The sequence below is a fragment of the Microbacterium jejuense genome (assembly GCF_039544225.1).
Lineage (GTDB): Bacteria > Actinomycetota > Actinomycetes > Actinomycetales > Microbacteriaceae > Microbacterium > Microbacterium jejuense.
In genome coordinates this window covers 112669-225866 of record NZ_BAABLG010000001.1, presented here as the reverse complement: position 1 = coordinate 225866, position 113198 = coordinate 112669, and the positions used below count along the sequence as shown (strand labels likewise).

The 113198-nt window shown below is 71.6% G+C and carries 105 protein-coding genes and 1 tRNA gene (2 of these 106 only partly in view); 43 read left to right on the top strand and 63 right to left on the bottom strand.

Features of this window, described 5'->3' with window-relative positions; genetic code table 11:
* The 8 genes in view from ABEA46_RS01055 to ABEA46_RS01020 are tightly spaced (at most 54 nt apart) and all read left to right on the top strand, a layout consistent with a single transcriptional unit that may run on beyond the window.
* Positions 1–1041, top strand: partial view of a sulfate adenylyltransferase subunit 1 gene (locus ABEA46_RS01055; RefSeq protein WP_345542458.1) — the 3' portion only. It extends 270 nt beyond the left edge of the window; 1041 of the gene's 1311 nt are visible here — the last part of the coding sequence; its start codon lies beyond the left edge, outside the window; its stop codon occupies positions 1039–1041.
* A gap of 54 nt (positions 1042–1095) precedes the next feature.
* The gene (locus ABEA46_RS01050) at positions 1096–2184 is read left to right on the top strand and encodes an ABC transporter substrate-binding protein (RefSeq protein ID WP_345542457.1); all 1089 of its coding nucleotides are present in this window, start codon (positions 1096–1098) and stop codon (positions 2182–2184) included.
* 5 nt (positions 2185–2189) lie between these two features.
* On the top strand, positions 2190–3068 hold the full coding sequence (locus ABEA46_RS01045; protein ID WP_345542456.1) for an ABC transporter ATP-binding protein: 879 nt from the start codon (positions 2190–2192) through the stop codon (positions 3066–3068).
* Entirely contained in the window at positions 3058–4032 is a 975-nt protein-coding gene (locus ABEA46_RS01040; protein WP_345542455.1) for an ABC transporter permease, read from the top strand. Before ABEA46_RS01045 ends, ABEA46_RS01040 begins: the two co-directional genes overlap by 11 nt.
* Positions 4029–4835, top strand: a complete 807-nt coding sequence (gene cobA, locus ABEA46_RS01035) for a uroporphyrinogen-III C-methyltransferase (RefSeq protein ID WP_345542454.1) — start codon at positions 4029–4031, stop codon at positions 4833–4835. Before ABEA46_RS01040 ends, cobA begins: the two co-directional genes overlap by 4 nt.
* On the top strand, positions 4832–6232 hold the full coding sequence (locus tag ABEA46_RS01030) for an FAD-dependent oxidoreductase (protein ID WP_345542452.1): 1401 nt from the start codon (positions 4832–4834) through the stop codon (positions 6230–6232). Before cobA ends, ABEA46_RS01030 begins: the two co-directional genes overlap by 4 nt.
* Positions 6229–6558: a ferredoxin gene (gene fdxA, locus ABEA46_RS01025; protein WP_345542451.1), complete on the top strand. Its 330-nt coding sequence runs from the start codon at positions 6229–6231 to the stop codon at positions 6556–6558. Before ABEA46_RS01030 ends, fdxA begins: the two co-directional genes overlap by 4 nt.
* Entirely contained in the window at positions 6551–7504 is a 954-nt protein-coding gene (locus ABEA46_RS01020; protein WP_345542450.1) for an NAD(P)/FAD-dependent oxidoreductase, read from the top strand. Before fdxA ends, ABEA46_RS01020 begins: the two co-directional genes overlap by 8 nt.
* Before the next feature lie 12 nt (positions 7505–7516).
* Here the strand turns inward: ABEA46_RS01020 and ABEA46_RS01015 are convergent, their stop codons facing one another.
* Complete coding sequence (locus ABEA46_RS01015; protein ID WP_345542449.1) at positions 7517–8167, bottom strand: PadR family transcriptional regulator; 651 nt, start codon at positions 8165–8167, stop codon at positions 7517–7519.
* Between the two features lie 185 nt (positions 8168–8352).
* Between ABEA46_RS01015 and ABEA46_RS01010 the strand changes: the two genes are divergently transcribed.
* Both ABEA46_RS01010 and ABEA46_RS01005 read left to right on the top strand, forming a co-directional pair.
* Complete coding sequence (locus ABEA46_RS01010; RefSeq protein ID WP_345542448.1) at positions 8353–9258, top strand: hypothetical protein; 906 nt, start codon at positions 8353–8355, stop codon at positions 9256–9258.
* 35 nt (positions 9259–9293) lie between these two features.
* On the top strand, positions 9294–10148 hold the full coding sequence (locus ABEA46_RS01005) for a hypothetical protein (RefSeq protein ID WP_345542447.1): 855 nt from the start codon (positions 9294–9296) through the stop codon (positions 10146–10148).
* 3 nt (positions 10149–10151) lie between these two features.
* Here the strand turns inward: ABEA46_RS01005 and dcd are convergent, their stop codons facing one another.
* The gene (gene dcd / locus ABEA46_RS01000) at positions 10152–10757 is read right to left on the bottom strand and encodes a dCTP deaminase (protein WP_345542446.1); all 606 of its coding nucleotides are present in this window, start codon (positions 10755–10757) and stop codon (positions 10152–10154) included.
* Positions 10758–10913: 156 nt separating this feature from the next.
* On the opposite strand from dcd, the gene ABEA46_RS00995 reads away from it, so the two are divergent.
* Entirely contained in the window at positions 10914–11516 is a 603-nt protein-coding gene (locus tag ABEA46_RS00995; protein WP_345542444.1) for an HAD-IA family hydrolase, read from the top strand.
* Positions 11517–11619: 103 nt separating this feature from the next.
* A tRNA-Gly gene (locus tag ABEA46_RS00990) sits at positions 11620–11693 on the top strand.
* 44 nt (positions 11694–11737) lie between these two features.
* Here the strand turns inward: ABEA46_RS00990 and ABEA46_RS00985 are convergent.
* The gene (locus ABEA46_RS00985; protein ID WP_345542443.1) at positions 11738–12157 is read right to left on the bottom strand and encodes a hypothetical protein; all 420 of its coding nucleotides are present in this window, start codon (positions 12155–12157) and stop codon (positions 11738–11740) included.
* 112 nt (positions 12158–12269) lie between these two features.
* Here ABEA46_RS00985 and ABEA46_RS00980 point away from each other — a divergent pair, with 112 nt between their 5' ends.
* Positions 12270–14306: a DapH/DapD/GlmU-related protein gene (locus tag ABEA46_RS00980; protein ID WP_345542442.1), complete on the top strand. Its 2037-nt coding sequence runs from the start codon at positions 12270–12272 to the stop codon at positions 14304–14306.
* A gap of 6 nt (positions 14307–14312) precedes the next feature.
* Here the strand turns inward: ABEA46_RS00980 and ABEA46_RS00975 are convergent, their stop codons facing one another.
* The 3 genes from ABEA46_RS00975 to ABEA46_RS00965 all read right to left on the bottom strand — a co-directional run bounded on the left by ABEA46_RS00975 (position 14313) and on the right by ABEA46_RS00965 (position 16552).
* Complete coding sequence (locus ABEA46_RS00975) at positions 14313–14795, bottom strand: hypothetical protein (RefSeq protein WP_345542441.1); 483 nt, start codon at positions 14793–14795, stop codon at positions 14313–14315.
* Between the two features lie 256 nt (positions 14796–15051).
* A complete protein-coding gene (locus tag ABEA46_RS00970) occupies positions 15052–15636 on the bottom strand; it encodes a uridine kinase family protein (RefSeq protein ID WP_345542440.1) in 585 nt (194 codons plus the stop codon).
* A gap of 10 nt (positions 15637–15646) precedes the next feature.
* Complete coding sequence (locus tag ABEA46_RS00965) at positions 15647–16552, bottom strand: carbohydrate kinase family protein (RefSeq protein WP_345542439.1); 906 nt, start codon at positions 16550–16552, stop codon at positions 15647–15649.
* Between the two features lie 107 nt (positions 16553–16659).
* Between ABEA46_RS00965 and ABEA46_RS00960 the strand changes: the two genes are divergently transcribed.
* Positions 16660–17298: a hypothetical protein gene (locus tag ABEA46_RS00960; RefSeq protein ID WP_345542438.1), complete on the top strand. Its 639-nt coding sequence runs from the start codon at positions 16660–16662 to the stop codon at positions 17296–17298.
* Positions 17299–17308: 10 nt separating this feature from the next.
* Here ABEA46_RS00960 and ABEA46_RS00955 read toward each other — a convergent pair whose 3' ends face one another.
* The 12 genes from ABEA46_RS00955 to ABEA46_RS00900 form a co-directional block, all read right to left on the bottom strand.
* Positions 17309–19057, bottom strand: coding sequence for a glycoside hydrolase family 35 protein (locus tag ABEA46_RS00955; RefSeq protein WP_345542437.1), 1749 nt, complete (start codon positions 19055–19057; stop codon positions 17309–17311).
* Positions 19054–19683 carry a bifunctional 4-hydroxy-2-oxoglutarate aldolase/2-dehydro-3-deoxy-phosphogluconate aldolase gene (locus tag ABEA46_RS00950; protein ID WP_345542436.1) on the bottom strand — a complete coding sequence of 210 codons (630 nt, stop codon included), beginning with the start codon at positions 19681–19683 and terminating at the stop codon, positions 19054–19056. Before ABEA46_RS00950 ends, ABEA46_RS00955 begins: the two co-directional genes overlap by 4 nt.
* 99 nt (positions 19684–19782) lie before the next feature.
* Positions 19783–20673, bottom strand: a complete 891-nt coding sequence (locus tag ABEA46_RS00945) for a sugar kinase (protein ID WP_345542435.1) — start codon at positions 20671–20673, stop codon at positions 19783–19785.
* A gap of 137 nt (positions 20674–20810) precedes the next feature.
* Positions 20811–21656: a 5-dehydro-4-deoxy-D-glucuronate isomerase gene (gene kduI / locus ABEA46_RS00940; RefSeq protein ID WP_345542434.1), complete on the bottom strand. Its 846-nt coding sequence runs from the start codon at positions 21654–21656 to the stop codon at positions 20811–20813.
* A 52-nt stretch (positions 21657–21708) separates the two neighbouring features.
* Positions 21709–22473 carry a 2-dehydro-3-deoxy-D-gluconate 5-dehydrogenase KduD gene (gene kduD, locus ABEA46_RS00935; RefSeq protein ID WP_345542433.1) on the bottom strand — a complete coding sequence of 255 codons (765 nt, stop codon included), beginning with the start codon at positions 22471–22473 and terminating at the stop codon, positions 21709–21711.
* A complete protein-coding gene (locus ABEA46_RS00930; protein WP_345542432.1) occupies positions 22470–23456 on the bottom strand; it encodes a fumarylacetoacetate hydrolase family protein in 987 nt (328 codons plus the stop codon). Before ABEA46_RS00930 ends, kduD begins: the two co-directional genes overlap by 4 nt.
* The gene (locus ABEA46_RS00925) at positions 23453–24637 is read right to left on the bottom strand and encodes a glycoside hydrolase family 88 protein (protein ID WP_345542431.1); all 1185 of its coding nucleotides are present in this window, start codon (positions 24635–24637) and stop codon (positions 23453–23455) included. The genes ABEA46_RS00930 and ABEA46_RS00925 overlap by 4 nt, the downstream gene beginning before the upstream one ends.
* Positions 24638–24680: 43 nt before the next feature.
* Positions 24681–25391, bottom strand: coding sequence for a ferredoxin-NADPH reductase (locus ABEA46_RS00920; RefSeq protein ID WP_345542430.1), 711 nt, complete (start codon positions 25389–25391; stop codon positions 24681–24683).
* 4 nt (positions 25392–25395) lie between these two features.
* A complete protein-coding gene (locus ABEA46_RS00915) occupies positions 25396–26358 on the bottom strand; it encodes a carbohydrate ABC transporter permease (protein WP_345542429.1) in 963 nt (320 codons plus the stop codon).
* The gene (locus ABEA46_RS00910) at positions 26358–27290 is read right to left on the bottom strand and encodes a carbohydrate ABC transporter permease (protein WP_345542428.1); all 933 of its coding nucleotides are present in this window, start codon (positions 27288–27290) and stop codon (positions 26358–26360) included. Before ABEA46_RS00910 ends, ABEA46_RS00915 begins: the two co-directional genes overlap by 1 nt.
* A gap of 142 nt (positions 27291–27432) precedes the next feature.
* Complete coding sequence (locus ABEA46_RS00905; RefSeq protein ID WP_345542427.1) at positions 27433–28740, bottom strand: ABC transporter substrate-binding protein; 1308 nt, start codon at positions 28738–28740, stop codon at positions 27433–27435.
* A 49-nt stretch (positions 28741–28789) separates the two neighbouring features.
* Entirely contained in the window at positions 28790–30784 is a 1995-nt protein-coding gene (locus ABEA46_RS00900) for a DUF2264 domain-containing protein (protein WP_345542426.1), read from the bottom strand.
* 180 nt (positions 30785–30964) lie between these two features.
* On the opposite strand from ABEA46_RS00900, the gene ABEA46_RS00895 reads away from it, so the two are divergent.
* Positions 30965–33085 (top strand): heparinase II/III domain-containing protein, encoded by a 2121-nt coding sequence (locus ABEA46_RS00895; RefSeq protein ID WP_345542741.1) that lies wholly within the window; start codon positions 30965–30967, stop codon positions 33083–33085.
* On the top strand, positions 33085–34191 hold the full coding sequence (locus ABEA46_RS00890) for a substrate-binding domain-containing protein (RefSeq protein WP_345542425.1): 1107 nt from the start codon (positions 33085–33087) through the stop codon (positions 34189–34191). Before ABEA46_RS00895 ends, ABEA46_RS00890 begins: the two co-directional genes overlap by 1 nt.
* A 6-nt stretch (positions 34192–34197) precedes the next feature.
* Here the strand turns inward: ABEA46_RS00890 and ABEA46_RS00885 are convergent, their stop codons facing one another.
* From ABEA46_RS00885 to ABEA46_RS00875, 3 genes are read right to left on the bottom strand one after another with little or no spacing between them, the layout of a single operon-like run.
* Entirely contained in the window at positions 34198–35181 is a 984-nt protein-coding gene (locus ABEA46_RS00885) for a Gfo/Idh/MocA family protein (protein WP_345542424.1), read from the bottom strand.
* A gap of 20 nt (positions 35182–35201) precedes the next feature.
* Positions 35202–36104 carry an EamA family transporter gene (locus tag ABEA46_RS00880; protein ID WP_345542423.1) on the bottom strand — a complete coding sequence of 301 codons (903 nt, stop codon included), beginning with the start codon at positions 36102–36104 and terminating at the stop codon, positions 35202–35204.
* Positions 36101–37372 (bottom strand): serine hydrolase domain-containing protein, encoded by a 1272-nt coding sequence (locus ABEA46_RS00875; protein ID WP_345542740.1) that lies wholly within the window; start codon positions 37370–37372, stop codon positions 36101–36103. Before ABEA46_RS00875 ends, ABEA46_RS00880 begins: the two co-directional genes overlap by 4 nt.
* A gap of 80 nt (positions 37373–37452) precedes the next feature.
* Between ABEA46_RS00875 and ABEA46_RS00870 the strand changes: the two genes are divergently transcribed.
* On the top strand, positions 37453–37779 hold the full coding sequence (locus tag ABEA46_RS00870; RefSeq protein WP_345542422.1) for a DUF2470 domain-containing protein: 327 nt from the start codon (positions 37453–37455) through the stop codon (positions 37777–37779).
* Positions 37780–37842: 63 nt separating this feature from the next.
* Entirely contained in the window at positions 37843–38496 is a 654-nt protein-coding gene (locus ABEA46_RS00865) for a biliverdin-producing heme oxygenase (RefSeq protein ID WP_345542421.1), read from the top strand.
* A 162-nt stretch (positions 38497–38658) separates the two neighbouring features.
* Here ABEA46_RS00865 and ABEA46_RS00860 read toward each other — a convergent pair whose 3' ends face one another.
* Entirely contained in the window at positions 38659–40047 is a 1389-nt protein-coding gene (locus tag ABEA46_RS00860) for an ATP-dependent DNA helicase (protein WP_345542420.1), read from the bottom strand.
* Between the two features lie 237 nt (positions 40048–40284).
* On the opposite strand from ABEA46_RS00860, the gene ABEA46_RS00855 reads away from it, so the two are divergent.
* A complete protein-coding gene (locus ABEA46_RS00855) occupies positions 40285–41343 on the top strand; it encodes a hypothetical protein (protein ID WP_345542739.1) in 1059 nt (352 codons plus the stop codon).
* Between the two features lie 27 nt (positions 41344–41370).
* On the opposite strand, the gene ABEA46_RS00850 is transcribed toward ABEA46_RS00855, so the two are convergent.
* Both ABEA46_RS00850 and ABEA46_RS00845 read right to left on the bottom strand, forming a co-directional pair.
* On the bottom strand, positions 41371–43410 hold the full coding sequence (locus tag ABEA46_RS00850) for a bifunctional copper resistance protein CopD/cytochrome c oxidase assembly protein (RefSeq protein ID WP_345542419.1): 2040 nt from the start codon (positions 43408–43410) through the stop codon (positions 41371–41373).
* Positions 43411–43661: 251 nt separating this feature from the next.
* The gene (locus ABEA46_RS00845) at positions 43662–43949 is read right to left on the bottom strand and encodes an HU family DNA-binding protein (RefSeq protein WP_345542418.1); all 288 of its coding nucleotides are present in this window, start codon (positions 43947–43949) and stop codon (positions 43662–43664) included.
* Between the two features lie 300 nt (positions 43950–44249).
* On the opposite strand from ABEA46_RS00845, the gene ABEA46_RS00840 reads away from it, so the two are divergent.
* Complete coding sequence (locus ABEA46_RS00840; protein WP_345542417.1) at positions 44250–46193, top strand: right-handed parallel beta-helix repeat-containing protein; 1944 nt, start codon at positions 44250–44252, stop codon at positions 46191–46193.
* Positions 46194–46282: 89 nt separating this feature from the next.
* Here the strand turns inward: ABEA46_RS00840 and ABEA46_RS00835 are convergent, their stop codons facing one another.
* Positions 46283–46870 carry a TetR/AcrR family transcriptional regulator gene (locus ABEA46_RS00835; RefSeq protein WP_345542416.1) on the bottom strand — a complete coding sequence of 196 codons (588 nt, stop codon included), beginning with the start codon at positions 46868–46870 and terminating at the stop codon, positions 46283–46285.
* 144 nt (positions 46871–47014) lie between these two features.
* Here ABEA46_RS00835 and ABEA46_RS00830 point away from each other — a divergent pair, with 144 nt between their 5' ends.
* The gene (locus ABEA46_RS00830) at positions 47015–47851 is read left to right on the top strand and encodes an alpha/beta hydrolase (RefSeq protein WP_345542415.1); all 837 of its coding nucleotides are present in this window, start codon (positions 47015–47017) and stop codon (positions 47849–47851) included.
* 89 nt (positions 47852–47940) lie between these two features.
* Here ABEA46_RS00830 and ABEA46_RS00825 read toward each other — a convergent pair whose 3' ends face one another.
* Positions 47941–49014: an alpha/beta hydrolase gene (locus ABEA46_RS00825; RefSeq protein ID WP_345542414.1), complete on the bottom strand. Its 1074-nt coding sequence runs from the start codon at positions 49012–49014 to the stop codon at positions 47941–47943.
* A 38-nt stretch (positions 49015–49052) separates the two neighbouring features.
* Positions 49053–49391 carry a DUF1048 domain-containing protein gene (locus tag ABEA46_RS00820; protein ID WP_345542413.1) on the bottom strand — a complete coding sequence of 113 codons (339 nt, stop codon included), beginning with the start codon at positions 49389–49391 and terminating at the stop codon, positions 49053–49055.
* A gap of 105 nt (positions 49392–49496) precedes the next feature.
* Between ABEA46_RS00820 and ABEA46_RS00815 the strand changes: the two genes are divergently transcribed.
* Positions 49497–50081: a TetR/AcrR family transcriptional regulator gene (locus tag ABEA46_RS00815; protein WP_345542412.1), complete on the top strand. Its 585-nt coding sequence runs from the start codon at positions 49497–49499 to the stop codon at positions 50079–50081.
* A 70-nt stretch (positions 50082–50151) separates the two neighbouring features.
* On the opposite strand, the gene rpsN is transcribed toward ABEA46_RS00815, so the two are convergent.
* From rpsN to rpmB, 3 genes are read right to left on the bottom strand one after another with little or no spacing between them, the layout of a single operon-like run.
* On the bottom strand, positions 50152–50457 hold the full coding sequence (gene rpsN / locus ABEA46_RS00810; protein ID WP_191173342.1) for a 30S ribosomal protein S14: 306 nt from the start codon (positions 50455–50457) through the stop codon (positions 50152–50154).
* Between the two features lie 3 nt (positions 50458–50460).
* Entirely contained in the window at positions 50461–50631 is a 171-nt protein-coding gene (gene rpmG / locus ABEA46_RS00805; protein WP_018173550.1) for a 50S ribosomal protein L33, read from the bottom strand.
* A complete protein-coding gene (gene rpmB / locus ABEA46_RS00800) occupies positions 50631–50867 on the bottom strand; it encodes a 50S ribosomal protein L28 (RefSeq protein ID WP_013584774.1) in 237 nt (78 codons plus the stop codon). Before rpmB ends, rpmG begins: the two co-directional genes overlap by 1 nt.
* Before the next feature lie 284 nt (positions 50868–51151).
* On the opposite strand from rpmB, the gene ABEA46_RS00795 reads away from it, so the two are divergent.
* Positions 51152–53092, top strand: coding sequence for an ABC1 kinase family protein (locus ABEA46_RS00795; RefSeq protein ID WP_345542411.1), 1941 nt, complete (start codon positions 51152–51154; stop codon positions 53090–53092).
* A 184-nt stretch (positions 53093–53276) separates the two neighbouring features.
* On the top strand, positions 53277–58316 hold the full coding sequence (locus tag ABEA46_RS00790) for an SCO7613 C-terminal domain-containing membrane protein (RefSeq protein ID WP_345542410.1): 5040 nt from the start codon (positions 53277–53279) through the stop codon (positions 58314–58316).
* A 140-nt stretch (positions 58317–58456) separates the two neighbouring features.
* On the opposite strand, the gene ABEA46_RS00785 is transcribed toward ABEA46_RS00790, so the two are convergent.
* Both ABEA46_RS00785 and ABEA46_RS00780 read right to left on the bottom strand, forming a co-directional pair.
* Positions 58457–59383, bottom strand: a complete 927-nt coding sequence (locus ABEA46_RS00785; RefSeq protein ID WP_345542409.1) for a hypothetical protein — start codon at positions 59381–59383, stop codon at positions 58457–58459.
* A gap of 62 nt (positions 59384–59445) precedes the next feature.
* The gene (locus ABEA46_RS00780; protein ID WP_345542408.1) at positions 59446–60138 is read right to left on the bottom strand and encodes a DNA-3-methyladenine glycosylase; all 693 of its coding nucleotides are present in this window, start codon (positions 60136–60138) and stop codon (positions 59446–59448) included.
* A gap of 73 nt (positions 60139–60211) precedes the next feature.
* On the opposite strand from ABEA46_RS00780, the gene ABEA46_RS00775 reads away from it, so the two are divergent.
* The gene (locus tag ABEA46_RS00775) at positions 60212–61846 is read left to right on the top strand and encodes an MFS transporter (protein ID WP_345542407.1); all 1635 of its coding nucleotides are present in this window, start codon (positions 60212–60214) and stop codon (positions 61844–61846) included.
* 16 nt (positions 61847–61862) lie between these two features.
* Here the strand turns inward: ABEA46_RS00775 and ABEA46_RS00770 are convergent, their stop codons facing one another.
* From ABEA46_RS00770 to ABEA46_RS00740, 7 genes are read right to left on the bottom strand one after another with little or no spacing between them, the layout of a single operon-like run.
* Positions 61863–63299 (bottom strand): hypothetical protein, encoded by a 1437-nt coding sequence (locus ABEA46_RS00770; RefSeq protein WP_345542406.1) that lies wholly within the window; start codon positions 63297–63299, stop codon positions 61863–61865.
* Positions 63289–64173, bottom strand: coding sequence for a TIGR03943 family putative permease subunit (locus ABEA46_RS00765; protein ID WP_345542405.1), 885 nt, complete (start codon positions 64171–64173; stop codon positions 63289–63291). The genes ABEA46_RS00770 and ABEA46_RS00765 overlap by 11 nt, the downstream gene beginning before the upstream one ends.
* Complete coding sequence (locus ABEA46_RS00760; protein ID WP_425563146.1) at positions 64166–65224, bottom strand: permease; 1059 nt, start codon at positions 65222–65224, stop codon at positions 64166–64168. The genes ABEA46_RS00765 and ABEA46_RS00760 overlap by 8 nt, the downstream gene beginning before the upstream one ends.
* Positions 65211–65648 (bottom strand): Fur family transcriptional regulator, encoded by a 438-nt coding sequence (locus ABEA46_RS00755; RefSeq protein WP_345542404.1) that lies wholly within the window; start codon positions 65646–65648, stop codon positions 65211–65213. The genes ABEA46_RS00760 and ABEA46_RS00755 overlap by 14 nt, the downstream gene beginning before the upstream one ends.
* Positions 65649–65692: 44 nt before the next feature.
* A complete protein-coding gene (locus ABEA46_RS00750) occupies positions 65693–66556 on the bottom strand; it encodes a metal ABC transporter permease (RefSeq protein ID WP_345542402.1) in 864 nt (287 codons plus the stop codon).
* Positions 66553–67383, bottom strand: coding sequence for a metal ABC transporter ATP-binding protein (locus ABEA46_RS00745; protein WP_345542401.1), 831 nt, complete (start codon positions 67381–67383; stop codon positions 66553–66555). Before ABEA46_RS00745 ends, ABEA46_RS00750 begins: the two co-directional genes overlap by 4 nt.
* Complete coding sequence (locus ABEA46_RS00740) at positions 67380–68336, bottom strand: metal ABC transporter solute-binding protein, Zn/Mn family (protein WP_345542400.1); 957 nt, start codon at positions 68334–68336, stop codon at positions 67380–67382. The genes ABEA46_RS00745 and ABEA46_RS00740 overlap by 4 nt, the downstream gene beginning before the upstream one ends.
* Positions 68337–68481: 145 nt before the next feature.
* Here ABEA46_RS00740 and ABEA46_RS00735 point away from each other — a divergent pair, with 145 nt between their 5' ends.
* Positions 68482–69141 carry a DUF2238 domain-containing protein gene (locus tag ABEA46_RS00735; protein ID WP_345542399.1) on the top strand — a complete coding sequence of 220 codons (660 nt, stop codon included), beginning with the start codon at positions 68482–68484 and terminating at the stop codon, positions 69139–69141.
* 7 nt (positions 69142–69148) lie between these two features.
* Here the strand turns inward: ABEA46_RS00735 and ABEA46_RS00730 are convergent, their stop codons facing one another.
* Genes ABEA46_RS00730 through ABEA46_RS00715 form a run of 4 tightly spaced genes read right to left on the bottom strand, consistent with a single transcriptional unit; the run spans position 69149 to position 73788 of the window.
* Positions 69149–70513, bottom strand: coding sequence for a dihydrolipoamide acetyltransferase family protein (locus ABEA46_RS00730; RefSeq protein ID WP_345542398.1), 1365 nt, complete (start codon positions 70511–70513; stop codon positions 69149–69151).
* A gap of 11 nt (positions 70514–70524) precedes the next feature.
* Positions 70525–71508: an alpha-ketoacid dehydrogenase subunit beta gene (locus ABEA46_RS00725; protein ID WP_345542397.1), complete on the bottom strand. Its 984-nt coding sequence runs from the start codon at positions 71506–71508 to the stop codon at positions 70525–70527.
* A complete protein-coding gene (locus tag ABEA46_RS00720; protein ID WP_345542737.1) occupies positions 71505–72647 on the bottom strand; it encodes a thiamine pyrophosphate-dependent dehydrogenase E1 component subunit alpha in 1143 nt (380 codons plus the stop codon). Before ABEA46_RS00720 ends, ABEA46_RS00725 begins: the two co-directional genes overlap by 4 nt.
* 28 nt (positions 72648–72675) lie before the next feature.
* Positions 72676–73788: a histidinol-phosphate transaminase gene (locus ABEA46_RS00715; protein ID WP_345542396.1), complete on the bottom strand. Its 1113-nt coding sequence runs from the start codon at positions 73786–73788 to the stop codon at positions 72676–72678.
* A gap of 122 nt (positions 73789–73910) precedes the next feature.
* On the opposite strand from ABEA46_RS00715, the gene ABEA46_RS00710 reads away from it, so the two are divergent.
* Positions 73911–74300, top strand: a complete 390-nt coding sequence (locus tag ABEA46_RS00710) for a phage holin family protein (protein WP_345542395.1) — start codon at positions 73911–73913, stop codon at positions 74298–74300.
* A gap of 7 nt (positions 74301–74307) precedes the next feature.
* Here ABEA46_RS00710 and ABEA46_RS00705 read toward each other — a convergent pair whose 3' ends face one another.
* From ABEA46_RS00705 to ABEA46_RS00695, 3 genes are all read right to left on the bottom strand, one after another.
* Complete coding sequence (locus tag ABEA46_RS00705) at positions 74308–75840, bottom strand: hypothetical protein (protein WP_345542394.1); 1533 nt, start codon at positions 75838–75840, stop codon at positions 74308–74310.
* Entirely contained in the window at positions 75837–76142 is a 306-nt protein-coding gene (locus tag ABEA46_RS00700; protein WP_345542393.1) for a hypothetical protein, read from the bottom strand. Before ABEA46_RS00700 ends, ABEA46_RS00705 begins: the two co-directional genes overlap by 4 nt.
* Positions 76143–76307: 165 nt before the next feature.
* The gene (locus tag ABEA46_RS00695) at positions 76308–78935 is read right to left on the bottom strand and encodes an ExeM/NucH family extracellular endonuclease (protein ID WP_345542392.1); all 2628 of its coding nucleotides are present in this window, start codon (positions 78933–78935) and stop codon (positions 76308–76310) included.
* 166 nt (positions 78936–79101) lie between these two features.
* On the opposite strand from ABEA46_RS00695, the gene ABEA46_RS00690 reads away from it, so the two are divergent.
* Together ABEA46_RS00690 and purB are read left to right on the top strand one after the other, a co-directional pair.
* Entirely contained in the window at positions 79102–79608 is a 507-nt protein-coding gene (locus ABEA46_RS00690) for a low molecular weight protein-tyrosine-phosphatase (protein ID WP_345542391.1), read from the top strand.
* A gap of 44 nt (positions 79609–79652) precedes the next feature.
* Positions 79653–81035 carry an adenylosuccinate lyase gene (gene purB / locus ABEA46_RS00685; protein WP_345542390.1) on the top strand — a complete coding sequence of 461 codons (1383 nt, stop codon included), beginning with the start codon at positions 79653–79655 and terminating at the stop codon, positions 81033–81035.
* Between the two features lie 99 nt (positions 81036–81134).
* Here purB and ABEA46_RS00680 read toward each other — a convergent pair whose 3' ends face one another.
* From ABEA46_RS00680 to ABEA46_RS00670, 3 genes are all read right to left on the bottom strand, one after another.
* Positions 81135–81482: an amino acid transporter gene (locus ABEA46_RS00680; RefSeq protein ID WP_345542389.1), complete on the bottom strand. Its 348-nt coding sequence runs from the start codon at positions 81480–81482 to the stop codon at positions 81135–81137.
* The gene (locus ABEA46_RS00675; RefSeq protein WP_345542388.1) at positions 81479–82204 is read right to left on the bottom strand and encodes an acyl-CoA synthetase; all 726 of its coding nucleotides are present in this window, start codon (positions 82202–82204) and stop codon (positions 81479–81481) included. The genes ABEA46_RS00680 and ABEA46_RS00675 overlap by 4 nt, the downstream gene beginning before the upstream one ends.
* A gap of 102 nt (positions 82205–82306) precedes the next feature.
* A complete protein-coding gene (locus ABEA46_RS00670) occupies positions 82307–83698 on the bottom strand; it encodes a pyridoxal phosphate-dependent decarboxylase family protein (protein ID WP_345542387.1) in 1392 nt (463 codons plus the stop codon).
* Positions 83699–83865: 167 nt separating this feature from the next.
* Between ABEA46_RS00670 and adhP the strand changes: the two genes are divergently transcribed.
* Together adhP and ABEA46_RS00660 are read left to right on the top strand one after the other, a co-directional pair.
* On the top strand, positions 83866–84933 hold the full coding sequence (adhP, locus tag ABEA46_RS00665; RefSeq protein ID WP_345542386.1) for an alcohol dehydrogenase AdhP: 1068 nt from the start codon (positions 83866–83868) through the stop codon (positions 84931–84933).
* 114 nt (positions 84934–85047) lie between these two features.
* Positions 85048–85485, top strand: a complete 438-nt coding sequence (locus ABEA46_RS00660; protein WP_345542385.1) for a hypothetical protein — start codon at positions 85048–85050, stop codon at positions 85483–85485.
* A 10-nt stretch (positions 85486–85495) separates the two neighbouring features.
* Here ABEA46_RS00660 and ABEA46_RS00655 read toward each other — a convergent pair whose 3' ends face one another.
* The gene (locus ABEA46_RS00655; protein WP_345542384.1) at positions 85496–86290 is read right to left on the bottom strand and encodes an alpha/beta fold hydrolase; all 795 of its coding nucleotides are present in this window, start codon (positions 86288–86290) and stop codon (positions 85496–85498) included.
* A 233-nt stretch (positions 86291–86523) separates the two neighbouring features.
* On the opposite strand from ABEA46_RS00655, the gene ABEA46_RS00650 reads away from it, so the two are divergent.
* A complete protein-coding gene (locus tag ABEA46_RS00650; protein WP_345542383.1) occupies positions 86524–86703 on the top strand; it encodes a CsbD family protein in 180 nt (59 codons plus the stop codon).
* A gap of 56 nt (positions 86704–86759) precedes the next feature.
* Here ABEA46_RS00650 and ABEA46_RS00645 read toward each other — a convergent pair whose 3' ends face one another.
* On the bottom strand, positions 86760–87590 hold the full coding sequence (locus ABEA46_RS00645) for a MerR family transcriptional regulator (RefSeq protein ID WP_345542382.1): 831 nt from the start codon (positions 87588–87590) through the stop codon (positions 86760–86762).
* A 29-nt stretch (positions 87591–87619) separates the two neighbouring features.
* Between ABEA46_RS00645 and ABEA46_RS00640 the strand changes: the two genes are divergently transcribed.
* The 5 genes from ABEA46_RS00640 to ABEA46_RS00620 all read left to right on the top strand — a co-directional run bounded on the left by ABEA46_RS00640 (position 87620) and on the right by ABEA46_RS00620 (position 92831).
* Entirely contained in the window at positions 87620–88432 is an 813-nt protein-coding gene (locus tag ABEA46_RS00640; protein WP_345542381.1) for a shikimate 5-dehydrogenase, read from the top strand.
* Between the two features lie 6 nt (positions 88433–88438).
* Positions 88439–88915 (top strand): ATP-dependent endonuclease, encoded by a 477-nt coding sequence (locus ABEA46_RS00635; RefSeq protein ID WP_345542380.1) that lies wholly within the window; start codon positions 88439–88441, stop codon positions 88913–88915.
* Between the two features lie 64 nt (positions 88916–88979).
* A complete protein-coding gene (locus ABEA46_RS00630; protein WP_345542379.1) occupies positions 88980–89993 on the top strand; it encodes an acetylxylan esterase in 1014 nt (337 codons plus the stop codon).
* 70 nt (positions 89994–90063) lie between these two features.
* Positions 90064–91506: a DUF1254 domain-containing protein gene (locus ABEA46_RS00625; protein WP_345542378.1), complete on the top strand. Its 1443-nt coding sequence runs from the start codon at positions 90064–90066 to the stop codon at positions 91504–91506.
* Positions 91506–92831, top strand: a complete 1326-nt coding sequence (locus ABEA46_RS00620) for a DUF1254 domain-containing protein (protein WP_345542377.1) — start codon at positions 91506–91508, stop codon at positions 92829–92831. Before ABEA46_RS00625 ends, ABEA46_RS00620 begins: the two co-directional genes overlap by 1 nt.
* Positions 92832–92901: 70 nt before the next feature.
* On the opposite strand, the gene ABEA46_RS00615 is transcribed toward ABEA46_RS00620, so the two are convergent.
* The 4 genes from ABEA46_RS00615 to ABEA46_RS00600 all read right to left on the bottom strand — a co-directional run bounded on the left by ABEA46_RS00615 (position 92902) and on the right by ABEA46_RS00600 (position 96300).
* Positions 92902–93609: an aquaporin gene (locus tag ABEA46_RS00615; protein ID WP_345542376.1), complete on the bottom strand. Its 708-nt coding sequence runs from the start codon at positions 93607–93609 to the stop codon at positions 92902–92904.
* Positions 93606–94016: an arsenate reductase ArsC gene (locus ABEA46_RS00610; RefSeq protein WP_345542375.1), complete on the bottom strand. Its 411-nt coding sequence runs from the start codon at positions 94014–94016 to the stop codon at positions 93606–93608. Before ABEA46_RS00610 ends, ABEA46_RS00615 begins: the two co-directional genes overlap by 4 nt.
* A 24-nt stretch (positions 94017–94040) precedes the next feature.
* Positions 94041–94919 (bottom strand): metalloregulator ArsR/SmtB family transcription factor, encoded by an 879-nt coding sequence (locus tag ABEA46_RS00605; RefSeq protein ID WP_345542374.1) that lies wholly within the window; start codon positions 94917–94919, stop codon positions 94041–94043.
* A gap of 67 nt (positions 94920–94986) precedes the next feature.
* Positions 94987–96300 (bottom strand): FAD-dependent oxidoreductase, encoded by a 1314-nt coding sequence (locus ABEA46_RS00600; RefSeq protein ID WP_345542373.1) that lies wholly within the window; start codon positions 96298–96300, stop codon positions 94987–94989.
* 89 nt (positions 96301–96389) lie between these two features.
* Here ABEA46_RS00600 and ABEA46_RS00595 point away from each other — a divergent pair, with 89 nt between their 5' ends.
* On the top strand, positions 96390–96740 hold the full coding sequence (locus ABEA46_RS00595) for a metalloregulator ArsR/SmtB family transcription factor (RefSeq protein WP_345542372.1): 351 nt from the start codon (positions 96390–96392) through the stop codon (positions 96738–96740).
* Between the two features lie 57 nt (positions 96741–96797).
* Here the strand turns inward: ABEA46_RS00595 and ABEA46_RS00590 are convergent, their stop codons facing one another.
* The 3 genes from ABEA46_RS00590 to ABEA46_RS00580 all read right to left on the bottom strand — a co-directional run bounded on the left by ABEA46_RS00590 (position 96798) and on the right by ABEA46_RS00580 (position 101537).
* Entirely contained in the window at positions 96798–98045 is a 1248-nt protein-coding gene (locus ABEA46_RS00590; RefSeq protein WP_345542371.1) for an alpha/beta fold hydrolase, read from the bottom strand.
* A 48-nt stretch (positions 98046–98093) separates the two neighbouring features.
* Positions 98094–99827: a ubiquinone-dependent pyruvate dehydrogenase gene (poxB, locus tag ABEA46_RS00585; RefSeq protein ID WP_345542370.1), complete on the bottom strand. Its 1734-nt coding sequence runs from the start codon at positions 99825–99827 to the stop codon at positions 98094–98096.
* A 186-nt stretch (positions 99828–100013) separates the two neighbouring features.
* Positions 100014–101537: an MATE family efflux transporter gene (locus tag ABEA46_RS00580; protein WP_345542369.1), complete on the bottom strand. Its 1524-nt coding sequence runs from the start codon at positions 101535–101537 to the stop codon at positions 100014–100016.
* Positions 101538–101732: 195 nt separating this feature from the next.
* On the opposite strand from ABEA46_RS00580, the gene ABEA46_RS00575 reads away from it, so the two are divergent.
* Positions 101733–102707: a squalene cyclase gene (locus ABEA46_RS00575; protein WP_345542368.1), complete on the top strand. Its 975-nt coding sequence runs from the start codon at positions 101733–101735 to the stop codon at positions 102705–102707.
* Between the two features lie 9 nt (positions 102708–102716).
* Here the strand turns inward: ABEA46_RS00575 and ABEA46_RS00570 are convergent, their stop codons facing one another.
* Positions 102717–103361 (bottom strand): TetR/AcrR family transcriptional regulator, encoded by a 645-nt coding sequence (locus ABEA46_RS00570; RefSeq protein WP_345542367.1) that lies wholly within the window; start codon positions 103359–103361, stop codon positions 102717–102719.
* Positions 103362–103500: 139 nt separating this feature from the next.
* On the opposite strand from ABEA46_RS00570, the gene ABEA46_RS00565 reads away from it, so the two are divergent.
* Positions 103501–104949 (top strand): purine-cytosine permease family protein, encoded by a 1449-nt coding sequence (locus ABEA46_RS00565; protein ID WP_345542366.1) that lies wholly within the window; start codon positions 103501–103503, stop codon positions 104947–104949.
* Positions 104946–106553, top strand: coding sequence for an amidohydrolase (locus ABEA46_RS00560; protein ID WP_345542365.1), 1608 nt, complete (start codon positions 104946–104948; stop codon positions 106551–106553). Before ABEA46_RS00565 ends, ABEA46_RS00560 begins: the two co-directional genes overlap by 4 nt.
* A gap of 208 nt (positions 106554–106761) precedes the next feature.
* On the opposite strand, the gene ABEA46_RS00555 is transcribed toward ABEA46_RS00560, so the two are convergent.
* Genes ABEA46_RS00555 through ABEA46_RS00545 form a run of 3 tightly spaced genes read right to left on the bottom strand, consistent with a single transcriptional unit; the run spans position 106762 to position 109500 of the window.
* Positions 106762–107172 carry a (R)-mandelonitrile lyase gene (locus ABEA46_RS00555; RefSeq protein ID WP_345542364.1) on the bottom strand — a complete coding sequence of 137 codons (411 nt, stop codon included), beginning with the start codon at positions 107170–107172 and terminating at the stop codon, positions 106762–106764.
* A gap of 35 nt (positions 107173–107207) precedes the next feature.
* Positions 107208–108227 carry a zinc-dependent alcohol dehydrogenase family protein gene (locus ABEA46_RS00550; RefSeq protein ID WP_345542363.1) on the bottom strand — a complete coding sequence of 340 codons (1020 nt, stop codon included), beginning with the start codon at positions 108225–108227 and terminating at the stop codon, positions 107208–107210.
* Between the two features lie 10 nt (positions 108228–108237).
* A complete protein-coding gene (locus tag ABEA46_RS00545) occupies positions 108238–109500 on the bottom strand; it encodes a multidrug effflux MFS transporter (RefSeq protein ID WP_345542362.1) in 1263 nt (420 codons plus the stop codon).
* Between the two features lie 101 nt (positions 109501–109601).
* On the opposite strand from ABEA46_RS00545, the gene ABEA46_RS00540 reads away from it, so the two are divergent.
* Both ABEA46_RS00540 and ABEA46_RS20365 read left to right on the top strand, forming a co-directional pair.
* On the top strand, positions 109602–110462 hold the full coding sequence (locus ABEA46_RS00540; protein WP_345542361.1) for a helix-turn-helix transcriptional regulator: 861 nt from the start codon (positions 109602–109604) through the stop codon (positions 110460–110462).
* 213 nt (positions 110463–110675) lie between these two features.
* Positions 110676–112451 carry an HNH endonuclease signature motif containing protein gene (locus tag ABEA46_RS20365; RefSeq protein ID WP_425563145.1) on the top strand — a complete coding sequence of 592 codons (1776 nt, stop codon included), beginning with the start codon at positions 110676–110678 and terminating at the stop codon, positions 112449–112451.
* Between the two features lie 3 nt (positions 112452–112454).
* Here ABEA46_RS20365 and ABEA46_RS00525 read toward each other — a convergent pair whose 3' ends face one another.
* Positions 112455–113198: the 3' portion of a GlxA family transcriptional regulator gene (locus ABEA46_RS00525; protein ID WP_345542359.1), read on the bottom strand. Its footprint extends 228 nt past the window's final position; the window shows 744 of its 972 coding nt (coding positions 229–972); its start codon lies off the right edge, out of view; it ends in the stop codon at positions 112455–112457.

Here is a 113198-nt window from a genome sequence, read left to right as displayed (position 1 = left end):
CGGTCGTTCATCCTCGCCGACTGCCCGGGCCACGTGCAGTACACGCGCAACATGGTCACCGGCGCGACAACCGCCGACGCCGTGATCGTGCTGGTCGACGGCCGCAAGGGCGTGCTCGAGCAGACCAAGCGGCACCTCGCCGTGGTGGCCCTGCTGCGCGTGCCCCACGTCATCGTGGCGGTCAACAAGATCGACCTCATCGACTTCTCGGCGGATGCCTTCGCCGACGTCGCCGCGCAGGCCGAGGCCGTCGCCGCCGAGCTCGGCATCGACGGTCTGCACGTGCTGCCCGTCTCGGCACTGGAGGGCGACAACATCGTCGAGCGCTCGGAGCGCACCCCCTGGTACACCGGTCCGGCCCTGCTCGAGCTGCTCGAGACCCTGCCCGCGGCCGACGAGCTGGAGCAGGAGCTCGAGCCGCTGCGCCTGCCCGTTCAGCTGGTGCTGCGCCCACAGGGCGGTCTCGCGCCCGACATCGCCCCCGACGAGGCCGAGCGGCTGCGCGACTATCGCGCCGTCGCCGGCCGCATCTCCAGCGGCGTCGTCCGCATCGGCGACCGGGTCGAGCTGTTTCCCGCCGGCACCGCGGCCACCGTGAGCGGCATCCGCTCGGCCGGTGTCGAGGTCGCCGAGGCCAGCGCGCCGCAGTCCGTGTCGCTCGAGTTCGACGCCGACATCGACGCCGCCCGCGGTGCCCTCGTGGTCGCGGCGGGCACACTGCCGGTCGCGCAGCGCGAGGTCGACGCCGAGCTGTTCCAGCTGGACGCACGGGCACTGACCCCCGGCATCCGGGTCCTCGTCAAGCACGGCACCGCGACGGTCCAGGCGATCGTCGCGCAGATCGAGTCGCGCTACGACCTCGACGCGCTGACCCACGAGCCGGCGCAGAACCTGCAGACCAACGACATCGGCCGCGTGCGGCTGCGCCTGGCGGCCGACCTGCCGCTGGAGCCGTACCGCACCAGCCGCCACGGGGGCTCGTTCCTCGTGATCCACCCGTCCGACGGCGCCACGCTCGCCGCCGGCATCGTGCGCGACTGATCCCCGTCGCACACGCACCCCGATGAGCACCACCCGACCTAAGGAGGCGACACCGTGAACAAGATCATCCGCACGACGACAGCACTCACAACCCTGGGACTCGTAGCGGCGATGATGGCCGGCTGCGCCTCCGCCGCCGCGGACGACAAGCCCGCCGCCGGCGCCACCTCCGATGCGCCCTCGGTCAGCGAGGTGCGCCTCGGCTACTTCGCCAACGTCACCCACGCCCCGGCGCTCGTCGGCCTGTCCGAAGGCCTGTTCGCTGACGCGCTCGGCGACGACGTCACGGTCACGACCCAGGTGTTCAACGCCGGTCCGGCCGCCATCGAGGCACTGTCGGCCGGCGCGATCGACGCGACCTACATCGGCCCGAACCCGTCGATCAACACGTTCATCCAGTCAGGCGGCGAGTCCGCGCGCATCGTCGCGGGCGCGGCGGTCGGCGGCGCGGCACTCGTCGTGCGCGACGGCATCGATTCGCCCGAAGACCTCGACGGCACCACGCTGGCGTCGCCGCAGCTGGGCAACACGCAGGACGTGGCGCTGCGCAAGTGGCTCGGCGACGAGGGCTACGAGACCGACACCGCCGGCGGCGGCGACGTGCACGTCACCCCGACCGAGAACGCGCAGACGCTGACGCTGTTCCAGCAGGGCCAGCTCGACGGCGCGTGGCTGCCCGAGCCGTGGGTCTCGCGGCTCATCATCGACGCCGGCGCCCACGTGCTGCAGGACGAGGCCGATCTGTGGGACGACGGCGCCTTCCCGACGACGGTGCTGCTCGTGCGCAAGCAGTTCCTCGACGAGCACCCCGACGTGGTCGCCGAGCTGCTGAAGGGCCACGAGGCCGCGGTGAAGTGGATCGCCGACAACCCCGACGAGGCGCCCGCCGTGATCAACGACGCGATCGAGAAAGAGACCGGCAAGCCGCTCGACGACGCGGTCATCGAGCGCGCCCTCGAGCACGTGACCTTCTCGGTCGACCCGGTCGCCGACACCTTCGAGACTCTCGTGCAGAACGGCGTCGACGCGGGCACGCAGAAGAAGGGCTCGATCGACGGGCTGTTCGACCTGCGCCTGCTCAACGAGCAGCTCAAGGCCGAGGGCGAAGACACCGTCTCGGCCGCGGGGCTCGGCGAGGACTGACACCCATGAGCTCCGCTCCCGCTTCCGCCTCCGGGTCCGCCAGCGCGGCCCCGGAGGCCGGCGCCCCCGCTTCGGACGACAAGCCCGTGAACCTGCTCGGCCCGAGCTTCGACGGCGTCGCACCGGTTGCGGCGGCGGCTCCGGCATCCGCCCCCGCCGTGCGCATCGACGGCGTGTCCAAGCGGTTCGGAACCGGCCCGGTCGTGCTCGACGACGTGTCGCTCGACATCGCGCCAGGCGAGTTCGTGTGCCTGCTGGGCGCATCGGGATGCGGCAAGTCCACGCTGCTGAACCTCATCGCCGGGCTCGACAAGCCCTCGGCGGGGCACATCGAGACGCCCGCCGGCGGCTCGGCCGTGATGTTCCAGGAGTCGGCGCTCATGCCGTGGCTCACGGCACGGCGCAACGTCGAGCTGGCGCTGCGCCTGCGCGGCGTGCCGCGCGCCGAGCGCGGCGAGAAGGCCCTGTCGCTGCTCGACGCGGTGAATCTCGCGGATGCCGCAGACAAGCGTCCGCACGAGCTCTCGGGAGGAATGCGCCAGCGCGTGGCGCTGGCGCGCGCCCTCGCGCAGGACCGCCCGGTGCTGCTGATGGACGAGCCGTTCGCGGCGCTGGACGCCATCACCCGCGACCTGCTGCACGAGGAGCTGGAGCGCGTGTGGCGCGCGACCGGCCGCACCATCGTGTTCGTCACCCACAACGTGCGCGAGGCCGCCCGCCTGGGGCAGCGCGTCGTGCTCATGGGCAGCCGCCCCGGACGCATCGTCCAGCAGTGGCAGATCGCCAAGACCACCGGCCGCCGCATCGAGTCGCCCGAGGTCGCCGCCCTGTCGGTGGAGATCACCGACCAGCTGCGCAAGGAGATCCGCCGCAATGCCGCGTGAACTGACCCGGTCGTTGAGCGAGGAGCGCAGCGACGAGACGAAACGCCCTGAGTCGATTGACGACGCTTCGTCTCGCTTCGCTCGCTCGACGACGGACGAGAGCGACCTCCGCAGCCTCGCCTCAGGCCTCGACAAGCTCCAGACCGACGCCGACACCGGCCCCGGCCGGTGGCGCCGCTTCGCGTCGAGCGTGCTTCCCCCGGTCGTCTTCGTGATCCTTCTCATCGTGGTGTGGCAGCTCTACATCGTCATCGCCCACCCGCGCCCCGACATCGTGCCGGGTCCGGCCGACGTCGCGGCGGCGCTCGGCGACGCGTGGGAGTCGGGCCGCCTGCAGCAGGCGGTGACGACGAGCCTCGAGCGCGGCATCATCGGCTTCCTCATCGCGATCGTCGTGGGTACGCCCATCGGCCTGCTGCTGGCCGAGGTGCGCCCGGTCCGCCGCGCGGTGGGCCCCATCATCTCGGGCCTGCAGGTGCTGCCCTCGGTGGCCTGGGTGCCCGCGGCGATCATCTGGTTCGGACTGTCGGACGCCACCGTGTACTTCGTGATCCTGATGGGCGCGATCCCGTCGATCGTCAACGGCCTCATCGCCGGCATCGACCAGGTGCCGCCGCAGCTGCGGCGCGTGGGCACCGTGCTGGGCGCTTCGCGCTGGCAGCTCGCGACCGCCGTGATCCTGCCCGCCGCGCTCCCCGGCTACCTCGCCGGGCTCAAGCAGGGCTGGGCGTTCTCGTGGCGCTCGCTCATGGCCGCCGAGATCATCGCGATGGGCGGCACGATCGGGTTCGGCCTCGGTTCGATGCTGCAGCAGTCGCGCGAGCTCGCCGACCTCGCCGGTGTGCTCGGCACGATCCTGGTGATCCTCGCCATCGGCATCCTCATCGAGCTCGTCTTCTTCGGCCCCCTTGAGCGCCGCATGCTCAAGCGCCGCGGGCTCCTCGTCACGGGAGGCGCACGATGACCGACCCGACCACCCCCACCGGCAAGGTCTGGCTCGTCGGGGCCGGCCCCGGCGACGCGGGCCTGCTGACGCTCAAGGGGCTGCGCGCGCTGGAGGCGGCGGATGTGATCGTCGCCGACCGCCTCGGCGCCCGCTCCGTGCTCGACGGGCTCGCCGCCGACGGCGTGGAGCTGCACGCCGAGGTCGTCGACGTCGGCAAGCGCCCCGGCCACCACGCGGTGCCGCAGGACGCGATCAACGCCCTGCTCGTGCAGCTCGCCCTCGACGGCAAGACCGTCGTGCGCCTCAAGGGCGGCGACCCTTACGTGTTCGGCCGCGGCGGCGAAGAGCTGCTCGCGTGCCACGCGGCCGGCGTCGTCGTCGAGGTCGTGCCCGGCATCACCAGTGCTGTCTCGGTGCCGGCGGTCGCCGGCATCCCCCTCACCCATCGCGGTGTCGCGACGGCCTTCACCGTCGCCACCGCGCACGACCAGATCGAGGCGCTCGGCGGCGGCCGCGACCACACCGTCGTGCTGCTCATGGGGGTCGGCACGCTCGCCAACTCGGCGATGACCCTGGCCCGCGGCGAGCGCGGCGCGGACTGCCCCGTCGCGATCGTCGAGGACGGCTACGGCGAAGGCCAGCGCGTGACCGTCGGCACCCTCTCGACCATCGCGCACCAGGCCGCCGCCCGCGGCGTGCGCTCCCCCGCGGTCGTGGTCGTCGGCGACGTCGTGCGGCTGAGCCCGTACGCGCCCGCCGAGCTCGCGACCCTCGCACTCGAAGACTTCGATCCCCTGATCCGGAAGGCCCCTCTCTCGTGACCTCGTCGAACCTGCAGTCCCTCCGCGTCGCGATCGTCGGCGCCGGCCCGGCCGGCATCTACGCCGGCAACATCCTGACCAACGCGGTCGTCGAAGCCGGGGGGACCGTCGCGATCGACCTGTTCGAGTCGCTCCCCGCGCCCTACGGCCTGATCCGCTACGGCGTCGCGCCCGACCACCCCCGCATCAAGGGCATCGTGAACTCGCTGCACGAGATGCTGGATGCCGGCACCACGCGCTTCATCGGCAACGTCGAGGTCGGCCGCGACATCTCGATCGACGAGCTGCAGGAGCGCTACGACGCCGTGATCCTCGCGACGGGCGCCATCCGCGACGCGGCGCTCGACATCCCCGGCATCGACCTGCCGCGCTCGTTCGGCGCCGCGGACTTCGTGGCCTGGTACGACGGCCACCCCGACGTGCCCACCGAGTGGCCGCTCGACCAGCGCGAGGTCGCGGTCATCGGCAACGGCAACGTGGCGCTGGACGTCGCCCGTGTGCTCGCGAAGCACGCGGTGGACCTGCGCCCCACCGAGATCGCCGACAACGTGCTCGCCGGTCTGGAGTCCTCGGCCGTCACCGACGTGCACGTGTTCGGCCGCCGCGGCCCCGGCGACATCAAGTTCACGCCCATTGAGCTGCGCGAGCTCGGCGAGGTACCGGACGTCGACATCGTCGTGCACGACGAGGACTTCGTCGACGCCGATCCCGCGAACGCGACGAACAACCAGCTCAAAGTCATGCTGCGCATCCTGAACAGCTGGCGCACGCGCGAGTCCACCGGCGCGAGCCGCCGCCTGCACCTGCACTTCTACCACTCGCCCGTCGAGGTGCTCGGCTCGCCCGAGACCGGCGTGAGCGGCATCCGCTTCGAGCGCAACGAGCCGGTGGGCGACGGCAAGGTCCGCGGCACCGGCGAGCACCGCGAGTTCGCCGTGCAGCAGGTCTACCGCGCGGTCGGGTACTACGGCTCGCCGGTCATCGACGCGCCGTTCGACGTGCGCGCGGGTGTCGTCTCGAACGTCGAGGGACGCGTGAAGGATGCCGCCACCACAGGCGACGAGGACGCCCCGGTGATCGCCGGCCTGTACGCCACAGGTTGGATCAAGCGCGGCCCGGTGGGCCTCATCGGCCACACGAAGTCCGACGCGATGGAGACCATCGCGCATCTCGTGGCCGACGTCGAGGCCGGACGCCTGTCGGCGCCCACCGTGGACGGCGACGTGCTGGCCCTGCTCGACGAGCGCGAAGTGGCCTTCACGACCTGGGACGGCTGGCTCGCCCTCGACGCGCACGAGCGCGAGCTGGGGGCGGGCCACGAGCACACGCGCGAGCGCGTCAAGGTCGTGCCCCGCGACGAGCAGGTGCAGATCTCGCGCGGAGCGCTCGTCCTGTGACCTACGTCATCGCGCTCCCGTGCGTCGATGTGAAGGACCGCGCCTGCATCGACGAGTGTCCGGTGGACTGCATCTACGAGGGTGATCGCTCGCTGTACATCCACCCCGACGAGTGCGTGGACTGCGGCGCCTGCGAGCCGGTGTGCCCGGTCGAGGCGATCTACTACGAGGACGACCTGCCCGACGAGTGGCAGGACTACTACAAGGCCAACGTCGAGTTCTTCGACGACATCGGCTCGCCCGGCGGCGCCGCCAAGTCGGGCGTCTTCGCGAAGGACCACCCGGTCATCGCCGCCCTGCCGCCGCAAGGAGAGGGTCATGACTGACGCACCCACGACCGAGGTCGACGTCGTCATCGTGGGCGGCGGGCCCGCCGGGCTGTCGGCCGCCCTCAACCTCGGGCGTGCCCGCGCGTCGGTGGTGCTCGTCGACGCCGGGCGTCCGCGCAACGCCGCGACGCTGCGCTCGCACGGGTTCCTCACGCGCGACGGCGTGCCGCCGCTCGAGCTGCGCAAGCTCGCCCGCGCCGAGCTCGCCGCGTACCCGAACGTCCGCATCCTCGATCGCACGGTCGTCACGGCCCTGCAGCAGCGCGATTGCGGCGAGGGCCGCCGCTTCCTCGCGGCGCTCAACGGCCGGGGCGCCGGCATCCCTCCCGCCGTCTCGGCGCGCTCGGTGCTCGTGGCGACGGGGCTGCGCGAGACGCTGCCCGACATCCCGAGTCTGCGCGCCTTCTACGGCATGACGATGTTCAGCTGCGCCGCGTGCGACGCGTGGGAGCTGCAGGACCGCCCGCTCGCGCTCATCGGCGAGACCCCCGACCTCGCCTCCCGCGCACGACTGATCGCGCGCTGGACCGACCGCCTCACCGTCTTCACGAACGGCTCGGACGCCGTCGACACGGTCGAGGAGGCCGAGCTCGCCGCATCCGGGATCGTCGTCGAGCGCCGCCGCATCGACGATCTCGAGGGCGACCGCGGCGACGTGTCGGCCGTGCGCCTCGTGGACGGCACGCGCATCGAGATCGACGGCGGCTTCGTGCGTCCGCGGTGGCACCCGGCGCTCGACTTCCTCGGCGGCATCGAGCTCGACCACGACCCGTTCGGCAATCTCGTCACCGACCGCTCCGGACGCACCTCGGTCACCGGCCTGTACTCCGCGGGGGATGCCGCCTCTCCCGGTCCGCAGCAGCTCATCGTCGCCGCGGGCCAAGGCGCCCGCGCTGCGGCCGTCCTCGTGCACGACCTGATCGGCGTCCGCACCGCCCACTGACGGGCGACGGTGTCAGGCGTCGCCGGGGTGGTCGTGCTCCCAGACCTCGCGGCCGGGCGTCAGCATGTCGCGCACCTGGGCCTCGTTGGCTGTCGCAGGGGTCACGGTGTCAGGCCAGTCCGCGATCTGCTGCTCGGCCCATTCCGTCCACCGCAGGATGTGGTCGTAGTGACCGATCATGAACGTGTTCGCGAGGGCGAACAGGTGGCGGCGCTCGGGGAACGTGCCGCCGGTGGCACTGATGTACGCCGCGTAGCGCGCGAACATGTCGCGGTTGGCCAGCGCACTCTCTCGGGTCTGCTGGAGCGTCCCCCGCAGGTCGTCGAGCGAGCCCTGGTCGGCGAGCAGCACGCGCACCATTCCTTCGAACTCGACGCTGGGCGGCCGCGGTGGCGTGCGAAGCCACGCGGCCAGCGCCTCACGCCCCGACGAGGTGATCGTGTAGATCGTGCGAGCGCGCTTGCCGGTGTGCTCCAGGCGGGTGTCGACGTACGCCAGCTCGGCGAGGCGGTTGAGCACGGCGTACCGCCCCCGGTCGGCCGACGGCCACAGCTCCGCGACGCCGCGGCCCAGCTGTTCGGCGAGCTGGTACGCCGACCAGTCGTGCGCGGCGAGCAGGCCGAGGGTGAGGTATCCCGTCGTCGAGAGATCGCGGTCGGGCAAGGCGTGTCCTCATTCCGTGGGGCGGACAAGAAACAGTAGCGCGCGAACACTGATTCGACTCTATACTGCAAATTGCAGTAACAATCGGCGTGACCGGCTGTGGGGGCCCGCGATCGCCGCTGCGGCGGGCGCGTCTTGGGGGCCGCCCGCCGCACAGGAATCACCGTTCGGGCAGGATGGGTCCGATGTCAACGCCGACCGACTCTCCACAGGACGAACTTCGCGCGCTCCGCGCCCGCGCGTACGGCCCCGACGCCGACATCGCCGACGATCCGGCGGCGCTCGCCCGCCTCGTCGAGCTCGAAGACCTCGAGCGCGCCGCGTATGCCGTGGACCCGTCCGCGTCGCCCGTCGGGGCGGAGCCGGTGGATGCCGTCGGCCCGATCCTCCGGGCGGACTCCGCGCCGTCCGGACCCGCGCCGTCCGCACCCGAGTATGCGGGCCCCGAGCCTGCCCCTCCCGAGCCTGTCGCCCCCGCGGCCGTCGCTGCCGGCCTGGGCGCTCGGCCGGCCACGATGCCGCCGCTCGACGGCGCACCGGGTACGGACGCCCCGGCCGTCGCACCGGCGCCGGAGGACGGCGTCCCCGATCCCGCCTCGCCGGCGCGGCGGCCATGGTGGCGGCGGGTGCCGGTGCTGTGGGCGGCGTCCGTGGTCGCCGCCCTGCTCGTAGGCGCGGGGCTGGCCGCCTGGATGCAGAGCATCGACTCGGGCCATGTCGCGGTGCTGTCGGTCGATCCCGACGGGGAGTGGCCGACCGAGATGTGGGGCGCCCAGACCGAGGGGTCCCGGATCTTCACGCCCTTCCACGGGATGTCGGTGCTGGCGCAGACGCAGGACACCGGGGTGACGGGGCAGGATCCGGTGCCGTGCCTGACGGTGTTCAGCGGCACCGACGGCAACATCTACTACGGCGGGGGCGCGTGCGGCGCCGGCCCCTTCCCGGCCAGTGCCTCGCTGGTGGTCGGCCGGCAGGCGCCCAAGGAGCTGCGCGACGCGTTCGGCGAGGGCGCGGCGCTGCAGTTCGTGCTGATCGGCGATGAGGTCCACGTCTACGCGAAAGGGCCCGGCTTCGTCCAGCAGACGCCGTGAGCCGCGGGGCTGCGCGGTGAGGCAGGATGGGTTCGATGTCCACGCCGAGCGACCCGACCGACCCTCCGCACGACGAGCTGCGCGCGCTGCGGGCGCGCGCGTACGGGCCCGACGCCGACATCCACGACGATCCCGCAGCTCTCGCCCGGCTTCAGCAGCTCGAGGCGCAGGGGCGCGAGCCCGAGCCGGCCGCCGCGGATGACCCCTCGCCGTTCGCGGTGTTCGAGGACACGGTGGATGCCGCCGACCCGACGGCCCCGGAGCCTGAGCCTCACCCGCTCGAGGCGTATCTCGCCGACACCGACCCGGCGTTTGCGGGGGGTGCGACGGACGCCCCCGCCGCGCCGGAGGACGGCATCCCTTCGTCCGAGCCGGCGGAGCAGGACGCGGAGCCCGCCGCGAAGCCGTGGTTCCGGCGGACGCCGGCGCTGTGGATCATGTCGCTCGTCGCGGCCGTGCTGCTGGGCGTGGGCCTGACGCTCACGGTGCAGTCGGTGACGTCGGGCAAGGTCGCGACGCTCTCGGTCGACAAGGACGGCACATGGCCGTCGACGTTCGGCGACAGGCCGGCAGGCGGCGTGCTGTTCGACGAGTTCCACGGGCTGTCGGTGGTGAGCTTTCCGCAGGGGTTCGGCCTGGACCCCAGCGAGATCTGCATGTACGTCGTGGCGAGCACCGCCGAAGAAGGCGGCACTGTCGGCTCGGTAAGCTGCGGGTCGGGCCCGTTCCCGGCGACCGCGGCGCTGGCCGTGACAGAGGAGTCGCCGAGGAATCTGCGCGACGCGTTCGCCGTCGGCACCGCCCTGCAGTTCGTGCTGGAGGGCGAACAGGTGCACATCTACGCGAAGGCGCCGGTCACCGGCAGGCCGTCGTCGACGCCGACCCCCTGAGGTTCAGGCGCCTCGGCTGCCGGCATCCAGGATCCCCACGTCGGTGCGGTGGAAGTTCTGGAACGACCGGGATGCCGTCGGCCCGCGCTGACCCTGATACCGGTTGCCATAGGGGCCGGAGCCGTACGGGTTCTCGGCCGGCGACGACAGGCGGAAGTAGCAGACCTGGCCGATCTTCATGCCCGGCCACAGCTTGATGGGCAGCGTCGCGACGTTCGACAGCTCGAGCGTGACGTGACCGGTGAAACCCGGGTCGATGAAGCCCGCGGTCGAGTGGGTCAGCAGGCCCAGTCTGCCGAGGGACGACTTGCCCTCCAGCCGCGCCGCGACGTCGTCGGGCAGCGTGATCTGCTCGAACGTCGACCCGAGCGCGAACTCGCCCGGGTGCAGGATGAACGGCTCGTCGGGATCGACCTCGATGAGGCGGGTCAGCTCGGGCTGATCCTCGGCCGGGTCGATGAAGGGGTACTTGTGGTTGTCGAACAGGCGGAAGTAGCGGTCCAGACGCACGTCGACGCTCGACGGCTGCACCATCGCGGGCTCCCACGGGTCGAGCCCGATGCGCCCCGCGTCGATCTCGAGTCGGATGTCGCGGTCACTCAGCAGCACGGGGCCAGCCTATCGGGGCCGGCGGAGCGGGCGTCGCCCGGCAAGCGGACCGCTGTTGCACGGGTGACGGATCCCCCACCATCCTGGGGACGTCGCTTCCGTTCGGAAGCGGGCGCCTCGGAGTGCGCCGCTCACCAGCCGACCAGGAGGTCCTTCATGTCCAGCCCGTCGGTCGACGCCGTGCTGTGGGATGCCGACGGTGTGCTTCAACACACTCCCCCGGAGGTGTGGGGACTGGCCACCACGGTGGTCGCGCAGTTTCCCGGCGCGCTGAGCGGTGCCCCGATCGACGAGGCTGCCATTCGACGAGCGGCCGAAGCGGTCGGCCTCGGCGACCGCATCGACGACGTCCTCTCGGTGTGGTGGACGTTCGATGTGCTGGTTCCGTCCTTGACGACCGTTTCGCAGGTCAGGGCCGCAGGAACGCGCTGCTATCTCGCCACGAACCAGGATGCCTATCGCGCCGCCTGCATGCGAGACAAGGCGCCCTATGACGACGTCCTCGACGGCGCGTACTACTCGTGCGACGTCGGTGTGGCAAAGCCGGAGCCTGCGTTCTTCGAGTACATCGCGACAGATCTGGAACTCGCACCGGAGCGGCTGCTCTTCCTCGACGATCTGCCGGCGAACGTCGACGGTGCACGACGCGCCGGCCTTAACGCGGAATGCTGGACTCACCGCGAAGGGCTCCCGAAGCTGCTCGACATCCTCGAGCGGTACGGGGTCGTGCTGGCCGGCGAGCGCGTCGCTCGCCGCTGAGTGATGCTCCACGGCTCGGTCAGTTCCGGAGCGAACTCCGCTGACCCGCGCGGGGCGCGCGCGGATGCGTCCGCCCGCTTCGTGTAGATTGATGCAAGGCCTCGGGGCTGTAGTTCAATGGCAGAACTTCTGCTTCCCAAGCAGACAGCGCGGGTTCGATTCCCGTCAGCCCCTCCACCGAAGCCCCCTCGTCAGAGGGGACTTCTTCGTGTGCGGTGGAGTCAGCCCACCCGGCTGTACGCGCCGCGGACGAGCGGAGCGAGGTCGGCGCCGGCGGGGACCGCGGTGTCGAGCTCGAGGGCCAGCCGGCCGGCGTCGGCGCGCAGGCGCATCACGGTGCGACCGCGGTCGGAGCGCCGGTCGAGGACGAGCGTCTCGCCGTCCCACTCCGCTGTTCCCGGGGCCTCAGGCACGAACCCGTACGAGTCGAACCACCAGAACCCCGCGCCGGCGACGACGGCGTGCGCGTCGAGGCGCCCGCCATCGCGGATCTCGGCGTAGTCGAGATGGATGCCGTCCGGCCCGGGTCGCACGACGATCGAGCCCTGCGCGGCACCGGCCGCCGTCCAGGCCGTCGCGAAGAGCTCCTCCTCTCCTTTCCACTCGCCGAGCAGGGACGCGGTGCGGGGGTGCGAAGTCACGACCTGAACCTATCGACGCTCGCACCCCGTGCGCGGAAGGCGCGACGTCGATCCGGGCGACGCCGGGGATTCACCCGCACCGGCACGGCCGGGTCGAACCATACTGGGACATATGCCCGCCATCGCCGCCCATGAATACTCGCCCTGGGACTTCTGGCGCGAAGCCTCCATCGACGACCGCGAGGCCCAGCTCGCGCTGCAGCACGCCCTGGTCGACGGCCATCCGCGACACGAGCTCGGCGACGAGTGCTACGTCTCAGGCCTGGCGTCGATCGACAACGACTCGCTGCGACTGGGCGACCGCACCTACGTCGCGGCCGGCGCGTACCTCACCGGCGACCTCGTCACCGGTGCGGACTGCAGCGTCAACCCGTACACGGTGATCCGCGGCAAGGTGACGATGGGCGACGGGGTGCGCATCGGCGCGCACACCTCGATCCTCGGGTTCAACCACTCGATGGAGTCGGGCACGCCCGTCTTCCGCCAGCCCCTCACCTCGAAGGGCATCGAGATCGGCGACGACGTCTGGATCGGCTCCCACGTCGTGATCCTCGACGGTGTGCACGTCGGATCCCACTCCGTGCTCGCGGCGAGCGCCGTCGTCACCAAGGACGTGCCCGAAGGCGCCGTCGTCGGCGGCAATCCCGCTCGATTCATCCGGTGGCGCGTCGAACCCGACGACACCGGCATCGCACCCGACGCCGCTGCGGACGCGGCCGCCCGCGCGGAAGAAGAAGAGTCCGTTGCGGTCGAGCCCGGAGAAGTGGATGCCCCGGCCCTCGGCCTGCTGCCCGCCCTGGCGGGCGGCCATCCGGGCCGCACGTTCGCGCCCGCCGCGTTCGAGTCCGACCAGGCGGTCGTGCCCGACACGACCGCGCCCGAGACGACCGAGCCGGATGGGACCGACAGAGCCGGCGCGTCGCCGAGCGCCGACCGGACGAACGAGGCCGGGCAGGACGCTCCTGCCGCTGCAGAACCGTACGGCGGAGTCGACCAGGCGTCCGCCCCGCCCACGCCGACTCTCGACGCCGCGCCGTCGCGCCTCATGCCCGCCGCCGCGATGCACGCCCACGACGGCCTCGCCGAGCGCGTGGCCGAGCTGGCCGAACGGGCACGAGGCGAGGCATCCACTGTTCTTCAGCGCGCGTGGCGCGAAGACCTCGGGCTCTTCGCCGACAAGCCGGGTGCGGCGCCCACGGTGCGCGCGCAGTGCGACGCGATCGAGATCGCCGACCTGCTGCGGGGCACTACGCCGGCGCAGGCGTCGGCGGCCGCGCAGATCCGCCGGCTGCAGGAGTGGCAGGATGCCGCGACCGGCGCCGTCGCGCCGCTCGATGTCGACGGGGATCAGTCGGCCGGTCTCGGGTTCTCGCACCCCGATGTCGCGTACCACGTGCTGAGCGTCGGGTACGCGCTGGATCTGCTGGGTTCGTCGTTCGCGGCTCCTCTCACGTGGGTGACGGCGGCGACGCCGGAACGGGCTGTCGCGTTCTGCGAGAGTCTGCCGTGGGCCACCGACGCCTGGGGCGCCGGACACCATGTGGACGGCTTCGGCACGGCGATCCTGTGGACGCGGCGCGCCGGGCACGAGATTGCCCCGGGTGTGGAGGAGGCGCTGTTCGGCTGGCTGCTGCTGCACGCCGATCCGCACACCGGCATGTGGGGCGCGCCCTCACCCGACGGCGATCTGCTCCCCGTCGTGAACGGCTTCTACCGCGCCACCCGCGGCACGTTCGCGCAGTTCGGCGTGCCGCTCCCCCGCCCCGAGCGAGTGATCGACACCGTCCTGCGGCACGCGCGGTCCCCGCGGTGGTTCGCGCCAGGCGCGCGCAACGCCTGCAACGTGCTCGACATAGCCCACCCGCTGTGGCTGACACGCGGCAGCGGCTACCGCGGCGATGAGGTGCGCGATCTCGCCGCCCGTCTGCTCTCGGACGCGCTGCAGACCTGGACCACCGGCGCGGGCTTCTCGTTCCGCGAGCCCTCGCCGGCCACGCGCGGACTCGCCGAGACCGAGCCCGGACTGCAGGGCACCGAGATGTGGCTCGCGATCCTCTGGTACCTCGCCGATCTCGCCGGCGTCTCGGACGCGCTCGGCTACCGCCCCCGTGGCGTACATCGGCCCGAGCCGGCGCTCACGCTGCCGTAGCGGCGGTCATTCGCCTGTCGGCGACGACGGCCACACCTCGGGCACTCCCCCGTCCGGTCCGGCGACGACGATGCCCTGCCACGGTGTGATCGAGCGCCAGCCGACGTCGGGGTCGTCGTGGAGGATCACGATCACCCGGTCCTCGTCCTCGACCGCCAGGAACGGGTCGGGCGGAGGCGACGCCTCGCACGTGGCCGGCGTCGACACGACGCGCAGCTGGTCGTCGCCGTCACCCTTGATCCACTTGTCGACATCGATCGTCCAGATCGGCGCCGCTTCGCCGTAGAGGGTGGCGCTGCCCGACTGACCGACCAGTCGGCCGGCGACGACGGCATCCGCTTCCTCCACGGCATCCGCGGGGCTGTCGAACGACACCCAGTCGACGCACGTCTGCGATCGGACGCCGAGACCGAAGGCCCCGCACCCGGTCAGCGAGAGCACGGCGAGCACCCCGACGACCAGCCCGGGGAGCACGCGGCGACGTCGCATGAGACGAGTATGGTGCACCTCCGTCGGCAGAGACGGGATGCCGCAGCCCGCCGCGTCGGACCGGCCAGGCGGCGCGTCACGCCGCGTGGACCAGTACGGCCCCCGCCGCCACGAGCTCGCGCGAGATCGGATCGTCGGCCGGGGTGTCGGTGATGATCCCGGCGGTCGCGTCGAAAGGCAGGACGCGGAACACTCGCTCGACGAGATCCCCGGGGCCGCGGCGGCCTGATGGCGCCTTCGCGCACCGCGCGGCGCGTCACGTCCCGGTCGCGCCCCCGGTGAACAGGACGTCGGCGCGCTCGCGCGGCGTATAGCGGGCCGCGAAGTCACGGTCGTTGGGCACCCAGACCTCGTTCCACAGCGAGGAATGGGCGCGGCCGAGTGCGGCATCCCGAGCCATTCCCCGACGCTGCGCGGTCGCGAGGTCCACATCGCACCAGACGGTGAGGTCGAGGGTGGGAACCGTGTCGGGGTGGAACAGCCCGATGAGATCCAGCACGAGGATCCGGCCCGACGGCACCGGCTCGGGAGCGCCCAGGCCGCGCGCCGCCCAGTCGTACCTTCGGAACTCCCCCGGCCGCCCGGACCGGAACGGCCCGAGCACCTCGGCGACCACGCGGTCGCGTTCGACGCCGTCCCAGTCCGGCGACCGCCGATGCGAGCGCGTCGGATCGAGGAAGTCGTCGCCCCGCAACCGCACCGCGCCGTCGAGCCGCTCGACCAGCGCACGGGCGAGCGTCGACTTGCCCGCCCCGGCGAAACCCGACACGCCGACGACGATCGGATGGGATGCCGCACGCGCCGTGCTCTCGATGAGGCCGGTCAGCTCATCCAGGTCCACCCGGCTCACGCTAGCCGGAATGCCGGCCGGGAGTGACGGGCGCCACCGCAGGATGCAGGTGTTCGCTCGCCAGGGCGACGGTGGCCTGACGAGCACCTGCCGCGAGGCTCCCGGCCAGGTCCGCACCGGCGAGCGACGCGGCGAGGAAGCCGGCGAAGAACGCGTCGCCGGCACCGTTGGTGTCGACCACCTCGACGGGGACGGCCGGCACCTCGGCCCGCTCCCCCGTCGCCGAGAGGGCGATCGCGCCCCGCGCTCCCAGGGTGCAGACCGCCAGGCGCGGGCCGCGGTCGATGCAGCCCTGCATGAGCGCCCACGGGTCGTCGGTGCCGTCGTCGTTCATGAACACGACGTCAGCAGCCCGCAGGAAGGGCTCGTGGAACGACGAGGCACCGTCGTAGTCGTGCAGATCGGTCCAGATCGGCGCGCCGCCCGCGCCCGCTCGCCGGCGCTCCACGAGCGCCGCGCCCATCTCGCTCAGGTCGACGACGGCGATCTCCGCCGCGCTGAGGGCGGCCTCGATGCGGTCGAGATCCGCCGCCGTCGGCGACGACGGCGTCGAGAGGTAGAGGCTCACCCGCTCCCCTGCTCGCGTCATGAGGTTCGCGTGACGCTCGGTGTGCTGCGAGTCATATGCCTGCAGCGGAACGTTCGCCGCCGACAGCGCCTCCGACACCCACCGACCCTCGTCGTCGGCGCCGAGCAGCGCGTGCAGCGCCACGTCGATCCCCCGCGCAGCCAGGTGCAGCACCTTGCCCGCCGACGTCCCGCCGAGCGTGTGCTGGTCGCCGAGCGCGAACTGCATGTGAGGCACGGGCTCGGGAAGGCGGTCGAGCACGATGAGGTGGTTCCAGGACGCCGGGCCGCACACGGCGACGCGGGCGGCGGGCAGAAGGGCGGCCGACGCGGAGGGCATCCACTCAGTAAACCAGCTTCCCACGCGGAATGTAAGCGCTTGCAGGGATTGCGGTGATGCGGGATCGTGACGGTCGCCGTAGGGCGGCGGGCATTAGATTGGGCCCTGTGAAGCAATATGCCGTCGCGCTCATGGTTCTTGCCGGCCTCGCCCTGACGGGTTGCGCCCAGACCTCCGCCGGCGACGCCGGCGGGCCGACCTCGACCCCCACCGTCGAGTCCACCCCCACGCCCACCTCGGCCGACGCGATCACGGTGGGCGTCGACGCCCTCGTGACCATGCACGACGGCGAGTCGGTCACCTACCCGTACACGGAGCCCGAGCCGCTGATCGACTTCGTCGCGGAGATCACGGGCCTGTCCCCGGAGGGCGAAGACATCCCGGACCCGTGGGGCAACGGCGAGGTGTGGGGCACGAAGTACACCTGGGAGGGCATCACGGTCTCGGCGATGACCGACGGAGGAGCCGGCGTCCGCGTCACCTCGAAGTCGATCGGCGGCATCCCCGTCGCGACGTCGCCGGGAATCGCGGTGGGCTCCACGAGCGACGAGGTGGTCAGCACCGGTGGCTGGGAGACCTGGAACGACGGGGCGACCCACTACTTCGGTGTCGATCCGCAGCCCGTGGAGGGCACGCAGTCGCTGAGCCGGCCCGGAGAGATCGGGCGCGCCTACATCGACGTCACGACCGTGGACGGTGTGGTCACCGCCATCGCCGCCCCCGCCAACGACTACTCCGACCTCTGAGCCGGCGCGACTACTCCTCCAGCGGCCCCAGAGCGGGTGCGTCGACGAACCGCACCACCGGCTCGGCCACGCGATCGAGTTCGATCATCACGACGGTATTGGCGCCGGCGACGAGCGCAGCCGCCGGCACGTACAGCGTGCGCTGCGGGCCGTTGGACCAGTACCGGCCCAGCACGAAGCCGTTGACGACCGCGTAGCCCTTGCCCCAGCCGGACGTGTCGAGGAACAGGTCCGTCGGCTCGTCGAGCGCGAACCCGCCACGGACGACGAACGGTCCGACAGCACCCGCGGCGCCGAACGGAGCCGCGGCGGCCGTGGCGCCGAGCCCGGCCACGTCGATCGGCGTCGCCGTCCACCCGACGAGCGGCGCACCGTCGAGCAATACCCCCTTGATCAGGCCTTTCGACTCGCCGAGACGGACGTCGTAGTTGACGCGGCCCTGCTCTTCGACGAGCACGCGCAGTCGCCCACCCGCGGGCACGACCAGCGCATCCTCGCCGCGCGTACGTGACAGCGTGCCGACCGCGATGCCGTCGACCGACACCCATGCGTGGTCGCGCACCTCGCCGAAGCGCAGCACTCCCCCGGCAGGCAGCTCGGTTTCGTACACGACGAGCGCGCTCAGATGACCGAGCTCCTCGAAGGTCGGCGGCGCCTCATGACGGACGGCGGATGCCGCGACCGCCGCGACGACCGGCTGCACGGCGACCTCGAACACGGGAGCCGGGTCGCCCGCAGCCGGCACCTCGTCGGGCACAGGGGCGTATTTGGCGATCACGTCACGGAAGGCGAAGAACTTCTCCGTCGGGCGGCCGGCCTCGTCCAGTGGCGCGTCGTAGTCGTACGACGTCACGATGGGCAGGTAGCGGCCCTTGTGGTTCGCGCCGTTGGTCAGGCCGAAGTTGGTGCCGCCATGGAACATGTAGAAGTTCACCGAGGCCCCCGCGGACAGCAGCGCGTCGAGCTCCGCCGCGGAGTCTGCGGCCGACGTGGTGTGATGCGTGGCGCCCCACCAGTCGAACCAGCCGTCCCAGAACTCGGCGCACATGAGCGGGCCGGTCCTCTGGTGGCGGCGCAGCGTCGCGAGGCGTTCCGGCGCGCGGGACCCGAACGATCCCGTGAGGTGCACGCCCTCGACGCTGCCGTCGCTCAGCATCTGGTCGGTCGGCTGGTCGATGGTCGTCAGGGGCACCGTGATGCCGGCATCCCTCGTCACCTGCACGAGGTGCTCGAGGTAGGCGGTGTCGGAGCCGTACGCGCCGTACTCGTTCTCGATCTGCACCAGCACGACCGGGCCGCCTCGGTCGATCTGGCGTGGGGCGACGATGTCGTAGACGCGCTGCAGGTAGGCCGTGACCTCGGCGAGGTACGACGGCTCGGACCGGCGCAGCCCGATGCCTGGCATCCCGGTCAGCCATACCGGCAGTCCGCCGTTATGCCACTCCGCGCATATATACGGACCGGGTCGCACGATCGCGTGCATCCCCTCGGCGGCGACGAGGTCGAGGAAGGCGCCGAGGTCGTTCCAGCCGGTCGCGTCCCACTGGCCGCGGACCGGTTCATGGGCGTTCCACGCGACATATGTCTCGATGGTGTTGAGCCCCATGAGCCGGGCCTTGCGGATGCGGTCGGCCCATTGGCCGGGGTGCACGCGGAAGTAGTGCAGCGCGCCCGCCAGCACCCGGAACGGTTCGCCGTCGAGAAGGAAGTCGGTCTCGCCGATCTCGAACGAGCCTGTCGTGGGGGAGGAGGCGGTCACTGCGCGGAGCCCGTGCGGGCCTGCAGCACCGTGGCGAGGCGCTCCAGCTGCGACGCGTCTTCGAGCGCCGATCCGACCGCTGCCACTCGCACGCCGGCGGCGAGGTACTCCTCGACGTTCGACGCGTCCAGGCCACCGGTCGCGACGAAGCGCACCTGCGGGAACGGCCCGCGGATGTGCCTGAACCAGCCGCTGCCGAGCCACGTCGCCGGGAAGGCCTTCAGCCACGTGAGCCCGAGCGAGACGGCGAGCTGCACCTCACTGGGTGTGGCGACCCCGGGAAGGATCGGGATGCCGGCGTCCTGAGCCGCGCGGACGACGGCGGGGTCGAGGCCCGGTGAGACCAGGTACTTCGCCCCGGCGTCGGCGGCGAGTGCGACCTGCGCCGGCGTGATGATCGTGCCGGCGCCGACGATCTTGCCGCGCTCGTCGGCCGCGGCGACCACGGCGCGCAGCGCGCGTTCGTCCTCGTCGGTCTGCAGCGGCACCTCGACGGAGTCGATGCCGAGGTCCCACGCGGTCTCGGACAACCGCACCGAGCGCTCGACGCCCATGCCCCGCAGGATGGCCATCAGCGGCGCGCCCGCGAAGGCGGTGTCGAACCAGTCCACAGTGGTCTCAGTCATCGGAGTTCCTTTCGTCATGCCCCCGCGAGCCGTCGCATTTCGGAGCATCCGGGATGCCGCGAGCGACCATTCGCGACGGCTCGGCGGAGGAGGAGAGCTTCATCGGGCCGACGGCTCGTCGATCGAGTCCGTCGTGGTCTGCAGGGTGCGCGCGGCACGGGCGTGCCCGGCGCGCAGGCTGTCGGCGAGGGAGTCGCCCGACAGGCGCCCTGCGAGGTACCCGCCGGCGAACGCGTCGCCGGCACCGACGGCCTCGACGACCTCGACGACGAGCGCAGGCTCGAACACCTCGTCGCCGCCGGTGTAGACCGTCGCACCGACCGATCCGTCCTTGACGACGAGCTCGTCGACGTCGGGCAGGAGCGCCCGCACGTCGTCGGCCTCGACGGTGCCCCAGAGCGTCTCGGCCTCGTCGCGCCCGACCAGCACGACGTCGGCGCTGCGGGCGAGCTCGAGCAGCGCGGGAGCGGCGACCTCGGCGCTCCACAGGGGAGCACGGTGGTTCACGTCGAACGACACCCGCACCCGGTGCGCGTGCGCCCGCTCCATGACGCGGGCCAGGAACGCGGCCGCCGAGGACGAGATCGCTGCGGTGATGCCCGACACGTGCAGCAGGTCGACGCCGTCGAACGACACTGCGTCGGCGTCGAGCTCGCACAGCGCCGACGCAGCCGAGCCGTCCCGGTAGTAGAGCACGCCGTTGCCGGGGTCCTTCACGTACAGCCCCGTGCGCCGCGTGTCGTCATAGACGACACGGGACACGTCCACACCGCGCGCCGTCAGCTGACGCGCGATGCGGCGGCCGAGCGCGTCGGCGCCGAGACGGCTGAACCACACCGCGGTGTGGCCGAGCGCCGACACGTGGGCGGCGACGTTCGACTCGGCGCCGCCGGCATCCAGCAGAAAATCGTCGGCGTCGGCGACAGGAGCGGCGATCACCGGCGCGACCATCGCCATGGTCTCGCCGATGGCGAGCAGAGTGCGGGGCATTCCGCCAGCGTAGTCAGGCTGCGGCATCCCTCACCTCCCGATCCGGGCATAAGTCGGAGATCCCGCGGGAGTCGGACGGATCGAGCCGATTCGTCCGAATCTCGCGGCTTCTCCGCGCGGGGCGCGGAGCGCGCAGGTCATCGGAGATCGGTGACCGGCGCGGCGTCCATGTCGTCGAAGGCCTGGTTCTCGCCGGCCATCGCCCAGATGAAGGTGTAGGCCGAGGTGCCGACGCCGGAGTGCAGAGACCACGACGGCGAGATGACGGCCTGACGGTCGGCAATCACGAGGTGACGGGTCTCTTCGCGCTCGCCCATCAGGTGGATGACGCGGGCGTCCTCGGGCAGGTCGAAGTACAGGTAGCACTCGGTGCGGCGGTCGTGCGTGTGCGCCGGCATGGTGTTCCACATCGAGCCCGGGTGCAGCTCGGTGACGCCCATGACGATCTGGCAGCTCTTCACGCCGTTCTCGTGGATGTACTGGTTGAGCGTGCGGCGGTTCGAGGTGACCTGGTCGCCCAGCTCGCGCACGGTGCCCTCACCGGGCGACACGAGCGCGGCCGGGTAGGCGGTGTGGGCGGGGGCTGAGAAGAGGTAGAACTGGGCGCCCGTCTCACCGTCGGCGTCGGCGAACGAGACTGCCTGGATGCCGCGGCCGAGGTACAGGCAGGCGCCCTTGACGAGCGTGTAGACCTCGCCGTCGGCGGTGACCGTGCCGGTGCCGCCGACGTTGATGATGCCGACCTCGCGGTGCTCGAGGAAGTAGTCGCTGCGGATCTCGGGGTAGCCGCCGAGCTCGAGCACGCCGCCGGCGGGCACGGCGCCGCCCAGCACGATGCGGTCGTGGTGGGTGTAGGTCAGGCGGATCTCGCCCGGCACGAACACGTCGGGGATCAGGTAGGTGTCGCGCAGGTCCTGCGTCGTCATGCCCGGGATCTGGGCGGGGTTGGTCGCGTAGCGCTGCGGGATGTGCTGCTCGGTCACGAGTTCTCTCCTGGTTCTGCGTGTTCTGTTCGGGTGAGTGGATGCCGGCGGCCTAGCGGACCAGCCAGCCGCCGTCGACGGGGATGACGGCGCCGGTGACGTATGCGGCGGCGTCCGACGCGAGGAACACGAAGACCCCCTGCAGGTCGGACGCGTCGCCCCAGCGCCCGGCCGGGATGCGCGACAGGATCGACGCCGCGCGGTCCTCGTCGGCGCGCAGCGGCGCGGTGTTGTCGGTGGCCATGTAGCCGGGCGCGACGGCGTTGACGGTGACGCCGGCCGCGGCCCACTCGTTCGCGAGCGCCTTGGTGAGGCCCGCGACGGCGTGCTTCGAGGCGGTGTAGGCCGGGACGAGGATGCCGCCCTGGAACGACAGCATCGACGCGACGTTGATGATGCGCCCGCCGCCCTGCGCGATCATGTGGCGGCCCGCAGCCTGCGACAGGTGGAACACGGCGTCGAGGTTGATCGACAGCACGTCGTCCCAGTCCGAGGCGGGGTAGTCCACGGCGGGGGAGCGGCGGATGGTGCCCGCGTTGTTGACGAGGATGTCGAGGCCGCCGAGCTCGGCGATGACCTCGTCGACGGCCGCGGTCAGCTCGTCGGGCGTCGCCGAGACGAGGTCGCGCTGCACGCGGTGCACGCGGCGGCCGGTCTGCTCGATGAGCGCCGCGGTGGCCGACGCGTCGCCGCGGTCCAGCAGCGCGACGTCGGCGCCGGCCTCGGCGAGGGCCAGGGCGGCGCCCTGGCCGAGTCCGCGGCTGGAGCCGGTGACGAGGGCGACCTTGCCGTCGAGGCGGAACGAGTCGAGGATCATGCGGTGGCCTCCTGTGAGTCCGGTCGTTGAGCGAAGGGCGCTCTGGCGCCCGTAGACGAAACGCGGTCTGGCACGAGGCTGCTCGTCGGTCGGGGCGTTTCGTCTCGCTTCGCTCGCTCAACGACCGGGGGCTGGGCGGCCACGAAGGTGGTGGTGAGCTCGCCGATCCGCGAGATGCGGACGGTCACGGCGTCGCCGCCGGCCAGCGGGCGATGCGCCTCCTGGGCGTCGGGGAGCTTCTGCGGGGTGCCGGTCGAGACGATGTCGCCGGGCTCGAGGGTGAGCACCTGGCTGAGGTGATGGATGACGTACGCGACGCTGAAGATCGTGGTCGAGGTGGACTGCGACACGGTCACGACGCCGTCCCGCACGACCTCGACGAGGAGGTCCTGCGGGTCGCCGAGCTCGTCCGGCGTGACGATCCAGGGCCCCAGCGGCGCGAACCCGTCGGAGCACTTGCCGAGCGCCCACTGGCTCTGCCGCCGCTGCCACGCGCGGTCCGACACGTCATTGAGGATCGTGTAGCCGCCGACGTGGTCGAGGGCGTCCGCCAGCGCCACGCGCTGTGCGCGGCGCCCGATCACCACCGCGACCTCGCCCTCGTAGTCGACGTCGGTCGCGCCGGGCGGGATCACGACGGGCTCGTTCGGCCCGGCGAGCGTGTTCGCCGTCTTGACGAACACGTCGGGGTACTCGGGATCGTTCGCGGTCGGGTCGACCCCGTCCGGCACGTGTCCGCGGTAGTTGTAGCCCAGGCACAGGATCTTGCCCGGAGTCACCGGCGCGCGCAGCGCATCGGAGTCGAGCACGGGCAGCGACGAGGGCTCGATCGCCCCGACGGCGGCGCGCGCCGCGCTCAGGGCCGCGGCATCCGCCAGCAGTTGCGCGACCGACCCGGCGAACCCGCCCAGGTCCAGCACACGGTCGCCGACGATGGCGCCGGGCCGCGGCCCGGATGCGGCGGCGTACGTGACGAGCCTCACCAGTACTTCTTCCAGTCGGGGCGCGCGACGCGCATGAGCGCCTCGAGGTAGAAGTAGTCACCCCACAGCGTGCCCTCGTCGACGCCGTTGCCCTTGGGCAGGTCGTAGACCGAGTGCAGGATGAGGGCGTCCGAGTCGGCGGCCTCGACGGGCGTGTAGTCCGCGATGAGCGAGGCCAGGATCGAGTGGGCCCGCGCCGTCCACTCGGCGGCGCGTGCGGCATCCGTCTCCACCGAGGCGAGCTCGATCAGACCGCACACCGCGATCGCGGCGGCGGAGCTGTCGCGGGGCGCGTCGCTGCCGTCGGTGTACACGAGGTCCCAGAACGGCACCTCGTCGGAGGGCAGGTGGCGCAGGAAGTACTCCGCGCAGCGACGGGATGCCTCCAGCAGCCGCTCGTCGCCGGTCACCGCGAAGTTCATGGCGAAGCCGTAGATGCCCCAGGCCTGGCCGCGCGCCCAGCACGACTCGTCCGCAGCACCCTGCTCGGTGCCGCCGCGCAGCGCCTCGCCGGTCTCGGCATCCCAGTAGAACGTGTGGAAGGTCGAGTCGTCCTCACGCAGGATGTGCTCGCGCAGCTGCGCGGTGTGGCGGCGCACGGCGTCGTCGAAGCGGGCCTCGCCGGTCTGCTCGCCCGCCCAGGTCAGCAGCGGCATGTTCATCAGGCTGTCGATGATCGTGCGGCCGCGCTGGGCCGGGTCCGACAGGTCGCCCCATGCCTGGATGATGCCGGCCGGCTCCAGGAAGCGGCGCATCAGGTGGTCGGCTGCGAGCAGCGACGCCTGCCGGGCCGCCTCGTCCGCACCCAGCCGCCACGACGCGACGGTCGACAGCGTGTACAGGAAGCCGAGATCGTGCGTGTCGAGGTCCTCTTCGGCGCGCACACGGCGCTCGAAGTCGGCGACGTCGACCAGGGCCGCCTCGCGGTAGTCCTCGTCGCCCGAGAGCTCCCATGCGAGCCAGAGCATGCCGGTGCGGAAGCTCGTGGTCCAGCCGCGGTTGCCGCCCAGCGGGATGACACCCTCGGCGGGACGCTGCTCGTACCGATCGTCCACCGTCGTGTCGTCGGGGTACGCGGGGCCGAACTTCGCGATGTTGCGCCGGACCGTCGACAGCGCGTCGGCGATCGCGTCGTCGACGCGGGGGGCTCTCGTGCCCGAGGCGGGCGTGGTGGACGTCATGGAGATATTCCTTCAGAGATATGAACGGGATCGGATGCCGCGGCTACGCGCGCGCCGGCACCGGTTCGTCGAGATCGAGCACAGGTCGGAGGATGAAGCGGGAGTTGGTCCACGCGAGATAGAGCGCCGCGGACGCCGTCAGCCCGAGGCCGAGCGCCGGCGCGGTGGCGAACACCGCGGCCTGCACGCCGAACGCGATGAGCGACACGATGGTCAGGTACCAGCGACGCAGGCCCAGGTGCAGGCTCGCCCGCAGCACGTCCCGGAACCGCGCCTGCGGCACCTCGGCGAACGCGACGAGCGACAGCAGACCGACGCCGATCGCGAGGAGGCCGAGAACCCCGAGCAGCGGAACGGTGATCACGGCCGCCGGCGAGGGCGCCAGCATCCGCACATCCACCAGCAGCACCACGACCACCGCCGTGACGGCCGCGCCGATGACCAGCGCACGCCACCAGGTCTCGCGCAGGCCCGCGACGAACCCGCCGATCGGGCCGAGCCCGCCCGCGCCGTGCTCGCGGAACGCGCGGAACGCGGCGGCGACGCCCGGCGCCGCCAGGGGCGCCGCGATCGCCAGCAGCGGCCACGAGTAGGCGGGATCCGTCGTCACGAGCAGCGCCACGAGCGGCAGGCACGAGATGACCAGCAGCAGGTTGGCGATCAGCCCGAGGTAGATCATCCCGATGAGCGACGCCCACGACTCGTGCGAGACCAGTCCGTTGAGCTTGGCGAGGACGCCGTCGTTCTTCTTCATGAGGTCAGCCCTTCAGCCCGCTCGTCGCGATGCCCTCGACGAAGTACTTCTGGCCGAGCAGGAAGATGACCGCGATCGGGACCACCGAGATGGTCAGGCCGGCGAACAGCAGGGCGTAGTTCGTGTCGAACAGGTTCGAGACGAAGCCCTTCAGACCCAGCTGGATCGTCCACAGGTCGGGGTTGCGCAGGTAGATGAGCGGTCCGAGGTAGTCGTTCCAGGTGGCGACGAAGGTCAGCAGCGTCAGCGACGCGAGCGCAGGCACCGACAGCGGCAGCATGATCTTGCGCCAGATCGCGTACTCGCTGAGGCCGTCCAGGCGTGCGGCCTCCGACAGCTCCTCGGGGATCGTCTCGTAGAACTGCTTCATCAGGAACACGCCGAACGCGCCGAACGCCTGCAGCAGGATGATCGACCACAGGGTGTTCGACACCTTGAAGTTCGACAGCATGATGAACTGCGGGATCATGTACGACTGCCACGGCACGGCGATCGTGCCGACGTAGAGCAGGAACAGCACGTCGCGACCGCGGAACTTCATGCGGGCGAAGCCATATGCCGCGAACGAGCCGGTCAGCACCTGCAGGAAGGTGACGACCACCGCGAGGAACAGCGTGTTGCGGATCCAGACCAGCATGTTCGACTGCGTCCAGATGTCGATGTAGTTCTGCCACACCCACGTCTCGGGGAGCCACTTGATCGGCACCGAGAAGACCTCGTTCGAAGACTTGAACGAGCTCAGCACCATCCACACGAACGGCGTCAGCAGCCCGATCGCGAAGATGACGAGGGCGATGTACATCAGGATGCGGCCGATCCGGCGTCCGGGGGTCAGCCGCTCGCCGTCCGCGTCGCGCTTGGCCGGCTTGCCGTCGGCGAGCCGGCGGAGGCTGCGCACCGCCGCGGTAGGGGGCGTGAAGTCCGAGACCAGGCGGTCGGCGGCGTCCTTCTCGAGCTGCTCGGCCATCACTTGTTCCCCCTCTTGTTCCACAGGAACTGGATGATCGTGACGATGATGCACATGAAGAACAGCACCACCGCGGCGGCCGACGCGTAGCCGAACTGGCTCTCTTCGAAGCCCTTGCGGTAGATGAACTGCGACATCACGAGCGTCGCCTGGCCGGGACCGCCGTCGGTCATGACGAGGATCAGATCGAAGATCTTGAACGAGTTGATCGTCAGCATGACGGTGACGAAGAACATCGTGGGCCGCAGCGACGGGAGGGTCACGTTCGTGAACCGCTGCCACGTGTTGGCGCCGTCCATGCGGGCCGCCTCATGCAGCTCGCGCGGCACGGTCTGCAGGCCGGCGAGGAACAGGATCATGTAGTAGCCCATGTCGCGCCACGTCGACACGATCACGACGGCAGGCATCGCCCACTGCGGCGACGTGAGCCATCCGGGCGGGTTCTGGATGCCGATGAACTTGAGGAACTCGTTGATCGGACCGTACTCGGGGCTGAAGAGCAGGTTCCACACCACCGCGATCGCGACGATCGACGTGATGTACGGGAAGAAGGCGGCGGTGCGGAAGAACGCGACGCCGCGGAGCTTGTTGTTGAGCAGCAGCGCGAGACCCAGCGAGACGACGATCGTCAGCGGGATGTGCATCACCGAGTAGTAGAGGGTGTTGACGACCGAGGTGCGGAAGCTGCCGTCGCCCATGAGGCGGGTGAAGTTCGCGAGGCCGATGAAGTCGGCCTTGCCGAAGACGTTCCAGTTCGTGAACGCCATGTAGAAGAGGATGACGATCGGCACGAGCGTGAGCACGCCGAAGCCGATGAAGTTGGGGAGGATGAAGCTCCACCCGATGAGGGTGTTGCGCAGGCGCAGCTTCGAGCGCCGGCGGGGCGAAGGCGGCGGTGCGGTACCGGCCTCGGTGGCGGTGATGGTCGCCATGGCGGATCTCCAGGGGCCTGTCGGGAAGGGGTTGCTGGTGCGGTGCCCGGCCTGCCCGCGGGGAGCGGGCCGGGCACCGGGTCTCAGGTCTTCGACAGGGCTCGGGGCTCAGGGGCTCCCGAGCCCTGTCGAAGGAGCGGGATCAGTCGGTGCCGACCTCGTTGGCGACGCGGTCCTGCGCCTCCTTGATGGCGTCGGCCGGCGACTGCGAGCCCGACATGATCGCGGTGTGCATGTCGCCGAGGATGCCCTGGATCGCCGCGGCCTTGTCAGAGGTCGGGTTCTCGGGGTGGACCTCGTGCGTCGAGTACGCGAACTTCGACAGGTCGTCGGTGGGAGCGCCGTCGACCGAGAAGTACGTGTCGACGACCGCGTCGGTCAGCAGCGCCGGGGTGATGCCGATGCCCGCGAGCACCTGGGCGCCCTCTTCACCGGCGGCGAAGGCGAGGAAGTCCTTCGCGGCGGCGACCTTGGACTTGTCGATCGCGGCGTTGATGCCGAGACCGGTCGGGTCGCCGAAGGTCACCGGGGTGTTGTCGAGACCCGTGGTCTTGGACGACTCCTGCGGGATGGGCGCGATGCCCCAGTCGAACGTGTCGGCGTCGCCCGACGCCTGCTGCGCGATCAGCGTCGCGACGAACCACGTGCCCATGGGCAGCATGGCGGCGTTCTGCTTGCCGAACTCGCCCTGGTAGGTGAGCTGGTTGGCCTTGGCGGTGTTGAAGTCGACCTGGTCGCCGGCGGCCTGCATTGCGAGCTGACGCTCGTAGAAGGGCTCCATGTAGTCGTACTTGCCCTTGAGGATGTCACTGTCGGTCTGCGCGTTGGCGAAGCCCTGGACGGTCGACTGCCAGTTGTGCAGGTACGCACCCTTGGCGGCGCTGCCCGCAGCGGTAAGGCCCGTGGTCAGCGCGTCGGCGGCGTCGGCGTAGTCGTCCCACGTCCAGCTGCCGTCGGGGTAGTCGACGCCCGCCTGGTCGAACAGCGCCTTGTTGTAGTACAGGACCCACGAGTCGTTGCGGTAGGGGACCGCGTAGGCGGTGCCGTCGACCTCGTACGACTTCGCGCCGCTGATGCCGTCGGGAAGCTTCACGTCCGACACGTCGAGCAGCTGGCCGCCGTTCACGAAGGTCGGAACGAACTTGACCTCCTTCTGCGTGATGATGTCGGGGGCCGAGCCTGCCGCGAGGTCGGCGGTGACGAGGGTGTTGTACTCGGCCGCGTCGTAGCCCTTGAGCTCGACCGTGACGTCAGGGTTCTTCTCGTGGTACGCGTCCGCCAGCTTCTGGAACTCGGGCGTGGTGTCAAGGCTCCAGCCCGACATCGTGAGCGTGACCGGACCCGACGACTCCTCGGGCGCAGCGGCGTCGTCGCCGCTGCTGCTGCAGCCGGCGAGGGCGAGCGTGGCGACCACGGCGATGCCGGCCGCGGCAGCGTATGAGCGCTTCATACTGGGGGTACTCCTTTGTGATTGCGGACCCTTCCTCGGGCCCATCGGGTTACCGGTTGGCGTGGGACGCGTCGCCGGGGTGCGCGAGGCGACTGGTGGTCGCCGTCCCGTCCGGCCAGGTGACCGTGACGGTGGTGTCGCCGGCGTCCGTGCGGACGTCGACTGTCGCATCGCCGGACGATGCGAGATCTGCGGCTGTGAGCTCGACGAGCGTGGCGATCCACGCACCGGGCTCGACCGGGTAGGTCACGACCGGCACGATCGCGACGGGTCCGAGCGGGCTGGCGTCGAAGCGCTCCTCGAACGCGCCGACGCCCTCGCCGAGGACCGAGTGGATGCCCGAGGCCAGGCTGTCGGCGACCGCCGAGGCCGAGGCATCCCGAGCCTCTCCCGACACCGTGGCGGCGGCGAGCGCCCAGCCGCCGACCCGCAGGTGCAGCGCGCCGGCGTCGACACCGGACTGGAGGGAGTCGACGCGCGTGAGGCGCACCTCCCACGGGCCGCGCAGGAGGGAGTGGACGGTCACGACGCCCGCGAGCTCGACGTCGCCGTCCAGGCCCGAGCCGTGCCGGTGGGCCGCCGGGCGCGGGGTGATCCAGTGGGCCCGCGAGACGGACGCGGCGATCGCGACGCTGGCGGGGCCCTCGCCGTCGACACGCACGTCGATGAGCTCCATGGCGGCGCGGTGCGTGGCGCGACCGGTCTCGTCGACGAGCGCGACGGACTGCTCCAGCGGCTCGTGCCAGGCGGCCTGGTTCGCGAGCGGGCTCGTGGCGGTCGAGTAGCCGATGCGGGCGTACAGCGGCGAGTCGCCGACGAGGGCGCCGTCGGCGGCGTGGTCGCTGCCGTGGTTGGCGATGCGCACGATGCCGTCGGCCGCGGTGCCCGACACGGCCCAGCCGGCGGAGCGGACGACGCGGACGTCGTCACCGGTCTCGACCGGCAGCGGCTCGGACGCGGCGGCCCACACCGGGTGGTCGGCGGGCAGCGAGATGCCGAGCAGGCCCTTGACGGCCCAGTACGGCGAGCCGGGACCCGAGTACGACTGGGCGAGCTCGCGCCACTCGTGGTGCCAGCCCATCGTGAGCACGCCGTCCTCGCCGGGCGCGTCGTGCGCGACGAAGTGCGCGACCACGGCGTTCGCGGCGCGGCGCAGCTGTCCGAGCGGCACCGAGGGGACCTCGGCGATCGCGCCGACCCAGAACGGGGCCGCGGCGGCGAAGCGGTAGATGAGGCTGCGGCCCTGGATGAGCGGCGAGCCGTCCGCGCCGACGAGCGCGACGGCGTCCTGCAGGAAGCGGTCCAGGCGCACGATGTCGCCGGGGGTGCGGCCACCCGCGAGTTCGCCGGCGCCCTGCATCCGCGACCACAGCACAGGGTAGGTGTGCAGGGCCCACCCGACGTAGTGGTCGTACGAGCGCTCGAACCCGTCCGAGATCCAGCCGTCCTCGCGCACGAGTGAGTCGTGCAGGGCGAGGTCGTCGGCGACGTCCTGCGCCGACCACGGGCCGCCCACCGAGCGCAGGAAGGTCTGCACCACGACGCGGAACCACAGCCAGTTGGTCTTCGGGTAAGTGGTGTCGCCCACGACGGGGGCGAGGTAGTCGATGACGCGCTGCTGGGTGACGGCGTCGAGGCGGTCCCAGATCCAGGGGCGCGTCATGTCGAGCACGAGCGCGAGCGACGCGGCCTCGACCTTGGCCTGCGCGTGCTCGTCGAGCCGCACCCAGCGATCGGCGGCATCCGGGTCGACACCGGTGACGATGCCCTGCCGGTAGAAGTCGGCGAGTGCCTCGGTGCCTTCGCCTCGGGCGCCCGCGATGCGGAAGCCGGCGAGCAGGAACGTGCGGGCGAAGCCTTCGAGGCCGTCGACGTCGTGGCCGTAGCCGCCCTCGGCGCCGGGGAAGTGGATGCGGCCGTGACCGGGCGACGCGTACGAGCGGGCGGTGTCGAGCAGGTGATCTGCGAAGGCGAGCCATTCGTCGCGGGTCCAGTCGGCTGCCGCGGCGGTGCGTGCGGATGTGCCGTGGTGCTGGACCGTCACTGGGATCTCCCTTGATCGATTTGTCGCCGCCCGCCCTCCGTGGAAGGCGAACGTTTTGGACTGTAGCAATCCATTTCGTTCATTGCAAGACTGTTTTGGATTCGTTATGATCGTTTATGATCGCTTTGGTGGTGAGTACGCCACGATCGGTGAATCGATGAGGAGGATCCCTTGACCGCGATGGTCCCCACGCCCGCACCAGCTGCATCCCCCGCTTTCGCGGGCCGCCTGGCCGGGACGTACCACCGGCAGGCCGGGACGGATGCGGCCGGTTTCGCGTCGGCCCTGGCGGGTCTGCTGGCAGGGCCGGCCCACGCCCTGCCGGTGCCTCCGGCCGAAGACCGGGCGGTCTGGGGTCCGGGCGGCACGGCCGACGCCGAGTCGATCCGCGGCATCTTGGAGCGCGCACAGGCCGACCTCGATCAGCCGTGGCCGGTGCCGCTCGCCTCTGCGGCCGCGCGGCTTCACGACGACGGCGACCGCGCCGGCTGGGAGGCCGTGCTCTACGAGCGCCAGCGCCGCCTGTCGCGCGCCGCCGTGGCCGCCGCGTTCTACGCCGACACCCCCGTTGTTCGTTCGTCACCTGTGCACGCGGATCCCGCCGTTCAGCGCGCACAGGTGACGAACGAACGGGAAGAGCTGGGCGCACGGTTCCTCGCCGAGGCGCTCGACGGCGTGTGGCTGTTCTGCGAGCAGAGCTCGTGGTGCTGGCCCGCGCACGATGACGCGTTCCGCGTCCACGGCTCGGTGCTGCCCGTGGTCACCTCCCCGTACCTCGATCTCGGCGCCGGCGAGGTGGTGAGCCTGCTCGCCTGGGTCGACCAGCTGATCGGCGACCGCCTCGAGGCGCGGTACCCCGGCATCCGCTCGCGGGTGCGTCACGAGGCGCGCATCCGCATCTTCGAGCCGTTCACGCAGCGACGGGACTGGCATTGGCTCGGCCTGGACGGCGACGTGCACAACTGGAACCCGTGGATCCACGGCAACGTGCTCGTCGCGGCGCTGCGCCTGCTCGACGACCCGGCCGAGGCCGACGAGCGCGCCGCGGTCGTCGCGCTCGCACTGGAGGGCATCGACCGCTACGTGTCGGTGCTGCCCGAGGACGGCGCGATCGACGAGGGCTACGCGTACTGGTGGAACGGCGCCTGCCGCGCACTGGAGGCCCTCGACGTCGTGCGCCACGCCACCGGGGGAGTGCTCGACGCCTCGAGCATCACCGCGCTGCGCGAGACCGTCGCGTTCCCCCACCGCATGCACCTCGGCGGCGACTGGTACCTGAACCTCGCCGACGGTCAGGCCCGGGTCTCGGCCGCCCAGCCGTGGCACGCCCTGCATCGCGCCGCGCTCGCGGCGGGGGATCGGGATGCCGCGGCCCACGCCGCCTCGCACCGCTGGGTCGAGTCCCCCGAGTTCGGCGGCACGCCGGCGGCCATCGAGCACCCCGGCTTCGGGCGGCTGCTGCGCGGCATCACCGACCAGGACTGGATCGCCGCCGAGCCCACGGCGTCGTCGTTCCCCGGCGTTGTGTGGCTGCCCTCGACCGAGGTGCTGGTCGCCCGCTCGCACGCCGGCACGCCGCACGGCCTCACGATGGCCGTCAAGGGCGGGCACAACGGCGAGCACCACAACCACAACGACGTCGGATCGTTCATCGTCACGTCCGACGGTGTTCCGGTGGTGGTGGATGCCGGGCGCCCGACGTACACGCTGCAGACCTTCGGCCCCGACCGCTACGACATCTGGACCATGCAGAGCGGCTGGCACAACGTGCCCGTGATCGACGGCCGGGAGCAGCCTCCCGGCGCCGGGTTCGCGGCATCCGGGGTCTCGGTCTCGATCGGGGATGACGCGGAGTTCTCGGCCGAGCTTTCGGGCGCGTACCCCGGCGTGGGCCCGTGGCGCCGTACCGTGCGGCTGGACCGTGCGGCACAGCAGGTGGTCGTGTCGGATGCGTGGACCCCCGCGCCGTCCACACCCCCGGTCTTTGAGCGAGCGAAGCGAGACGAAACGCCTGCGCCGACGAGGGACTCCGTACGCCGCACCGAGGTGCGCCTGCTGCTGGCCGGCGACGTGCGGCAGGAGGGCGCCTCGGTCGTCGTGACGCCGCTCGACGGCGCGACCCCGGTGCGCATCGCGTGGCCGGAAGGCGTCGAGGCGTCGCTCGTCGTGCGCGAGCTCGACGATCCGGTGCTGACGAGCGTGTGGGGCGACAAGCTCACGCGCCTCGATCTCGACGTCACGTCCCGTGACGACATCGCCGTCACGGTAGAACTGGACCAGACGAACGCGGAGGACGCCTGATGACCGACCAGACCCCGGCACTGCTGGCCGCCGAGCGGCGCGCCCACGTGCTGGCCTCGCTCGAGCGCGACGGCGCCGTGCGGGTCGCTCAGCTGATGGACGAGCTCGGCGTCGCCCCGGTCACGCTGCGGCGCGACCTCGCGCAGATGGAGCGCGAAGGCCTGCTGGTGCGCGTGCACGGCGGCGCCGTGCCCACCGCCGGCTCCCTCGAAGACCTCGAGGCCGGAGCCGTCGCCGCCGTCACACGGGCGGGCTCGATCGCCATGCTCGTTCCCTCGCTGACGTTCTACTACCCCACTGTGGTGCGCGGCGCCGAGGCTGAGGCGGCCCGGCGCGGCATGCACGTCGTCGTTCGCGGCGCTTCGTACGAGCTGCAGGACGAGCGGCCTGTGCTCGAGCGCCTCGTGCACACCGAGGGCGTGCGAGGTCTCATCCTCGCGCCGAACACCGACACCCCGCACGCACAGGACGTCGTGCAGTGGCTCGCCGAGTGCGGCGTGCCGAACGTCCTGGTCGAGCGCGACGCCGTCGTGCTGCCCGAGGGCAGCCCGGTCGAGAACGTCACGACCGACCACGCGCTCGGCGCGGTGCTCGCCGCGCGGCACCTCGCCTCGCTCGGCCACCGCCGCGTCGGGCTCATCATCGCCCGGGACTCGCCCACGTCACGCAAGATCGCCGCCGGCTGGCACGCCGCGTGCGCCGAGCTCGGGCTGACACCGGCCGATCAGTTCGAGACCAGCCTTCCGCCGCGCACCAGCCCGGACTTCTCCGCCGTCGTGGACTCCACGCTCGACGCCGCACTGTCGAACGGCGTGACCGCGATCCTCGTGCACTCCGACCCCGAGGCCATGGCGTTCGTCGATCTGGCCCTCAACCGGGGCATCTCGGTGCCCGCCGACCTGTCGGTCGTCGCCTACGACGACGAGGTGGCCGAGATCTTCACACCCCCGCTGACAGCCGTCGCCCCGCCCCGTCACGAGGTCGGCCGCGCCGCCGTCGACCTCGTCGCGCGCCGCCTCGAAGACCCGACGCGCCCCGTGCATCGCGTCGTGCTGAACCCGACGCTCAACGTCCGGGGCTCGACCGCCCCGCCGCGGGGTGCCTGACCTCGCTCAGCCCGCGAGCGCAGCCTCGCGCCAGTCCGTCAGCACCCGCGCCGCCGCCAGCGTGTGCGCCCACGGCATCTGCGGCACCTCGAGACGTCCATCGGCGAGTGCGAGCGACAGCGCGTCGGCCTCGGCGGCCATCGGCTGCACGGTGGGCACCTCGATGACCCGCTCCGAGCCGCGACGGCGCACCATCAGGCTCGACGGGCTCTCGACCCGGCTTCCCCACACCTTCGGGAGCACCACCTCGCCATCGGCGAACCGCAGGACTGCGGTGTCGGACAGGCTCTCGACGACGGAGGTCGCGATCGTCGCGCTGACGGCGCCGAACCCGAGCTCGACCGACGCGGTGCCGTCCACCCCGGCGACGAGCTCCGCCTCGAACCGGCGGTACTGCGGCGCATCGATCGGCTGCCCCGCCGCCGCGGCGAGATCGATCGCCAGCGCCAGCGGGTAGCAGCCGACGTCGAGGATCGCGCCGCCGGCCAGCGCCGGGTCGAACACGCGCCCGGTGCGCGTCTTCGCGGCAGACCCGCGGGCCGCCTGGATGTGCTGCAGGGCGCCGAGATCGCCGCCCGCGGCGAGGTCGCGCAGTGTCTGGGCGAACGGACCGAATCGCGTCTTGAACGCCTCGAGGAACGGGCGCCCCGCCCGCGCGGCGGCAGCGAGGATCCGCTCCACCTCGACGAGCGTGGGGCTCGCCGGCTTCTCGCACAGCACGGCCTTGCCCGCTGCGACGGCGCGGATCGCGAGGTCTGCGTGCGTGGTGTGGACGGTGCCGATGTACACCGCGTCGACGTCCTCGCGCGCGAGGATCTCGTCGTACGTCCCCGCAGCGCGGGCCCCGTGTTCTCGGGCGAACGCCTCGGCGCGTTCCCGCGACGAGCTGCCCACGGCGTGCAGCATCCCGTACTTCGAAGCGGCGAGCCCCACGGCGAAGTCCCGGCTGATCACTCCGGGCCCGAGCACGGCCCACCTCGTCGGCGTCATGGCCCGATGCTATCCAGGCGTCAGGCGATCGGCTCGGCGGCCTCGCGTGCGGCCCGGGCCGACGAGCGCACGGCGCCGATGCTCGCCGCGATGACCAGCGCGATGCCGGTGATCTCGAGCCACGTCATGTGCTGCCCGAGGAAGATGAAGCCGGCCAGCGATGCCGTCGCGGGTGCGAGGCTCATCAGGATCGCGAAGGCGGCGGCCGGCAGACGGCGCAGCGCGATCAGCTCCAACGCGTACGGGATGGTCGACGACAGCACCGCGACGGCGGCGCCGAGGGCGACGATCTCGATCCGCAGCAGGGCGGTGCCGGCATCCACGATCCCGAAGGGCAGCGAGAGCAGCGCGCCCACGGTCATCGCCAGCGCCAGCCCGTCGAGCTTGGGGAACGCCCGGCCGACCCGCGCCGAGGCGAGGATGTAGAACGCCCAGCTGCCCGCCGCGCCGAGCGCGAACAGCACACCGAGCGGATCGAGGCGGTCCCACCCGCCGCCGCCCAGGGCCACGACGCCGGCCAGCGCCAGCAGCGCCCACAGCCATGCCGACGCGCGTCGCGCCGCGACGATCGACAGCACGAGCGGTCCGAGCACCTCGATCGTCACCGTCACGCCGAGGGGCAGGCGCTCCAGCGCGAGGTAGAACAGGCTGTTCATCAGCGCCAGCACGAGGCCGAACAGGGCCACCGACGTCCAGTCGCGCCGTGAGTGCCCGCGCACGCGCGGCCGCGCGATGAGCAGCAGCACGATCGCCGAGAACACCAGGCGCAGCATGACCATGCCCAGCGGCCCGACCGCGGGGAACAGCAGCACCGCGAGCGACGCGCCGACCTCTTGGCAAGCGAGGCCCGCGATCACGAGCAGGATCGCAGGCGTCGTCCCTCGCCGCGCGCCGGACGGCGCGGTGCCCGAAGCCGTCGTCACTCGGAGGCCGGCGGCGTGCACACCGCGAGCGACGCGATGGCCTCACCGAACTGCTCAGCCGTCCACGGCAGGCCCGCCTCGGGGGCGGTCTCACCCTTGGCCGCGGGGGCCTTCGAGGCGATCGCGGCCAGCTGCCAGGCGAGATACTCGGCGACGTGGCCGTCGCCGGCGGAGTTGTTCAGCACGACGGCGACGGTGAGCCCGGTCTTGGGGTCGGCGAACGCGGCGGTCAGGTAGCCGGGCACCTTGCCGAACTGGCCGATCAGCGACCCGGCGAGCAGCGCCCCGCCGTCGGCGGTGTACCAGGAGGGGGCGTCGGCCGCGACGGGCAGGCCGTTCGCGAACCGCTTGTCGTCGTCCACCAGGGATCCGCTCGCGAGCGCCTGCACATAGCGGCCGAGATCGCGGATGTCGGTGATGACCCCCGAGTCGGTGAACCCTCCCGAGGACGACGCCCCGGTGAGGTCGAGGGGCTCGGCGCAGTCGAGCACCCCCTCGGCGTTCGGCATCGACTGCCCGCCGCGCAGCACGGCCGACGAGGGCAGATCGCTCAGCGCCGTGGCGGCGAGCCCCAGCGGACCGGTCACGTACGTCCGCAGGACGTCGGCGGCCGAGAGTCCGGTGGCCCGCTCCAGCGCGAGGCCGAGCAGCACGTACCCGGCGTCGGAGTCCTTGTACGCGTCGCCCGGGGGGCTCGTTCGCGGCTCGCCGAGCCCGAAGCTCGCGAGGTACCGCGGATCCCACTGCCGCTGGGGGTTCGAGAGCCACGAGCCGTACAGCTGGTCGGAGTACGAGCCGATGCCCGATGTGCCGTCGCACAGCTCGAGCAGCGTGACCGACCCCAGGTCGGGAACGCCCGACACGTACGCCGAGACGGGGTCGTCGAGCGTGACCTTGCCGGCGTCGGCCGCTTCGTACAGGGCGTCGCAGATCATCGGGCGCGTCAGCTTTCCGGCGCGGAAGACCTGATCGGCCTTGACGTCGCCCCCGCCGCCGGGCTTCTGCGTGCCGAGCCCGTCGACCCACGTGCCGCTCCAGGGCGCCCACACGCCGACGATCGCGCCGGAGGAGCCCGAGGAGCCCATCGCCGCCGTGACGGCGCTCTTGAGGTCTTTGACGGTGCCGTCAGGGAAGGCCGTGTCGACCTGCGCCGGCACATCGGGGTCGGCGGCCGCGCTGCCGAACGAGCAGCCCGAAAGCATCAGTGCCGACATGACGGCACCCACGATCACCGCGCTGGCGCGGCGACGGTTGGAGCGGGTCCGCATGCTCACCCCCCGATGATCGTGCAATGCATTCAAACACACCAGAGTGATCGGTGCCGCACGGCGGTCCGTAGGGTGTGAGTATGACCCACGGATTCGACGACGCGGCGCTGGCCGGAGTGCTCGGCCACATGAACGGCGACCACGGCGACGACAACCTGCTGATCGCCCGCGCTTTCCTCCCCGAGACCGGATCGGTGGATGCCGTCGTCACGGCGTCCACGATGACCGGCTTCGACGGCGCCGCCGGCGTGTGGCAGGCGACGCTCTCCGACGGCTCGACGGTCGATGTCACGGTGCCGTGGCCGTCGGGGCCCATCTCGGAGCGGCCCGAGGTGCGCCGCGAGATCGTCGCGCTGTACGACGAGGCGTGCCGGCGGCTGGGGATCGAGCCGCGCCCGCACGCGTGACTCGCGACGACTTCCCGGGAAACTGATAGTTAGGTTGCCCTTATCTTCAGTTAGCATGAAGGTATGAGCGACCTGATCCCGTTCTCCACCGCGCTTCGCGAGCGGTCCAGCCGTTCCCACTCGTCGAGCGAGCACGCCGGCTTCATGGCCGACCTGATGAAGGGCGAGGGCACGCGCGAGGACTACATCGCGCTCGTCGTGCAGCACTGGTTCATCTACGAGGCGCTCGAGCGCACCGCGGCCCAGATGCGCAACGACCCGGTCGCCGCCGTCTTCATCACCGACAAGCTCACCCGGCTGCCCGCGCTCGAGGCCGACCTCGAGTTCCTCGTCGGACCCGACTGGCGCGAGCGCATCGAGCCGCTGCCCACGACGCAGCGCTACGTCGACCGCATCAACGAGGTCGGCGCGACGTGGGCGGGCGGCTTCGTCGCGCACCACTACACCCGCTACCTCGGCGACCTGTCGGGCGGCCAGTTCATCGGGCGCCTGATGGCCCGCCGCTTCGGCTTCGAGACCAACGGCATCGGCTTCTACGTCTTCGAGGACATCGCCGACCCCAAGGCGTTCAAGGACGTCTACCGCGAGCAGCTCGACGCCGCCCCGTGGGATGCCGTCGAGCAGGAGCGCGTGATCGACGAGGTGCTGCTGGCCTACCGCTTCAACACCGAGCTGTTCGAGGATCTCGCTGCCGCCAAGGCGACGCAGGTCGCCTGATCCCAGGTGCGGTCCCCGCTCCCACCCGCTCGTTGAGCGAGCGGAGCGAGACGAAACGCCGCACGCCGCCCATCAGACCCGGCCACCCGCGCGACGTACGCGTCGGGCCGGGTACTCGAGAGCGTCTGACGACGTTTCGTCTTCGCTCCTTCGTCGCTCCGCTCAACGACCGGGAACCGCGGGCCCGCGCACCGCGTCGCGCATGAAGCGCTGGACGTCGGCATCCACCTGGATGTCGCGCGGCCGCAGCGGGCGCGACAGGTACAGCCCGTCGAGCGAGGTCAGCCGCGACAGTGCGACGTAGGTCTGCCCCGGCGCGAAGGCTCCCGAGCCGAGGTCGATGATCGCCCGGTCGTACGTCTTGCCCTGCGACTTGTGGATCGTGACCGCCCAGGCCAGCCGCAGCGGGAACTGCGTGAACTCGGCGACGATGTCGCGCGTGAGCGTCTTGGAGCCGGGGTTGTACGAGTAGCGGTACTTCTCCCACACCGACGGCTCGACGTCGAACTCGTCGCCCTCGACGTCTACGCGCACCGACTCGCCCGCGATGCGCGTCACGGTGCCGATCGTGCCGTTGACCCATCGCGGCGGCTCGCCGAACGACCCGGTGTCGTTGCGCAGGAACATCACCTGGGCCCCGACCTTCAGCTTGAGCTCGAGGTCGGCCGGGTAGGCGGCATCCCCTCGCCCGAAATCCCCGTTGACCTCGGCCGTGGCGGTCTGCTCACGGCCGATCAGCTCATTCAGGTGCCGGCGGTTGATGTTGTTGACGATGTCGTTGCGGGTGGCCAGCGTGATGATCGGATGCTCGCCGTCGGACGGATCCGGCGGCCGCCGCGCCCCGGTGTCGTTGAGCACCTGCGCGATGTCGGCGGTCACGCGCCCGTACCGGACGGCGTTGAGCATGGCCTTGAACGCCGGATCGTTCTGCCGGTGGATGTCGATGAGCTCGCGGATGTTCAGCTCGGTGCCGTACGTGCCGACGTCGAGGATGCCGTCGGTCGCCGCCTCGCCGACCCACACCTTGGCATCGAAGAACCAGAACGAGCGGTAGTGGTCCTGCACGTAGCGCAGCTCGTCGCCGCGGGGCGGCACCGGCGCCAGCTGGTACGGATCGCCGAACATGACGATCTGCGTGCCGCCGAACGGCTCGGAACGCCGCCCGCGGGCCTGCCGCAGCGCGCGGTCGATGGCGTCCATGAGGTCGGCGTTGACCATCGAGATCTCGTCGATCACCAGGGTGTCGATGGCGTTCAGCAGCTTGCGCGTCGCGTCGGACTGCGGCTCGTCGTGCCCGCCGATGATGCCGAGCGGCAGCTTGAACAGCGAGTGGATCGTCTGCCCCTCGACGTTCAGCGCGGCCACCCCCGTCGGCGCGCACACCGCGATCTGCTTGTTGGTGTGCCACGCCAGGTGCTGCAGCAGCGTCGACTTGCCGGTGCCGGCGCGACCGGTGACGAACACGTGCTCGCGGGTGTCTTCGATGAGCCGGAACAGGGCCTCCTGCTCGGCGGACAGCGCGATGCCGGCCGAAGAAGGAGTTGTGCTCACCGATTCATGCTAACGACCGGATGCCGCCACCCGCCCTGTCCCGATGGGCCGATGTGGACGGCATCCATTCTTTCCACAGGCGTCCATGGTTCATACAGTGGCCTCCCGGCCTGGGGTTTCTAGACTGGTCGGGTGGATCGGGCGGCAGTGGACGCGGCATCCGGTGGTGCGAGCGCCCCGGCCGCCGACGCGACCCTCGACAGCGCGGTCCCCGGGACGGGCACGGCGTCGCAGGTCGTGCAGCCGCCGCTCAAGCCCCGACGGCGCCGCAGCCTCGCGCTCGACCTGACGATCCTGGGCGCCGTGGGCGCGGTGCTCGTCGCGGCCGTCTTCGCCGCCTGGGGCGTGATCGAGCGCGAGTACTACAGTCCGTCCGCCTTCGTCGAGCGCTATGTCGGCCTGCTCGAGGACGGCCGTGCGGCCGAGGCGCTCGCGATGCCGGGCGTGGCGGTGACCTCCACCGAGCTCGAAGCCGCAGGCCTGCCGCCGACGGCCTCCGACGCGCTGCTGCGCAGCAGCGCGCTGTCGACGCTCGACGACGTGACGGTGACCTCCGAGCAGGTCGACGGCGACGTCACGCACGTCACCGTCGCCTACACCGCGCGCGGCTACGACGGCACCACGACGTTCGACGTGGAGCGCGACGGCTCGGTCGGGCTCGCCCCGACGTGGCGGTTCGCGAAGAGCCCCCTGGCCGTCATGAACCTCGCGGTGACCGGGTCGATGAGCGTCGACGTCAACGGCTTCCGCATCGACAAGCGCCAGGTGTCGCCGGATGGGGTGGATGCCGACCCCCTCGCCCCCGTGGCGCTGCTGGTGTTCTCGCCCGGCCTGTACTCGGTGTCGGTCGACACGGCGATCTCGGCGACGCCGGGTGTCGCGGTGCTGTCGGACAGCCCGTTCCACGCCATCCCCGTGAAGGTGCAGGCGCAGCCGACCGACGAGTTCGTCGAGGTCGTGCAGCAGAAGGTCGAGGAGTTCCTCACCCAGTGCGCGACGCAGCAGGTGCTGCAGCCCACCGCCTGCCCGTTCGGCTACTTCGTGCAGGATCGCATCGACGACCTGCCGACGTGGTCGATCGTGTCGCAGCCGACGGTCGCGGTCGAGCCCGACGGGGCCGGCTGGGCGATCAAGCCCGCCGAGGCCGTCGCCCACATCGACGTCGACATCCGGTCGATCTTCGACGGCCGCGTCCGCCCGCTGAGCGAGGACGTGCCCTTCATCGTGCGAGGCACGATCACCGTGCAGCCCGACGGGTCGGCATCGATCGTCGTGTCGGGTCCCGACACCCAGTAGCCGCGTCCCGCTGCGGGACTGCTCGGGTCAGCCGCCGGTGCGGGCGTCGCGCTCGGCCAGCGCGGCCAGGCGGGCGTTGTACTCCTCGAGCTCCGCGTCACCGGTGCGGTCGGCGTGACGGTCGCGGCGCTTGGTCTCGCGGTCGTCGCTGCGGCTCCACTGGATCGCCACCGTGATGGCCACGATGAGCGTCGGGATCTCGCCGATCGACCACGCCACCCCGCCGCCGGTGTACTGATCCTCCATAGGCGTCGCGCCCCAGGTGCGGCCCATCGAGCCGAACCACTCGGCGACCATGAGGCCCTCCTGCATCATGATCGCGATGCCGAAGAACGCGTGCATCGCCATGACGCCGATGAGCAGCAGCAGCCGGCCCGGGTAGGGCAGGCGGTACGGCACCGGGTCGATGCCGATGAGCGACATCACGAACAGGTACCCCGTGATGAGGAAGTGCGCGATCATCCACTCGTGGCCCAGGTGGTCGTACAGCGACCACCGGAACAGGTCGGTGAAGTAGAACACCCACAGCGAGCCGATGAAGATCCCCGCCGCGACGAACGGATTGGTGAGGATGCGGGCGACCGGCGAGTGCACGGCCCACAGGAGCCACTCCCGCCCGCCGCGCGTGCCGTCGTCGCGCTTGTGGATGGCGCGAGCGGCGAGCGTGATCGGCGCACCGGGAACCAGCAGCAGCGGGATCGCCATGGTCAGCAGCATGTGCCCGACCATGTGCATGCTGAACAGGTAGTCCTGGTAGACGTTGATGACGCCGCCGGTCACCCACACCAGCAGCAGCCAGCCCAGCACCCACAGGATCGTGCGGTAGATCGGCCAGGCGTCGCCGCGGCGGTGCAGGCGCCACACGCCCACGAGATAGAAGAAGATCGCGAAGCCCGCCACGACCGCCCACAGCAGGTCGATGTTCCACGCCGTGATCCACTTGTCGATCGTCAGCTCGGGCGGCAGCGGCGCGTCGGTCAGGCGCTCGGCGGGCGTCGGGGTCGCCGGGATGAGCGGCGCCACCGGCGGGGGCGTGCGTGCGAGCGCCGTCGCGGCGCCGCTCGCGATGCCCATGAGCACGATCTCGAAGGCGATGAGCGACCAGAACGAGCGGGTGGCGGCATCTGGGCCCACGCGGCCAGAGGCTCCGCTCGACGCGCCAGCGGCGAGTGGAGAGGCCGTGGGGACGGTCCGCATCCTGCCGATCAGCCGCGTGCGGTACCAGGCGCCGAAGAGACCGAGCGCGATCAGCGCCACGACCTTGACCGCGAGGATCGCGCCGTACGGCGAGATCAGCGCCGACCACGTCTGCAGCCCGATCGCCGCGCGCACGACGCCCGACACCGCGACGACGGCGAAGGCCGCGATCGCGATGCTGGAGTACCGGCCCACCGTGTCGGCGCTGCGCTCGCGCGACTGCAGCGGTCGTACGATCACGATGAGCAGGAGTCCGCCCAGCCACACCGCGGCGCCGATCATGTGCAGGATCAGGGCCGTCATGGCCTCGTGGTGGAACGCCTCTTCGCCGGAGTGCCCCTGCGTGCCCATCGGGACGAGGGATGCCGCGGCCAGCAGCGCGACGAAGAACGTGGCCGTCCACAACCGGACGGCGAAGGTCAGCACGGTCAGCGCGGCGCCGGCGATCGTGGTGATGAGCCACGTGCGCCCCGGCTCGGTCTCGACGATGTAGCGGCCGAGCTGCGCGCCGAACTCGGGCCCGAGGCTGACGACCGGGTTGAACGCGTCGATGAAGGTCAGGATGCCGGTTGCCGCGGACGCGAGTGTGAAGACCGCCGCCGAGATGGAGGCCACGTCCAGCGCGACGTCGAACTCGCGCTCGCCCGCGCGCAGTGTGAATAGCGCGGTCACCAGGACACCGACCATGCCGGCGGCCGACAGATTGACCAGCAGCGTCACGGTCGGCAGCATCCAGCGCACGAACGGACCGGGATCGGCGATCGCGAGCGGTGCCGCACCGCCGCCGAACGCGAGTGCCCACACCATCGCCGCGAGCGCGGTCACGACGAGGAGCGCGGGCCCGACGGCCCGCAGCGCGCGGGGATTCACCCCACAAGCCTACGTTGCCGTCCCTGACAGCCCGGTCGTCGAGCGGAGCGACGAAGGAGCGAAGACGAAACGCGATGAGGGGCTCTCGAGGAGCCGGCTCCCGCAGACGTCGCCGGATCGGCTGGGTCCGATGGGCATCTTGCGGCGTTCGTCTCACTTCGCTCGCTCAACGAGCGGTGGGGTACGCGCCCCGACAGCGAGAGAGGGGATGCCGCGGGTCGCGGCATCCCCTCTGGAGGTCTGCGTCGGAATTACTTGACGGCAGCCTTGAGCTTCGAGCCCGCGGTGACCTTGACGCGCTTGCCCGCGGGGATCTTGATCTCTTCGCCGGTCTGCGGGTTGCGGCCCGTGCGAGCCGACGTGGCGACCTGCTCGAACGCGATCCAGCCCGGGATCGAGACCTTGCTGCCGGCCGCGACGGCCTCGGACACAGCCGAGAAGAGGGAGTCGAGCACGCCCGAGACGGCGGACTGGCTCTGGCCGGTCGCGCTCGCGATGCTCGCGACGAGCTCGGTCTTGGTGATGGTCTTGTCGGCCATGTGGTTGTCCTCCAAAGACGACGACTGCCGTCCTGTCATTGCTCGGTCCGGACGGCTGGCGCCCCCCGGCTGGTCGGATCGACCGGGACCGAATGTACCCGACACGGCCGACAGTTCCGCGTATTTCTGCGGATTTCTGCCGTTTACGACCGCGTGTCCTGTGATCAGAGTGACGAAAGTGGCGAATGAGCCCGCCCGAGACCATGGACATCCCTCGAGTCCCGTCGATAGATTATCGATTACTCACCATCGATTGGAGCAAGGATGCTTCCTATTCAACCGTCCCCACGGCGGAAGATCATGGCAGGAACGGCCCTCGGAATCGGGGTCGCACTCACCGTCGCAGGCGCTGCGGCGGCCGCACCGACGGAGGGGCCGCACACGTTCTACGTGTCGGCGACCGCCGGCGGAGGAGGGGACGGCACGTCACTGCGCTCTGCGTTCCGCACCATCCAGCAGTGCGCCGACATCATGGTCGCCGGCGACACGTGCGAGATCGGCGCGGGCACCTACCGCGAGACGGTCACGGCCACGGCCTCCGGCACCGAGGACCGTCCGATCACGTACCGCGCAGCTCCCGGCGCGGACGTGGTCGTCAACGGCACCGAGCGGTTGACCGGCTTCACGCCGGTGCTGCCGAAGGACCTCGCGGCGATCACCGCGGCCGACCCGTATGCGGCGGACTCGCTGTTCAGCACGGCCGTGCAGCAGCGCAAGATCTACAGCGTGGCGGTCGACCTCGGCGCGAAGGGCGGCGAGGAGCAGGTGTTCCTCGACGGCACGATGTCGATCGAGGCGTCGTACCCGTACCCCGGCACGGATCTGCTCGACCCCGTCATCCGCCGCGCGCAAGCGGGTTCCGCCGACGCGAAGATCGTCGACCCGCAGATGACCCGCCCCGCCGGCTACTGGGACGGCGCCCGCGCGCTCACCTCGTACTGGTACATCACCAGCACCGGCGCGGTGGCGACCTCGGACGTCGGCTCGATCACCCTGCAGACCGCGCCGGTGTGCTCGCACAAGGTCGTCCCGACCGACACGTGGTACCGCCTGTCGGGCAAGATCGGCGAGCTCGGCTACCCGGGTGCACACTTCTACGACCCGGCCACGAAGCGCCTCTACCTCTACAGCGACGACAACCCCAACCGCCACTTCATCGAGGCGAAGAAGCGGCAGCTGGCGTTCGATCTGAGCTCGGCCTCCGGCATCCACCTCGAAGGTCTCGGGCTGTTCGCGTCGGCGGTGCAGACCGGCACGTCGAGCACGGGCGTCGTGCTCGACGGCATCGATGCGAAGTACCTGAGCCACTACTGGGACGTGACGCGCGGCGCCACCAACTGCGGTGAGAACGTGACCCGCGGCGTCGGCGACACCGGCATCGTCCTGAACGGCACCGGCAACACCGTCAAGAACAGCACCATCCAGTACAGCGCCGGCAACGGCATCGCACTGCGCGGCTACGGCAACACGGCGATCGACAACGTCATCACCGACGTCGACTACGCGGGCACGTACGCAGCCCCCGTCGCGGTGCAGGGCCACAGCCAGACCGTCATGTACAACACGATGGCCCGCGTCGGCCGCAGCGGCGTGAACCTGCAGTGGAACGGCGTCGAGGGCACCGTCCCCGGCCCCGACCGCATCGCGTACAACGACATCTCGGGCTACGCGAGCCTCAGCGTCGACACCGCAGCGATCTACACGTGCTGCTCGTCGCGCATGGAGGGCACGCAGATCGACCACAACGTGCTGCACGATCCCAACGCGCGCAAGGGCGGCGTGTACCCGTTCGGCATGTCGGGCATCTACGCCGACAACGGCCAGAGCGACCTGCGCATCCACAACAACGTCGGCTGGGGCAACCCCGAGGGCACCGTCGAGCTCAACGGCCTCGGCTCGGGCAGCCACGACAACCTCGTCTACAACAACACCGGCGGCATGACGCTGTTCTACGTCAAGGGTCCGGACCAGTCGACGGGCAGCGTGGTGATGAACAACATCGGTCCGATCAAGGGGCTGACCGGCGCCACGGACGGCGGCCTCACGCTGTCGAACAACCTGATGGACGGCGACCCGCTGTTCGTCGACGCGGCGAATCACGACTACCGTCTGCAGGCAGGCTCGCCGGCGCGCGGCGTCGCGACCCCGCTGCCGGGATACAACGACGGCTCCACCGATGCGGTGCCGAGTCTGGGGGCGTTCCAGTACGGCGCACCCGCCTGGACGGCCGGCGCCCGTCGCTGATCGTCGGGGAGGGTGGATGCCGGGCGCCCGGCATCCACCCTTCTCACGCGCAAGGGCCGGGACCCATGAGGTCCCGGCCCTTCCGCGCGTCAGGCGCGGTGGGCGGCGATGAGGTCGCGGGCGGTGCGGGCGAAGGCGGGGCCGACGCGGTCCTGGCCGTCGAGATACCCGCCGACGAGCGCGGCGTCGCGCAGCAGGACGAGGGATGCCGCCACCCCGTCGGGATCGCGCAGCCGGGCCCCCTCGGCCAGCTGCCGCAGGGTCTCGCGGAACCACTCGCGGTGGTCGGCGATGAGGTCGCGCACCGGACCTTGGTCGGGGTACTCGGCGGCGGCGTTGATGAACGGGCAGCCGCGCGTGTGGCGGTCGCGGATGTCGCGCTCGATGCCCTCGACGACGAGGTCCAGCAGGACTGCGGGGTCGTCCGAGGCCTGGGCCGCCTGCGCGAAGAGGCCGCGCAGGCCCCGGTCCTCGCCCTCGAGGTAGGCGAGGACGAGCCCCTCCTTGCCGGCGAACTGCTTGTACATCGTGGCCCGGGTGACACCGGCCTCCTCGATGATGCGGTCGACGCCCACCGAGTGGATGCCCTCGTTGTAGAAGAGCTCGGTCGCGGCGCCCAGCAGCCGCTCGCGGGCCGAACCGGGGCGTGTGGCCGGGGCATCCGTCGTCATCGTCATGAGCCTTTCCTCCTCTCCATCGTGCCATGTGGGAATACTCTTGCGTAGATAGAACGTTCGGTCTACTATCAGGATACATCAGCCGAACCCCACCGGATCCGGAGCCCTGACACCCACGAGCACCACCCACTCAAGGAGAGCGACATGAACACCTCGGCCAAGACCCCGATCGTCCTGATCCACGGACTGTGGATGACCCCCAAGAGCTGGGACACGTGGGCCGAGCGCTTCCGCGCCGCCGGTCACGACGTCATCGTCCCCGGCTGGCCGGGCATCGACGACCGCTCCGTCGAAGACATCCGGAGCAACCCCGAGGCGCTCAAGGGAGTGGGGCTGAAGCAGATCGCCGACAACTACGAGCGCATCATCCGCGCTCTCCCCGAGAAGCCCATCATCATCGGCCACTCGTTCGGCGGAGTGATCACGCAGATGCTCGCCGACCGCGGGCTCGGCGTCGCGTACGTCGGCGTCGCGCCGGGCCAGACCGCCGGCGTGACCGCGCTGCCGCTGTCGACCCTGTGGACGGGCACCCCGATCCTCTCGAACCCCTTCGGCCGCAACGGCGCCAAGCCCCTGAGCAAGCGCCACTTCCACTTCACCTTCGGCAACGACCTGCCCCGCGCCGCCTCCGACGAGCTGTGGGAGCAGTACGCGGTGAATTCGTACAACCGGGTCTTCTTCGAGGGCGTCACGTCGGTCCTCAACGAGAAGAACGGCGTCACCCACGTCGACTACGCCCGCGCCGACCGTGCGCCGTTCCTCGTCATCACGGGCGAGATCGACCACGTCGTGCCGCCGGCGATCGGCAAGGCCATCGTGAAGAAGTACACGTCCACCGGCAGCCCGGCGATCGTCGAGTACAAGGAGTACGCGGGCCGCACCCACCGCCTCGTCAGCCAGGACGGCTGGGAGGAGATCGCGGACTACGCCCTCACCTGGGCGACCGAGCACCAGGTGCGCGAGCCCGAGACCGCACGGTAAGGCGGACTGCGTCACTCGGAGGCTGGGACTGTTCTCAGATGCCTCGGGCAGAGGCATCCGAGAACAGTCTCTGCCGGTTCGGACGGGGATCAGGCGTGCAGGCGGCGCAGGGCGGTCACGACGTCCTCGTGCCAGCGGCGTGCGGCGGGGAGCGCGCCCGTGAAGATCGCGGTGTCGTGGGTGACTCCCTGATACCGCACGACGCTCGCGTCGACCCCGGCGGTGCGCAGCGCCGCGCCGTACGCGTCGCCGTCGCCGCGCAGCGGGTCATACTCGGCCGTGAGGATCACCGCCGGCGGCAGTCCCTCGTGCGAGGCCGCCCGCAGCGGCGAGGCGTACGGTGCGCGCGCGTCGCGCGAGCGCGGCAGATAGGTGCGGGCGACGGAGCGCAGCTCGCGCAGCGCGATGATGCTCGGGATGCCGAGGGCCCGGGTCGCCCGCAGGTCGAGGCGTGCACCGGTGAGGTCGGTGACCGGCACCTCCAGCACCTGCAGCAGCACGGCATGCGCTGCGCGGTCGCGGTTGACGAGAGTGAGCGCGGCGGCGATGTTGGCGCCCGCGGACATGCCGGCCACGCCGAGGCGGCCGGGGTCGAGGCCCAGGTCGGCCGCTTCGGTCACGAGCCAGTCGAGGGCGGCGTAGGCCTGCTCGACCGCGACCGGGAACCGGTGCTCAGGGGCGAGCGCGTAGTCGACGGCGACGATCGCCACATCCGCGTCGACCGCACGGCGGCGGTACGCGGCATCCGTCGTCGGATAGTCGATGCCGCCCAGCCGGAACGCGCCGCCGAAGAACGCGAGCACGGCCGGCGTCGGGGCTTCGGCGGCGGGCGGGCGGTAGATCCGGACGCGGAACGGGGGCAGGCCCTCGGGGGACAGCCGATGCTCGGTCGTCGGCACATCGGGGCCGGGAGTCCCGGCGGTGCGCAGCTCGGTGCGATCCCACGCGAGCGCCTGGCGGCGGTGCTTCGCCCGCGCCCGGGCGTGCGGGCCGAGCTTGGCGGCGGCCGTCGGCTTCTGGGGAACTCCGCCCGCGGGAACCTCGGCGTCCCGCGCGAACGGCCACAGCTCCCGCAGACGCGTGCGGGCGCCCGCCAGCGCCTGGCCGATCAGGTACTCGCGGTGCACCCGCAGGCGCTCGGAGAAGAACGGGTCCAGCAGCATGCGACCATCTTCGCGCGCGAGGCGGGCTCACGGCATGGTCACGCCGTCACGGCATCGATCGCCCGCACGAGATCGGCACGCGCGTCGCGGTTGCCGGGCGCGTCCGCGTGGTTGGCGAGCAGCGCCTCGGCGATCTCGGCGGGATCGCTCCCGACGACGGCACGCAGCGGGCTGCCGGCGGTCGCCGCCTCGGCGAAGAGCGCGGCCAGGTCATCGAGCACCTCGGCCCCGGTGTCGGGGGTGACCTCCGGCAGGCGCCGGGCGAGGTAGGACGCGAAGGCATCGAACGCGAGACGGAAGTCGACGGGCATCCACTCGACGTCCGCGTGCGCATCGCGCAGGTCGGTCAGGGTGCTCATCGGGATCTGGAGGGTCATCGGGGGTCTCCTTGCGGTACAGAACGACACGCTACGTGTCGTGTCATGAAGCTAGCACCACGATTCCGCCAAGGCAACACGCTACGTGTCGTGTAGCCTGAGCGCATGGCCGGAGCACCCGATCCGCAGCGCCGCAGCGAGCGCGCGCGCGTCGCGATCCTCGACGCCGCGCTGTCGCTCTGCCGCGAGACGGGGTTCTCCGCACTGACGATCGAGGGCATCGCCGAGCGCGCCGGCGTCAGCAAGAAGACGATCTACCGCTGGTGGCCGTCCAAGGGCACCGTGCTGCTCGACGCGGTCACCGAACTCGCCGGGCGGACGGCGCTGTTCCCCGACACGGGCGACTTCGAGCGCGATATGAACACCCAGGTGAACATCGTCGTGGGGCTGTACAGCCCGCAGGACACGTCGCCCGTCGCCGCGCTCGTGGCCGAGGGGCAGCTGGACGCCGCACTGGCCGCCAGCATCCGCGAGCAGGTGATCGCCCCCAGCATCGCCGGATTCGAGGAGCGGATGCGGTCGGCGCAGCGGGTCGGCGAGCTCCCCGGCAGCGCCGATCCGGCGGTCGCGCTCGACCTCTTCTACGGTCCCCTCTACCACCGGCTCGCGCTGCGGCTCGGCCTGCCCGACGAAGAAGAGATCCGGGTGCGGATCGCCCACGTCATGGCGGCGCTGCGCGCGACGGCCTGAGGGCGCCTCGCCCGGGTATGCGAAAGGCCCGGAGTTCAGAGAACTCCGGGCCTTTCGCGAAAGCGGGTGCTTACCAGCTCGACTTGGTCACGCCGGGCAGCTCGCCACGGTGCGCCATGTCACGGAAGCGGACACGCGAGATGCCGAACTTCGTGAGGACACCGCGGGGACGGCCGTCGATGACGTCGCGCGAACGCAGGCGGACCGGCGACGCGTTGCGGGGCAGCTTCTGCAGGCCGACGCGAGCGGCTTCGCGCTCTTCGTCGGTCGAGTTCGGCGAAACGAGCGCCTTCTTCAGCTCAAGGCGCTTGGCGGCGTAGCGGTCGACGACCTCCTGGCGCTGCTTGTTGCGCGCGATCTTGCTCTTCTTAGCCATGGATCAACGCTCCTCTCGGAAATCGACGTGCTTGCGGATGACCGGGTCGTACTTCTTGAGCACGATGCGGTCGGGGTTGTTGCGGCGGTTCTTGCGCGTCACGTAGGTGTACCCCGTGCCCGCGGTCGAACGCAGCTTGATGATCGGACGGACGTCCTGTGCCTTCTTGGCCATTAGAGCTTCACACCCTTCGCCTGGAGGTCACGCACGACCGCCTCGATGCCGCGAGCGTCGATGACCTTGATGCCCTTGGCCGAGACGTTGAGCTTGATGTTGCGACCCAGCGACGGAACGAAGTAGGTCTTCTTCTGCACGTTCGGGTCGAAGCGGCGCTTCGTCCGGCGGTGCGAGTGCGAGATGTTGTGACCGAAGCCGGGAACTGCTCCAGTCACCTGGCACACTGCTGCCATAGTGATGTCTCCTTAGTACCGTGGAGCCGGACGGCCCCACCCAAGATCCCTTGTCTGCACCCCGCGTCGGACCCGGCCGATGAAGGCCAGGATCTGCTGTGGGATGCGAACTGCGTGCTGGAGTGCGCGCAGACAAAGATTCAGTCTAGCACGCACGGCGCGTCGGCCTTGACGGAGCTCCGCCCGCCGGGCCACGCATCCATCGATCGGGGGATGCGCTCCGGCGGCCGATCTGGTGTGCTGTGCCCGTGGGCCTTGCGCAGATCATCGGCAGCATCCTGATCATGGCCGTCGCCACCGTGCTGGCGATGCTCGTGATCGGGGCGTTCGCCCGCGGCGTCCTCGGCGTGCGCGTCGGCACCGTGCGCATCATCATCGCGGGTGTGCTGGCGCTCGGCGCCGAAGTCGGATTCGAGTCGCGGGAGGTCTGGCCCGAGAGCGACTACAACCCCGCGCTGCTGCTCGTGCAGGTGGGGATCATCCTCCTCGTCGCCACCGCCTTCCTCGTTGCCGCCGAGCTCCTCGTGCCCCAGGGCACGGTGCCGCGTCCGAGCCATGTCGTGCGAGAGACGCGCAGCACCATGGCGCGCGCACGCCGATACTCCGAACTGGTGCGGATCGCGACGCGGAACAAGCTCGTGCCGTTCAAGCTCAACACCGCGCAGACGAGCGCAGGCGTCGCCGAGCGCACCCGGCAGGCGCTCGCGCTCCGGGACGCGCTGGAAGACGCAGGCGGCGCGTTCGTCAAGCTGGGTCAGCTGCTCTCGACGCGCACCGACATGCTGCCTCCGGAGTTCACCGAGACGCTGCGGGGACTCCAGCAGACGGTGCCGGCCGCCCCGTGGGGCGAGGTGTCGGAGGTGCTGGACACCGAGCTGGGGCGCCCCTCGGGCACGGTGTTCTCGGACATCGCGCACGTTCCGGTCGCAGCCGCGTCGATCGGGCAGGTGCACGTGGCGACCCTCGACACCGGCGAGCGCGTCGCCGTGAAGGTGCAGCGGCCCGGCATCGTGCCGCAGGTGGAGCGGGACGTCGACATCACCCGCCGCATCGCGACCCGCCTGGCCGAGTCGACGTCGTGGGCGCGGCGCGTGGGCGTGGAGGACCTCGCCCGCAGTCTGACCGACAACCTGCTGGACGAGCTGGACTACCGCATCGAGGCATCCAACCTCGCCGCGCTCGCCTCGACGCTTGCCCGGCACCCGGCGGAGAGCCGACTGCGCGTCCCCGAGCTGCACGCCACCCTCAGCACGAAGCGGGTGCTGGTGATGGAGTTCCTCGACGGCCGCACGCTCAGCGATGCGACGTCGCTCGAGCCCCTGTCGGACGAAGACCGCTCGGAGCTCGCCGGCCGCCTGCTGCGCTCGATCCTGACGCAGATCATGGACGACGGCGTGTTCCACTCCGATCTGCACCCCGGCAACATCCTGGTCCTGCCGGACGGCTCGCTCGCGCTCCTCGACTTCGGCTCGGTCGGGCGGATCGACTCCCAGGTGCGCGGGCAGATCACCGACCTGCTGCTCGCCTTCGCCCACGGCGACTCCGTCGCCTTCGCGGATGCGCTCATCGCTTTCGTCGAGCTGCCCGACGACGTCGATGAATACGCCCTGCGGCGTCAGATCGGCGACTTCGTATCGCGGCGGCTCGGCCCCGGGACGACGCTGGACGCGTCCGCGTTCACCGAGGTGATGGAGGTGCTCAGCGGCAATGGGCTGACGGCACCGCCGCAGCTGACGGTGGCCTTCCGGGCGATCGCCACGGTCGAGGGGACGCTGCGCGTCCTGAGCCCGGACTTCGATCTCGTCGCGGAGGCCTCGGCGTACGCGCAGGAGCGCATCGAAGCGGCACAGCGACCGGCCTCCCTCGCCCGCACGGCCGCCGACGAGCTCGCGGGCCTGCTGCCCTTGCTGCGCCGGCTCCCTCAGCGCGTGGACCGCATCTCGGGTGCGCTCGCGTCGGGGCGGCTGAGCGTGAACGTGCGGATGCTCGCCGATCACCGCGATCGCGCGCTGCTGCGCGAGTTCTTCAACCTCGCAGCGATCACCTTCCTCGCCGGGGTCTTCGGGGTCATGGCCGCGATGCTGCTGACCAGCACCGGCGGCCCCGAGATCACCGACACCCTGAGCCTGTACCAGCTGTTCGGGTACTTGCTCGTCGTGACGTCCGGCGTCCTCACGCTGCGTGTGCTGTTCGACGTCTTCCGCCGACGCCGTCGGCGCGGCTGAGCAGCGCGGCCAGCGGGTTCCCGCGGCATCGGGCGACGTATTCCGCAGCCGGAATCCATCCTGACAAGAGGTCCAAAACCACCCCGGCCGGGATGACGCGATCGTTGCGGCAACGTACAAATTCCCTCCCGGACGGTGCCCGAGGCGGGAACATGTTCGTCAACCCACGAGAGGGGACGACGACATGAGCGAACCGCATCCGACGCCACGGATCTGGCCGTCCTCGCCGTACGATCTGGCCGACGCGCACCGCTGCCCGGCCTGCTTCTCGCCGGTCTCCGCTCCGACCTGCCCGGCCTGCGGCTTCTTCCTCACGGACTCGCGGTCGCCGCGCGTGCTCGAGCTCGGCCGTCGTCTGCTCGACGCCGAGCTGTCCCGCCAGCGCCTGATCGACGAGATCCGCCTGTCTGCCGATCCTGCCGGAGCGACGGATGCCGCGGCCCGCGGCTTCGCGGTGCCCGCGGCGTCGGTCGTCCTCGTCTCGGCGGCCCCGGTCGCCACGGACGGAGGGGCGTCCGGACGGGGATCGAGCGCCGCAGCCCTGGCTGCGGCAGGTGCCGGGACCGCAGCGGCGGCTCCGACGGCCCCCGTCGTCGCCCCGGCGGTTCCGGAGGTTCCCGCGGGTCCGGCGCCGGCCGCGCCGCCGGTGCCGTCGACACCTGGCGCGGTGGCAGCGTCGTCCCCTCCGCCGCAGGACCCGCCACGCGCCGCGACGGTCGGCGCCGCTCCTCGCCGACGGCTCACCGTGCCGGTGCTCCTGCTGATCGTCGGCGTCTCGCTCGTCGGGATCGCGGCGGTGTTCTTCCTGCTGCTGGCGTGGTTCGTCGCGGGCATCGCCGTGCGCGCCCTCATCATCGGCGGCATCACGGTGGCGACGATCGTGCTGGCGTCGTGGCTGCGCCGCCGTGAGCTCGGTGCGACGGCCGAGGGGATCGGCGCGCTCGGCGTGGGGCTGATCGCGCTGGACGCCTGGGCCGTGCGCGCGAACGACCTGTTCGGCGCGGCGTCGACGGATGCCGCCGTGTACACCGGTGTCGCCGCACTCGCGGTGGCCGTCGTCTGCCGCGCCTGGGCGCGGCTCTCGGGGCTGCGGGGACCGGACCTCGCCGCTTCGCTGGCCCTGCCGGCCGGCGTCGGCTTCCTCGTCGGCGGCGTGCTGGACGCGCCCGCCGGAGAGGCGCTGACCGCAGGCCTCATCGGCGCCGCCATCGGCGGCCTCGCCCACGCGCTCCCCGCGCCGTTCTCGACCGCCCGCAAGGGTGCGGCCGGCGATCCCGAGCGTCTCGTACTCGCACTGACCGGAGTGGCGTGCCTGGCCGGCGCGTTCGTGACGACCTGGGTGGCGACCGGCGACGCTGCCGGAGTCGTGGTGTGGTCCGGCGCGCTGGTGGGTGCCGTGGGCGCCGCCCATGCCTGGCTCGCGCGACCGCGCGGCAGCAGCACGCCACTGCCCGCGGGGCGGATCGTCGCCGGCGTCGCCTCGGGCATCGCGGCGGCCGCGGTCGCCCTGGCCGGGTGGCAGCTCGCCTGGCGCGTGGACGAGCCCATGCTGTCGCTGCTCGTCGCGCCGGTGCTCGCCGTCGTCGTCGCGGTGGCGCTAGACCTGGCCGGCGCACGTCTCGGGTCGCGGACTCTGCTTCCGGCGAGAGTCGTCGCCGCCGTCGCCGCCGTCGGGTCCCTCCTGGGGGTCCTCCTCGTGTGGCTCACCCTTGGCCTCACCGCGATCTCGACGTCATGGACGCTGTGGGGCACGGACGCCTTCGCCCTCGCGACCTCGGCACCCGAGGCGCCGTTCCTCCCGCTGGCGTCGGCTGTCGTCCTCGGCGGGCTGCTGCTCACGGCTCCGACGCTCGCGCGACCGATGCTGCGAGACGCCCGCGCCGCCGTGGTCATCGTGCTGCTGCTCGCGGCCGCCGCCTACACGACGGTGCCCGCGGTGCTCGTCGGGACCGCCGCCGTGACGGCCGGCGCCGCCGTGATGGCGGCGGGCCGCGGCATCCGCTCGGCTCCCGGTCGCGGCGCCGTCACAGGGTGGAGCATCGCCGGGGCGATCGCGGCGGCCACCGCCTTCGCCGCCGGGACGGCCGTCCCGTGGCTCTGGGTCGTCGGCGTCGCCGTCGCGCTCACCTACCCGGTGGCGCTGCGTGCGGCCCGTCGCGCCGACGGGCCGCTTGCCGTCGCACTCGCGCTGGCGCCCGTGGGCGTCGGCGTCGTCGCCGCCGTCATCGCTCCCGCGGCGCTGGGAGCAGCGGCCGGCCTCGTCTCGGGTTCGGGCCCGGCCGTCGCCCTGGCTCTGCTGCAATGGCTCGCCCTCGTCACGCTCGCGGTCGCCGCTTTCGCGCGTCTCGACACCGCGAGCCGCGTCGGCCTCGCCATCGCCGGGTACGCGCTCGTGGCACTGACCCTCATCTGGATCCTCATCGCCGGCGCCGACGACGTGGCGACGGATGCCGCCACCATGGCGCTCCTCGCCACCATCGGCGAGCCCGCGCTGGCACTGGTGCGCGGCGTCGCCCTGCTCGTGCTCCTCGGCCTCATCATCGTCGGCCGCACCCGCCTGCGCGGACACGCGGTGTCTGCGGCGGCGCTCTTCGCGGCGCCGGCCCTCGCCGCGATCGCCCACGCGGCACTCGACATGGCGGGGGCGAGCGACGAGGGCTGGGCGACGCTCGTCCTCGCCGCAGGGCCTGTGCTCGTCGTCCTGGCCGGGGGGCTCACCGCGGTGCTGCGGCCGCAAGCCGCCGCCGCGGGCGCTCCGCCCGCCACGCCCGCGCCGACCCCGATCCGGCCGCTGCGCTCGCGCACGGCGGCTGATCTCGGCGCGCTCGTCACGGGCGCCTGCGTCGCGTGGGGGATCGGCGCCGAGCTGGTGTGGGCGCTCCTCGTGCTGGCCGCGGTGGCGTGGGGGGCGGCGTCCCTCACCCGCGGCTGGATCGCGACGGCCGCCGCCGACCCCGCCGACGACGCGTTCGCGACCCGAGGTGAGGGGATCGCACTGGCGTCCGCGCCGCGGCGCCTGCTCGTGTGGCCTACCATGATCGCGGCGAGCGCCGCGTGGTGGACCTGGCTCGACGCCGGCACACCGGCCGTCGCCTTCACCCCCGAGTCGTACACGGTTCCTGCCGCGGTGGCGCTGGTGGCATTCGCCGCGGTGCTCGTACGGCTCCGCCGGCGCATCGAGGCGAGCATCGCGCTCGGCGCAGGGCTGCTGATCGGACTGGTCGTGCCGGTGCTGACCGGAAGCCTGGTCCCCGTCCTGTTCGGCGCGCAGCCCGACGACGACGCCGTGCTGCGCGGGACCGTCACCGCCGCCGTCGCGGCGGCCGTGTGCCTGGCGCTCACGCTCACGCCGGTGCGCGGCATCCGTCCGCCGTCCGTGGTCGGTGCGGCAGTCGCCGTCGCCGCGGTCGGGATCGTCGCCGTCGACCGCGCGACGGCATGGGAGCCGGATGCCTCCACCTGGCGCGTCGCGTGGCTCGCGCTGTTCACGGCCGTCGCCTATGCCTCCGGCCTGGGACTGTCGCTCGCCCGGCCCGCACGCCTCTCGTCGCGCGGGTACGCCGTGGTCGTCCCGCCGATTGCCCTCGGCCTGGCCGCCGTCGCGGTGCTCGGCTCGGTGGACGACGGCCGCGTCGTCGCTGTCGCGCTCACCCTGCTGCTGGTCGCGCACGTGGCGTCCGCCGCGATCGGGCGCGCGCCCTTCGGCGGAGCGACCCGGTGGACGGCGCTCGGCGCCGCTCTGCTGGTCGCCGCCGTGTCCGTGCTCGTGGGCGGCGCGCGCGAGATCGAGTTCGCGACGCTTCCGGTCGCCGCCGCACTCGGCGCGGGCGCCGTGCTCGCCGTGCGGCGCCGGCGCCGTGGCGGGCAGGAGTGGCCTGCCGGCGAGCAGTGGGTCTGGGCGGCGGCCCTCGTGCTCGCGACGCTGCCGAGCCTGCTCGCGGAGCCCGAGCCGGCGCGCGTCTGGCTGCTCATCGGCATCGCACTCGTCGTCGCGGCGGCGATCGCGGCGACCCCGATCCCCGACGCGTGGCGCGTGCGCGTGCCGTCGGCGGTCATCCTGTCGGTCGCGGCGCTCGTGATGGGGCTGCGAGCGCTGTACGGTCCCGGGTTCGCCGGAGCGGACGCGGCGGCGATCGTCGCGGCATCCGGAGCCGTCGTCGTCGCGGTGATCCTCACCGCGACCGCGAGCAGGATGCCGGAGGCCCGGGCCGCGGCCGCCGTGAGCGCCGCCGGACTCGCCCTCGTCGCCGTCGCACTGGTGCAGGATGCCGCGGCCGACGCGACCTCGGCGGCGGCGACCGTGGCGCTCGCGGGCGCCGGCGGCGTCGCGGGCGCGGCGGTGCTCGGCCTCCGCCGCTGGGCGCGACTCGGAGCAGTGCTCGCGGTGGGCGGCGTCGCCCTCGTGGCGATCGCGTGCGGCCTGCGCTTCCTCACCGTCGCGGACGAGCCGGGCTTCGAGGCGGACCTGTGGGTCATCGCCGGCGCCGCGATCACCGCGGCGGTCGCCCTCGCCGCGCTGCGCGCCACGCCGGCTCGCGTGGTCTCGCTCGCGGTGGGCGCCGGACTCGCGGTGGCGTCCGTGCTCTTCGCCGCCGCCGAGGCGTATCTGCTGGCCGCGGCATCGGACTTCGACGGCCTGCGGGCGGCCGTCACCATGTCGCTGCTGAGCGCCGCGGCGTACATCGGCGCCGTGCGCCGCGACAGGCTGGGCCCGACCCTCGCGGTCGTCGCCGCCGTGACCGCCGCGGCGTTCGGCGCCCTCGCCTTCTTCGGGTTCGGTGTCGACCCGGTCGAGCTCGTGACCGCGCCCGCGGCGCTCTGCGGCCTGGCCTACGGCGTGCGCACGCTCCGCATCCGGCCCGAGTCCCGCACCTGGCCGACGATCGGTCCGTGGCTCGTCCTCCTGCTGCTGCCTTCGCTGGTGTACGACTTCTTCGGCAACACCGAGCTGTGGCGCATCGTCGTGCTCGGGGTCGTCGCCGTCGCTCTCGTGATCGTCGGCGCGGTGCGCAGGCTGCAGGCGCCGCTCATCATCGGGTCGGCCGTGGTGCTCGTGCACGGCGTCGCCCAGCTGTGGCCGTGGATCTCGACCTCGTACGTGGCGGTGCCGTGGTGGCTGTGGCTGGGCATCGGCGGCGCCGTGCTCATCTTCATCGCGGCGCGCTACGAGCGCCGGATCCAGCAGCTGCGCGCCGCGATCACCGCCGTGACCTCGCTGCGCTGAGCGCGCCGACCCCGCCGGGACCGGCCCGGCCGCTCGGCACGCGAGCACGGCGTCGGAGGTGTCGACGACACGGCGGGTGGCGGCATCCGTCCCCGGCGTTCCGCCGGAGTTCTCCGACGCTGTGCACGAGACGAGGCGCGTCAGCCGGCGGTCGCGGCCGTCAGCGCGTCGGTCAGGAACGACGACAGGGCTGCGGCGTCGCCGAGCGACCCCGTGTACACGGAGCCCGCGGCGACCACCGTGACCCCCGAGGTCGCGGCGGCGTCCGTCGCGTACGGGATCGAGGCTGTCGCGCGCGTGCTGGCGGCCTCCGCCCACTGCGCATACGTGTCGCCGTCGACGCAGTTCACGACGTCGTCGGTCGCGGCGGCGGTCGTCATCACGCCCGTGAGGTCGTCCGCGGTGAGGGTCGCCCCGGTCGCGGCGCCGTCGACACCCACCTGCAGCATCGCGTTCCAGGCGGCGAGCGCGGCGTCGGGCTGCAGGGCCGCGAAGCAGCCGAATGCGGCGACAGCGGCGAGCGCGTCGGCGCTGCCGGTCTGCGCGATCGGGTGCAGCTCCAGCGAGAGCTCGCCCGCCGTCAGCGCATTCTGGATCGTCGTGCCGGCCGTCGACCAGAACGTCGCGGCGTCGGCCGAGGTCGGATCGACGTACAGCTGCACGTCGAGCACGCCGGTGGTGGCCGCGTCCGTCGCGCTCTTGCCGGGCGTCGCACCGCCTTCGAGCGCCCCCGTCGAGACCGGCGTGACAGCCGTGCCGTCGCCGGTGAGCAGCAGTCCGTCGGTCAGCATGTTGGCGGGTCCGCGCGCGGCGTCGGCCGCGGCCTGCGCCGCCTTCTCGGCTTCGGCGGCCGCGGCGTTGTTCGCCCAGGCGACGCCCGCCGTGATGCCGCCCGCCACCGCGAGCACGACGACCGCCCCTGCCGCCGACCACCCTGCGATGCGTCGCTGCCGGCGCTGCCGCGCCTGACGCTCCCGCTCCTGCCGGGCCATCTCGCGCACGAACGTCTGGCGTTCGCGCTTGGTCATGCCCTCGAGCAGGCTCCTGTCGACCTTGACCTGCGCCATGCGGCTCCTTCCACTCGCGCCACGACGCTAGGCACGGTGCTCATGAGCCGGATCAGCGGATCCTAAGAATGGGATGTGAGCCCGGACTCCGCGGCCTCGCGCGCCCCGCGGCCCCAGCGGAACGGCGACACCGTCGGGTCGTCCGGCACCCAGAACCGCCACGGGAACACGTCGGTGCCCGCCACGCCCGCGACGCCGACCCGCGGCCCTGAGGCGACCTGGGCCGGCGGTTCGACGAGCAGCTCCAGCCGCGCCTCGGCGCCGTGCCACGGCTCGCCGGTGATCGCGTCGATCCCGTCGTGGAGTGGATGCCGCAAGCCGGCCGCATCGCCGAAGCGCCCGGGTCCGCGCGCCAGGTCACGCGCAGACCGGGCTGCCGGTCGGCGGCGGAAGGCGGCATCCATTCCCTCGATCACCTCGCCGGCTCGCAGCAGACAACCGCCGGCGATCCCCGCAGGCCCGCTCACGACGTTGACGCAGGAGTGGATGCCGTGACTGAGGTACACGTACAGGTGACCGGGCTCGCCCCACATCGTGGCGTTGCGGGCGGTCGGCCCCATGCGCGCGTGCGACCCGGGATCGGGCACCGGCCCGGTGCCGCGCCCGTGGTACGCCTCGACCTCGGTGATGCGCAGCGAAACCGTCTCACCGCCGACGACGGTGGTAAGGCGACCGCCGAGCAGCCGCGGCGCCACTTCGGCGGGAAGGTCCTCGAGCTCGGCGCGCGTCGCCGCCCGCCACCGCCCCTGCGCCATGCGGCGAGTCTACGGCGCAGATCCTCCGTGCCGGGTGATGTCACCGACGATCCCGCGGCACTACTGTTCGCGCATGGGGAAATGGTTCGTGCTCATCCTGCTGAGCGTCTCGCAGTTCATCATGGTGCTCGACAGCACGGTCATGAACGTCTCGATCTCGACCGTCGCGCACGACCTCGGCACCGACATCTCGGGCATGCAGGCGGCCATCACGTTCTACGCGCTCACGATGGCGGCCTTCATGCTCACCGGCGGAAAGCTCGGCGACCGCTGGGGCCGCAGCCTCGCATTCCGCATCGGCTCGGTCGTCTACGGCATCGGCTCGCTCACGACGGCGCTGAGCCCCAACCTCACGGTGCTCATGCTCGGCTGGTCGCTCGTGGAGGGCCTCGGTGCGGTGCTCGTGATCCCCGCGATCGCCGCCCTCGCCGCGATCAACTACACCGGCCGGCAGCGCGTCGTCGCGTTCGCGGTCCTGGGCGCCGTCACGGGCGGCGCCGCGGCCGCGGGACCGCTCATCGGCGGCCTCGTCACGACGTACTCGTCGTGGCGCTACGTCTTCGTCGCCGAGGCCGTCGTCATGACCCTCGTGCTGATCGTCTCGGGCCGCATCAAAGACGTGCCCGGCGACCGCACGCTGCGCATCGACCTGCTGAGCGTCGTGCTGTCGGCACTCGGCCTCGGCCTCGGGGTGTACGGCATCCTGCAGTCCAAGACCTGGGGCTGGATCGTGCCGCTCGACCCGCCGGCCGTCGGCGGCGAGCCGTTCGCGCCGTTCGGGATCTCGCCCGTCGCGTACCTCATCCTGCTGTCGATCGTGGTGCTGTGGCTGTTCGTGAAACGACAGCAGCGGCTGGAGCGCACCGGACGCGTGCCGCTGCTGAAGATCAGCCTGCTGCGCATCGGCGCGCTGCGCAGCGGCCTCACGATGTTCATGGCGCAGTACTTCGCGATCGCGGCGCTGTTCTTCGTCGTGCCGGTGTATCTGCAGACCATCCTCGGCTTCGACGCGCTGCAGACGGGCCTGAAGATCCTGCCGCTGTCGATCGGGCTCATCCTGTTCTCGATCCTGGGCTCGCGCCTGTCGACGGTGCGATCGGCGCAGAACATCGGCCGCATCGGCCAGCTCACCCTGGGCATGGGTGTGCTGATCGTCTTCCTCGCGGTGCAGCCCGACCTCGTCGGCTGGGCGTTCGCCGTCGGCATGTTCGTGGTGGGCGCGGGGTTCGGGCTGCTCGCCTCCCAGCTCGGGAACGTCAACATGTCTGCCGTCGAGCAGGGCGACACCTCAGAGGTCGGCGGGCTGCAGGGGACGTTCCAGAACCTCGGCTCGTCGTTCGGCACGGCGATCGTCGGCTCGGTGTTCATCCTGCTGCTGACGTCGGGCTTCACGACCGCGGTGCAGGCGAGCACCACGATCCCTGCCGACGTGCGCGATCAGGTCGTCGCCACGGCGTCGAAGGGCGCACCGATCGTCTCGCAGCAGCAGGCCGAAGACATGCTGACGGATGCCGGCGCCGACGCCGCCTCGGCGCAGGAGGTCGCCCAGCTCTACGCCGACACCCAGGTCGACGCGCTGCGGCAGTCGCTGTTCTTCGTCTTCGCCCTCACGCTGCTCGGGCTGATGCTCTCGGCAGGCCTGCCGTCGAAGCTCCCCGATCCGGTCGAGGCCGACGGCACGGCGTCGGGGCCCCCTCCCGGCGACTGATCCCGGCAGGCTCCGGTCAGGCGGCAGGCGGCACCTGGCACCACGAGATCGCGGCGCCGTTCAGAGCCACCACCTGCGCGCCGTCCGAGATCTCGAGCACGCGCGTCTCGGGGCGCTGCGGCAGCGGCAGCTGGTAGGTGTCGTAGGCGTTGGTCACGGCATCCGGTGCCACCAGCACCGCGACGTAGCGGGAGCTGGGCGACACGCACACCTGCAGCACGGCATCCGTGTCGTCCACCTCGCTGAGCATGCGGGTCGTGCCGTCCGCCGCGACGAGCGCGATCGTCGTGCGGCCGGTCGGCACGTCGTCGGCGTCGAGCTCGGCCGCGGTGCGGATCGTCGATCCGTCGGGGAGCGGCGTCACCGACGTCGCGCCGCCGAGGTCCTGGTCGGGCGCGACGAGCTGCACCTCGCTCGCGTCGGTGAGGTCGATGACCGACTCCTGATCGGGACGGTCGACGACGGCCTCGTTCGACCCGCGGGCGATGCCGTCGATGCCCAGCGCCACGCCCAGCGCCGTCGAGTCGCGCGCGGTCGTCGCGCCCGAGGCATCCGACCCGGTCAGCAGCAGCGACCCGTCGAACGACAGCAGCAGGATGCTGTCGGTGTCGGGTACGAACCGCCATTCGGCGACGCGGGGGTCGGCGCCCTGCACCTCGATGGCGACCGGGGCGGCATCCGGGTCCCCGAGCGACGCCGTGTACAGGCGGCTCTCGCGGCCGGAGTCGGCGCTCAGCTGCGCGTCAGAGAACGTGTAGCCGATCCGCTCGCCGCGGTCGGCGCTCTGCAGGTTCGACACGAAGCCGTCGCCCGGCAGCGGCAGCTCGTGCGGGTTCTCGCCGTCGAGGTCGGTGACGATGAGCCCCGCCTGGTCGTCGTCGGTGCGCACCGACACGACGAGGTGCGACCCCGTCGCGCGGAAGTCCTCGATGTGGTCGTGGCGGAACACCGGCACCGCCTTCTGTCCGCTGAGGTCGGTGCGGTAGATGAGGTCGCCGTCGTCGCGCCCGCGCTGCAGCAGGTACACCTCGGCCTTCGGCGTGCGGAACGTCTCGGTCACCGTCGCCGTCGGTCCGCCGCCGAGCGAGGTGACGCCCGCGATCGTGACGGTGTAGTCGGTGTCGTCCCACAGCGGCAGCGTGAACCGCACGCCGACGCTGCGTCCCGAGGTGTCGACCTGGAACGGCGTCTCGGGGCTCACCGTCACCTGCGACGGATCGACGTCGGCCAGCGACTGCGTCGTGGTCACGATGAGACGGGAACCGGATGCCGCAGCCGCCGCCGCGGGGTCCACCGAGACGTCGGTCACACGCGGCCCTTGCGCGACGCTCGCTGCGGCGCCCGCCAGCCCCACCGCCGCGAGGATGCCGAGCACGAGCGCGAAGCTCAGGGCGAACGCGCGTCCCCGCCGGCGCTGAGCCCGCGCGCGGCGGGTCGGCCGGTCAGTACTCATACGGGTCCTCGGGCTCGGCGATCTCGTCGACCGACGCGGCGTCGACGACGAGGCGGCCGTCGGACGACGAGCGCACCATGCCGGTGATCGTCACCCACTGGCCGGTCTCAGGCGCGTCCGCCGCGGCGACCACCGGCAGGCTCGCAGGCTGCGCGTCGATGACGCAGTGCGTGATCACCAGGCGCGTGAGGTCGAATCCGCCATCGGGTCCGGGGGTGACGAACCCGGTGAGCTCGACCGGGTCGCCGTCGAAGGCGTCGGGGTTGGTCGCCGTCGCGAACGCGGTGGCCCACTCGCCGACCCCGAACGAGGAGGTGTCGCCGGTAGAGGCCAGCTGGATCGTGTCGGCCCCGCCGAACAGCGGGGTGGCCCCCACGTCGCGCGACATCGCGAGCTCGGTGCTCAGCGACGCGGGCGGCAGCACGAGGGTCAGCACCACGACGCCCGAGGCGGCGACCCCGCCGGCGACCGTGGCGGCGAACGCCAGCGGGTGCGGGCGGTGCCCGTGGTCGTGCCCGACCCCCGGTCGCCCCGCGGAGGGCGCTCCAGCACCCGAAGACGAAACGTGGTCCGGCACGAGGTCGTTCGTGCGCTCGAGGCGTCTCGTCGCGCTTCGCTCGCTCAACGACCGGTGGTCATGGCCGTCCTGGCCGTGGTCGTGGCCGTGATCGGCCTCGGCCCCCAGCGGGAGCGCGAACGACGCGACGGCGCCGACGAGCAGCAGGACCGACATCGACACCGCGAACCAGGCCGAGTCGGGGTTGATGTACAGCCCGAGGCGACCGGTGAGGGCAAGGCCGAGGGTCACGACGGCGAGGCAGGCCGACAGCCCGACGCCCAGCCACCGCGTCCCGATGAATCCGCTCTTACGCAAGGAGGTTCACCACCGTCCCGATGGCGAAGGCCGACAGCACCACGACGGCGACGATGCCGCCGAGAGTGCGCCACGTGAAGGTCGTGCGCAGCAGGGCGAGCATCTTGACGTCGACGAGCGGCCCGACCAGCAGGAACGCGACGATCGACCCCGGTGTGAAGGTCGAGGCGAACGACAGCGCGAAGAACGCGTCGACGTTGGAGCAGATCGACACCACCATCGCCAGCAGCATCATCGCGACGATCGACAGCGCCGGGTTCGAACCGATGGCCACGAGCGCCTCGCGCGGGATGAGCACCTGCACGGCGCCGGCGAGCGCCGAGCCGATGACGAGGGCCGGCATCACCGCGCGCAGCTCGATCACCAGCTGCGCGAGCGAGCGGCGCCATCTGCCGCCGGGCTCGTGCACGACGAGCTCGCACGTCTCGCGGAAGCGCTCGGTCAGCAGCCCGTCGGGCGAGGGATGCCGCGAATACAGCCATCCGATGAGGTTGGCGATCGCGTAGCCGCCGAGAAGGCGCGCGATGAGGATGCCGTCGCTGAAGCCGAACGCCTGGTGCGTCGTGATGATCACGATCGGGTTGACGATCGGCGCCGCGATGAGGAACGTCAGCGTCTCGGGCACCGTGAACCCGCGCATGAGCAGGCCGCGGGCGAACGGCACGTTGCCGCACTCGCACACCGGCACGATCATGCCGAGGAGCGACAGCACCGCGCGACGGGCCCACGCCCGTCGCGGCATCCATCGCTCGATGACGCCGGGCGGAACCCACACCTGCACGACGATCGACAGCACCACGCCCAGCGCCACGAAGGGCAGCGACTCGATGAGCACGCTGATGGCGAGGGTGAGGCCGTCCTGGGCGCGGGTGGGGAGCGGCGCCGGGAACAGCGTCGGGGCGAGCCAGTCGATCAGGAACAGGCCGGCGACGACCGCGAGCCCGACGCCCAGCCAGACGAGCGCGCGAGCCTGCGGCGACGGACCGAGGCGGGCCGTGGCCGGCTCGTACCGCGTCGTCGCCGACCGCTGCGTCGGGTCAGTGCGCGTCACGCTTCTCGGCGAGCTGGTCGGGGGTCCGCTGGTCGGCGGCGGCCGCGCACGACGCGCACAGCCCGAAGATGTCGACGACGTGCTCGGCGTCGCGGAATCCGTGGCGCTCGGCGGTGGCGCGGGCCCACTGCTCGACGTCGGTCGCTTCGATCTCGACCGTCAGCCCGCACGAGCGGCAGATCAGATGGTGGTGGTGGCCGGCGCTGACGCACGCGCGATACAGCGCCTCGCCCTCGGGGCTCTGCAGCGAATCGGCGTCGCCCTGCGCGGCGAGCCCTGCCAGGGCGCGGTACACGGTGGCCAGTCCGATGCCGGTGTTCTCGTCGCGGAGGGTGGCATGCAGCGACTGCGCACTGACGAATCCGCGGGCGTCCGTCAGCGCTTCGCGCACGCGTTCGCGCTGCCACGTGTTGCGCTGAGCCATGCCCGGGAGTCTACCCGCGGCCCCTGGACGCGAGCCGGGACGGGTCACGCCGGGAGACGGGTGACGCGGCCCCTGCGGGCGCCGATGCCGCGGCACACGAGATAGATCACGAACGAGATGGTCGTGATGTACGGGCTCACCGGCAGGGTGCCCATGATGGCGAGGAGGATGCCTCCGACCGCTGACACGAAGCCGAACAGGGCCGACAGCAGCGGCACCGACAGCGGGCCGGAGGCGACGCGCATCGCCGCGGCGGCGGGCGTCACGAGCAGCGCCATCACCAGCAGCGCGCCGATGATGTGGACCGCGACGGCCACGATGAGCCCCAGCAGCAGCATGAAGGCGAGCGACACCGCGGTGGTCGGCACACCGCGGGCGGCAGCGGACTGCGGGTCGAGCGAGTCGAACCGCAGCGGGCGCCAGATGAGCAGCAGGCCCAGCAGCACGACCGCGCCGATCGCGATCAGCCAGCCGAGCTGCCCCGACTGCACCGACACGATCTGCCCGGTGAGCAGGCTGAAGCTCGAGGCGCTGCGCCCGTCGTACAGCGACAGGAACAGGATGCCGAGGCCGAGGCCGAACGGCATCAGCACGCCGATGATCGAGTTGCGGTCGCGCGCCTTGGCGCCGAGCAGCCCGATGATCGCGGCCGCGATGATCGAGCCGACGATCGAGCCGGTGACGACGTCGACGCCGATGAGCAGGGCGGCTGCCGCGCCCGCGAACGACAGCTCGCTGATGCCGTGCACCGCGAACGCCATGTCGCGCTGCATGACGAAGACTCCGACGAGGCCGCCGACGAGGCCGAGCACGGCGCCCGCCCAGAGCGAGTTCGACACGAGCGCGAGGATGTCGCCGTAGTACGGCAGTCCTCCGAACATGGCGTCGGCGATGTCGTTCCAGTTCACGCGTGCGCCTCACCGTCGTGATGGTGGTGGGATGCCTCGGCGTCGGGCGCGCCGACGACCACCAGCCGGTCGCCGGCCCGCAGCACGAACACGTGGGCGCCGTACAACGCCGTGAGGACGTCCGAGCGCAGCACCTCCTGCGGCGTGCCGAGCGTGAAGCGCCCGTTCGCGATGTACAGGATGCGGTCGACCTTGCCCAGCAGCGGGTTGATGTCATGGGTGACGAGGAGCACGGCGGCGCCGCGGTCGCGGCGGTGGCGATCGATGAGGCCGATGACGGCTTGCTGGTTCGCGAGGTCGAGGCTGGTGAGCGGCTCGTCACACAGCAGCAGCGGCGGGTCGTCGGCGAGCGCCTGGCCGGCGCGCAGACGCTGCTGCTCGCCGCCGGACAGCTCGCCGACCGGGCGGTCGGCGAAGTCCTGCGCGCCGACGGCCTCGATGAGCGCGTCCACGCGGGCCCGGTCGCCGCGGCGTGGGATCGGCAGGCCGAACCGGTGGCCGTCGACGCCGAGCGTCACGAGGTCGCGACCCCGCAGCGACGTGTCGCGCGGGAGCGGCCTCGCCTGGGGCAGGTAGCCGACTCGACGATTGCCGCGGCCGTGCACGGGCTCGCCGAGCAGTTCGATCGTGCCCTGCGACAGGTCTTCGAGTCCGAGGATCGCCCGCAGCAGCGTCGTCTTGCCCGAGCCGCTGGGCCCGAGCACCGCCACGAGCTCGCCCGGATGCACGTCGAGGTCGAGTCCTGCCCACAGTTCGCGGTCGCCGCGGCGGAGGGCCGCGCCCCGGATGCTGAGGACGGGCGCGCCGCTCGACGCGGGCCGGCTCATGCCAGCGCCGTGCTCAGGGCTTCGATGTTCGCCTGCATCCACGAGACATAAGTCTCTCCCTTCGGGAGCGTCTCCGAGAACGCGATCGTCGGGATGCCGTGCTCTCCGGCCGCGTCGACGACGAGGGCCGTCTCGGCCCCGCCGGTCTGGGTGTTCGTGATGAGCACGCTCACCGTGCCGCCCCGGATGAGGTTCAGCGCCTCGAGCAGTGTCGCCGGCGCCACGTCCTGCTCCTCCTCGACGGCCTCGCTGAACGCGTCGGGCGTGACGTTCACGAGCCCCGCATCCTCGACGAGATAGCCCGGCACGGGCTCGGTCATGAACACCTGCTCGCCGCCGTGCGCCGCGGCGATGTCGCCGAGCGCACCCGTGAGGCCGTCGATGTCGGTACCGAAGGCCTCCGCGTTCGCGGCGAACTCGGCCGCGCGGTCGGGGTCGAGCTCGCTGAGCTGATCGGCGATCTCCTGCGCGACCGCGCGCATCGTGTCGACGTCGTACCAGACATGCTCGTTGAACCCCTCGACGTGGGCATGCCCCTCGTGGTCCCCGTCGGCGTGATCGGCGTGGTCCTCGTCGGCGTCCTCGGGCCACTCCGGCGAGAACTCCGCGGCCGTGATGACGGGGGCCTTCGTGCCGCTCGCCTCGATCAGGCCGTCCACGAAGGCGTCGTAGCCGCCGCCGTTCTCGATGACGAGGTCGGCCTTCGACACGATCAGCTGATCGCGGGCGCTGGGCTCGAACGAGTGCGGGTCCTGCGACCCGCTCGACACGATCGAGGTCACGTCGACGGCGTCCCCGCCGATCTCGGACGCGATCTGCCCGTACACGTTCGTCGAGGCCACGACCTGCAGCCGCCCGTCGTCACCGGCGGCGCTGCTCGCGCACCCCGCGAGGACGAGGGTGGATGCCGCCGCCAGGCCGAGAAGGGCGAGCGCACGTCGAGACTGGTTCATGTCGTCGACTCTAACGTTAATGAGAATCGTTCTCAAATCAGCTTCCACCCCGCTCCCGCCGTTCGTTCCTTCGTTCAGAGTGGAGGTGCATCGGGAGCGGGGGTGTCGGCGGCGAGCGGACGAGGGGGCGCGCTATGTTCGGGCCGTGCTCCCGAAGCCTGTGCAGCGCTCGCTGCTTCTCGCTCTGCCGTTCCAGGCCGGCACGCTCGCCCTCGCGATCGTGCTGCTGGCTGTCGGATTCCCGAGCCAGGTGCTGCTCACGGCGCTGCTGGCACTGGCGATGTGGGCACCGGCGGCCGCTGAGCTGCTCTTCCGCACCACGCTGCCGCGGGCGCTGCAGCTGCACTACCTGATCTTCATCACGCTCGGGCCCTTCGCGGGCAGCGCCCTCAACGTCTACGCGGCCATCGCGGACTGGGACACCCTGATCCACTTCGACTCCGGGGTGCTCGTCGCGTGGCTCGGCATGCTGTGGGTCCGCCGCGTCGAGGAGCGCGTCGATGCACCGCTGCCCGCCTGGTTCAGCCTGACCGTCATCCAGCTGACCGCCATGGCGTTCGCCGCGATGTGGGAGATCTGCGAGTTCGCGAGCGACCACCTCATCGGGACGGTGTCGCAGAACGGCAGCCTCGAAGACACGATGATGGACATCATGGCCGGGACCGTCGGCGGCCTCTTCGCGATCGCTCTGCTCCTGATCCTGCGCCGGCCGCGATCGCTCGCGCCGGCGTCGCTGCTGCGCGCCGGGCGTCACCATCGCGACGTGACCGCCGACGAGCAGGCGTCCGCCCCGGGCGAGCGCTGAGCCGGGCTCAGTCCAGGAGGAGCGCGGGCTCTTCGAGGATCGACGCCACGTCGGCGATGAACCGCGACATGCCGTCGCCGTCGATCACGCGGTGGTCGAACGAGCCCGCCACCGTGGTCACGAAGCGCGGGCGCACCTCGCCGTCGACGACCCACGGCTTCTGACGGATTGTGCCGAGGGCGACGATGCCGGACTCGCCGGGGTTGATGATCGGCGTGCCGGCATCCATCCCGAACACGCCGATGTTCGTGATGGTGATGGTGCCGCCCTGCTGATCGGCGGGACTCGTCTTGCCCTCGCGCGCCGTCAGCGTCAGCTTCTCGAGCGCCTTGGCGAGCTCGCGCATCGACAGGTCCTGCGCGTCCTTGATGTTGGGCACCAGGAGGCCGCGCGGCGTGGCGGCCGCGATGCCGAGGTTGACGTAGCGGCGTACGCGGATCTCGGCGCCGCCCTCGGCGTCGACCCACGCGGCGTTCACCATCGGTGTGCGGCGCGCCGCCCAGATCACGGCGCGCGCCATGATGAGCAGCGGCGAGACGCGGATGTCGGCGAAGTCGGGCGAGGCCTTGAGGCGCTTGACGAGCTCCATCGTGCGGGTGGCGTCGACGTCGGTCCACACCGACACGTGCGGCGCCGAGTACGCCGACTGCACCATGGCCGACGAGGTCGCCTTGCGCACGCCCTTGACAGCGATGGTCTCTTCGCGGCCCGCCGCATCGGGGGCGGGGGTCGCCGGCGCGACGACCGGCGCGACACGGGCCGGCGCGGGGATCGTCTCCTCGCGCACATCGCCCCACTCGGGCGTCTCGATGTTGCGGAACACGCTGGCCTGCGACGCGTGCTTCACGACATCGTCGCGCGTCACCTCGCCGGCCGGACCGCTGGGCGTCACGGCGGCGAGATCGACGCCGAGGTCACGGGCGAGCTTGCGGATCGGCGGCTTCGCGACGACCCCGACGGATGCCGCCACCCGCTCCTCGGCCGGCGCTGCGGGCTTGCGGCGGCGCGACTGCACGTGCCCGCCGGTCCCGTAGCCCACCAGCACCGCGCCCTCGCCCGCGTCGGCGGTGTCGGCGGGTGCGCCATGCTCCGACTGGCCGACGGTCGCCGGGGTGGCGGCATCCACTCCCGCGCCGGAGGCGATCGTGATGATCGGGGCGCCGACGTCGACAGTGTCGCCCTCGGTGACGAGCAGCTCGCCCACGGTGCCCGCGAACGGCGACGGCAGCTCGACGAGCGATTTCGCGGTCTCGATCTCGACCAGCACGTCGTTGACAGCGACGGCGTCGCCGGGCGCGACGCGCCACTGCACGATCTCAGCCTCGGTCAGGCCTTCGCCGACGTCGGGGAGGACGAATGTCTGGGTGCTCATGGGAGCTCCGATCAGTAGGCCAGGGACCGGTCGACGGCCTCGAGGATGCGGTCGGCGTCGGGCAGGTAGACGCCCTCGAGCTTGGCCGCCGGGAAGGGGACGTCGAAGCCCGACACGCGCAGCACCGGGGCCTCGAGCGCGTAGAACGCCTGCTCCATGACGGTCGCTGCGACCTCGGAGCCCAGCGACGCGAAGCCCTGGGCCTCCTGCGCGTAGACCATGCGGCCGGTGCGGCGCACCGACTCCAGGATGGGGCCGTAGTCGATGGGCGACAGCGAGCGCAGGTCGATGACCTCGATGCTGGTGCCTTCGGCCTCGGCGAGCGCGGCGGCCTGCAGCATCGTCGTCACCATGGCGCCGTGACCGACGAGCGTGACATCGGTGCCGCGGCGGACGACGCGCGAGGCGTGCAGCGGCAGCGCCCGGGCTGTCGTGTCGACCTCGCCCTTCATCCAGTACTTCGCCTTGGGCTCGAGGAAGATCACGGGGTCGGCCGATGCGATCGCGTCCTGGATCATCCAGTAGCCGTCGTTCGGGGTCGACGGGCTCACGACCCGCAGGCCCGGAGTGTGCGCGAAGTACGCCTCGGGGCTCTCCTGGTGATGCTCGACCGCACCGATGTGACCGCCGTAGGGGATGCGGATCACGACGGGCATCTGCAGCGCGCCCTCGTGGCGGTTGGTGAGCTTCGCGAGCTGCGTCGTGATCTGGTCGAACCCGGGGAAGACGAAGCCGTCGAACTGGATCTCGACGACGGGACGGAAGCCCGCCATCGCGAGGCCGATCGCGGTGCCGACGAGCCCGGACTCGGCCAGCGGGGTGTCGAGCACGCGCCGGTCGCCGAACTCGGCCTGCAGTCCCTCGGTCACGCGGAACACGCCGCCGAGCTTGCCGATGTCCTCGCCCATGAGCAGCACGCGGTCGCTTCCGGCCAGCGACGCGCGCAGGCCGGCGTTGATCGCACGGCTGAGCGGCAGGTTCTCGACGCCGGTCATGCCTGGCCTCCCTCGAAGGATGCCTCATACCCGGCCAGCCACCGTCGCTGCTGCTCGATCAGCGGATGCTCCTCGGAGTAGACGTGCGCGAACATCGAGTCGGCCTCGAGGCCGTCCAGCGCGTTCGTGCGCTCGCGGATGTCGTCGGCGAGCGCCTGCGCTTCGGCATCCACGTCCGCGAAGAACGCCTCGGACGCGCCGCGGCCGAGGAGGAACGCCTTCATGCGGGCGATGGGGTCGCGGCGGCGCCACGACTCCTCCTCGTCGGACGTGCGGTACTTGGTCGGGTCGTCGCTCGTGGTGTGGGCGCCGAGCCGGTAGGTCATCGCCTCGATCGCACGCGGGCCCTCGCCCGAGCGCGCCTCGTCGAGCGCGGCACGCGTGACAGCCCAGCTGGCGAGCACGTCGTTGCCGTCGACGCGGATGCTCGGCATGCCGTACCCCTCGCCGCGCTTGTACAGCGGCGAGCGCGACTGCGTGGCCACGGGCACCGAGATCGCCCACTGGTTGTTCTGCAGGAAGAAGACCTCGGGCGTGCGGTAGCTGGCGGCGAACACCATGGCCTCGTGGACGTCGCCTTGGCTGGAGGCGCCGTCGCCGTAATAGACGATGACCGCCTCGTCGCGCTCGGGGTCGCCGGTGCCGGAGCGGCCGTCGAAGACGAGGCCCATGCCGAAGCCGGTGGCGTGCAGCGTCTGGGCGCCGAGCACAAGCGTGTAGATGCGGGTGTTGCCGTTCTTGGGGTCCGTCGGGTCCCAGCCGCCGTGGGTGAGACCGCGCATCACCCGGATGATGTCGATCGGGTCGACGCCGCGGATGCGGGTCACCACATGCTCGCGGTACGACGGGAAGAGATGGTCCTGGGGGCGCGCAGCACGGGCGGAGCCGACCTGCGCGGCCTCCTGCCCGTAGCTCGGCGGCCACAGCGCGAGCTGCCCCTGCCGCTGCAGGTTGGTGGCCTGCACGTCGAACGCGCGGATCACCGCCATGTCGCGATAGAAGGTCTCGAGGTCGGCGTCGCGGAGGTCCTCGACGGCCTCGCGGTACCGCTCGGCGGCGGGCGTGGGCGCGAACGTCCCGTCCGCGTCGAGGAAGCGGACGGTCGCGGCGTCTTCGGCCGTTGCCGTGGCGTCGGTCATCACCGAGTCTTCGGGCGGGGTCACCGTTCTACGCTAGCCCGCGTCCCGCGTGGCCTTCTGGGAGGTCCTTCACAACGGATGCCGCGATCCGTAGGACCTTGTCGACAGACTCCTCCTCGCCGACCGAGATGCGGATGCCGTCACCGGCGAACGGACGGACGATCAGGCCCGCCTCTTCGAAGGCGGTGGCGACGGCGAGCGTCTCGTCTCCGGCGGGGAGCCACACGAAGTTGCCCTGGGCGACCGGGATGCTCCAGCCGGCGTCGCGCAGCGCCGCGGCGAGGCGGTCGCGGCGCTCGGCGATGACGCCGACGCGCTCGAGCAGCTCATCCTCGACCTCGAGGCTCGCGAGCGCCGCCTCTTCACCGAAGGCCGTGACCGACAGCGGGATGGCGGTGCTGCGCGCGGCGTCGAGGATGCGGGAGTGGCCCACCGCGTAGCCGACGCGCAGGCCCGCCAGTCCGTACGCCTTCGAGAAGGTCCGCAGCACGACGACGTTGGGGTGCGCGCCGCCGGCCAGCACCGCCGCGCCGCTCACGGCGTCGGGGTCGGTGACGAACTCGGCGTACGCCTCGTCGAGGATCACCAGGATGTCGGCGGGCACCCTCGCGATGAACGCGTCGAACTCGGCCTGCGTCACGATCGGGCCGGTGGGGTTGTTGGGGCTGCACACGATGATCGCCCGCGTGCGGTCGGTGACCGCGGCGGCCATCGCGTCGAGGTCGTGGCGGGCGCCCTCGCGCAGCGGCACCTGCACCGCGTTCGCACCGGCGACCACGGCGAGCCACGGGTACGCCTCGAACGAGCGCCACGCGTACATGACCTCGTCGCCGGGGCCCGCGGTCGCCTGGACGAGCTGCGCGAGGATCGACACGCTGCCGGCGCCGATGTGCACGCCGTCGGCGCCCACGCCGTACCGCTCGCCCAGACGCTCGCGCAGGCGTGCGGCCGTGGCATCCGGATAGCGGTTCAGCGCGGTCGCTGCCTGCACGCGCGCCAGCACACCCGGCAGCGGGTCGAACGGGTTCTCGTTGCTCGACAGCTTGAACGCCTCGGCGCCGGCCTGCTTGCCCTGCTTGTACGGGGGCAGCGCGGCGACTTCGGGGCGCACGCGAACGGGGAAGTCGGGAGCGTCGGTCACGTCCCCAGTCTACGAATCGGAGTGGCCGAGCGCCGGGCACGAGAACCCGGGGCGCCGCGATGTGCAGCGCGGGCGAGTGGATGCTGGTCGCCGGCGACCGCCCATGGAAGACTGGGCGGACCATGGGCTTCCTCATCCGCGTCGTCGTCAATGCGTTCGCGATCTGGGTGGTCACCCTGATCCCGACGCTCCAAGTCACCGTCGTGCCGTTTCCACCGGGCGACACGCTGCAGATGGTGCTGACGCTCCTCATCGTCGCCGCCATCTTCGCGCTCGTGAACACGATCATCGGCACCGTCATCAAGGTGCTGGCGTTCCCGATCTACATCCTCACGCTCGGCCTCATCGGTCTGCTCATCAACGCGTTCCTGCTGTGGCTGACGGCCTGGCTGACGCACTGGTGGAACTGGGGCCTGCGCGTCGAGGATTTCTGGTGGGGCGTGGTCGCGGCGATCATCATCTCGCTGATCAACTGGATCTTCGGCATCTTCCTGCGGCCCAAGAAGGACTGACCCGCCGCTAGCCGCGCTGGGCGGCGTACTCGGTGACCTCGACCTTCGGCGCCTGACCGAGCCCGTCGAACACGGCCTGCACGCCGGCCACCCGAGGGTCGCCCGACGCGTCTACCAGCGCAGCCGTCTCGACGTAGGCGGTCAGCCGATGTGCGGGCAGCGTCGCATCCGCCAGTCCGCTGCTCGGGTCGTACACGCGCTCGGCGACGAAGCTGCCCGGCGCACCCACCGCCTCGCCGTGACCGCCGCCGGCCAGGGCGACCACGGCGTCATCGGAGTGGCGCACCGACACGCTGAGGGTTCCGGAGCCGACGTCGGCATCGACCGGAGAGCCCAGCGACACGAGCGTCTGCACGTCGTAGTCGCCCTCGAGCGCGAGGTGCGCGCCGATCATGCCGCCCTGCGAGAACCCCACCACGTGCAGCGCGTCGCCGGGCTCCACCCCGGCCGCCGCGAGCGCGGCCTCGGTCGCCGCATACGAGTCCGACATGTCGCCGTTGTAGAGCTCGAGGTTGGACGTGTTGTCCCACGGCTCGTCGCCGCCGAAGCCCTGGGACTGCATGCCCGCGATGTACACGACGGCCTGCCGCGACCCGTCGGGCATCGTGTACTTCTCGACGCGGACACGCGAAGCGCCCGCGCCGGGCACGCGCGACGCGGCCGCCGCGAGACTCTGCGGCGCGACGGCGGCCGAGGTCGCGGTCGCGCTCGGGGCCGCCGGCGACGGCGCCGATGGGCCGACGGCAGCCGGCCCCGCGGCTCCTGGTGGGACGACGGGGATGCCGCCGGCCGGCGCGGCGGCCGGCACCGGCGTCACCGTGACGGGACCGGCCCGGCCCGCGAGGCGCGCATCGGGCGCGAGGCGTCCGGTGCCGCCGAGCCCGGTGATCACGGTGCCCGCGAAGGTCAGGGCGCCCAGCGCCGCCCCGCCGGCCACCGCCCACGGCGGGCCGACGAGGTCGCCGCCCTCCACCCCCAGGCGCGTCGCCTGCCGCACGATCTCGTGCCGCCATTCGGTGGCGAACGTGTACTGGGCCGAGAAGGCCTGGGCCGCGGCATCCGGATACTCCGCGATCACCCTCGCACGCCGGGCTTCGAGGCTCTCGATCAGCAGCGGGTCGCCTGTGGCGCGCGCGGCGTGCAGCTGCGCGTCGAGCTCGACGAGCTCGTAGGCTGCGGCAGCGCCGAGCAGCGACGCGGCGATGCGATCGGCCCCGGTCTGCGCCTCGAGCAGCCGGGTGTCGAGCGTCGAGGCGGTCAGCGCGGCATCCCACGCGTACCGGCGTTCGCCGAGCAGCATGTTGGCCAGCGATCCGAGCCGGGCGCGGACGCCGTCGAGTTCGACCCGCGCCCCGGCGAACCGGTCGGCCGTCGAGCGCAGCGTCTCGGTGTCGACCGAGACGGCGCCGCCCCCGGTGATCTGGAGGGACCCGTCGCTGTCGGGCGCGAGCCCGTTGAGGTCGCCCCACAGCCCGTCGTCGGGCCGCGCGTGGCCGGATCCGCCGCCCGGACCGGGCTTCGCCCGCACATCCGCACTCACCGCGCGCCCCCGGGCTGCAGCGAGGCGAACCAGGCCGACTCGGCGAAAGCCGCGCGCTCGCGCGCGCGGGATGCTTCGAGCCGCACGGTCTCGGCGACGCAGCCGAGCCCCGATACCTCGCCCGCCCACGCATCCGCCAGCTCGTGGAACGCGGTCGCGGCCTTGGCCTGCCACTGCGTCTCGCCCGACAGCCGGCGGGCATGGGCCGCGGCATCCTCGAGTCGTTCAATGAGCAGCGCGAGCTCGCGCACGACGATATCGAGCTGATGGGATGCCGAGGGCCCTGGTGAGAGGTAGGTCACCCGTTCATCGTCGCGGGGCCGTCCGTCTGCGCACCGGGTGGGCCCGCGATCTGTGGACGACCCGCGCGCGGACGCCCGATGTGGAGGAGGCGCCGCACCCGGGCAGGGTGCGGCGCCTCGCCGTCGCGGCACCGGACCGGGCGCGCACGGCGCCCGGTCCGTTGCTCACAGGGCCTTCTGGCCCTTCTTGCCGACGACCACCGTGACCGTGTCGGTCGCGGTGTTGCCGGCCGTGTCGGTCGCGGTCCACGTGAAGCGGTACACCGCCCCGTTGACAGCCTTGACCGACACGGTGCGCTCGCCGGTCTGCGTCCACGAGCCTCCACCGGACACCTCGACGTCGGTGAGTGCGACAGTGACGTCACCGGCGCTCTCGTCGGCGGCATCCACCGTGAACGTCACCGGCACCGCCTTGTTGTTCGGCGGCATGATGACCGACCGATCGGCCGTCACCTCGATCGTCGGCGGCGTGACGTCGGGCTGCGTGAGGTTCAGGCCCACGATCACCGGGTCGTGGTCGCTCGAGCGGTACGGGTCGGGCGCGTAGAGCGCGTCCTGCGCCGGCAGCTTGAACGACATGTCGTAGTCGATGAGGCTCGGCTCATCGGCGTTGATGTGCCACGCCGCCGCGCTGGTCACGTCCGCGGCGAGCGCCGGCTGCGCGAGGGCGTAGTCGAGGTAGCCCGACTGACCGTCGAACACGTACGAGTATGCGTGCTCGCCGCCGAACTGCTTCTCCAGATCGGTGAAGCCGCCGTCCAGGAACTCGCCGATCGAGTCCTCGTGGTCGTACGAGTTGAGGTCGCCGATCACGATGGCACGCCCGTCGGGCGCCACCGTCTCGTTCAGCCAGGTGGTGAGCGCCTTCGCGGCCGCGGTGCGCGTCGCGCTGCAGTTGCCCTGACCGTCGCCGAGGTCAGGGCTCTCGCTGCACGCCGAGCCCTTCGACTTCAGGTGGTTCACCGACACGACGAACTCCTCGCCCGTCTCAGTGGACGCGAACCGCTGGGTCAGGCCCGGACGGTTCCGGTTGTCGAGCCAGGCCGGGTCGACGGCGCTCGTCATGAGCTGGAAGTCGCCCACCGGAGTGACCGCGGCCGGCTTGTAGATGATCGCCGTCGCGATCGCGTCGGTGCCGATGACGCCGGTGACCAGCGCCTGGTAGGTGCCGGGTCCGACCTTCGTGTTCAGTGCGTTCGTCAGCTTCTGCACCGCCGTGCCGTTGTTCTCGATCTCGAGCAGTCCGAACACGTCGGCGTCGATCACGGCGAGGGCGGACACGATCTTGTCCTCCTGGCGCTTCTGCTCCTCGGCGGTGTCGGCGCCGCGGAAGTAGCTGTCGTCGCCCGATTCCTCGGGCGTCGGGTCGAGCTGCTCGAAGTAGTTCAGCACGTTGAAGCTCGAGATCCGCAGGTCGCCGCCGACCTCGGGCAGTTCGGGCCGCGGGTTCGCGACGGTGAACTGCGCGCCCTGCGTCGGCTGCACGTTCCAGCCGAAGCGGTAGTCCAGGATGCCGGTCGCATTCTGCACGTGGTCACCGGTGCGGAACGTGTGGTCGAGCGTGAAGACCTGCCCGTCCGGGTGGTATGCCGGGTCGGGGTTCTGGGTGCTGCGGCCGTCGTCGAGGATGATGCTGCCTGCGACGTTCGCCGCCAGGAGCGCGTTCGCGGCATCGCCGGGCTCGACCACGGCGGTCGGCGTGTCCTGGCGTCCGTCGGTGAGGGTGATCGTGCCGAAGCGGCCGAAGTCGAAGGTCTCGCCGATGGTCAGCTGCTGCGGCAGGGTCACGTACATGCCCTCGAGGGCCTCGCGCTGGGCCTCGGATGCCGGCAGGGTGACGGTCGTCGGCTCGGGGAGGGTGGCGCCGCCGAAGCAGATCTCCACGTCGGCCGCGTCGATCTCGGTGAGGCCGCTGAACTCCTTGGCGGTTCCGGCGACGCTCACCGCCTGGCCGATCTGGACGTCGATGCCGCCGGGCTCGTAGACGAAGATGCCGTCTGACGTCGCCGGATCGCCGTCACCGGCATCCTGCACGTAGAAGCCGTCGAAGCCGCCCTGCTGGAAATCGCCCACGACGACGCCCGCGATGAGCACCTTCTGGCCGGGGATCGGCGTGGCGGCGCCGGAGCCCTGCACCGACCCGATCGTCACGGGGGTGGCCGAGCAGTCGGCCACCGGGTCGGGGTCGGGGTCGACCCAGCGCGTGCCGAGGCCGTCGAAGGTGTCCTGGGGGAAGCCCGCCCACTCTGCCGACGGGTCGAACGCGTTCGATCCGTCGGGGTCGCCGACGACCACCGAAGGCAGGCGGCGCAGCGTGTGGTTGACCGTGCTGGTGTCGCCGGTTCCCCAGGCCGTGCCGGGGTCGACGCCGATCTGCCCGAAGACGTCGACGATCGTCGAGCCCTTCACCAGCGCGATGGCGTCGTTGCCGTTGAACAGCCCCGCGCCCGACGTCTGATCCGCCTGGGACAGGATCGCCGCGTTCGCGGCGGAGTGCGCGAAGACGAAGACATCGCCCGGCGCCACCGTGCCGGCGAGGGTGAACGTGAGGCTCGCCGTCGCGCTTCCGTTCGTGTACTGCTGAAGCTTGTAACCCGCGGCGGCGAGGTCGACCGCCTGCGTCGACGGGTTGTAGATCTCGATCGCCTTGTTGTTGGACGATCCTTCGATGTACTCGCTGATGAGCAGGTCGCCGGATGCCGCGGCCGCGGGCGCGGTGACGGCGACGGCGGCGGCGGCGCCGAGTGCGAGGGCCGCCAAGGCGGCGACGAGTCTGCGGGGCGAATGGGACACAGGACCTCCACGTGACATCCGGCGGTCGGTGGACCGCGCGTGCGAAAACGGGCAGGCCGGTCGCCTCCCCGTGAGTCACAAGCTAGGGGAGCGGCATCCGCTCTCGAAAGACCCCGGAAGGAGAACTCCTTAACGTTCGGTGTCCGGGCGGTCCAGAATGGGACGCATGACCGCCGGCGACGTGGCACCCTTCCGCGTCGTGTTCGTGTGCACCGGGAACATCTGCCGGTCCCCCATGGCCGACGTCGTGTTCCGGGGATTCGCGGATGCCGCCGGCCTCGGTCCGCGCGTCGCGTCCACGAGTGCGGGCACAGGCGACTGGCACGTGGGCGAGCAGGCCGACCAGCGGACGATCGACGCGCTCGCGCGCGCCGGGTACGACGGCTCGCACCACCGCGCCCGCCAGTTCACGCACTCCGATTTCGCGCGCAGCGACCTGGTCGTGGCGCTCGACCGCAGCCACGAGCGCATCCTGCGCGGGTGGGCCCGCAACGAGGCCGATTCCGACAAGATCGCGCTGCTGATGTCGTTCGATTCTTCGGCGCACACCCTGGACGTCCCCGATCCGTACTATGCCGGCCCCGGAATGTTCGACGAGGTGCTCGGTATGATCGAAAGCGCGAGCCGGGCGCTCTTCCGGCAACTCGAACCCGCGATCCGCCCGGTGTCCTGACCCGGGGATCGAACGACGTCTTCGACGACACGACGGGAGCCACCGTGACCTCTCTTCCTCCGCAGCCCCTCAGCCCCCTCGACGGCCGGTACCGCGCCGCCGTCGGCGAGCTCGGCGAGTACCTGTCCGAGGCGGGTCTGAACCGCGCGCGCGTCGAGGTCGAGGTGGAGTGGCTCATCGCCCTCACCGACCGCTCGCTGTTCGGCACCTCGCCGCTGGCGGACGACGACAAGACGAAGCTGCGCGCCCTCTACCGCGAGTTCGGCCAGGCCGAGATCGACTGGCTGGCCGAGAAGGAGTCGGTGACCCGCCACGACGTCAAGGCCGTCGAGTACCTCGTGCGCGACCGCCTGTCGGCGCTCGGGCTCGACGCCGTCGCCGAGCTCACGCACTTCGCGTGCACGAGCGAAGACATCAACTCGACCTCGTACGCCCTCACCGTGCAGCGCGCGGTCGAGCGCGTGTGGCTGCCGAAGCTGCGCACCGTCATCGCGACGCTGTCGGCGCTCGCGGTCCAGCACCGCGGCGCCGCGATGCTGTCGCGTACGCACGGCCAGCCGGCCACTCCCTCGACGATGGGCAAGGAGCTCGCGGTCTTCGCCTGGCGTCTCGAGCGCGTCGCCGCGCAGATCGACGGCGGCGAGTACCTCGCGAAGTTCTCGGGCGCCACCGGCACCTGGTCGGCGCACCTGTCGGCCGCCCCCGACGTGGACTGGCCCGAGCTGTCGCGCTCGTTCATCGAGGGCCTCGGGCTCGACTTCAACATCCTCACCACCCAGATCGAGTCGCACGACTGGCAGGTCGAGCTGTACGACCGCGTGCGGCACGCCGGCGGCATCCTGCACAACCTCGCGACCGACATCTGGACCTACATCTCGATCGGCTACTTCACGCAGATCCCGGTCGCGGGCGCGACGGGCTCGTCGACGATGCCGCACAAGATCAACCCGATCCGCTTCGAGAACGCCGAGGCGAACCTCGAGATCGCCGGCGGCCTGCTGGCGACGCTGTCGCAGACGCTCGTCACGAGCCGCCTGCAGCGCGACCTCACCGACTCCACGACGCAGCGCAACATCGGCGTCGCGTTCGGGCATTCGCTGCTCGCGCTCGACAACCTGCAGCGCGGGCTCGGCGAGATCTCACTGGCCGAGGGCGTGCTGCTGGCCGACCTCGACGCGAACTGGGAGGTGCTCGCCGAGGCCATCCAGACCGTCGTGCGCGCCGAGATCGCCGCCGGCCGCTCGCAGATCAGCGACCCCTACGCGCTGCTGAAGGACCTCACCCGCGGCCGCCGCGTGGGGGCCGCCGAGCTGGCCGAGTTCGTGCGCGGCCTCGACATCGGCGACGACGCGAAGGCGCGCCTGCTGGCGCTCACCCCGGCGACCTACGACGGCCTGGCCTCGCAGTTGGTCGACGAACTGGGCTGATCCGGCCCCGCTCGTCGAGCGAGCGAAGCGAGACGAAACGCCTCGGACCTTGCGCAAGGTCCGGGGCGTTTCGCCTCCGGGCGCCGGAGCGCCCTCCGCTCACCGAGCGGAGTCGTCGGGGGAGGCCGCGGCGTCGGGCTTGTCGCCGGCCGCAGGCTTGTCGGACTCGTCCGGCAGCAGCACGGGCTTGTCGATCTGCTTGGTGATCTGCGCCGGGTCGACCGCGAGCAGCAGCAGCGACACGATCAGCAGCACGGCGATGAAGCTCACGCCGGCGATCACGAGCGCGGCGATGACGGCGTGCGACGCCTGGTCGGCGGACCGCTGCTGGAAGAAGCCCATCGAGACGAGCGTCACGATGCCGGCGAACAGGGCGGCGCCGAACGCCATCCCGAGCAGCTGCAGAGGCTTGAGGAGGTCGCGACGGGTGGGGCTTTCGTGGCTCACGCGGAGTCCTTCCGATCAGCCGGCTCGACGGAGGCGGGTTCTTCCGTCGCGAGGGCGTCCGCTGCGGACGCCGCGGGTCGCGGCGAGAAGCCGGCGATGCCGAGGTAGACGGCGACGATCGCGGCGTAGCCGCCGAACAGCCCGACGCCGATGGTGATGCCCGTGAGGGTGCCGGTGACACCGGCCTCGTCGAGGCGATAGGTCAGCGAGTAGGCCGGCTGCACGCACAGCAGCGCGATGCCCAGCAGGATCGACACCGCGCCGACGACGATCGCGTCGCGGCTCTCGGAGCGGGGGCCGGCAGGCACGACCGGGCGGGCATCGGCGACGCCGGGCGCGATCTCGCGACGCTCGGTGCGGGCCTTGAGCCCGCGCCAGCCGGCGACGAGCTCGATGATGCCGCTCACCAGCGCCCACGCGATCACGGTGACGAAGAAGCCCGTGACGGTGCGGAGCGGGAACAGCCCGGTCGCCATGCCGGCGACGATCGTGACGACGCCGAGCGCGATCGAGGGCCAGCGGCGGCCGGCCGGGTACACGAGCCAGGCGGCGAGCAGAAGCACGAACGCCGTCGCGATCGCGAAGCCGCTGAAGACGGCGCTGCCGACGGCCGCGGAGTGATCGGACGAGAACGTGATCATGAGCGCGGCGATCGCCGCGAAGGCGGCGCGTGCGAGCTGCACATGGCGCACGGCGAACGTGCGGGATTCGGCTGTGGTCACGGTGATCCTGCGGAGCGGCGGGTTCTCAGGAGAGAGAACGGATGCCTCCAGTCTACGTGGGCCGAAGCTCGGAGCTCCCCGTGCCCCCGGCCGCGGCCTCCGTCACTGCAAGGTGTCGAGGATCGCCGTCAGCAGCTCGAAGGTCGTGAGGGGCGAGATGATGGCGAAGCGCAGCACCGGCTCGCCGCGGTGGGAGCTCGGCACGACGAAGCCCTGCTGCTCGTCGAGGAGCTTCGCCGACCAGGCCTCGTAGTCGGCCAGGCTCCAGCCGTCGCGGCGGAAGACGACCACCGACAGCTGCGGCTCGCGCACCAGCGACAGGCCGTCGCGCGCCGAGATCTCGTCCGCGATGCGGCGGGCGAGGTCGATGCCGTGCGCGATCGTGGCGCGATACTGCTCGGTGCCGTGGGTCGCGAGCGAGAACCACAGCGGCAGCCCCCGCGCGCGGCGGGTGAGCTGGATCGCGAGATCGGACGGGTTCCAGTCCGGCGTGCCGGTGAGGGTGTCGAGGTACTCGGCCTTCTGCGTGTGCGCGCCGAGCGCGAGGGCGGGCTCGCGGTAGAGCAGGGCGCATGCGTCGAAAGGCGCGAACAGCCACTTGTGCGGGTCGACGATGAGCGAGTCGGCGAGTCCGACACCCGCGAACGCCGGCCGGGCCTCGGGCACGAGCATCGCGGCGAGGCCGTAGGCGCCGTCGACGTGGAACCACACGCCCCGCTCGCGGGCGGCCGCGCCGACGCCGGCGATGTCGTCGACGATGCCGAAGTTGGTGGTCCCGGCCGTCGCGACGACCGCGAACACCGCGTCGCCGTGCTCGTCGAGCACGCGGGCGACCGCGTCGCCCCGCAGGCGCCCGTCGGCGTCGACCTCGGCCGTGGCGACGTCGATGTCCATGACGGCCGCGGCCGATGCGATCGACGAGTGCGCCTCGGCGCTGCACACCACGACCCAGCGGGCGGGCGCGGCGCGGCCGGCTTCGGCGGCACGGCGACGGGCGTCGTCACGCGCGGTCACGAGCGCCGACAGGTTGCCGATCGTGCCGCCCTGGACGAACACGCCGCCCGCGGCGGCCGGCATCCCGAACTCCTTCGCGAGCCAGTGCAGCACCTCGTTCTCGGCGAAGACGGCGCCGGCGCCCTCCATCCACGAGCCGCCGTAGACGGCGGAGGCCGACACGACCACGTCGAACGCGAGCGACGCCTTGCTCGGCGCCGACGGGATGAACGACAGGTACCCCGGGTGGTCGGTCGAGATGCACGCGGGAGCCAGGACGTTCTCGAACAGCGCGATCGCGCGGCGTGCGCCGATGCCGTCGGCGGTGATCGAGCCCGAGGCGAGGCGCTCCAGCTCGCGCGGCGTCATCGGCTTGTCGAGCGGGACGTCGCGATACAGCGCCCGGCGCCGCGCGTAGTCGAGCACGTCGTCGACGGCGCGGGCGGTGTCGGGCGAGATCGCGTGCATGTGGTCGGGCGTGGTCACGGCGGTTCCTTCCATCGGCGAGGCAAGGCTATGCGGACGCCGCCCCGCCTTTCAATCGTCCGTCGGGCGAGCACGGAAGAGGGATGCCGCGACCCGGGGCCGACGGGCCTTCACCCCGCGACAGCCCGCGCGTAACGTGAGTCGCAGAGGACGGCGAACGCCCGCCCGGGAAGTGATTTCCGATGACGAACCTGACCGACTCGCCCGATGACCGCTCCGCCGTCCCGACCGGGACGATGCGCGCCGCCGTGGTCGTCGCCCCCGACAAGCCCCTCGAACTGCAGGACGTGCCGATCCCGTCGCCCGGACGCGGCCAGGCGCTCGTGAAGGTGCTGACCTCGGGGGTCTGCCACACCGACCTGCATGCGGCGCGCGGCGACTGGCCCGTGCCGCCGAAGCAGAACCTGATCCCCGGGCACGAGGGCTATGGCCGGGTCGTCGCGCTCGGCGAAGGCGTCACGACGCTCGCGGTGGGCGACCTCGTCGGCAACGCGTGGCTGTGGAGCGCGTGCGGGGTGTGCGAGTTCTGCCGCACCGGATGGGAGACGCTGTGCCCCGAGCAGCAGAACGGCGGCTACTCGGTCGACGGCAGCTTCGGCGAGTACATGCTGGTCGACGAGCGGTTCGCGGCCCGCATCCCGGCAGGGGCGGACCCGGTCGAGGTCGCCCCGATCCTGTGCGCCGGCGTCACCGTGTACAAGGGCCTCAAGATGACCGAGGCGCGGCCGGGCGAATGGGTCGTGATCTCGGGCATCGGCGGGCTCGGGCACGTCGCCGTGCAGTACGCGCGGGCGATGGGCCTGCGCGTGGCGGCCGTCGACATCGACGATGAGAAGCTGGAACTCGCCCGCAGGCACGGCGCCGAGGTGACGGTCAACGCCCTCACCGAGGATCCCGCGGCGGCGGTGCAGGAGCAGACCGGCGGCGCCCACGGCGTGCTGGTGACCGCCGTGCACCCGAAGGCGTTCGGGCAGGCGGTGGGCGTCGCGCGGCGCGGTGCCACAGTGGTGTTCGTCGGGCTGCCCCCGGGGGACTTCCCGGCCGAGATCTTCGACATCGTGCTGCGGGCGATCACGATCCGCGGGTCGATCGTCGGCACGCGGCAGGACATGATCGAGGCGCTCGACCTGTACGCCCGCGGCCTCATCCACCCCACGGTGAGCGTCGAGCCCCTCGACGACATCAACGACATCTTCGAGCGGATGGAACAGGGCAAGATCGACGGCCGCATCGTGATGCAGTACGAATGACCCGCCTTTGCACGCGGTGCGCATCGGGCAGGAATGGAGAAGCGACCGGATGCCGCGGCCCGTAGCGTGAGGGTCATCAGGCGCACAGCGCCCCGAGCGTGAAGGAAGTGGATCATGGCCGCGAAGGCATCCGAGACCCTGTCTGACATCGAGCGCGAGGCCGTCAAGCAGCGCGCGAAGGAGCTGCGGGAGCAGGCGAAGGCGGGCAAGAACCGCGAAGCCGGCCTGAAGCAGATCCAGGAGGCGATCGACAAGCTCGACGGGCTCGACAAGCAGATCGCCGAGGCGTTCCGCGAACTCGTCATCGACGTCGCACCCGACCTCATGCCGCGCACGTTCTACGGCTTCGTGGCGTTCGCGAACGCCGAGGGCAAGGTCGTGGTGTTCTACCAGCCGGCGAGCAAGTTCAAGACCCGCTACGGGACGATCAGCTTCGACGACCCGGCGCACCTCGACGACGGCGAGGTCTGGCCGGTGAGCTACGCCGTCCTCGCGTGGAACGCCGACATCGAGAAGAAGTTCCGCGCACTGGTGAAGACCGCGGCCTCCTGAGCAGCATCCCTCAGGCGAAGAACTCCAGGGCGGCCTCGCGGAACACCCGCGACCCGGGCGCATTGAAGTGATGCCGCCCCGGGATCTCGAGGAACGTGCCGTTCGGAGCGGTCGCGGCAAGGGCCCGCGACCGCTCCAGGATCGCGTCCTCGCTGCCGGTGGCGAACAGCACCGGCTGCACCGGGGGCCGCTCGGGATCCGGGTCGGCGTCGCCGAACCGCATCCCCTCGGCGAGCCCGATGAGCGCGCGCAGGTCGTTGTCGTGCACCCGCTCGGCCAGGCGCACGTAGTTCTGCGTGACCATGTCCTCGACCGGGGTGCCGTCCTCGGCATAGGCGCGGGCCTGCTCGATGCGCAGCCGCCCGAGCGGGCGGCCGTCCGGGATGCCGCCGAGCACGGCGCGTCCGACATGCTCCGGCGCGTCGACCGCCAGCTGCCAGCCCACGCGCGCGCCGAGCGAGTAGCCGAGGTAGCGCACATCGTCGACGAGGTACGTGTCGAGCACCGCCATCAGATCGCCCACGAACGCGGCCATCGAGTAGGCCTCGGCCTCGTGCGGCTTGTCGCTCGCGCCGTGCCCCCGCTGGTCGACGCCGATCACACGGTAGCCGGCCGCCGTGAGGGCGCGCACCCATCCGGTGTCGACCCAGTTGTCGCGGCAGCTGGAGGCGAAGCCGTGCACGCACAGCACCGTGTCGGCATCGGGCTCGCCCCACGAGTAGGTGGCGATCTGGTAGCCCTCCGCCGACATGATGTAGCTCGGGTGGGGCATCTCGGTGCGCAGGATCGGCGCGACGGCATCCATACCGCCATTCTGCTCCCGCCGCCCAGGCGGGCGGCCGGTGCCCGCGCCGGGGCGGCTCAGGGAGATGCTCGCCGAGCGCTGAGCCGGGCAGGATACACAGCCCCCTGCCTCCTGGCAACCCTCCTGAACCTGCAGCCGATCGTGCCTAACGTCGGCGCAGCGACCCCCGACCGGGCCACCCGCCCCCTCGCCGGATCGCCGTATCGAGTCCGCCACACGAAGGGAGATCCGCCATGGGTCTGGACGACGACATCAAGCACAACGCCGAAGACATGAAAGGCAAGGTCAAGGAGAAGGTCGGCGACGCGACCGACAACGAGCGCCTGCAGGCCGAGGGCATGGCCGACCAGGCCAGCGCCAAGGTCAAGAAGGCCGGCGACGACGTCAAGGACGCCCTCACCGACGACCGATGACCCCCACCCAAAGGGCGCCCGGGATCAGCGAGGATCCCGGGCGCCCTCGCCGCGCGTCAGGCGACGGGCTGCTGCAGTTCGGTGACCCAGGTCGACTGCGGGCCGTCGGCCTGCAGGTAGACCTCGCGGCACGGTCCCGAGAACTCGCCGCCGTCGGCGACGACGGCCTGCATGAACGAGCCCCACGCGGCACCGATGCCGCTCATCTCGCCGTGATAGGTGGTGACGGCGGCGCGCTCCACCGCGGGCAGCTCCACGACCTGCCACGCATCGTTCTCGACGGGATCGCCGTCGGCGATCCACGAGACCCACACGCGCAGGTCGTCGGTGTCGTCGATCGGCTCGTACCAGAAGACGCCGGGCTCGCGGTAGGCGACGCCCGACGCCTCGAGGGCCTCGTGCAGTCCCGGCAGCACCTGGTCGACGGCGCCGGACACGTTGTCGCTGCCGGCGGCGACGGCCGACACGGCGTAGACCGTGACGGGTTCGATACGGCGGTATTCGAGGGTGGTCATCTCAGTTTCTCCTTCGAGGTGGCGGAGCTGTTCGTCCAGACGCGCGAGGCGTGCGGTGTCGGCGGCGACACTGGCGACGAGGTCGACCCGGCGACGCTCCAGCACGCGCCGGAGCGCGGCCGTCTCGTCGTCGGCGTGCAGCACGTCCAGTGCGTCGTCGAGCGGGCAGCCGAGGTCGCGCAGCTGCGCGATCCGCAGCAGCGGCGCCAGCTGCTGCGGGGTGTAGCGGCGGTAGCCGGTGCGCTCGTCGACGTCGGCGGGCACGAGCAGGCCGATGGCGTCGTAGTGCCGCAGCATCCGCACGCTGACGCGTCCGAGGGCGGCGAACTGTCCGATCGTGTACATGGTGAAGACCACGATCGACGATGACACAGTGTGAGGGTCAAGGGAACAATGGCCCTGTGCCGATCCTCAACAAAGACATGGTGCTGTGCATCTCGCTGGCCGCCCGCCCGTCGAACATCGGGACGCGGTTCCACAACTTCCTCTACGACGAGCTCGGGCTGAACTTCATCTACAAGGCGTTCACGACCGACGACATCGTGGCAGCGATCGGCGGCGTGCGCGCGCTCGGCATCCGCGGCTGCTCGGTGTCGATGCCGTTCAAAGAGGCGGTGATCCCGCTCGTCGATGAGATCGAGCCCTCGGCGGCCGCCATCGAGTCCGTCAACACGATCGTGAACGACGGCGGCCGGTTGACGGCATCCAACACCGACTACGAGGCGGTCGCCGCCCTGCTCGACTCGCACGCCGTCGACCCGTCGCTGCCGGTGCTGGTGCGGGGCGCGGGCGGCATGGCGAAGGCGGTCGTGGCCGCCTTCCGCCGCGCCGGATTCGACGACCTCACGGTCTGGGCGCGCAACGCCGAGGCGGGCGAGGCCCTCGCGTCGAGGTACGGCTACCGCAGCGTCACTGCCGACCCCGCACCCGGTCACGCGGTGATCGTCAACGTGACCCCGCTCGGCATGACGGGGGCGGATGCCGGCACCCTCTCGTTCTCGCGCGCCCACGTCGACGCCGCCCAGGTGGTGTTCGACGTCGTCGCCTACCCGGCCGAGACCCCGCTCATCCGGGCGGCACGGGACGCCGGCATCCCGGTCATCACGGGCGCCGAGGTGATCGCGCTGCAGGCCGCGCGGCAGTTCGAGCGCTACACGGGCGTCACGCCGACGCCCGACCAGATCGCGCGCGCGTCCGCCTTCTCGCGGGAGTGACGGGCCGTGACCGTCGTGCTCGTCGAGGGTGAGAGCGACCGCGTCGCACTCGAGACCCTCGCCGGGCGGATGGGGATCGGGATGCCGGTGATCAGGGTCGTCGGCGGCTCGAAGGGCGCCCGTGGCGCGGCGGCGGAACTCGCGGGCGAGGTGCTCGTCGGCCTCGTCGACGCGGGCGAGCGCATGGACTTCGAGCGGGTGCTCGACACGGTCTTCGTGTGCGATCCCGACCTGGAGGGCGAGTTCGTGCGCGCGCTCGGCGTCGACGGCGTCGAGGCCGTCATCGCCGAACAGGGCGAGCTCGAGTCGTTCCGGAGCCTCCAGCAGCAGGTGTTCCAGCGCGGACGCCCGCCCGAGACGCAGCTGGCCCGGTTCTTCGGCGGACGCAGCGGCAACAAGGCGCGCTATGCACGGCTCCTGGCCGAGGCCGTGCCGCTCGACCGGGTTCCGCCGCCCCTGGCCGCGCTGCTCGCAGCGCTCTAGCGGATCGCACCGGCGCGCGAGGGGTGCCAGAGTCGAAGGCGAGCACGCCCAGCGAGAGGACGCCGTGATCGCCCCGCCGTACGACGAATGGTTCCCGGACGCCGCCATCGACGGCACATACGGATACGACCTCGCGGGACTTCGCGCGGTCGCCCCGGTGCCCGCACCGCCCGGCTTCGCCGACGCGTGGCGGCGCTGGCGTCGCGAGAGCGCGGCGGTCGCTGCCGAGCCCGTGCTCACGCCGCTCGGGCGCCGCGGCGCACACGACGTGTTCGAAGTCGCTTTCGGCACCGCGGACGGCCCGCGGCTGCGCGGCTGGTTCGGGATGCCGGCGGCCTCCGCCGCGCGCGTGGGCGTGATCCACAGCCACGGCTACGGCGGCCGGGACGCCCCCGACTTCTCGCGGGTGCCTGCCGACGCCGCCGTGATCTTCCCCGTCGCGCGCGGGCTGGGCGCGCTGAACTCCGGAGTGGGGGCGCCGTCGACGTCCGAGCGCCACGTGCTGCACGGCATCGACGACCCCGAGACGTACGCCCTCGGCCGCTGCGCCGTCGACCTGTGGACCGCCGGCGACGTGCTCGTCGAGCTCGCCGGCGACCTGCCGCTGTACTTCGTGGGCGAGAGCTTCGGCGGCGGCATCGGCGCTCTCGCGCTGCCGTGGGACGACCGCCTCGTCGGTGCGACGCTGGTCGTGCCGAGCTTCGGGCAGTACGACATCCGGCTGCAGGTGCCGTGCCTGGGCAGCGGCGAGCACGTGCGCCGCCACGTCGCGGAGCACGCCGAGGCGCGCGACGTGCTCCGGCTGTTCGACGCGTCGACGGCGGCGAGCTTCGCGCGCGTGCCCGTCCGCGTCGAGGCGGCGCTGTGGGACGCGAGCGTGCCGGCGCCCGGCCAGTTCGCGGTGGCCAACGCTGTCGCGCAGGCGGAGGCGGAGGGCACCGGCGCGCGACTCGAGCTCGAGGTGCTGCCCGCCGGCCACGCGGAGTATCCCGGGATGCTGCGCGTGGTGGCCGCAGCAGCCAGGGCGACGCGGTCCCACATCGCGGCCAGCCTCGACGCGGGCGCCGCCCGGGCCTGACAGACTGCGAGCACACCTCCGTCGTGCGCAGACCGCACGCCGGCATTCGCATGGGGACGAAGGGAAGCGCATGGCCATCGACGGCACCCCCGGGGCAGGACTGACGAAGGAGCAGCTCGCGGAGGAGGTGACGCACCTCTCCACGCCGGATCTGCTGAAGACGCCGTTCGGTGACCTGGAGTTCTTCGACGGTGTGCCGAAGGCCGACTCGGTGCAGACCATCTTCGACGCCCTCGACCTGCTGCGCGGCATCGACGCGTTCCTCACCGCGGTGCCCGGCGCGTCGCTGGTTGCCCTGCGGCGCGGCGCCCGCTCCGTCGGCATCACCGCGCCGGACCGGATCGGCTACACCGACCCGCGCGCCAACTCGGGCAGCATGTACCTGACGGCGAACACCGAGACCACGTACGGCACGACCTTCCTCGATCTGAAGGCGTGGGGACCGACGGTGATCGAGGCGCCCCCGCAGTCGCTGTGCGTCGTGGACGACTTCTGGTTCCGCTACGTCGCGGACATGGGCATCCCCGGCCCCGACAAGGGTGCCGGCGGCAAGTACCTGTTCCTGCCGCCGGGGTACACCGGCGAACGCCCTGACGGCTACTACGTGTACGAGTCACCGACGTACACGAACTGGGTCGTGCTGCGCACGCTGGGCGGGGTCCCCGCGATGAAGCAGACGCGCATCTACCCGCTGAGCGAGGCCGGCGCCCCGCGCGAGAACACGTTCGTCAACATCGCGGACTCGCTGCAGAACACCGTCCACGCGAACGACTTCACGTTCTACGAAGAGGTCGCGCAGCTCGTCGCGGAAGAACCGCAGGCCGCTCTCGACCCCGAGCGGGCGGGCACGCTCGCGGCGATCGGCATCGAGCACGGTCACCCCTTCGAGCCCGACGAGCGGCTGCGGGGCATCCTCGACGACGCCGCCCGCATCGGCGCGGCGATCTCGCGCGCCCTGGTCTACAAGCCGCGCGACCCGGCGGCCTTCTTCTGGGAGGGCTCGTCGTGGAAGAACGCGTTCGTCGGCGGCAGCCACGAGTTCCTGCGCGGCGGGGTGCGCAACCTCGACGCGCGCACCCAGTTCCACTACTTCGCGACCGTCATCACGCCCGCGATGGCGCACGCGCAGGTCGGCGCCGGTTCGGCGTACGCCTACACCGCGGAGGACGCCGGCGGGCACGTGCTGGACGGCTCGGCGACGTACTCGCTGCGCATCCCCGCAGACGCCCCGGCGAAGAACTTCTGGTCGGTCGACATCTACGACACGCAGACGCGCTCGCTGCTGCAGTCGACGCCGTACCCGGCACTGTCGAGCCTCGGCGGCGAGGTGCAGGCAGAGGCCGACGGCTCGCACGTGCTGTGGTTCTCGCCGACGGCGCCCGAGGGCAAGGAGTCCAACTGGATCCCGACGATCCCCGGCAAGGCCTGGTTCCCGATGGTGCGCCTCTACGGCCCGCTCGAGCCGTGGTTCGACAAGACGTGGCAGCTGCCCGAGATCCAGAAGCAGGCATGATGGCTGACCTCGACGCGCTCGCCACGCAGGCCTACCTGTACGGATTCCCGCTGGTCTTCGACCTCGAGCAGGTGGTGCGCTATACGACCACCGGGGTGGGCGCGAACCCACGCGCACCGTTCAACGCGTTCTCGCACGCGCGCATGCTCGCGTCGGCGGCCGACACCTTCGTGTCGATCAACAACGACACCGTGTACTCGATGGCCTCGCTCGATCTGGGCGTCGGACCTGTCCGGCTCTCGGTGCCGGCATCCGACCGCTACTACGTGCTGCAGTTCGTCGACGCCTGGACCGACAACTTCGCCTACGTCGGCACGCGCGGCACCGGCAACGGGGCCGGCGAGTTCCTGATCGTCCCGCCCGGATGGGAGGGGGATGCCGGCGGCCTGACCGTCGTCCATGCCCCGACCCGTGTCGTGTCGATCGTGGGGCGCTGGTCGTGCGCCGGCGCCGACGACCTGCCGGCCGTCCACGCCCTGCAGGACGCCATGACACTCACGCCCGTGGATGCCGACGCCGAGGCCTCCGGCATCCCGGAGACGTCGCCGCAGGTCGACGACGTCCTCGGCTTCTGGGAGAAGTACCGCGTGTGGTCGCAGTCGTTCCCGCCCGCTCCGCGCGACGCGGCGCTGCAGGCGTCGTTCGCTGAGCTCGGGCTCACCGGCGATGTGCCCGTGGGCGAACTGACGGACGAGCAGCAGGAGGCGCTGCGAGCCGGGGCACGAGCCGGCGAAGGCGTCATCACGCGGGCGATGTCCGGTTCCGCCGCAGGGGCGAAGCCCGGCGCGTGGTCGCAGACGCTCCACGTCTTCGACTACAACCTGGACTTCTTCGAGGTCGGCACGAAGGACGACGAGGCATGGCGGATCGCCGACCCGAAGCTGCGGATCGGCGGCCGTGCGGTCGCCGCCAAGGCCGGCCTGTGGGGCAACCACGGGTACGAGGCCGCGTACGTCATGACGTTCCAGGACAGCGACGGGCAGGCCCTCACCGGCGAGCACGAGTACGACCTGCGGCTCTCGCCGCCGCCGCCGGTCGGCGCGTTCTGGTCGGTCACGATGTATGCGCTGCCCGAGTTCTACCTCGTCGACAACGAGATCGACCGCTACTCGGTGGGCGACCGCACCCCGGGGATCGTGACCGACGCCGACGGCGGGCTCACGATCCGCATCGGCCGCTCCCGGCCGTCGGACGCGGAAGCCGCGGCCAACTGGCTGCCCGCGCCGGCGGGCGCGTTCCGGCCCATCCTTCGCATGTACATGCCGGGCGACGCGGTGCTCGACGGCACCTACACGCCGCCGCCGATCACCCGCCTGGACGGCTGACGCCGACACACCACACGAAGGGGACGGGATGCCGCGAGCCGCGGCATCCCGTCCCTTCTTCGCGCAGCGCTCAGTGCCGCCGTGCCGGGAACAGCGCCGCGGCGACGCCCACGGCCAGCGCCGCGCCCACGAGCTGGGCGCCGATGAACGGCAGCGCCGAGGCAGGCGCGATGCCGGCGAACGTGTCGGTGAAGATGCGCCCGACGGTCACTGCGGGGTTCGCGAACGACGTCGAACTCGTGAACCAGTACGCCGCGCCGATGTAGGCGCCGACCGCGGCCGCGGTCACGCCGACGCTGCGCCCGGCGTGGGAGAGACCGACGATCAGCAGGACGAGTCCCACCGTCGCGACGACCTCTGCCAGGAAGGTCGCCGGCGTGGCGCGGTCGGTCGTCGAGATCGCGACCGGCACCGCGAACATCGCGTCGGCGAGCACTGCTCCGCCGATGCCGCCCGCCAGCTGCGCCGCGAGGTAGACGCCGAGCGCACCCGCTGTCAGACCCGTTCGGTCACGTCGGCCGCGCACGAGGTCCGCCAGCGATACCACGGGGTTGAAGTGCGCCCCCGACACCGGCGCGAAGAGCACGATGAGCACGCCGAGACCGAGCGCCGTGGCGAACGAGTTCTCGAGCAGCTGCAGCCCGGTGTCTGCCGACAGCCGCTGCGCCGCGATGCCCGATCCGACCACCACGGCGACGAGAAGCCCCGTGCCGAGGAGCTCGGCGAGCGCCCGGAGCCACAGCGCAGACCGGACCCGCACGGGCGCGTCGACGGTCACGGAGCGGAGGGCGTCAGCTCGCGGATGAGCTGCTCGACGCGTGCGCGGATCTCGTCGCGGATGCGGCGGACGGTCTCGGCATCCTGTCCGGCGGGATCGTCCAGCTGCCAGTCCTCGTAGCGCTTGCCGGGGAAGATCGGGCAGGCGTCGCCGCAGCCCATCGTGATCACGACGTCGGACTCCTTGACGGCGTCGACGGTCAGCAGCTTCGGGGTGCGGCCTGCGATGTCGATGCCCTCTTCGCGCATCGCCTCGACGGCGACCGGGTTGATCCGGTCCTTCGGTTCGGAGCCGGCGGACAGCACCTCGATGCGGTCGCCTGCCAGCGCCTGCAGGTAGCCCGAGGCCATCTGCGAGCGGCCGGCGTTGTGGACGCACACGAACAGCACGGTGGGGATGGTGGCCATGCAGAAAGCATAGACCACGATCTATTAATCAGGCAGTTCGGCGAGAAGTGCCCTGACCCGCTGGTCGATGTCGTCGCGGATGCGACGCACGGTGGTGGCAGGCTTGCCGACCGGATCCTCCAGGTCCCAGTCGAGATACCGTCGCCCCGGGTAGACGGGGCACGCGTCGCCGCAGCCCATCGTCACCACGACGTCCGCGGCCCGCACGGCGTCGTCGGTGAGCGGCTTGGGGAACTCCCCACCGATCGACACGCCGATCTCGTCGAGTGCGCTCACGATCGCCGCGCGCACCTCGGCAGCCGGCGCCGACCCCGCAGTGCGGACGACGACCCGGTCGCCCGCGAGCTGGCGGAGGATGCCGGCGGCGAGCTGCGAGCGCCCGGCGTTCTGCACGCATACGAACAGCACGGTCGGCTGCCGGGGCTCCCGCGCGCGGGCTCGCGTCAATCCGTCCAGCCGCGCCGCGGCGAAGGCGGCCGTGCGCGAGGCGAGCAGGCGGGTGCTGCCGGCCTCGAGCAGCCGTCGACTGTCGTTGATGCACCGGGCGACCGTCTCCCAGCTCAGGACACCCCGGTATCGCGCAGCGAGATCGTCGAGGATGCGGTCCCAGTCGGGCTCTTCGACCGGCGCCGTGGACTCGCCGAGCAGTGCGTCGACACGCTCCGCCTGGTCGGGGTGGATCGAGTACCAGACGCGGCGGCCGTCGCGCTCACGCTCGACGATGCCCTCCGCGTACAGCGCCGCCATGTGGTGACTCACCGTCGGCTGTCGCAACTGCAGCTCGTCGGCGAGCCTTCCGACCAGCGCGCGCCCATCGGCGGACTCGCGGATGAGCTGCAAGATCCGCGCGCGTGTGGGGTCGGCCACCACACTGAGCGGCGGCGCCGCGGACTCCGAAGCCATAGATGAGAGCCTATGGCTCCGGCGCGGCGCCGGGGCCGGGGCCGGACTCAGCTCGGGCACCTCCGCGTCATGAGCAGCAGGATCCGCCGCCCAGATCGGTCGAGCACACGCCCGTGGCCGGGAGCGTCAGCTGCACCTCCGTGGCCGCGCGCATGTCGCCGTCGAGCCACGCGACGACCGAGCGCACCTGCTCGTAGCCGGTCGCCAGCAGGAACGTCGAGGCACGGCCATAGGACTTCATGCCGACGACGAAGAAGCCGGATTCGGGATGCCGCAGCTCGTCGAATCCATGGGGCTCGACCGTTCCACACGAGTGCACGTTGGGGTCGATGAGCGGCGCGAGCCGCACGGGCGCCTCGACGATGTCGTCGAGTGCGAGCCGCACCTCCCGGAGCATGGCGAGATCCGGGCGGAATCCCGTCGCGTTCACCACCAGGTCGCTCCCGTGCGTCGCGGCTTCGCCACCACGGGTGCCGATCAGCAGGATGCCGTCGCCCCGGGCGCTCACGCGCGCGATCTCGAACGAGTCGAGCTTGCGGACGGCGCCGCTCGCGACGAGCCGGTCGACGCGCGAGCCGAGACGACCCCGGTCGGCGAGCTCGTCGTCAGCCGAGGACGACACCCGCACCGCCGAAGCATTGCGGATCAGCCAGGTCACGCGGGTGCCGGGTTCGTGCTCGGCGAGCTCGGCGAGCGCGATGAGCGTGTTGGCGGCCGAATGCCCCGCGCCCACGACCGTCGTGTGGCGACCGGCGAAGCGCGCCCGGTCGGCGCCGAGCACGTCGGGCAGTGCGTGGACGATCCGGTCGGCGACCTCGGCGGAGCCGATCGGATCGAGTCCCGACGAGCTCAGCGGATTCGGCGTCGTGTAGGTGCCGGAGCCGTCGATCACGGCGCGGCCCGTCAGCTCCTCGATCCCGTCCGCCGTCTCGACACGCACCACGAACGGCGTCTTCTCGCGCCCGGCCGTGCGGGTGCGATCCATCCCCTCCCGCGCGACGGCGACGACGCGCGTGCCATAGCGGATGCGGGAGCGCAGAACCTCCAGACCGGCGAGCGGCGCGAGGTACGCTTCGACGAGCTCCGAGCCGGCCGGTGCCCGATCCAGGTCGGCCGGAGGCATCCATCCGTCCGCCTCGAGCAGACGACGGGATGCGGGTTCGATCAAGTAACGCCACGGCGAGAACAGCCGCGTGTGCGCCCACAGCCGGATCGATGCCGCCGGCCCGTCGCCCGCTTCGAGCACCACGAAGTCGATGCCGCGCTCCGCCAGGTGGGCAGCTGCCGCGAGTCCGATGGGCCCAGCACCGATGATGAGCACCGGCAGGGTCGACAGCAGATCCGTCACGGTCGCGCGAGGGGTGAGGTCGAGCAGGGTCATGAGGCCTCCGAGGGCACTGTATCGATGAATGTCGATGGACAGTATGAGCCCATCTATCGACGACTGTCAATATCGACTACCATCGATGCATGCCCACGATGCTCGAGGTCACCGACGTCTCCGCCGGTTCTGTCTGCTGCGCCCCGCTCGTCACGGAGCCGCTCGGGCAGACCGACGCCGAGCAGCTCGCCGTCACCCTCAAGGCCCTCGCCGACCCGGCGCGGCTGCGACTGCTGTCGATCGTCGCGTCATCCGAGGGCCAGGAGGCCTGCGTATGCGACCTCATCGAACCCGTCGGCCTGTCGCAGCCCACCGTCTCGCACCACCTCAAGGTGCTCACCGAGGCCGGCTTCCTGTCGCGGTCCAAGCGCGGCACATGGGCGTACTACCGGCTGCAGCCCGCGGCGCTGGCGGGCGTGACGGAGTTCCTGGCCATCTGACCGTACGTTCGTCGGGGAATGGATGCCGGCGACTGCGGCATCCACCGTTCCGAAGCGTCAGCGCACGGCGCGGCCGTGGGCGATGTCGATGAGGCGCGACAGCACGTCGCCGGCGCGCAGGCCGTTGTGCTCGTGCTCGCTGGTGATCCAGGGCGTGACGCCGTCGAGCAGCGTCGCCGTCTGCATCGAGTACTCGAACGGCACGTACACGTCGTTGACGTAGACGGCCGCGGCGCCGCGCGCGTCGGAAGCCATCAGGGCTGCCTCGTCGTAGAGCCGCGGCCACTCGTGCTCTGCGAGCGCCAGCGTCACATCGCGCCACGGCTGCAGGCCGGGCACGGTGTCGAGCCACTCCCGGTGGACGTGCTCGCCCGTGAGCAGCGTCGGGTCGCTGCGGAACTGGCCGGGCTCCGTGCGCTCGGCCGACCACCGGGTGACGTGTCCGTCGGCGTAGCTGGACTCGTGGAACACGAAGTACAGCGGGTTGCGGGCGCCGTACGGCATGGCGGCGGCGAGATCGTGGCGGAGCGCGTTGGTGTGCGGCGGCAGTTCCAGCAGTGCCCACAGGGTCTGCCAGCCGTCGTTGGTGCCCAGGAGCGACCCGATCGACCGGAGACGCGACACCGAGACGACCTCGCCGTCGGGCAAGACGAGCGCGCCGTCGGCCGCGAGGTCGACGAGGCGCCGCACCGCGTCGCGGTGCGTGGGGAAGCGCCGGTAGTACCGCTCGGACGCCTGACGCATCTTGTCGTACGTGAGGGCGTAGACGTCGTCGGGATGCCGCCCCACGGCGCTCAGCCCGCCCGTGAAGTAGACGTGGTCGAGGGACGAGGCATCCGTCGACAGGTACGACAGCGCCGTGAACCCGCCGAACGACTGGCCCAGCACGCTCCACGTATCGGCCCCGAGCTCCTGCCGCACGGCCTCGGCGTCGCGCACGATGCTGTCGGCGCGCAGGTGGGTGATGTGCTCGGCGAGCGCCTCGGCGCCGCGTTCGAGGTCGGCGTCGCCGACCGGGGTCGACAGCCCCGTACCGCGCTGGTCGAGCAGCACGACGCGGTAGTGCTGCAGCGCGGCGTCGAGCCACGACGGCGCGGCCGGCGCGTGGAACGGACGCGGCGCCTCGTGCCCGGGTCCGCCCTGCAGGAACACGAGGTACGGCAGATCCTCGCCGCCCTCACGCGCGACGACCGCGGCGTGCACGTCGATCGTGCGCCCGTCGTCGGGATCGCCCCACACCAGCGGCACCGTGAGGATGTGGTCGTCGATGGTCAGGTCTTGGAGGCGTCGCGTCGTCACGGGCATGCTGCGAGCCTACGGGCTGGCTCCGACCTCCATACGCGAGGGCGATCGTCAGCCGAAGAGGCGCCGCCACACGTTCGTGTCGGCGAGGTCCAGCAGCTCGTCGCCGCGGCCCGACAGCACCGTCCGCAGCGCCCACAGCGTGAAGCCCTTGGCCTGGGCGACGGTGATCGCCGGCGGGATCGAGAGCTCCTGCCGCGCCACCACGACGTCGACGAGCACGGGGCCGGGCTCCCTCAGCGCGCGCCGCAGCGCGGGCTCCAGGTCCTCGCCGCGCTCGACGCGGATGCCCGTCATGCCCATCGCGGTGGCCACTGCGGCGAAGTCCGGGTTGTCGAGCGTCGTGCCGAAGTTGACGATGCCCGCGGCCTTCATCTCGACCTCGACGAACCCGAGGGCGGAGTTGTTGAACACGATGACCTTGATCGGCAGGTCGTTCTGGCGGATCGACAGCAGGTCGCCCAGCAGCATCGCGATGCCGCCGTCGCCCGACAGTGCGATGACCTGCCGGTCACGGTCGACCGCCTGCGCACCCAGCGCCTGCGGCATGGCGTTGGCCATGGAGCCGTGCGTGAACGACCCGATAAGCCGTCGCCCCTTCGTCATCGTGAGGTAGCGCGCGGCCCACACCACCGGCTCGCCGACGTCGGCGGTGAACACGGCGTCGTCCTCGGCGAGCTCGTCGAGCAGTCGCGCCACGAACTGCGGGTGCAGCGGCCGCTTGCCGTCGTCGACCGCCAGCCCATCCAGGTCCTTGCGTGTCTTGCGATAGTTCGCGACCGCGTCGCGCAGGTGCCCGTCGTCGCGATCGGCCCGCAGATACCCGAGGAGAGCGGATGCCGTCACGCCGACGTCGCCCACAAGGCCGAGATCGATCGGGGTGCGGCGGCCGAGCTGCTCTCCGCGCACGTCGACCTGCACGATCTTCGCTTTCGACGGGTAGAACTGCCGATAGGGGAAGTCGGTGCCCAGCATCAGCAGCGCGTCGCATTTCTCCATCGCCCGGTAGCCGGAGGCGAAGCCGAGCAGGCCGGTCATGCCGACATCGTGCGGGTTGTCCCACTCGATGTGCTCCTTGCCGCGGAACGCATGCACGATCGGCGCCTTCAGACGGTCGGCGAGCGCGAGCACCTCGTCGTGCGCGCCGGCGACGCCGGCTCCCGCCAGGATCGTCACCTTCGCCGCGCCGTCGAGGATGCCGGCGGCCTCGCGCAGCTCGGCGTCGCTCGGCACGATCGAGGGCTGCGCGGCACGGATCGGTGCCGACGGGCGCCGGGCGGGGGCATCCGCGAAGAAGACGTCGCCGGGCACCACGACCACGGCGACACCTCGCTTCTCGACGGCGGTGCGCATCGCGATCTCGAGCACCCAGGGCATCTGCGACGGATCCGAGATCAGCTCGCTGTACACGCTGCACTCGCGGAACAGGTCCTGCGGATGCGTCTCTTGGAAGTAGCCGCTGCCGATCTCGGCCGACGGGATGTGCGACGCGATCGCCAGTACCGGCACGCGGGAGCGCTGTGCGTCGAACAGGCCGTTCACGAAGTGCAGGTTGCCCGGCCCGCAGCTGCCCGCGACGACCGCGAGCTCGCCGGTGATCTCGGCCTCGGCGCCCGCGGCGAAGGCGGCCGACTCCTCGTGCCGCATGTGCAGCCAGCGCAGCCGCCCGTCCCGGCGGAGAGCGTCGGTGAAGGCGTTGAGCGAGTCGCCCGGCAGCCCCCAGACCCTCGTGACCCCCGCCTCGACGAGGGTCTGCACGAACACGTCCGCAATGCTGGTGGCCATCGCAGCTCCTCGCCTCGGGTCCTCCTTCAGCGAATCAGCGCCCGGCCGGTCGCGCAAGGCACCGGTCGGCGAATGCGGCGGGCTCGACGCGCCGAACCAGGAGATTCACCGCGAAACCCAGGGCATCGCCCCCGGTCTCGACGCGAATCCCTCGTCTCGACGAAACAGGGGATTCCGGGACGCGGGTCAGCGGGGGCTGCGGTCGCGCTGGCGCCGGGCGGTGAAGCGGCGGCGACGGCGCGGCGCCGTCGGGCTCGCGGTCTGCGCGGCGGTGGGGAGGACGATCGGCGCCGTGACGACGGCATCCACCACCATCGAGCCGTCGGTCGGACCGACGATCGCGATCGGCGTCGTCGGCGTCGCGACGGCCGGGTTGATCGGCTCGTGCGCGAGCTTGCGGTGGGCGGCGATGTACGCCGGGATGAGCACGACCACCGCGCCGAGCCAGGCGAGCGGGTTGCTCGCGGCGACGCCGATGAAGCCGAACATCGCACCGAGCACGACCGCGGCGGCGACACGCATGATGAGCTCGATCACGCCCGTGATCGTCGGGATGAGGGTGTGGCCGAGGCCCTGCAGGGCGCCGCGCAGCACGAACAGCACCGCCAGGATCCAGTAGGTCGCGCCGTTGATGGCGAGCATCTGTGCAGCCAGGCCGATGACCTCGGTCGCGGCGTCGCCGACGAACAGTTGCACGAGGTGCGCGCCGAAGGCGATGAGCAGCGCGCCGAGCACGAGGGCTGCGGCGAGCGAGATCCAGGTCGCCTGCGTCACACCCTTGCGGATGCGGTCGGGGCGTCCGCCGCCGTGGTTCTGCGCCACGAACATCGAGACCGCGAGACCGAGCGACTGCAGCAGCGCGACGGCGAGGCCGTCCACGCGCGAGGCGGCGGTGTAGGCCGCGACGGCGTCGGCGCCGAGCTCGTTGAGCGCGACCTGCACCGAGAGCGTGCCGATCGCGATGATCGAGGCCTGGAAGCCCATCGGCAGGCCGAGGCGCAGGTGCTCGGTGAGGTCGGCGCGGCTGACGCGCCAGTCCTCGCGGTGCAGGTGCAGCACCGGCACACGCCGCCGCACGAACTCGAGGCACAGCAGCACCGAGATCAGCTGCGAGACGACCGTCGCGAGCGCCGCGCCGCCCACGCCCCAGCCGAAGGTGCCGACCATGAGGAGCACGAGCACGACGTTCAGGCCGCACGCGAGCGTCAGGAACACCAGCGGCGTACGCGAGTCGCCGATCGCGCGGATGATCGCCGACAGGTAGTTGAAGAACATCATGGCGCCGGCGCCGAGGAAGCTGATCTGGGCGAAGACGATCGCGTCGTCCATGAGCTCGGGAGGCGTCTGCAGCAGCGCGAGGAGCGGGCCGGCCAGCAGGGGCGCACCCACCGTCAGCACGACGGTGCACGCGCCGGTGAGGATCGTTCCGGCGGCCACCGAGCGGCGCACGGCCGCGAAATCGCGGGCGCCGAACGCCTGCGCGGTCGGGATCGCGAAGCCCGAAGTCAGACCCCAGGCGAAGCCGAGCAGCAGGAAGATCATGCTGCCTGTCGCGCCGACGGCGGCGAGCGCATCGACGCCGAGATGGCGGCCGACGACGATCGCATCGACGAACTGGTACAGCTGCTGGACGACGTTGCCGAGGAGAAGGGGCACGGCGAACAGGACGATGACGCGCCAGGGGCGGCCCGTCGTCAGGGCGGTGGACATGAAGGCGGACTCTCGAGCGAGAAGGCGAAGACGGAGGGGCCGGAAAACGGCTGCCGATCATCCTATCGAATCGATTCGGAATTGTCTGGACGAATCTTGTGTCTTGCGCAATACCTGGGCGGCCGGATGCCGCAGGCCCGACGCCGTCGCCGGCCCAGGTACCGCGTGTCCGACGTGCGGCGTAGCGTGCCGCCCATGGCCGTCGACACGCACGTTCTGGAATGGCTGCTCGACTCCGACCCGGCCCTGCGCTGGCAGGTCGAGCGCGACCTCGCGGGCGCTCCGCCCGAGGTCTGGAAGGCGACGCGCGCCCGGGTCGCGCACGAGGGGTTCGGTGCCGCGCTGCTCGCAAAGCAGGACTCCGACGGGCGGTGGGCAGGGGGCGCGTTCTTCCCCGGCGGCACGGCGTTCTTCGACGGCCCCGAGAAGGACGAGCCCGGCCAGCCTTGGGTCGCGACCACCTGGTCGCTGCGCGACCTGCGCGAATGGGGTCTCGACGCCGCCGTGCTCGGCGACACGGCAGAGCGCATCGCGGCGAACGCCCGCTGGGAGTATGACGACATGCCGTACTGGGGCGGCGAGGTCGACGTGTGCATCAACTCCTACACGCTCGCCAGCGGCGCGTGGCTCGGCGCCGACGTGTCACGGCTCGTCGAGTGGTTCCCCGCGCACCGGCTCGCCGACGGCGGCTGGAACTGCGAGGCCGAAGAGGGCGACTCGGTGCGCTCGTCGTTCCACTCGACCCTGAACGCCGCGCGCGGCATCCTCGCGTACGAGCGGATCACCGGCGACACCGGCATGCGCGAGGCCCGTCACGGCGGCGAGGAGTACCTGCTGTCGCGGCGGCTGATGTTCCGCGCGAGCACGGGTGAGGTGGTGGGCGACTTCGTGACGAGGTTCGTCTACCCGAACCGCCACCGCTACAGCGCCCTGTACGCCCTCGACCATTTCCGCGAGGTGTCGCTGCTCGAGGGCACGCCGCCCGATCCGCGTCTGGCCGAGGCCGTAGACCTCGTGCGCGGGCTGCGTCAGCCCGACGGCCGGTGGCTGCAGAGCGCACCTGTCCCGGGCCGCACGTGGTTCGACGTCGACGTCGCCGAGGGCGAGGCATCCCGCTGGCTCACCCTGTCGGGCGCGCGCGTGCTGGAGTGGTGGGATGCCGCTGCCTGACGCCGCCCGTCAGGCAGTGGCGAGCGCGCCCGGCGCCAGCCCCAGCGCCCACTCGGCGGTGTCGGACACGAACCGCCGATAGGCCTCGTGGGTGAATCCGCCCACGTCGTTGACGTACGCGCCGTGTCCGTCGATGGCGACGAGGATGCGCACGCACGCGGCGAGCGCGTCGTCGCAGCGGAACGAGCCGTCGGCGACGCCGTCCTCGATGATCGCCAGGAGGCTCGCGACGTTGAGCGTCTCCTGCTCGCTCACCGCGACGGCCAGTGCGGGCGTGAACCGCGACAGGTGGCGGGCGTTGAGCCACAGCTTCGACAGCGGGTCGGACGACGGGTCCTCCATGTCGCGCACGAGCGTCGCCACGCGCGCGAGCGGCGATCCTTCGGACGGGTACGCGGTGTCACGCTCGCCCTCGGCGGCGCGCACGAAGGCGGCGATCACGAGGTCCTCGGCCGAGGGGTGGTAGTGCGTGATGAGCCCGGGACGCACGCCGATCCGGTCGGCGACGGCGCGCAGCGTGATGCGCTCGAGCCCTTCGGCGAGCGCGATGTCGGCGGCGGCCTCGAGGATCTCGGCACGGCGCTCGTCCGGGTGCTTGCGGACTCTGCGCGTGCTCGGCCGCGCGGCGGGTCTCACATCGGGGCTTGACACCATGCCCGCCATGTTATTGGATGTGTGACCAATAGTCTATTGTGCAATTGGCCAATAGTGCCGCTCCCGAACATCCCCACACCGCAGCAACGAAGCCGCCGGCGAATGACGACGACGTCCTGCCGTCCCGAGAGGAACCCCCGTGTCATCAGAAACGCAGACCACCAAGACACCGCCATCGGCGGGCGAGGGGTTCGTGGATGCCGCCACCCAGCCCGAGACCCGCGGCATCGAGCTCATCGGGGCAGGCGACCGCCACGGCCGCGCGCGCGACCTGTTCTTCGTGTGGGCGGCGCCGAGCGTCAGCATCCTGAACTTCACCGTCGGAGCGACGCTCGTGCTGCTGGGGCTGGAGCTCTGGCAGGCGGTCCTGGTCGTCATCGCGGGCTCGGTGATGTGGGTGTTCCCCGGCCTCATCGCGATCAGCGGTCCCGCGGCGGGCACCTCCGGCTCGGTCATCACGCGCGCCATCTACGGCATCATCGGCAACAAGCCTGTCGTCGCCTTCACGGGCTGGCTGATCGGCGCCGTCTTCCTCGCGCTCAACTGGCTGGCCTCGTCGTTCCTCGGCGCCGACATGCTCGCCGGCATGGGGCTCACCGACCCGGTGATCGTCCCGATCGCGGTCACGCTCGTCATCTCGGCGCTGACGGTGCTCGTCGCCGTCTACGGCCACGCGCTCATCCTGCGCATCTACTCGTGGCTCGCGATCGTGCTCGCCGTCATCTTCGTGACCGTGACGGCGTTCATCCTGCCCCAGGTGGACTGGAGCTACCAGGCGGCCGAACCGCTGGGCGGCGTGCCCCTGTGGTCGGCGATCACGATCGGGTTCACGCTCGTCGCGTCCGGGCCCATCTCGTACATCAACAGCCCTGACATCGCGCGCTACCTGCCGCGCTCCACCAAGCCGTCGCACATCATCGCCGCGACGGCCCTGGGCGGCGCGCTGCCCGGAGCCGTGTTCACCGTCGTCGGGGTGCTGCTGGCCACGGTCGTGATGGGCGGCATGGACGCCGGTATCGAGTCGGCGCTGCTCGGCATCCTCCCCGCGTGGCTCGGCCCGGTGTTCGTCATCGGCGTCATCGTGAACACCGTCGCGCTCAACGGCATGACGACCTACACGTCGAGCATGGCCCTGCAGGCGATCGGCCTGCCGCTGCGCCGCATCCCGGCCGCCATCATCGTCGGCGTCATCGGCACCGCGCTCACGATCTACCTGGTGCTGTCGACGAGCCTCCTCGACGCCGTGAACCTCATGCTGCAGTTCCTCGTGATCGTGTCGGCCCCGACGATGGCGGTGTTCGTCACCGACGTCGTGCTGCGGCGCAACCGGTACGACGGTGTCGAGCTGTTCGACGAAGAGCGCGGCGGACGCTTCTGGTACAGCGGCGGCTGGAGTATCCCCGGCGTCGTGGCCGTACTGGTGGGCGGTGTGGCGACGGCCCTGTGCCTGTCGACCACGGTCTGGGCGGGCCCCGTCTCGGAGGCGCTCGGCTACGTCGACCTGTCCGTCCCGGTCGGCATGCTGGTGTCGGTCGTCCTCTACGCCGCGCTGCTGCGCACTCCCCTCGGAAAGGCAGGTCGCCCGTGACCCCCACCCTCTACACGCACGCCCACGTCTTCACGGCGGATGCCCGCCGCTGGGCCACCGCGATCTTCGTCCGCGACGGCCGTGTCGCCTACGTGGGCGACGAGGCGACGGCGCGGCGCATCGCCGGGGCCGAGGCGGCCGAGGTCGATCTGGGCGGCGCCACGGTACTGCCCGGGTTCGTCGACGGCCACGCGCACATCGTCGGCACCGGCGAGGCCGCCGGGCAGGTGGACCTGTGGGGCGCCGACTCGCTGGACGAGATCCGGCGACGCATCGGCGAGTTCGCCGCGGCCCACCCCGAGGCGCCGCGGATCCGCGCGCAGGGCTGGCAGCACGCCGCCGTGGGCGGGCGGCCGACGCGCGAGCTGCTGGACGCCGTGGTCGCCGACCGTCCGGTGTACGCGGACGCGTACGACTTCCACTCGATCTGGCTCAACACCGCCGCCCTCGCCGAGACGGGTATCGACGACGACACTGCCGACCCCGCGGGCGGCATGGTCCACCGCGATGCCGACGGGCACGCCAGCGGCCTCGTCGACGAGACGGCCATGCACCTGCTGGTGCAGCCGGTGCTGCACGGATTCACCACCGACGACGACCGTGACGCGGCGCTGGTCGCGGCGCTCAACGGCTACGCCGCGACCGGCGTCACCGCGGCGACCGACATGGGGCTGGACGAGGCCGACCTCGCGACCATGGTGCGCGCCGAGCAGGCGGGAGCCCTCACCGCGCATGTCGCCGGGCACTGGCGCGTTCAGCCCACCGGCGATGAGACGCACAACCTCGTGCAGGTCGCGCGGGCGGTGGAGCTCGCCGCGACGCACACGTCGGAATGGCTCCGGGTCGTGGGCATCAAGGTGATGATCGACGGCACCGTAGACGGCTGCACGGCGGCGGTCGGCCACCCGTTCTCGGACGGCAGCGACCCCGACCCGGTCTGGAGCCTCGACGAGCTCGCCCCGGTCGTGGCGGCGGCGGACGCGGCGGGCCTGCAGGTCGCGATGCACGCGATCGGCGACGAGGCGGTGCGCATCGCGATCTCGGCTGTCGAGCACGCGATCGCCGCCAACGGTCCGCGTGAGCGCCGCCACCGCATCGAGCACCTCGAGGTCGTGGAGCGCGCCGACATCGACCGCCTCGCCGCGATCGGCATCACCGCGAGCATGCAGCCCGTGCACGCGGACCCCGCGATCCAGGCGAACTGGCGCGCGATGCTCGGCGACGAGCGCATCGACCGCGGCTTCCCGTGGCCCGAGATGACCGACGCCGGCGCCCCGCTCGTCTTCGGCACCGACTCGCCGACGTCGCCGTACGCGCCGCTGCCGAACATGTTCATCGCCGCGACGCGCCGCTCGGCGCTCGACCCGTCGCTGCCGGCCAACATCCCGGCGTACGCGGTGCCCCTCATGACCGCGATCGAGCACGCGACGCGCGACGCCGCCTGGGCGAGCCGCGCCGAGGGCTCGTACGGCCGCATCGCCGCGGGCCTCAGCGCCGACTTCATCGTGCTCGACCGCGACGTGTTCGCCGCGGCGCCCGACGAGCTGCTCGAGACCCGGGTCGTGCGCACCGTGGTCGCCGGGCGGACGGTGCACGAGGCGTAGGCGCCTGAACGTCAGGAGAGTGGATGCCGGGCCCCTGGCATCCACTCTCCTTCGGTGTCAGCGCCGGGCCACCGATCGTTGAGCGAACGCAGCGAGACGAAACGCCGCGAGCCGCCCATCGGGCTCAGCCACGCCCGCGCCATCTGCGCCCGGCCGGGTTGTCGGGAGCGCCTCACCGCGTTTCGTCTTCGCTCGTTCCTCGCTCGGCTCAGCGACCGGAGCGGCCCTCGTACTCGGCGTCGGTGATGTGCTCCTTCCAGACCGTCGACTCGGCGGGGTCGTCGGCGGCCTCGAGCATCGCGAGGTGCTCCATGAAGCAGTCGGGCGAAGCGCCGTGCCAGTGGTCCTCGCCGGGCGGGGTGTAGACGGTCTGGCCGGGGTGCACCTCGATCATGCCGCCGTCGCGCGTGCCGAACCGCGCGATGCCGTGCGTGACGCGCAGGTACTGGCCGCGTGCGTGCGAGTGCCACGCGGTGCGCGAGCCCGGCGCGAAGCGCACCAGCGCGACTGTCATGCGCTGGTCGGCCTCGTGCGGGGTGGCGATCGCGTCGACCCAGACGTCGCCGGCGAAGCGCTCGGGCGGGTTCTTGACGGTGGATGCCGTCGGCTCGATGTTCATGCGAACCTCCTTGTCGTGGCGGCCGGGGCCGCGGGTCACAGTGTCAGCAGCACCTTGGTGGCACGGCGCTCGTCCATCGCACGGTAGCCCTCAGCGGCATCCTCGAGGGGCAGCGTCAGGTCGAACACCACGCCGGGGTCGATCTCGCGGTCCCAGATGAGCCGGATCAGGTCCGGCAGAAAACGGCGCACGGGCGCCGGTCCGCCGTGCAGGTGCACGCCCGAGAAGAACAGCTCCATGCCGTCGAGCGAGACGCCGTGGGCGACGCCGACGTAGCCGATGTGGCCGCCGGGGCGCGTGGCGCGGATGGCCTGTTCCATGGACTCCTGCGTGCCGACGGCCTCGATGACCGAGTGCGCTCCGAGGCCGTTCGTGAGCTCCTTGATGCGCGCCACGCCGGCGTCGCCGCGCTCCTCGACGATGTCGGTCGCACCGAACCGCCGGGCGAGCTCCTGCCGATCGGCGTGCCGGCTCATCGCGATGATGCGTTCGGCGCCCAGCTGCTTCGCGGCGAGCACGCCCATGAGTCCGACGGCACCGTCGCCGACCACGGCGACCGTCTTGCCAGGGCCCGCTTCGGCGGCGACGGCCGCGAACCAGCCGGTGCCGAGGACGTCGGATGCCGCGAGCAGCGCCGGGACCAGCTCGGGGTCGGGCTCGCCCGGCGTGGCGACGAGGGTGCCGTCGGCGAGCGGGATGCGGGCGTACTCGGCCTGGGTGCCGATCGAGCCCATCATCACGTTGTGCACGCAGCGGGACTGGTAGCCGGCCTGGCAGATCTCGCACGTGTTGTCGGAGGCGACGAAAGAGCCGACGACGTGGTCGCCGACCTTCACGCTCTCGACGTCTGCGCCGATCTCGGTGACGACGCCGACGTACTCGTGGCCCATCGGCTCGTGGTCGACCTGCTGGATGCCGCGGTACGGCCACAGGTCGGAGCCGCAGATGCAGGTCGCGGTCAGGCGGATGACGGCGTCGGTCGGCTCGACGATCGCCGGCCGTTCGCGGTCTTCGACCCGGACGTCGCCGGGGGCGTACATGATGACTCCGCGCATGGGGTTCTCCTTAGTGTGCGTTCTCGAGGATGCGGGGCTCGCCGGCGGGTGTGGGCGCCGGCGCCGCGGCGCCTCCGCGTCGCGGGACGACGAGCAGCGCGGCGACGGCGGCGAGGACGGTGGCCGCCACGGTGACCACACCGAGCGGCAGGATGCTGGCGGCCCCGGCCAGTCCGACCAGCGGCGCCGAGACGGCGCCGAAGCCGAACCGCACGGTGCCGAGCAGCGACGAGGCCGTGCCGGCGATCTGCGGGTAGCCGACGAGGGCGAGCGTGGTCGCGGGCGGCGATGTGACGGCGACGCCGCCCGCCAGCGCGAACAGCGACACGATGACCCCCCACAGCGGCATGGGCGTGAGGCCCGCCGCCAGCAGCCCCACCGACCCCAGGCCGGTGAGCGCGACGCCCGCGGCGAGGGTGCCGCGGACGCTCCAGCGCTCGGCGGTGCGCCCGGCGAGGTAGCCGAACACCATGAAGCCGACCGAGTTGAGGCCGAACGCGGCGGCGTACTGGAGCGGCGTGAGGCCGTAGATCTCCTGCAGCACGTAGGTGGCGCCGGCGAGGTAGGCGAATGTCGCGGCGTACATGAATCCCTGGTTGAGCACGGCGCCCACGAAGGTGCGGTCGGCCAGGAGCGTGCGGTACGCGTGGGCGGTCTGCGCGAACCCGCCCCCCGTACGGCGTTCGGCGGGAAGTGTCTCGTCGAACGCGAACATCGTGACGAGCAGGATGCCCGCCCCGATCGCCGCGAGGAAGACGAACAGTCCTCGCCAGTCGACGACGCTGCTGAGCACCCCGCCCAGCATCGGTCCAACGACGGCCGCAAGGCCGCCGGCGACCGTGAGCCGGCCGTAGAAGCGGATCAGGGCGCCGTCGGAGTACACGTCGCGCCCCGCAGCCTGCGCGATCACGATGCCCACGCCACCGGCGAGCCCCTGCACCAGACGCGCCGCGATGAGCAGTTCGACCGAGGGGCTGATCGCGCACAGCAGCGAGACGGCCACGTACGCGGCGACGCCGACGAGGAGGATGCCGCGCCGTCCGTGGCGGTCCGACAAAGGCCCGGCGACCAGCTGCCCGACCGCGAGCCCCAGCAGGCAGGCGGTGATGGTCAGCTGCGCGACCGAGGTGGCGGCATCCAATTCGCTCGTCAGCGCGGGAAGCGCAGGGAGGTAGAGATCCATCGAGATCGGGCCGAAGACCGTCAGCAGCAGGAGCAGGCTCGGCAGCAGTCTCCGGCGCGTGGCGACCGGGAGAGGTGCGGGAGAAGTCATGACAACGATGCTCCCCACTGTCTCGGGATCGCGGGAGTTCCTGTCGGGACATGTACTGACAGGGCACCCCTCGTGGGTTCGAGGCGGCCTAGCCTGTCGGCATGGACAACAAGGCCGAGGTGCGCGAGTTCCTCATGACACGCCGCGCACGGGTGTCGCCCGAGGCCGCCGGCATCGCGTCGGGTTCGAACCGGCGGGTGGCCGGGCTGCGCCGCAGCGAGGTCGCCATGCTCGCCGGAGTCAGTGTCGAGTACTACGCCAAGCTGGAGCGCGGTGCGATCGCCGGAGCGTCGGCATCGGTGCTCGACGCGGTCTCGCGGGCGCTCCAGCTCGACGACACCGAGCGTGCACACCTGCTGGATCTCGCGCGCGCGGCTGACGGCATCCCTACCTCCGGACGCCCGCGCCGTCGCACGACCCGACCGGGAGCGCCCCGCGCGAGTCTGGAATGGGCGCTCGCGGCGATCACCGACGGCGTCGCCGTGGTGCGCAACCCTCGCCAGGAGATCGTGGCCGTCAACGAGCTCGGCCGGGCGTTCTACTCGCCGGTGATCGGGGACGGCGGCCGCACGCCGAACCTCGCGCGCTTCAAGTTCCTCGATCCGGCGGCGCGCGACTTCTACCCGGACTGGGAGCTGTTCGCCCAGATGTGCGTCGGGATCATGCGTGCCGAGGCGGGCCGCGACCCGCACGACAAGGGCCTGCAGGACCTCGTCGGTGAGCTGTCGACGCAGAGCGAGACGTTCCGCACACTGTGGGCGGCGCACGACGTGCGCACGCACGGCACGGGCACCAAGCGATTCGTGCATCCGGTCGTGGGTGAGCTCACCCTCGCGTACGAAGAGTTGGCGCTCACCGCCGAGCCGGGCACCGTGATGCTGATCTACACCGCCGAGCCGGGCTCGCCCTCTGCAGAACGGCTGCGACTACTGGCGTCGTGGGCGACCGCCTCAGTCTCATAGATAGGTTCGTGAACCGCCCGTATTTTCAATGCTCTGAGGCTTATGACATGTCCACGATCGGAGTAGAGTTTCGAACAGAGATTCGATCAGTGGATGCCTCGGCTTCGGTCGAGATCGGGTTGTGGATGCGGCAGCGCCGCAGGTTGATGACAGGTGCGATACCGCTTCGGCGGGGAGTCTCCGACCGTCGTCCTTCCCTGTCTGCGAGTCCTGATGCCTGCCGATCCTCCATTCGTCCCGCCGCCGGCGTTCGCCGCGACGGGTCGCTTCGTGGACGCGTTCGAGGCAGGCCGCGCGGCCCGTGCTGCGGCGGACGCGGCGGAGATCAGGGTGCTGGCGGATGCCGCGGCCGCAGTCGCGCACCAGCCGGGTGCGTCGCTGGAGCAGTTGCGGCGAGCAGAGCTGTCACGGCGGGCGCTGATCGCGGATCTGGCGACCTCGACGAGAGTGTCCGAGATCACGGTGACGCGGCTGATGAGCGAAGCGGCCGATCTGTGCGCCCGGTTCGCCGCGGGCGTGGACGCCTTGGAGCGCGGGAGCATCTCTCGGCAGCACCTGTCGGCGATCCACGACGCCGGTGAAGACATCGTCGACGACGCGGCGCGTGGCGTGTTCCTGCGGCTCGCGCTCGAACGGGCGTCCCAACTGACCCCGGGGCGATTGGCGCCGGTGCTCCGGGTGATCGCCGAACGCTTCCGCGAGCAATCCCTGGAGGAGCGTGCGGATACAGCCCGCGCGCGGCGCGACGTGATCACCTTCGACCTGCCGGACGGAATGGCCGCCCTCACTCTGACGGACGACGCGACCCTGATCCACGGCATCCACGACCGGCTCACCGCGCAGGCCCGGTCCGTGATCGCGGCCCGCCCGGCCGATGCGGACGATGCCGACGGCGACGGGCCCGTCGACACGAGGACGATGGACCAGCTGCGCGCCGACATCGCCACCGACCTGCTGCTCACCGCCGGCCCGGAGGACTGCGTCGGCGGCACCGGCCTCGCCCACATCCGTGCCACGGTGCAGGTCACCGTCCCGGTCCTCACCATGACCGGCGCCGGCGACGAGCCCTGCTTGCTCGCCGGGTATGGACCGATCGACTCCGAGACCGCCCGACGGCTGGCCGCCGGTGAGCCCGGCTGGGAGCGCGTGATGACCTCACCGGTCACCGGCGCCGTCCTCGCCGTCGACCGGTACCGCCCCGGACCAGCCCTGCACCGCTTCCTCGCGGCCCGCGACGAGCACTGCCGCTTCCCCGGCTGCCGGCGCCCGGTCTGGCGCTGCGACGTCGACCACACCCACCCGGCCGCTCACGGCGGCCCCACCCGCCACGACAACCTCGCCCACCTCTGCCGCCGCCACCACGTCCTCAAGACCATCGATGCGTGGACTGTCGAACAGACCTCGCCGGGCGTGCTGGTGTGGACCAGCCCGACGGGGCGCAGGCACACGGATCGCCCCGAACCCGTCGTGCGCTTCACCGCCGACCCCGCCCTCCTCGCGAGGCGGCGCATCATGCGCGAACCCTGGCTCGCCACCCTCGACCCACCCGGCGCCCCCAGGGGCTCCGCCGTTCTGAACGTCGACGGTCTGAACCGGACCTCCCGCGGGCGGGTCCGCTCAGGTCAGCCCGGAGTCAGCTCGGGCCAGTCCGACTCGGGCTCAAGCCGGGGCGGTGAAGGCGACGGGCTTGCCCGTGGCCTGGGCGTACGCGATCTCCCGGCTCGTGGACTCGCCGATGTACCCGCCCGGGTTGACCACCACCACCCGGTCGGCCAGGTCGATCTTGCGCAGGTGGAGGGCATCGAGGGCGCTCTTCTGCTCGGGGGTGATCTCTTCGCCCGTGGCGTGCGCGAAGACGCCCGGCGCCAGGACGATGACACCGGCGAACGTCAGCTGACGGTTGACCTCGCGCATCTCATCGGCGAACCGGGTGGAACCGCAGAGGCACACGATCTCGGGGCGATCGGTCATGGCTCGATCCTCTCGTAGAGGTCAGGCGTGCACACGGCCGCGGAACTCCGCGCGGTGCGCCGCGGGGCTCACCCCGAGCCGGCGCGAGAAGTGGTGGCGCAGCGTCACGGCACTGCCGAACCCGGACTGCTCCGCGACCAGCTCGATCGAGGCGTCGTCGGTCTCCAGCAGCAGGCGGGCGTGGTCCAGGCGCTGGGTGAGCAGCCACTGCTGCGGGCTCGTCGCGGTGCGCTCACGGAACCGGCGCGTGAACGTGCGCCGCGACAGGTGCACGGCGGCGGCCCACGTGTCCAGTTCGAGCGGCTCTGCCAGGCGCGCCCGCGCCCATGCCATCGCCTCTTCGATCGGTTCACCGCCCGCGGGATCGGCCACAGGCACCGGGATGTACTGGGCCTGCGAACCGCTGCGATGCGGGGCCAGTACGAGCGCGCGGGCGAGCGTGTTCGCGGCCGCGGCGCCGTGGTCGAGGCGGGCGATGTGCAGGCAGCAGTCGAGCGCGGCCGCGACCCCCGCCGATGTGATGACGTCGCCGTGATCGAGCCACAGCACATCGCGGCGCACCTGCACATCCGGGTACTCGGCGGCGAGCCGGTCGGCGGCGGCCCAGTGCGTGACCAGCTCGCGATCGTCGGCGATGCCGCTGGCCGCGATCACGAAGCCGCCCAGGCACAGCCCGACGATGCGCGAGCCGCGCGCATGAGCCGCGCGCACAGCGTCGAGCAGTGCGTCCGACGGCGGCCGGTCCTGCCGCCAGCTGGGCAGCAC

Bases quoted from the DNA above. Each gene is read 5' to 3' on its own strand.
- ABEA46_RS01045 (WP_345542456.1), top strand. From the start codon at position 2,190: ATGAGCTCCGCTCCCGCTTCCGCCTCCGGGTCCGCCAGCGCGGCCCCG.
- ABEA46_RS01040 (WP_345542455.1), top strand. From the start codon at position 3,058: ATGCCGCGTGAACTGACCCGGTCGTTGAGCGAGGAGCGCAGCGACGAG.
- cobA (WP_345542454.1), top strand. From the start codon at position 4,029: ATGACCGACCCGACCACCCCCACCGGCAAGGTCTGGCTCGTCGGGGCC.
- ABEA46_RS01020 (WP_345542450.1), top strand. From the start codon at position 6,551: ATGACTGACGCACCCACGACCGAGGTCGACGTCGTCATCGTGGGCGGC.
- ABEA46_RS01010 (WP_345542448.1), top strand. From the start codon at position 8,353: ATGTCAACGCCGACCGACTCTCCACAGGACGAACTTCGCGCGCTCCGC.
- ABEA46_RS01005 (WP_345542447.1), top strand. From the start codon at position 9,294: ATGTCCACGCCGAGCGACCCGACCGACCCTCCGCACGACGAGCTGCGC.
- ABEA46_RS00995 (WP_345542444.1), top strand. From the start codon at position 10,914: ATGTCCAGCCCGTCGGTCGACGCCGTGCTGTGGGATGCCGACGGTGTG.
- ABEA46_RS00980 (WP_345542442.1), top strand. From the start codon at position 12,270: ATGCCCGCCATCGCCGCCCATGAATACTCGCCCTGGGACTTCTGGCGC.
- ABEA46_RS00975 (WP_345542441.1), bottom strand. From the start codon at position 14,795: ATGCGACGTCGCCGCGTGCTCCCCGGGCTGGTCGTCGGGGTGCTCGCC.
- ABEA46_RS00965 (WP_345542439.1), bottom strand. From the start codon at position 16,552: ATGCCCTCCGCGTCGGCCGCCCTTCTGCCCGCCGCCCGCGTCGCCGTG.
- ABEA46_RS00950 (WP_345542436.1), bottom strand. From the start codon at position 19,683: ATGACTGAGACCACTGTGGACTGGTTCGACACCGCCTTCGCGGGCGCG.
- ABEA46_RS00945 (WP_345542435.1), bottom strand. From the start codon at position 20,673: ATGCCCCGCACTCTGCTCGCCATCGGCGAGACCATGGCGATGGTCGCG.
- kduD (WP_345542433.1), bottom strand. From the start codon at position 22,473: ATGATCCTCGACTCGTTCCGCCTCGACGGCAAGGTCGCCCTCGTCACC.
- ABEA46_RS00925 (WP_345542431.1), bottom strand. From the start codon at position 24,637: ATGACGTCCACCACGCCCGCCTCGGGCACGAGAGCCCCCCGCGTCGAC.
- ABEA46_RS00920 (WP_345542430.1), bottom strand. From the start codon at position 25,391: ATGAAGAAGAACGACGGCGTCCTCGCCAAGCTCAACGGACTGGTCTCG.
- ABEA46_RS00915 (WP_345542429.1), bottom strand. From the start codon at position 26,358: ATGGCCGAGCAGCTCGAGAAGGACGCCGCCGACCGCCTGGTCTCGGAC.
- ABEA46_RS00910 (WP_345542428.1), bottom strand. From the start codon at position 27,290: ATGGCGACCATCACCGCCACCGAGGCCGGTACCGCACCGCCGCCTTCG.
- ABEA46_RS00905 (WP_345542427.1), bottom strand. From the start codon at position 28,740: ATGAAGCGCTCATACGCTGCCGCGGCCGGCATCGCCGTGGTCGCCACG.
- ABEA46_RS00895 (WP_345542741.1), top strand. From the start codon at position 30,965: ATGGTCCCCACGCCCGCACCAGCTGCATCCCCCGCTTTCGCGGGCCGC.
- ABEA46_RS00890 (WP_345542425.1), top strand. From the start codon at position 33,085: ATGACCGACCAGACCCCGGCACTGCTGGCCGCCGAGCGGCGCGCCCAC.
- ABEA46_RS00885 (WP_345542424.1), bottom strand. From the start codon at position 35,181: ATGACGCCGACGAGGTGGGCCGTGCTCGGGCCCGGAGTGATCAGCCGG.
- ABEA46_RS00875 (WP_345542740.1), bottom strand. From the start codon at position 37,372: ATGCGGACCCGCTCCAACCGTCGCCGCGCCAGCGCGGTGATCGTGGGT.
- ABEA46_RS00870 (WP_345542422.1), top strand. From the start codon at position 37,453: ATGACCCACGGATTCGACGACGCGGCGCTGGCCGGAGTGCTCGGCCAC.
- ABEA46_RS00865 (WP_345542421.1), top strand. From the start codon at position 37,843: ATGAGCGACCTGATCCCGTTCTCCACCGCGCTTCGCGAGCGGTCCAGC.
- ABEA46_RS00845 (WP_345542418.1), bottom strand. From the start codon at position 43,949: ATGGCCGACAAGACCATCACCAAGACCGAGCTCGTCGCGAGCATCGCG.
- ABEA46_RS00840 (WP_345542417.1), top strand. From the start codon at position 44,250: ATGGCAGGAACGGCCCTCGGAATCGGGGTCGCACTCACCGTCGCAGGC.
- ABEA46_RS00835 (WP_345542416.1), bottom strand. From the start codon at position 46,870: ATGACGATGACGACGGATGCCCCGGCCACACGCCCCGGTTCGGCCCGC.
- ABEA46_RS00830 (WP_345542415.1), top strand. From the start codon at position 47,015: ATGAACACCTCGGCCAAGACCCCGATCGTCCTGATCCACGGACTGTGG.
- ABEA46_RS00825 (WP_345542414.1), bottom strand. From the start codon at position 49,014: ATGCTGCTGGACCCGTTCTTCTCCGAGCGCCTGCGGGTGCACCGCGAG.
- ABEA46_RS00820 (WP_345542413.1), bottom strand. From the start codon at position 49,391: ATGACCCTCCAGATCCCGATGAGCACCCTGACCGACCTGCGCGATGCG.
- ABEA46_RS00815 (WP_345542412.1), top strand. From the start codon at position 49,497: ATGGCCGGAGCACCCGATCCGCAGCGCCGCAGCGAGCGCGCGCGCGTC.
- rpsN (WP_191173342.1), bottom strand. From the start codon at position 50,457: ATGGCTAAGAAGAGCAAGATCGCGCGCAACAAGCAGCGCCAGGAGGTC.
- rpmG (WP_018173550.1), bottom strand. From the start codon at position 50,631: ATGGCCAAGAAGGCACAGGACGTCCGTCCGATCATCAAGCTGCGTTCG.
- rpmB (WP_013584774.1), bottom strand. From the start codon at position 50,867: ATGGCAGCAGTGTGCCAGGTGACTGGAGCAGTTCCCGGCTTCGGTCAC.
- ABEA46_RS00795 (WP_345542411.1), top strand. From the start codon at position 51,152: ATGGCCGTCGCCACCGTGCTGGCGATGCTCGTGATCGGGGCGTTCGCC.
- ABEA46_RS00790 (WP_345542410.1), top strand. From the start codon at position 53,277: ATGAGCGAACCGCATCCGACGCCACGGATCTGGCCGTCCTCGCCGTAC.
- ABEA46_RS00785 (WP_345542409.1), bottom strand. From the start codon at position 59,383: ATGGCGCAGGTCAAGGTCGACAGGAGCCTGCTCGAGGGCATGACCAAG.
- ABEA46_RS00780 (WP_345542408.1), bottom strand. From the start codon at position 60,138: ATGGCGCAGGGGCGGTGGCGGGCGGCGACGCGCGCCGAGCTCGAGGAC.
- ABEA46_RS00775 (WP_345542407.1), top strand. From the start codon at position 60,212: ATGGGGAAATGGTTCGTGCTCATCCTGCTGAGCGTCTCGCAGTTCATC.
- ABEA46_RS00770 (WP_345542406.1), bottom strand. From the start codon at position 63,299: ATGAGTACTGACCGGCCGACCCGCCGCGCGCGGGCTCAGCGCCGGCGG.
- ABEA46_RS00755 (WP_345542404.1), bottom strand. From the start codon at position 65,648: ATGGCTCAGCGCAACACGTGGCAGCGCGAACGCGTGCGCGAAGCGCTG.
- ABEA46_RS00745 (WP_345542401.1), bottom strand. From the start codon at position 67,383: ATGAGCCGGCCCGCGTCGAGCGGCGCGCCCGTCCTCAGCATCCGGGGC.
- ABEA46_RS00740 (WP_345542400.1), bottom strand. From the start codon at position 68,336: ATGAACCAGTCTCGACGTGCGCTCGCCCTTCTCGGCCTGGCGGCGGCA.
- ABEA46_RS00730 (WP_345542398.1), bottom strand. From the start codon at position 70,513: ATGAGCACCCAGACATTCGTCCTCCCCGACGTCGGCGAAGGCCTGACC.
- ABEA46_RS00725 (WP_345542397.1), bottom strand. From the start codon at position 71,508: ATGACCGGCGTCGAGAACCTGCCGCTCAGCCGTGCGATCAACGCCGGC.
- ABEA46_RS00720 (WP_345542737.1), bottom strand. From the start codon at position 72,647: ATGACCGACGCCACGGCAACGGCCGAAGACGCCGCGACCGTCCGCTTC.
- ABEA46_RS00710 (WP_345542395.1), top strand. From the start codon at position 73,911: ATGGGCTTCCTCATCCGCGTCGTCGTCAATGCGTTCGCGATCTGGGTG.
- ABEA46_RS00690 (WP_345542391.1), top strand. From the start codon at position 79,102: ATGACCGCCGGCGACGTGGCACCCTTCCGCGTCGTGTTCGTGTGCACC.
- ABEA46_RS00670 (WP_345542387.1), bottom strand. From the start codon at position 83,698: ATGGAAGGAACCGCCGTGACCACGCCCGACCACATGCACGCGATCTCG.
- adhP (WP_345542386.1), top strand. From the start codon at position 83,866: ATGACGAACCTGACCGACTCGCCCGATGACCGCTCCGCCGTCCCGACC.
- ABEA46_RS00660 (WP_345542385.1), top strand. From the start codon at position 85,048: ATGGCCGCGAAGGCATCCGAGACCCTGTCTGACATCGAGCGCGAGGCC.
- ABEA46_RS00655 (WP_345542384.1), bottom strand. From the start codon at position 86,290: ATGGATGCCGTCGCGCCGATCCTGCGCACCGAGATGCCCCACCCGAGC.
- ABEA46_RS00650 (WP_345542383.1), top strand. From the start codon at position 86,524: ATGGGTCTGGACGACGACATCAAGCACAACGCCGAAGACATGAAAGGC.
- ABEA46_RS00625 (WP_345542378.1), top strand. From the start codon at position 90,064: ATGGCCATCGACGGCACCCCCGGGGCAGGACTGACGAAGGAGCAGCTC.
- ABEA46_RS00620 (WP_345542377.1), top strand. From the start codon at position 91,506: ATGGCTGACCTCGACGCGCTCGCCACGCAGGCCTACCTGTACGGATTC.
- ABEA46_RS00610 (WP_345542375.1), bottom strand. From the start codon at position 94,016: ATGGCCACCATCCCCACCGTGCTGTTCGTGTGCGTCCACAACGCCGGC.
- ABEA46_RS00605 (WP_345542374.1), bottom strand. From the start codon at position 94,919: ATGGCTTCGGAGTCCGCGGCGCCGCCGCTCAGTGTGGTGGCCGACCCC.
- ABEA46_RS00600 (WP_345542373.1), bottom strand. From the start codon at position 96,300: ATGACCCTGCTCGACCTCACCCCTCGCGCGACCGTGACGGATCTGCTG.
- ABEA46_RS00595 (WP_345542372.1), top strand. From the start codon at position 96,390: ATGCCCACGATGCTCGAGGTCACCGACGTCTCCGCCGGTTCTGTCTGC.
- ABEA46_RS00590 (WP_345542371.1), bottom strand. From the start codon at position 98,045: ATGCCCGTGACGACGCGACGCCTCCAAGACCTGACCATCGACGACCAC.
- poxB (WP_345542370.1), bottom strand. From the start codon at position 99,827: ATGGCCACCAGCATTGCGGACGTGTTCGTGCAGACCCTCGTCGAGGCG.
- ABEA46_RS00580 (WP_345542369.1), bottom strand. From the start codon at position 101,537: ATGTCCACCGCCCTGACGACGGGCCGCCCCTGGCGCGTCATCGTCCTG.
- ABEA46_RS00575 (WP_345542368.1), top strand. From the start codon at position 101,733: ATGGCCGTCGACACGCACGTTCTGGAATGGCTGCTCGACTCCGACCCG.
- ABEA46_RS00570 (WP_345542367.1), bottom strand. From the start codon at position 103,361: ATGGTGTCAAGCCCCGATGTGAGACCCGCCGCGCGGCCGAGCACGCGC.
- ABEA46_RS00555 (WP_345542364.1), bottom strand. From the start codon at position 107,172: ATGAACATCGAGCCGACGGCATCCACCGTCAAGAACCCGCCCGAGCGC.
- ABEA46_RS00550 (WP_345542363.1), bottom strand. From the start codon at position 108,227: ATGCGCGGAGTCATCATGTACGCCCCCGGCGACGTCCGGGTCGAAGAC.
- ABEA46_RS00545 (WP_345542362.1), bottom strand. From the start codon at position 109,500: ATGACTTCTCCCGCACCTCTCCCGGTCGCCACGCGCCGGAGACTGCTG.
- ABEA46_RS00540 (WP_345542361.1), top strand. From the start codon at position 109,602: ATGGACAACAAGGCCGAGGTGCGCGAGTTCCTCATGACACGCCGCGCA.
- ABEA46_RS20365 (WP_425563145.1), top strand. From the start codon at position 110,676: ATGCCTGCCGATCCTCCATTCGTCCCGCCGCCGGCGTTCGCCGCGACG.